Source organism: Micromonospora sp. NPDC007208, from assembly GCF_042869175.1.
Taxonomy (GTDB): domain Bacteria; phylum Actinomycetota; class Actinomycetes; order Mycobacteriales; family Micromonosporaceae; genus Micromonospora; species Micromonospora foliorum.
This window is the reverse complement of sequence record NZ_JBIAFG010000012.1, coordinates 40,990-155,297: the sequence shown is the minus strand read 5'-3', so window position 1 is coordinate 155,297 and position 114,308 is coordinate 40,990. Positions and strand designations below refer to the sequence as shown.

At 72.6% G+C, this 114,308-nt stretch carries 98 protein-coding genes, 1 pseudogene and 1 riboswitch (1 of these 100 running past the window's edge); of the genes and pseudogenes, 65 read left to right on the top strand and 34 right to left on the bottom strand.

The features are described from left to right. Positions 1-1,077: the 3' portion of a glycosyltransferase 87 family protein gene (locus ACFYL6_RS22935; RefSeq protein ID WP_387174015.1), read on the top strand. Its footprint begins 198 nt before the window's first position; the window shows 1,077 of its 1,275 coding nt (coding positions 199-1,275); its start codon lies beyond the left edge, outside the window; it ends in the stop codon at positions 1,075-1,077. Here ACFYL6_RS22935 and ACFYL6_RS22930 read toward each other — a convergent pair. Next, positions 976-1,527, bottom strand: coding sequence for a GNAT family N-acetyltransferase (locus ACFYL6_RS22930; RefSeq protein ID WP_387174013.1), 552 nt, complete (start codon positions 1,525-1,527; stop codon positions 976-978). The genes ACFYL6_RS22935 and ACFYL6_RS22930 overlap by 102 nt on opposite strands. Positions 1,528-1,606: 79 nt before the next feature. Between ACFYL6_RS22930 and ACFYL6_RS22925 the strand changes: the two genes are divergently transcribed. The 5 genes from ACFYL6_RS22925 to ACFYL6_RS22905 all read left to right on the top strand — a co-directional run bounded on the left by ACFYL6_RS22925 (position 1,607) and on the right by ACFYL6_RS22905 (position 7,295). Beyond that, a complete protein-coding gene (locus ACFYL6_RS22925) occupies positions 1,607-2,836 on the top strand; it encodes a winged helix-turn-helix domain-containing protein (protein WP_387174011.1) in 1,230 nt (409 codons plus the stop codon). A 53-nt stretch (positions 2,837-2,889) separates the two neighbouring features. Beyond that, positions 2,890-3,429, top strand: coding sequence for a DUF2752 domain-containing protein (locus ACFYL6_RS22920; RefSeq protein WP_387174120.1), 540 nt, complete (start codon positions 2,890-2,892; stop codon positions 3,427-3,429). Between the two features lie 410 nt (positions 3,430-3,839). Then, complete coding sequence (gene thyX, locus ACFYL6_RS22915; RefSeq protein WP_387174118.1) at positions 3,840-4,580, top strand: FAD-dependent thymidylate synthase; 741 nt, start codon at positions 3,840-3,842, stop codon at positions 4,578-4,580. Between the two features lie 47 nt (positions 4,581-4,627). Then, entirely contained in the window at positions 4,628-5,554 is a 927-nt protein-coding gene (gene dapA, locus ACFYL6_RS22910) for a 4-hydroxy-tetrahydrodipicolinate synthase (protein ID WP_238659486.1), read from the top strand. A gap of 52 nt (positions 5,555-5,606) precedes the next feature. Further along, complete coding sequence (locus ACFYL6_RS22905) at positions 5,607-7,295, top strand: ribonuclease J (RefSeq protein ID WP_124854118.1); 1,689 nt, start codon at positions 5,607-5,609, stop codon at positions 7,293-7,295. A 64-nt stretch (positions 7,296-7,359) separates the two neighbouring features. Here the strand turns inward: ACFYL6_RS22905 and ACFYL6_RS22900 are convergent, their stop codons facing one another. Together ACFYL6_RS22900 and ACFYL6_RS22895 are read right to left on the bottom strand one after the other, a co-directional pair. Further along, positions 7,360-8,940: a YbjN domain-containing protein gene (locus tag ACFYL6_RS22900; RefSeq protein WP_387174116.1), complete on the bottom strand. Its 1,581-nt coding sequence runs from the start codon at positions 8,938-8,940 to the stop codon at positions 7,360-7,362. An 86-nt stretch (positions 8,941-9,026) separates the two neighbouring features. Further along, positions 9,027-9,506: a YbjN domain-containing protein gene (locus tag ACFYL6_RS22895; protein ID WP_387174009.1), complete on the bottom strand. Its 480-nt coding sequence runs from the start codon at positions 9,504-9,506 to the stop codon at positions 9,027-9,029. A 113-nt stretch (positions 9,507-9,619) separates the two neighbouring features. Here ACFYL6_RS22895 and ACFYL6_RS22890 point away from each other — a divergent pair, with 113 nt between their 5' ends. Beyond that, entirely contained in the window at positions 9,620-12,079 is a 2,460-nt protein-coding gene (locus ACFYL6_RS22890; protein WP_387174007.1) for a DNA translocase FtsK, read from the top strand. Between the two features lie 66 nt (positions 12,080-12,145). Here the strand turns inward: ACFYL6_RS22890 and ACFYL6_RS22885 are convergent, their stop codons facing one another. Continuing rightward, positions 12,146-12,391 (bottom strand): hypothetical protein, encoded by a 246-nt coding sequence (locus ACFYL6_RS22885; RefSeq protein ID WP_238659633.1) that lies wholly within the window; start codon positions 12,389-12,391, stop codon positions 12,146-12,148. A gap of 82 nt (positions 12,392-12,473) precedes the next feature. Further along, positions 12,474-12,788: a multidrug efflux SMR transporter gene (locus tag ACFYL6_RS22880; protein ID WP_112586602.1), complete on the bottom strand. Its 315-nt coding sequence runs from the start codon at positions 12,786-12,788 to the stop codon at positions 12,474-12,476. A gap of 61 nt (positions 12,789-12,849) precedes the next feature. Then, positions 12,850-12,920: riboswitch (guanidine-III (ykkC-III) riboswitch) on the bottom strand. A 92-nt stretch (positions 12,921-13,012) separates the two neighbouring features. On the opposite strand from ACFYL6_RS22880, the gene ACFYL6_RS22875 reads away from it, so the two are divergent. The 7 genes from ACFYL6_RS22875 (at position 13,013) to ACFYL6_RS22845 (ending at position 19,488) form a co-directional block, all read left to right on the top strand. Then, positions 13,013-13,936 (top strand): ornithine cyclodeaminase family protein, encoded by a 924-nt coding sequence (locus ACFYL6_RS22875; RefSeq protein WP_387174005.1) that lies wholly within the window; start codon positions 13,013-13,015, stop codon positions 13,934-13,936. An 80-nt stretch (positions 13,937-14,016) separates the two neighbouring features. Then, on the top strand, positions 14,017-15,525 hold the full coding sequence (gene rimO / locus ACFYL6_RS22870; RefSeq protein WP_238659276.1) for a 30S ribosomal protein S12 methylthiotransferase RimO: 1,509 nt from the start codon (positions 14,017-14,019) through the stop codon (positions 15,523-15,525). A 77-nt stretch (positions 15,526-15,602) separates the two neighbouring features. After that, positions 15,603-16,193, top strand: a complete 591-nt coding sequence (gene pgsA / locus ACFYL6_RS22865) for a CDP-diacylglycerol--glycerol-3-phosphate 3-phosphatidyltransferase (RefSeq protein ID WP_238659275.1) — start codon at positions 15,603-15,605, stop codon at positions 16,191-16,193. Between the two features lie 198 nt (positions 16,194-16,391). Next, on the top strand, positions 16,392-16,928 hold the full coding sequence (locus tag ACFYL6_RS22860; RefSeq protein ID WP_387174003.1) for a CinA family protein: 537 nt from the start codon (positions 16,392-16,394) through the stop codon (positions 16,926-16,928). A gap of 245 nt (positions 16,929-17,173) precedes the next feature. Beyond that, on the top strand, positions 17,174-17,608 hold the full coding sequence (locus tag ACFYL6_RS22855; RefSeq protein WP_091400451.1) for a helix-turn-helix domain-containing protein: 435 nt from the start codon (positions 17,174-17,176) through the stop codon (positions 17,606-17,608). A 198-nt stretch (positions 17,609-17,806) separates the two neighbouring features. Then, a complete protein-coding gene (locus ACFYL6_RS22850) occupies positions 17,807-18,679 on the top strand; it encodes a PspA/IM30 family protein (RefSeq protein ID WP_354971712.1) in 873 nt (290 codons plus the stop codon). Positions 18,680-18,702: 23 nt separating this feature from the next. Beyond that, on the top strand, positions 18,703-19,488 hold the full coding sequence (locus tag ACFYL6_RS22845; RefSeq protein WP_387174001.1) for a hypothetical protein: 786 nt from the start codon (positions 18,703-18,705) through the stop codon (positions 19,486-19,488). Between the two features lie 48 nt (positions 19,489-19,536). On the opposite strand, the gene ACFYL6_RS22840 is transcribed toward ACFYL6_RS22845, so the two are convergent. Together ACFYL6_RS22840 and ACFYL6_RS22835 are read right to left on the bottom strand one after the other, a co-directional pair. Next, positions 19,537-23,154 carry a hypothetical protein gene (locus tag ACFYL6_RS22840; RefSeq protein WP_387173999.1) on the bottom strand — a complete coding sequence of 1,206 codons (3,618 nt, stop codon included), beginning with the start codon at positions 23,152-23,154 and terminating at the stop codon, positions 19,537-19,539. A 164-nt stretch (positions 23,155-23,318) separates the two neighbouring features. Continuing rightward, positions 23,319-24,128, bottom strand: a complete 810-nt coding sequence (locus tag ACFYL6_RS22835) for a DNA-formamidopyrimidine glycosylase family protein (RefSeq protein ID WP_387173997.1) — start codon at positions 24,126-24,128, stop codon at positions 23,319-23,321. A 109-nt stretch (positions 24,129-24,237) separates the two neighbouring features. On the opposite strand from ACFYL6_RS22835, the gene ACFYL6_RS22830 reads away from it, so the two are divergent. Beyond that, complete coding sequence (locus ACFYL6_RS22830; RefSeq protein ID WP_387173995.1) at positions 24,238-25,500, top strand: hypothetical protein; 1,263 nt, start codon at positions 24,238-24,240, stop codon at positions 25,498-25,500. A gap of 33 nt (positions 25,501-25,533) precedes the next feature. On the opposite strand, the gene ACFYL6_RS22825 is transcribed toward ACFYL6_RS22830, so the two are convergent. Both ACFYL6_RS22825 and ACFYL6_RS22820 read right to left on the bottom strand, forming a co-directional pair. Then, on the bottom strand, positions 25,534-25,755 hold the full coding sequence (locus ACFYL6_RS22825; protein ID WP_091400463.1) for a CPCC family cysteine-rich protein: 222 nt from the start codon (positions 25,753-25,755) through the stop codon (positions 25,534-25,536). Between the two features lie 46 nt (positions 25,756-25,801). Beyond that, positions 25,802-26,602, bottom strand: a complete 801-nt coding sequence (locus ACFYL6_RS22820; RefSeq protein ID WP_387173993.1) for an S-adenosyl-l-methionine hydroxide adenosyltransferase family protein — start codon at positions 26,600-26,602, stop codon at positions 25,802-25,804. Between the two features lie 101 nt (positions 26,603-26,703). Between ACFYL6_RS22820 and ACFYL6_RS22815 the strand changes: the two genes are divergently transcribed. Continuing rightward, positions 26,704-27,261 carry a hypothetical protein gene (locus tag ACFYL6_RS22815; protein WP_387173991.1) on the top strand — a complete coding sequence of 186 codons (558 nt, stop codon included), beginning with the start codon at positions 26,704-26,706 and terminating at the stop codon, positions 27,259-27,261. 113 nt (positions 27,262-27,374) lie between these two features. On the opposite strand, the gene ACFYL6_RS22810 is transcribed toward ACFYL6_RS22815, so the two are convergent. Beyond that, positions 27,375-32,045, bottom strand: coding sequence for a DEAD/DEAH box helicase (locus ACFYL6_RS22810; protein ID WP_387173989.1), 4,671 nt, complete (start codon positions 32,043-32,045; stop codon positions 27,375-27,377). Positions 32,046-32,223: 178 nt separating this feature from the next. Here ACFYL6_RS22810 and ACFYL6_RS22805 point away from each other — a divergent pair, with 178 nt between their 5' ends. The 10 genes from ACFYL6_RS22805 to ACFYL6_RS22760 all read left to right on the top strand — a co-directional run bounded on the left by ACFYL6_RS22805 (position 32,224) and on the right by ACFYL6_RS22760 (position 42,732). Then, complete coding sequence (locus ACFYL6_RS22805; RefSeq protein ID WP_387173987.1) at positions 32,224-32,610, top strand: hypothetical protein; 387 nt, start codon at positions 32,224-32,226, stop codon at positions 32,608-32,610. Positions 32,611-32,883: 273 nt separating this feature from the next. Then, positions 32,884-35,718, top strand: a complete 2,835-nt coding sequence (locus ACFYL6_RS22800) for a Na+/H+ antiporter subunit A (RefSeq protein ID WP_387173985.1) — start codon at positions 32,884-32,886, stop codon at positions 35,716-35,718. Positions 35,719-35,832: 114 nt separating this feature from the next. Then, positions 35,833-36,312 carry a Na(+)/H(+) antiporter subunit C gene (locus tag ACFYL6_RS22795; protein ID WP_387173983.1) on the top strand — a complete coding sequence of 160 codons (480 nt, stop codon included), beginning with the start codon at positions 35,833-35,835 and terminating at the stop codon, positions 36,310-36,312. Beyond that, positions 36,312-37,817, top strand: coding sequence for a Na+/H+ antiporter subunit D (locus tag ACFYL6_RS22790; RefSeq protein WP_387173981.1), 1,506 nt, complete (start codon positions 36,312-36,314; stop codon positions 37,815-37,817). Before ACFYL6_RS22795 ends, ACFYL6_RS22790 begins: the two co-directional genes overlap by 1 nt. Beyond that, complete coding sequence (locus ACFYL6_RS22785; RefSeq protein ID WP_387173979.1) at positions 37,814-38,425, top strand: Na+/H+ antiporter subunit E; 612 nt, start codon at positions 37,814-37,816, stop codon at positions 38,423-38,425. Before ACFYL6_RS22790 ends, ACFYL6_RS22785 begins: the two co-directional genes overlap by 4 nt. Continuing rightward, positions 38,422-38,685, top strand: coding sequence for a monovalent cation/H+ antiporter complex subunit F (locus ACFYL6_RS22780; protein WP_238659661.1), 264 nt, complete (start codon positions 38,422-38,424; stop codon positions 38,683-38,685). Before ACFYL6_RS22785 ends, ACFYL6_RS22780 begins: the two co-directional genes overlap by 4 nt. Beyond that, positions 38,685-39,035, top strand: a complete 351-nt coding sequence (gene mnhG / locus ACFYL6_RS22775) for a monovalent cation/H(+) antiporter subunit G (RefSeq protein WP_387174114.1) — start codon at positions 38,685-38,687, stop codon at positions 39,033-39,035. Before ACFYL6_RS22780 ends, mnhG begins: the two co-directional genes overlap by 1 nt. A 181-nt stretch (positions 39,036-39,216) precedes the next feature. Continuing rightward, complete coding sequence (locus ACFYL6_RS22770; RefSeq protein WP_387173977.1) at positions 39,217-40,572, top strand: hemolysin family protein; 1,356 nt, start codon at positions 39,217-39,219, stop codon at positions 40,570-40,572. A gap of 52 nt (positions 40,573-40,624) precedes the next feature. Beyond that, positions 40,625-41,689: a hemolysin family protein gene (locus ACFYL6_RS22765; protein WP_387173975.1), complete on the top strand. Its 1,065-nt coding sequence runs from the start codon at positions 40,625-40,627 to the stop codon at positions 41,687-41,689. A gap of 113 nt (positions 41,690-41,802) precedes the next feature. Then, on the top strand, positions 41,803-42,732 hold the full coding sequence (locus ACFYL6_RS22760) for a sporulation protein (RefSeq protein ID WP_387173973.1): 930 nt from the start codon (positions 41,803-41,805) through the stop codon (positions 42,730-42,732). Between the two features lie 222 nt (positions 42,733-42,954). On the opposite strand, the gene leuE is transcribed toward ACFYL6_RS22760, so the two are convergent. Together leuE and ACFYL6_RS22750 are read right to left on the bottom strand one after the other, a co-directional pair. Then, positions 42,955-43,626: a leucine efflux protein LeuE gene (leuE, locus tag ACFYL6_RS22755; RefSeq protein WP_238659665.1), complete on the bottom strand. Its 672-nt coding sequence runs from the start codon at positions 43,624-43,626 to the stop codon at positions 42,955-42,957. Then, entirely contained in the window at positions 43,626-44,870 is a 1,245-nt protein-coding gene (locus ACFYL6_RS22750; RefSeq protein ID WP_387173971.1) for a bifunctional pyridoxamine 5'-phosphate oxidase family protein/GNAT family N-acetyltransferase, read from the bottom strand. Before ACFYL6_RS22750 ends, leuE begins: the two co-directional genes overlap by 1 nt. A gap of 36 nt (positions 44,871-44,906) precedes the next feature. Between ACFYL6_RS22750 and ACFYL6_RS22745 the strand changes: the two genes are divergently transcribed. The 9 genes from ACFYL6_RS22745 to rny all read left to right on the top strand — a co-directional run bounded on the left by ACFYL6_RS22745 (position 44,907) and on the right by rny (position 55,976). Next, a complete protein-coding gene (locus ACFYL6_RS22745) occupies positions 44,907-46,247 on the top strand; it encodes an aminotransferase class I/II-fold pyridoxal phosphate-dependent enzyme (RefSeq protein ID WP_387173969.1) in 1,341 nt (446 codons plus the stop codon). A gap of 312 nt (positions 46,248-46,559) precedes the next feature. After that, positions 46,560-47,264, top strand: coding sequence for a UdgX family uracil-DNA binding protein (locus ACFYL6_RS22740; RefSeq protein WP_196921640.1), 705 nt, complete (start codon positions 46,560-46,562; stop codon positions 47,262-47,264). Positions 47,265-47,498: 234 nt separating this feature from the next. Beyond that, on the top strand, positions 47,499-49,103 hold the full coding sequence (locus tag ACFYL6_RS22735) for an FAD-dependent oxidoreductase (RefSeq protein WP_387173967.1): 1,605 nt from the start codon (positions 47,499-47,501) through the stop codon (positions 49,101-49,103). 272 nt (positions 49,104-49,375) lie between these two features. Next, the gene (locus tag ACFYL6_RS22730) at positions 49,376-50,767 is read left to right on the top strand and encodes an MFS transporter (protein WP_387173965.1); all 1,392 of its coding nucleotides are present in this window, start codon (positions 49,376-49,378) and stop codon (positions 50,765-50,767) included. Positions 50,768-50,772: 5 nt separating this feature from the next. Further along, positions 50,773-50,973, top strand: coding sequence for a DUF3046 domain-containing protein (locus ACFYL6_RS22725; protein ID WP_030489422.1), 201 nt, complete (start codon positions 50,773-50,775; stop codon positions 50,971-50,973). Positions 50,974-51,157: 184 nt separating this feature from the next. Next, positions 51,158-52,204 (top strand): recombinase RecA, encoded by a 1,047-nt coding sequence (gene recA, locus ACFYL6_RS22720; RefSeq protein ID WP_007456801.1) that lies wholly within the window; start codon positions 51,158-51,160, stop codon positions 52,202-52,204. A 14-nt stretch (positions 52,205-52,218) separates the two neighbouring features. Next, positions 52,219-52,917: a regulatory protein RecX gene (locus ACFYL6_RS22715; protein ID WP_387173964.1), complete on the top strand. Its 699-nt coding sequence runs from the start codon at positions 52,219-52,221 to the stop codon at positions 52,915-52,917. 31 nt (positions 52,918-52,948) lie between these two features. Continuing rightward, the gene (locus ACFYL6_RS22710) at positions 52,949-53,653 is read left to right on the top strand and encodes a 3-keto-5-aminohexanoate cleavage protein (RefSeq protein WP_387173962.1); all 705 of its coding nucleotides are present in this window, start codon (positions 52,949-52,951) and stop codon (positions 53,651-53,653) included. 556 nt (positions 53,654-54,209) lie between these two features. Further along, positions 54,210-55,976 (top strand): ribonuclease Y, encoded by a 1,767-nt coding sequence (rny, locus tag ACFYL6_RS22705; RefSeq protein ID WP_387173961.1) that lies wholly within the window; start codon positions 54,210-54,212, stop codon positions 55,974-55,976. Between the two features lie 101 nt (positions 55,977-56,077). Here rny and ACFYL6_RS22700 read toward each other — a convergent pair whose 3' ends face one another. Genes ACFYL6_RS22700 through ACFYL6_RS22685 form a run of 4 tightly spaced genes read right to left on the bottom strand, consistent with a single transcriptional unit; the run spans position 56,078 to position 59,491 of the window. Then, a complete protein-coding gene (locus tag ACFYL6_RS22700; RefSeq protein WP_387173959.1) occupies positions 56,078-57,058 on the bottom strand; it encodes an amino acid ABC transporter permease in 981 nt (326 codons plus the stop codon). Further along, on the bottom strand, positions 57,055-57,762 hold the full coding sequence (locus ACFYL6_RS22695; protein WP_387173957.1) for an amino acid ABC transporter permease: 708 nt from the start codon (positions 57,760-57,762) through the stop codon (positions 57,055-57,057). The genes ACFYL6_RS22700 and ACFYL6_RS22695 overlap by 4 nt, the downstream gene beginning before the upstream one ends. A gap of 41 nt (positions 57,763-57,803) precedes the next feature. Continuing rightward, entirely contained in the window at positions 57,804-58,679 is an 876-nt protein-coding gene (locus tag ACFYL6_RS22690; protein WP_238660653.1) for a glutamate ABC transporter substrate-binding protein, read from the bottom strand. Positions 58,680-58,735: 56 nt separating this feature from the next. Further along, entirely contained in the window at positions 58,736-59,491 is a 756-nt protein-coding gene (locus ACFYL6_RS22685; RefSeq protein ID WP_387173955.1) for an amino acid ABC transporter ATP-binding protein, read from the bottom strand. 195 nt (positions 59,492-59,686) lie between these two features. Between ACFYL6_RS22685 and selD the strand changes: the two genes are divergently transcribed. Together selD and ACFYL6_RS22675 are read left to right on the top strand one after the other, a co-directional pair. Next, positions 59,687-60,676, top strand: a complete 990-nt coding sequence (gene selD / locus ACFYL6_RS22680) for a selenide, water dikinase SelD (protein WP_387173953.1) — start codon at positions 59,687-59,689, stop codon at positions 60,674-60,676. A gap of 231 nt (positions 60,677-60,907) precedes the next feature. Then, positions 60,908-61,387 (top strand): hypothetical protein, encoded by a 480-nt coding sequence (locus tag ACFYL6_RS22675; protein ID WP_387173951.1) that lies wholly within the window; start codon positions 60,908-60,910, stop codon positions 61,385-61,387. Between the two features lie 47 nt (positions 61,388-61,434). Here ACFYL6_RS22675 and ACFYL6_RS22670 read toward each other — a convergent pair whose 3' ends face one another. After that, entirely contained in the window at positions 61,435-61,683 is a 249-nt protein-coding gene (locus ACFYL6_RS22670; RefSeq protein WP_238660657.1) for a DUF2277 family protein, read from the bottom strand. Between the two features lie 163 nt (positions 61,684-61,846). Here ACFYL6_RS22670 and ACFYL6_RS22665 point away from each other — a divergent pair, with 163 nt between their 5' ends. The 6 genes from ACFYL6_RS22665 to fxsT all read left to right on the top strand — a co-directional run bounded on the left by ACFYL6_RS22665 (position 61,847) and on the right by fxsT (position 71,032). Further along, positions 61,847-62,035 carry a hypothetical protein gene (locus tag ACFYL6_RS22665; protein ID WP_124817660.1) on the top strand — a complete coding sequence of 63 codons (189 nt, stop codon included), beginning with the start codon at positions 61,847-61,849 and terminating at the stop codon, positions 62,033-62,035. Between the two features lie 63 nt (positions 62,036-62,098). Then, positions 62,099-64,375: an FxsB family cyclophane-forming radical SAM/SPASM peptide maturase gene (locus ACFYL6_RS22660; RefSeq protein ID WP_387173948.1), complete on the top strand. Its 2,277-nt coding sequence runs from the start codon at positions 62,099-62,101 to the stop codon at positions 64,373-64,375. Beyond that, on the top strand, positions 64,359-65,186 hold the full coding sequence (locus tag ACFYL6_RS22655) for an aminoglycoside N(3)-acetyltransferase (protein WP_387173946.1): 828 nt from the start codon (positions 64,359-64,361) through the stop codon (positions 65,184-65,186). The genes ACFYL6_RS22660 and ACFYL6_RS22655 overlap by 17 nt, the downstream gene beginning before the upstream one ends. Positions 65,187-65,238: 52 nt before the next feature. Beyond that, on the top strand, positions 65,239-65,898 hold the full coding sequence (locus ACFYL6_RS22650) for a TIR-like protein FxsC (protein WP_387173944.1): 660 nt from the start codon (positions 65,239-65,241) through the stop codon (positions 65,896-65,898). Continuing rightward, positions 65,895-67,166 carry a TIR-like protein FxsC gene (locus tag ACFYL6_RS22645; protein WP_387173941.1) on the top strand — a complete coding sequence of 424 codons (1,272 nt, stop codon included), beginning with the start codon at positions 65,895-65,897 and terminating at the stop codon, positions 67,164-67,166. The genes ACFYL6_RS22650 and ACFYL6_RS22645 overlap by 4 nt, the downstream gene beginning before the upstream one ends. After that, positions 67,163-71,032, top strand: a complete 3,870-nt coding sequence (fxsT, locus tag ACFYL6_RS22640) for an FxSxx-COOH system tetratricopeptide repeat protein (RefSeq protein ID WP_387173940.1) — start codon at positions 67,163-67,165, stop codon at positions 71,030-71,032. Before ACFYL6_RS22645 ends, fxsT begins: the two co-directional genes overlap by 4 nt. A gap of 67 nt (positions 71,033-71,099) precedes the next feature. On the opposite strand, the gene ACFYL6_RS22635 is transcribed toward fxsT, so the two are convergent. After that, positions 71,100-72,008: an alpha/beta fold hydrolase gene (locus ACFYL6_RS22635; RefSeq protein ID WP_387173938.1), complete on the bottom strand. Its 909-nt coding sequence runs from the start codon at positions 72,006-72,008 to the stop codon at positions 71,100-71,102. Positions 72,009-72,228: 220 nt separating this feature from the next. On the opposite strand from ACFYL6_RS22635, the gene miaB reads away from it, so the two are divergent. Continuing rightward, a complete protein-coding gene (gene miaB / locus ACFYL6_RS22630; RefSeq protein WP_387173936.1) occupies positions 72,229-73,722 on the top strand; it encodes a tRNA (N6-isopentenyl adenosine(37)-C2)-methylthiotransferase MiaB in 1,494 nt (497 codons plus the stop codon). A 142-nt stretch (positions 73,723-73,864) separates the two neighbouring features. Here miaB and ACFYL6_RS22625 read toward each other — a convergent pair whose 3' ends face one another. Both ACFYL6_RS22625 and ACFYL6_RS22620 read right to left on the bottom strand, forming a co-directional pair. Next, positions 73,865-75,448 carry a cellulase family glycosylhydrolase gene (locus tag ACFYL6_RS22625; RefSeq protein ID WP_387173934.1) on the bottom strand — a complete coding sequence of 528 codons (1,584 nt, stop codon included), beginning with the start codon at positions 75,446-75,448 and terminating at the stop codon, positions 73,865-73,867. An 845-nt stretch (positions 75,449-76,293) separates the two neighbouring features. Further along, positions 76,294-77,502 carry a DUF349 domain-containing protein gene (locus ACFYL6_RS22620; protein WP_387173932.1) on the bottom strand — a complete coding sequence of 403 codons (1,209 nt, stop codon included), beginning with the start codon at positions 77,500-77,502 and terminating at the stop codon, positions 76,294-76,296. 150 nt (positions 77,503-77,652) lie between these two features. Between ACFYL6_RS22620 and ACFYL6_RS22615 the strand changes: the two genes are divergently transcribed. From ACFYL6_RS22615 to dapF, 3 genes are read left to right on the top strand one after another with little or no spacing between them, the layout of a single operon-like run. Next, entirely contained in the window at positions 77,653-78,420 is a 768-nt protein-coding gene (locus ACFYL6_RS22615; protein ID WP_387173930.1) for a hypothetical protein, read from the top strand. Next, positions 78,405-79,328 (top strand): tRNA (adenosine(37)-N6)-dimethylallyltransferase MiaA, encoded by a 924-nt coding sequence (gene miaA / locus ACFYL6_RS22610; protein WP_387174112.1) that lies wholly within the window; start codon positions 78,405-78,407, stop codon positions 79,326-79,328. Before ACFYL6_RS22615 ends, miaA begins: the two co-directional genes overlap by 16 nt. Before the next feature lie 7 nt (positions 79,329-79,335). Then, on the top strand, positions 79,336-80,181 hold the full coding sequence (gene dapF / locus ACFYL6_RS22605) for a diaminopimelate epimerase (protein WP_387173928.1): 846 nt from the start codon (positions 79,336-79,338) through the stop codon (positions 80,179-80,181). Positions 80,182-80,313: 132 nt separating this feature from the next. On the opposite strand, the gene ACFYL6_RS22600 is transcribed toward dapF, so the two are convergent. Next, positions 80,314-81,780 (bottom strand): NAD-dependent malic enzyme, encoded by a 1,467-nt coding sequence (locus ACFYL6_RS22600; RefSeq protein ID WP_196921665.1) that lies wholly within the window; start codon positions 81,778-81,780, stop codon positions 80,314-80,316. Positions 81,781-81,963: 183 nt separating this feature from the next. Here ACFYL6_RS22600 and hflX point away from each other — a divergent pair, with 183 nt between their 5' ends. Then, the gene (gene hflX / locus ACFYL6_RS22595; RefSeq protein ID WP_387173925.1) at positions 81,964-83,418 is read left to right on the top strand and encodes a GTPase HflX; all 1,455 of its coding nucleotides are present in this window, start codon (positions 81,964-81,966) and stop codon (positions 83,416-83,418) included. A gap of 50 nt (positions 83,419-83,468) precedes the next feature. Next, on the top strand, positions 83,469-85,190 hold the full coding sequence (locus tag ACFYL6_RS22590; RefSeq protein ID WP_387173923.1) for a hypothetical protein: 1,722 nt from the start codon (positions 83,469-83,471) through the stop codon (positions 85,188-85,190). A 75-nt stretch (positions 85,191-85,265) separates the two neighbouring features. On the opposite strand, the gene lexA is transcribed toward ACFYL6_RS22590, so the two are convergent. Beyond that, on the bottom strand, positions 85,266-86,051 hold the full coding sequence (gene lexA, locus ACFYL6_RS22585; protein ID WP_030489395.1) for a transcriptional repressor LexA: 786 nt from the start codon (positions 86,049-86,051) through the stop codon (positions 85,266-85,268). Positions 86,052-86,592: 541 nt separating this feature from the next. Here lexA and nrdR point away from each other — a divergent pair. Then, positions 86,593-87,093, top strand: a complete 501-nt coding sequence (gene nrdR, locus ACFYL6_RS22580; RefSeq protein WP_091400542.1) for a transcriptional regulator NrdR — start codon at positions 86,593-86,595, stop codon at positions 87,091-87,093. A gap of 67 nt (positions 87,094-87,160) precedes the next feature. Next, positions 87,161-90,034, top strand: coding sequence for a vitamin B12-dependent ribonucleotide reductase (locus ACFYL6_RS22575; protein WP_387173920.1), 2,874 nt, complete (start codon positions 87,161-87,163; stop codon positions 90,032-90,034). Between the two features lie 213 nt (positions 90,035-90,247). Here the strand turns inward: ACFYL6_RS22575 and ACFYL6_RS22570 are convergent, their stop codons facing one another. Beyond that, positions 90,248-91,147, bottom strand: coding sequence for a bifunctional 5,10-methylenetetrahydrofolate dehydrogenase/5,10-methenyltetrahydrofolate cyclohydrolase (locus ACFYL6_RS22570; protein ID WP_387173918.1), 900 nt, complete (start codon positions 91,145-91,147; stop codon positions 90,248-90,250). A gap of 317 nt (positions 91,148-91,464) precedes the next feature. On the opposite strand from ACFYL6_RS22570, the gene ACFYL6_RS22565 reads away from it, so the two are divergent. The 3 genes from ACFYL6_RS22565 (at position 91,465) to ACFYL6_RS22555 (ending at position 94,167) form a co-directional block, all read left to right on the top strand. After that, positions 91,465-92,034: an RNA polymerase sigma factor gene (locus ACFYL6_RS22565; RefSeq protein ID WP_387173916.1), complete on the top strand. Its 570-nt coding sequence runs from the start codon at positions 91,465-91,467 to the stop codon at positions 92,032-92,034. Between the two features lie 10 nt (positions 92,035-92,044). Then, the gene (locus tag ACFYL6_RS22560; RefSeq protein ID WP_387173914.1) at positions 92,045-93,019 is read left to right on the top strand and encodes a CU044_5270 family protein; all 975 of its coding nucleotides are present in this window, start codon (positions 92,045-92,047) and stop codon (positions 93,017-93,019) included. A 212-nt stretch (positions 93,020-93,231) separates the two neighbouring features. Continuing rightward, entirely contained in the window at positions 93,232-94,167 is a 936-nt protein-coding gene (locus ACFYL6_RS22555; RefSeq protein ID WP_387173912.1) for a DUF2332 domain-containing protein, read from the top strand. A 29-nt stretch (positions 94,168-94,196) separates the two neighbouring features. On the opposite strand, the gene ACFYL6_RS22550 is transcribed toward ACFYL6_RS22555, so the two are convergent. Next, positions 94,197-95,138 carry a MerR family transcriptional regulator gene (locus ACFYL6_RS22550; protein ID WP_387173910.1) on the bottom strand — a complete coding sequence of 314 codons (942 nt, stop codon included), beginning with the start codon at positions 95,136-95,138 and terminating at the stop codon, positions 94,197-94,199. A 54-nt stretch (positions 95,139-95,192) separates the two neighbouring features. Beyond that, complete coding sequence (locus ACFYL6_RS22545; RefSeq protein WP_387173908.1) at positions 95,193-95,756, bottom strand: dihydrofolate reductase family protein; 564 nt, start codon at positions 95,754-95,756, stop codon at positions 95,193-95,195. Between the two features lie 148 nt (positions 95,757-95,904). Between ACFYL6_RS22545 and ACFYL6_RS22540 the strand changes: the two genes are divergently transcribed. After that, a complete protein-coding gene (locus ACFYL6_RS22540) occupies positions 95,905-96,159 on the top strand; it encodes a DUF5522 domain-containing protein (protein ID WP_387173906.1) in 255 nt (84 codons plus the stop codon). Positions 96,160-96,257: 98 nt separating this feature from the next. Beyond that, positions 96,258-96,806 (top strand): hypothetical protein, encoded by a 549-nt coding sequence (locus ACFYL6_RS22535; protein WP_387173904.1) that lies wholly within the window; start codon positions 96,258-96,260, stop codon positions 96,804-96,806. 19 nt (positions 96,807-96,825) lie between these two features. Here the strand turns inward: ACFYL6_RS22535 and ACFYL6_RS22530 are convergent, their stop codons facing one another. Then, entirely contained in the window at positions 96,826-97,515 is a 690-nt protein-coding gene (locus ACFYL6_RS22530; RefSeq protein WP_387173902.1) for a metal-dependent transcriptional regulator, read from the bottom strand. Between the two features lie 100 nt (positions 97,516-97,615). On the opposite strand from ACFYL6_RS22530, the gene ACFYL6_RS22525 reads away from it, so the two are divergent. From ACFYL6_RS22525 to ACFYL6_RS22515, 3 genes and pseudogenes are all read left to right on the top strand, one after another. After that, entirely contained in the window at positions 97,616-98,476 is an 861-nt protein-coding gene (locus ACFYL6_RS22525) for a sulfurtransferase (RefSeq protein ID WP_387173900.1), read from the top strand. Between the two features lie 48 nt (positions 98,477-98,524). Continuing rightward, on the top strand, positions 98,525-99,706 hold the full coding sequence (locus tag ACFYL6_RS22520; protein WP_387173899.1) for an acetoin utilization protein AcuC: 1,182 nt from the start codon (positions 98,525-98,527) through the stop codon (positions 99,704-99,706). Further along, positions 99,703-102,287, top strand: a pseudogene (locus tag ACFYL6_RS22515) (GNAT family N-acetyltransferase). Before ACFYL6_RS22520 ends, ACFYL6_RS22515 begins: the two are co-directional and overlap by 4 nt. A gap of 10 nt (positions 102,288-102,297) precedes the next feature. Here ACFYL6_RS22515 and ACFYL6_RS22510 read toward each other — a convergent pair. Together ACFYL6_RS22510 and sigB are read right to left on the bottom strand one after the other, a co-directional pair. Continuing rightward, positions 102,298-102,705: a VOC family protein gene (locus tag ACFYL6_RS22510; protein ID WP_238659349.1), complete on the bottom strand. Its 408-nt coding sequence runs from the start codon at positions 102,703-102,705 to the stop codon at positions 102,298-102,300. A 109-nt stretch (positions 102,706-102,814) separates the two neighbouring features. Continuing rightward, on the bottom strand, positions 102,815-103,831 hold the full coding sequence (gene sigB / locus ACFYL6_RS22505; RefSeq protein ID WP_372492788.1) for an RNA polymerase sigma factor SigB: 1,017 nt from the start codon (positions 103,829-103,831) through the stop codon (positions 102,815-102,817). A 229-nt stretch (positions 103,832-104,060) separates the two neighbouring features. On the opposite strand from sigB, the gene ACFYL6_RS22500 reads away from it, so the two are divergent. After that, positions 104,061-104,849 (top strand): sporulation protein, encoded by a 789-nt coding sequence (locus ACFYL6_RS22500; protein ID WP_387174110.1) that lies wholly within the window; start codon positions 104,061-104,063, stop codon positions 104,847-104,849. Between the two features lie 126 nt (positions 104,850-104,975). Here ACFYL6_RS22500 and dtd read toward each other — a convergent pair whose 3' ends face one another. Next, positions 104,976-105,398, bottom strand: a complete 423-nt coding sequence (gene dtd, locus ACFYL6_RS22495; protein ID WP_387173897.1) for a D-aminoacyl-tRNA deacylase — start codon at positions 105,396-105,398, stop codon at positions 104,976-104,978. Beyond that, on the bottom strand, positions 105,398-106,882 hold the full coding sequence (locus tag ACFYL6_RS22490) for a methyltransferase (protein ID WP_387173895.1): 1,485 nt from the start codon (positions 106,880-106,882) through the stop codon (positions 105,398-105,400). The genes dtd and ACFYL6_RS22490 overlap by 1 nt, the downstream gene beginning before the upstream one ends. A gap of 95 nt (positions 106,883-106,977) precedes the next feature. Here ACFYL6_RS22490 and ACFYL6_RS22485 point away from each other — a divergent pair, with 95 nt between their 5' ends. Continuing rightward, positions 106,978-107,568, top strand: a complete 591-nt coding sequence (locus ACFYL6_RS22485; RefSeq protein WP_387173894.1) for an HhH-GPD-type base excision DNA repair protein — start codon at positions 106,978-106,980, stop codon at positions 107,566-107,568. 10 nt (positions 107,569-107,578) lie between these two features. On the opposite strand, the gene ACFYL6_RS22480 is transcribed toward ACFYL6_RS22485, so the two are convergent. Both ACFYL6_RS22480 and ACFYL6_RS22475 read right to left on the bottom strand, forming a co-directional pair. Then, the gene (locus tag ACFYL6_RS22480; RefSeq protein WP_355420538.1) at positions 107,579-107,890 is read right to left on the bottom strand and encodes a hypothetical protein; all 312 of its coding nucleotides are present in this window, start codon (positions 107,888-107,890) and stop codon (positions 107,579-107,581) included. A gap of 13 nt (positions 107,891-107,903) precedes the next feature. After that, complete coding sequence (locus tag ACFYL6_RS22475; protein ID WP_387173892.1) at positions 107,904-108,191, bottom strand: hypothetical protein; 288 nt, start codon at positions 108,189-108,191, stop codon at positions 107,904-107,906. Between the two features lie 104 nt (positions 108,192-108,295). Here ACFYL6_RS22475 and ACFYL6_RS22470 point away from each other — a divergent pair, with 104 nt between their 5' ends. Next, positions 108,296-108,655, top strand: coding sequence for a DUF3099 domain-containing protein (locus tag ACFYL6_RS22470; protein WP_387173890.1), 360 nt, complete (start codon positions 108,296-108,298; stop codon positions 108,653-108,655). A gap of 38 nt (positions 108,656-108,693) precedes the next feature. Here the strand turns inward: ACFYL6_RS22470 and ACFYL6_RS22465 are convergent, their stop codons facing one another. Further along, positions 108,694-109,593 (bottom strand): carbohydrate kinase family protein, encoded by a 900-nt coding sequence (locus tag ACFYL6_RS22465; protein WP_387173888.1) that lies wholly within the window; start codon positions 109,591-109,593, stop codon positions 108,694-108,696. Further along, positions 109,590-110,525, bottom strand: a complete 936-nt coding sequence (locus tag ACFYL6_RS22460) for a pseudouridine-5'-phosphate glycosidase (RefSeq protein WP_387173886.1) — start codon at positions 110,523-110,525, stop codon at positions 109,590-109,592. Before ACFYL6_RS22460 ends, ACFYL6_RS22465 begins: the two co-directional genes overlap by 4 nt. A gap of 88 nt (positions 110,526-110,613) precedes the next feature. Here ACFYL6_RS22460 and ACFYL6_RS22455 point away from each other — a divergent pair, with 88 nt between their 5' ends. The 3 genes from ACFYL6_RS22455 to ACFYL6_RS22445 all read left to right on the top strand — a co-directional run bounded on the left by ACFYL6_RS22455 (position 110,614) and on the right by ACFYL6_RS22445 (position 113,459). Next, complete coding sequence (locus tag ACFYL6_RS22455) at positions 110,614-110,832, top strand: DUF3039 domain-containing protein (RefSeq protein ID WP_007456912.1); 219 nt, start codon at positions 110,614-110,616, stop codon at positions 110,830-110,832. A gap of 40 nt (positions 110,833-110,872) precedes the next feature. After that, entirely contained in the window at positions 110,873-111,535 is a 663-nt protein-coding gene (locus ACFYL6_RS22450; protein WP_387173883.1) for a trimeric intracellular cation channel family protein, read from the top strand. Between the two features lie 190 nt (positions 111,536-111,725). After that, positions 111,726-113,459 (top strand): DEAD/DEAH box helicase, encoded by a 1,734-nt coding sequence (locus ACFYL6_RS22445; protein ID WP_238660208.1) that lies wholly within the window; start codon positions 111,726-111,728, stop codon positions 113,457-113,459. Positions 113,460-114,308: the final 849 nt, after the last annotated feature.

The following is a 114,308-nucleotide window of genomic DNA, read 5'->3' as shown; positions in this document are numbered from 1 at the left end:
TTCACCTACCCGCCGTTCGCCGCGCTGGTCATGCTGCCGATGGCGTACCTGCCGTGGTCGGCCGCGATCGTGGTGAGCGTGCTCGCCAGCGTGGCCACCACCACGGTGCTGATCTGGTGGCTTGTCGACCCGATCGCCCGCCGCGCCGGCTGGACCCGGTGGTTCGCCCTCGCCGTGGCGCTCTGCCTGGCCGCCGCGTTCGAGCCGATGCGGGAGACGGTCAACTTCGGCCAGGTCAACACGCTGCTGCTCTTCCTGGTGGCGGTGGACCTGCTGCGGCTGCTGCCGGCCGGCAACCGGTGGACCGGGGTGGGTATCGGGCTCGCCACGGCGATCAAACTGACCCCTGGCGTGTTCATCGTCTACCTGCTGGTGACCGGGCGGTGGCGGGCGGCGCTCACCGCCAGCGGCACGGCCGCCGGGGTGTCGCTGCTGGCCGCCGCGCTCTTCCCGGACGCGTCCCGGGAGTTCTGGACCGAGGCGCTGTGGAACACCGGACGGGTGGGCGAGTTGGCCTTCGTCTCCAACCAGTCGCTGCGCGGGGTGGTCGCCCGGCTCGACCCGGAGCACCCGAACACCCTGCTGTGGCTCCTGCTGGTGCTGGGCACCCTGGCGCTCTGGGCCTGGCGGTCGAGGGCTGCCGTCGCGGCCGGCGACGAGGCGAGCGGCCTGGCGCTGACCGGCGCGGTGATGTGCCTGGTCAGCCCGGTCACCTGGGTGCACCACCTGGTCTGGCTGCTGCCCGCGTTGATCCTGCTGGTCGACAACGCGATGGCCGCGCCGGCCGGCCGCCGACGGCGGGTCCTGCTGGTCGCCGCGACCATCGGGTACGCGCTGCTGATCAGCCGGACCGTCTGGTTCTGGGAGAAGGACTTCACCGGTGTCGATGGCTTCCTGGGCAGCAACGCCTACGTGTGGATCAGCCTGGCGCTGCTGGCCTTCCTGCCGATCCGCCGGTGGCTGACCCCGGGTGGCTCAGCGGTCGAGGCGCCCGGCGTACCGCAGCTCGACCAGCCCGACCGGCGGGCCCCCGCCGGCCAGCGGCACCTGGTAGGTCGACCGCTCACCGTCCGGTGACAGCCCGACACGCTCGTAGAACCGGCGGGCCCGCCGGTTGTCCGCCAGCACCCACAGCCGGTAGTCGGTCCAGCCTCGCTCGATGAGCCCGGCGCGAGCGGCGTCGAGCAGGACTCTGGCCGTCCCGTCACCCCAGAACGCCGGCTCCACGTAGAGCGCCAGCACCTCGCCGACCGTCGGGTCCAGGTCGTCGCGGTCCTGGTTGCGGCGGTACGGCCCGAACGTGGTGAAGCCGACGACCGACCCGTCCACCTCGCCCAGCAGGGTGGTGAACGGATGCTCCGGATCGGCGGTGCCGACGTCGCGACGACGCTGCGCCCAGGCCACCACGTTGAGCCGCCCCAGCACCTCGTCCGGCATGACGCCGGCATAGCCGGCCTGCCAGCCGTGCACGTGTACCCGGGCGACCGCCTCGGCGTCGTCCGGCTCCTCCCGACGGATGGTCAGCATTGCACCGTTCTATGCCCCGTTGGTCGTCGCGTCCAGCTTCCCGCACCGGCGTCGTACCGATGAATTAAGGTCGCCGACGATGACCGCACCGGAATCACTCTCGCTCGCCCAGGCCCGCCGCGTCGCGCTCGCCGCCCAGGGCTTCGCCGACCCGGCGCCGACGGGCGTGCCCACCCGCCGGCACCTGCGTCGGGTGCTGGGCCGGGTCGGGCTGATCCAGATGGACTCGGTCAACGTGCTGCAACGCGCGCACTACCTGCCGCTCTACAGCCGGCTCGGGCCCTACCCGACCACCCTGCTCGACCAGGCCGCCTACCGGCGCCCACGCGAGCTTTTCGAATACTGGGGCCACGAGGCGTCGCTCGTCCCGGTCGAGCTGCACCCGATGCTGCGCTGGCGGATGGCCCGCGCGCACAGCGAATCCTGGGGCGGCATGCGACGGATCGCCCAGGAGCAGCCGGAGCTGGTCGCCTGGGTCCGGGACGAGGTGGCCGCCCGCGGGCCGCTGACCGCCGCCGAGATCGAGCACGACGCGCCCCGGGAAACCGGCAACTGGGGGTGGAACTGGTCGGCGGTCAAGCGGGCGTTGGAGTTCCTGTTCTGGGCCGGGGAGGTGGCCGCCGCCGAGCGCAGCACCTCCTTCGCCCGCCGCTACGACCTGCCCGAGCGGGTGCTGCCCGCCGCGGTGCTGTCCGCGCCCACCCCGACCGACGCCGAGGCGTACCGCACGCTGGTGGCCCTCGCCGCGCGGTCGCTCGGGGTGGCCGCCGAGCCGGAGCTACGCGACTACTTCCGGTTGCCGCTGGCCGGCGCCCGGCAGGCCGTCGCGGAGCTGGTCGAGGCCGGTGAGCTGGTCCCGGTCACCGTGGCGGGCTGGCGACAGCCGGCGTGGCTGCACGCGTCCGCCCGGCTGCCCCGCTGGGTGCGGGGCAACACACTGGTCAGCCCCTTCGATCCGCTGATCTGGGAACGTGCCCGCACCGAGCGGCTGTTCGACTTCAGCTACCGGATCGAGATCTACGTCCCGGCGCCACAGCGGGTCTACGGCTACTACGTGTTGCCGTTCCTGCAGGGCGACCGGTTCACCGCCCGGGTCGACCTGAAGGCCGATCGGAAGGCCGGGGTGCTGCTGGTCCCGGCCGCCTGGCTCGAACCCGGCGCCGACCCGGGGGAGACCGCGGTGGCACTCGCCGCCGAGCTGTACCGGCTCGCCGGCTGGCTCGGCCTGGACGCGGTGGCACCGCCCGCGGCCGGCGACCTGGCCGGTCCGCTCACCGCCGCGTTGGCCGGCGTGTCCGGTGTACCGTGAGGCGCGTGACGAGCGCTCCCGGACCGGTCGACCAGCCGCAGCCCGCCCCCGGCGTGGTGCACACGGTGCCGCCGGGCTTCGGCCCCGGGGGCGCGGGTCCGGAGGGCTGGCCGGCGACCCCGCCGGGTGGCTACCCGGCGCCCGAGCCGGACCGGCTCACCCGGTTCGTGCTGCGGCTCTACGAGCGTTCCCCGCGCTGGGCGGTGCCGTTGGCCGCGCTGGGTTGCGTCGCCATCGGGATGAGCTACGCGCTGGTCAGCAACCCGACCCACGCCGACCCGGACGCCGCGCCCACCTGTCTGCTCAAGTTGACCACCGGGCTGGACTGCCCGGGCTGTGGTGGCACCCGAGCACTCTGGTACGTGCTGCACGGCGACCTCCCGGCTGCCGCCCGGCACCACTTCCTGTTCGTCTTCGCGTTGCCGTTCCTCGCGTACCTCTTCGTGGCCTGGGCGGGAAGCCAGGCGTTCGGTTGGCGCCTGCCCGAGCTGCGGATCAGCTCGAAGGTCATCGGCGGTTTCCTGGCCGCGTGGCTGGTCTTCTCGGTGTTGCGCAACCTGCCGTGGGCGCCGTTCACGTCGCTCTACGTCTGACCCGCCCGGCCCGGTGCTCCCATGGCCGGCAACGCGCGTCGTGAAGGCCGCCGCGGGCCCCTCCAGGGGTGACTGGACCTTGCCGTACCCCCTGTAGAGCTGCCCCAGATGTGGGGCAGGGCGCACGGGCGGTCGGACACGGTGCGCGGCAGGTGTCCGGCCACCTTCCCACGGCGGCGGCTCGGGCCGACCGCGCCAGCCCTTGCCCCACGGTTGGGGCAGCTCTACAGGCAGCCGGCGAGGTGTCGAGGATCGACGCGGGGCGCGGGCGGGCTTGTCGAGATCTTGAACACCTATGTCCCCGCTGCTTCGGGAAGCTCGGCGATTTGGCTGCGGCTGGGCGGTTTCTGCACCGCGAGCCCGAGTTGGGTGCGGGGCCGCCGCCCACTACAGTCCCAGGAATGCCGGACATGGTGCAGCCCCAGGTCAAGTTGATCGCGTGGACCCAATTCGCGGCCCCGGACGACGTGCCGTGGTCGACCGACGCGGAGGGTGGCCAGGCGCTCGCCGAGTTCGCCGGCCGGGCCTGCTACCAGTCGTGGAAGAAGCCGAACCCGGCGACCGCCACCAACGCCGGCTACCTGGCGCACATCCTCGAAGTGGGCCACCTGAGCGTGCTGGAGCACGGGTCGGTCACCTTCTACTTCACCGGGGTGTCCCGCTCCTTCACCCACGAGCTGATCCGGCACCGGCACTTCTCGTACTCCCAGCTGTCCCAGCGCTACGTCCCGGAGCGGGACGCGGCCATGGTCGAGCCGGCGGTCATCGCCGACGACCCGGAGCTGCACAAGAAGTTCGTGGAGGCCGCCGAGGCGAGCGTTCGGGCGTACACCGAGTTGCTGGAGGGCCTGGAGCAGCGCTTCTCCGACGAGCCGAACCCGACGCTGCGCCGCAAGCAGGCGCGGCAGGCGGCCCGGGCGGTGCTGCCCAACGCCACCGAGACCCGGATCGTGATCTCCGGCAACTACCGGGCCTGGCGGCACTTCGTCGCCATGCGGGCCACCGAGCACGCCGATGTGGAGATCCGTGAGCTGGCCGTGGAGTGCCTGCGCCAGCTCCAGGGTGTCGCCCCGAACGTGTTCGCCGACTTCGTGATCTCCACGCTGCCGGACGGCACCGAAGTGGCGGCCAGCCCGCACGAGGCGTCCTGAGCCCTTCCCCGGCAGGCCCCGGCTGGTCGTCCGCTAGGTTGGAGGGTATGACGCACGACCACCTCGACGCCGCGGCCCGACCGGCGTCCCGCCCCTTCGGCCGGCTGCTCACAGCCATGGTGAGCCCGTTCACCCCCGACGGTTCCCTCGATCTCGACGGCGCCGCCCGGCTGGCGAGCCACCTGGTCGACGAGCAGGGCAACGACGCGCTGGTGGTCAACGGCACCACCGGCGAGTCGCCGACCACCACCGAGGCGGAGAAGGAGCAGCTGATCCGGGCCGTGGTGGAGGCCGTCGGTGACCGCGCCAAGGTGGTCGCGGGCGTCGGCACCAACGACACCCGGCACACCATCGAGCTGGCCGCCGCCGCCGAGAAGGCGGGTGCGCACGGCCTGCTGGTGGTCACCCCGTACTACAACAAGCCGCCGCAGAGCGGGTTGCTGCGCCACTTCACCGCGGTGGCCGACGCCACCGGCCTGCCGGTGATGCTGTACGACATCCCGCACCGCTCGGGCGTGCCGATCGACACCGAGACGTTGGTCCGGCTCGCCGAACACGGCCGGATCGTCGCGGTCAAGGACGCCAAGGGCGACCTGACCGCCACCAGCTGGGTCACCAGCCGGACCAGCCTCGCCTTCTACTGCGGCGAGGACGCCCTCACCCTGCCGGCGCTGGCCGTCGGCTCCGTGGGCGTGGTCGGCACCTCGACGCACTTCACCGGGGCGCTGACCGCACAGATGATCGAGGCGTACGACGCGGGGGACATGCCGACCGCGCTGACCCTGCACCGGCGGCTGCTGCCGCTGTTCACCGGCATCTTCCGTACCCAGGGCACCATCCTGGTGAAGGCGGGCCTGGCGTCGCTGGGCCTGCCGGCCGGCCCGGTGCGACCCCCGCTCGTGGACGCCACCGACGACGAGATCGCCCAGCTGCGCGCGGACTTCGCGGCAGCGGGCCTGGAGCTGCCCGAATGAACGAACGACACGATGGACGTCGAGTAACGGCGTCGCAGAATGAGGTGGACGCGTGACCGAGGCGCACATCGAGGCGGAACTACCCCCGCCGCTGCCGGAAGGTGGCCTGCGGATCATCCCGCTCGGCGGGCTCGGCGCCATCGGTCGGAACATGACCGTCTTCGAGTACGACGGCAAGCTGCTGATCGTCGACTGCGGGGTTCTGTTCCCCGACGTCGAGCAGCCGGGTGTGGACCTGATCCTGCCCGACTTCGGTCCGATCCTGGACCGGCTGGCCGACGTCCAGGCGATCGTGCTGACGCACGGTCACGAGGATCACATCGGCGCGGTGCCGTACCTGCTCGCCCACAAGCCCGACATCCCCCTGGTCGGCTCACAGTTCACCCTCGCCCTGGTCGAGGCGAAGTTGGCCGAGCGGCGCATCCAGCCGTACACGCTGACCGTGCGGGAGGGCGGCCGCGAGCGGCTCGGCCCGTTCGAGTGTGAGTTCTTCGCGGTCAACCACTCGATCCCGGACGCCCTCGCGGTGGCCATCCGCACCCCTGCCGGTCTGGTGCTGCACACCGGTGACTTCAAGATGGACCAGCTGCCGCTGGACGGCCGGATCACCGACCTGGCCGGTTTCGCCCGGCTCGGCGCCGAGGGCGTCGACCTGCTGCTGTCCGACTCCACCAACGCGGAGATCCCCGGTTTCGTCACCCCGGAGCGGGAGATCGGGCCGGTGCTCGACTCGATCTTCGCGAAGGCCAAGGGCCGGATCATCGTGGCCTCGTTCGCCTCGCACGTGCACCGCGTGCAGCAGGTCTTCGACTCCGCCGCCGAACACGGCCGCAAGGTCGCGCTGATCGGCCGGTCCATGGTCCGCAACATGGGCATCGCCCGGGACCTCGGCCTGCTCAACATCCCGGCCGGCCTGGTCATCGGGATCGAGGAGGCGACCACGCTGCCGCCGGAGCAGATCGTGTTGATGTCCACCGGTTCCCAGGGTGAGCCGATGAGCGCGCTGGGCCGGATGGCCAGCGGCGACCACCGGCACATCACCATCGCCCCCGGTGACACCGTCGTGCTGGCCTCCTCACTGGTGCCCGGCAACGAGACCTCGGTCTACCGGGTGATCAACCGGCTCGCCCGCGCCGGCGCGGTGGTCGTGCACAAGGACGTAGCCAAGGTGCACGTCTCCGGGCACGCCCCCGCCGGGGAACTGCTCTACCTGCTCAACGTGGTCCGGCCCAGCAACCTGATGCCCGTGCACGGCGAGTGGCGTCACCTGCGCGCCCACGCCCGGCTCGGCATCGAATCCGGGGTCGCCGCCGACCGGGTGGTGATCTGCGAGGACGGCGACGTGGTCGACCTGGTCGAGGGCCGCGCCAGCCTGGTCGGTCACGTGAAGAGCCGGTACGTCTACGTGGACGGCCTCGCCGTCGGTGACGTCAGCGAGTCGCTGCTCACCGAACGGCGGATCCTCGGTGACGGCGGTTTCATCGCCACCACCGTGGTCGTCGACTCGGTCACCGGCAAGGTGGTCGCCGGCCCGACGCTCTCCGCGAAGGGTTTCTCCGAGGACCCGGAGGCGTTCAACCCGGTGGTGCCGCTGGTCACCGAGGCGCTCAACCGGGCCGCGGCGGACGGCATCACCGACCCGCACCAGCTCCAGCAGATCGTCCGGCGGACCGTGGGGCGCTGGGTCAACGACAAGTACCGTCGTCGACCGATGATCGTGCCCACCGTCGTCGAGGTCTGAGCAACGTCCGCTGACGCCGGTCCACCCGAACGGGGGTGGGCCGGCGTCCGCCGTACCCGGGAGGTCAGGGCAGCGCGGCGACGGCCTCGGCGTACGCGACGCCGGTGGCGATGGCGGCGTCCATGAGGACCCGCAGCTGCGCCGGGGCGACCCCGTGCGCCAGGTCGGTGGCCACGTCGCCGGCCAGCACCAACTCGTCGCCGAGGTCGTGTGCGTACGCCTTGGGTAGCAGCCGGTCGTGGTTCCACGCGTTGCAGAAGGCGTACGCCTCGGCGCGGCGGGCCGCCGGCAGCCGGCGGTTGGCCATGGCGCGCGCGTGCAGCACCTCACCGCGTTCACCGGCGCGCCGGAACTGGATCACCGCGCCCTCCCAGTGGCCGACCACGGTCTCGCCCTCGTCCACCAGGTACCGGTCGCCACGCCCGTCCAGGATCGCGGTGATCATGGTGAGGGAGAGCGCCGACAACTCACGTTCGCCCAGCTCGACCTCGGCGTCGGAGCGGTCGGTGTCGGGCTCGTCGAGCCCGTCGGGTTCGTCGGCTTCGTCGTCGTCGGTGGGCAGCGCAACCGACGCCGCGAGTGGCCGCTCGGCCAGCCAGGCGGCCATCCGCCCGGAGTGGTGCCCGGTGCCGTTGCGCGCGTCGAAGCTGCCGGCCAACTCGCTGGCCACCCCGAGCAGCAGCGCCCCGAGCGCGGCGACGTCCACCTCGGCGGCGGTCCGCTCGCCGTACGCCGGGCGGGGCATCGTCCGCCCACCCAGCGCGGCGTCGGCGGCCAGCCCGCAGACCAGTGCCCCGGCGGCGGCGAACTCCATGGCGGCGAGATCGTCGGTCGGCCGGTCCAGCCGGGGCAGCTGCTCGGCCAGGATGGCCAGCCCCCGTTCCAGGTGCCCGCCCAGCGCGCAGAACCGCAGGTGCGCGGCGATGTGCGGGAACGCCGCCCGTTCGCGCCGGTGCCGGCGGTACGCCCGTACGTGTGCCGCCGCCGCCCGCGCCGGCTCGCCGGTGCGCAGTGCCGGCAGCAGACCGGCGACCAGGTCCCGCTCGGGTTGGTCGGTGCAGGACTGCGGGTCGCCGTCGGATTCGGCCAGCTCGGTGAGCGCGGCGGCCCACTCGCCCCAGCCGGCCAGCAGTTCGGCGCGCCGGGCCGAGGCGCAGCCCGGGCAGCCGCCGGCCGGGCCGGGCCGTTGTCCGGACCATCGCTCGTACCAGTGCCGGGCGGTGGGCTCGTCGCCCAGGTGATCGGCGATCCGGCAGTGCAGCTCCGCGACGGTGGGAGTGTCCGGACCATCGGCGCCGACCCGGTGGGCCAGGTCGTGCAGCAGGGACCGGGTCTGGTCCAGGCCGACCCGGGGGGTGCCGAGCAGCGCCTCCACCGCGTACCGCTGGTAGCGCAGCAGCAGCCCGGTCTCGGTTTCGGTGAGCAGGTCGGGTCGGTGGTCGGCGGCGGCCCGGCAGCGCCGGACCGGCTCGACCAGACGCCACCGCTCCCCGTGCAGCAGGTACGCCTCGATCAGCGCGAACCGCGCGTCCATCCCGGACCGCACGTCGCCGGCCGCGTCGGCGCGCTCGGCGAGGCGTTCCAGGGCCACCTGCCGGGCCGGGCTGTCGGGGAGGTCCCGGGCCTCGGCGAGCGCGGCCTCCAACGCCGGTACGCGGCCGCGCGCGAGGCGGTCACCGGGACCGGTGGGTGGCGTGCCGGTACGGCTGCCGGTGAACTCGTCCCGGCCGGTCACGACGGCACCGCGCCGGGCAGTCGACGGACCGCCACGGCCAGCTGGCAGCCGGTGGAGATGCCACAGTCGAGCAGTTGGTCGAGCTGGTGTGGGGTCACGCCGCGTTCCAGGTCGGTGATCACCTCTCCGTACACCCGGGCCCGACCGTCGTCGTCGACGTGCACGAACGCCTTCGGCCAGAGCCGGTCGTGGTTCCAGGAGTTGCAGAACGCGTACAGGTCCGGCACCCGTTCGATGCCGAAGGTCGGATCGACCATGGTGCGGATCTGGAGCAGCTCCCCGTCGCCGCCGACGCGGAGGAACCAGATCAGGTTGTCGTCGAAGTGGCCCACCAACTCGTCGTCCGGGGTCAGGCCGACGGACCGGCCGCGGGCAGCGAGCACCGCGGCGACCAGTTCGCCGGTCAGCGGACGCAGTGCGCCAGGGTGCCCGGCCAGCGGATCGTCCGGATCGCCCTCGATTTCCGGCGACGCCATGGGGCATCCCTTCTGAGGCGGATATCACGACCGGCGGTGGGGTTCGTGTTACGACGCGCGGACACGACCCGGAAAAGCGGGGTTCTGCCCGGCCCCACCGTTACCGTGACTCTATGGCGGGCCGTACCTCTCAGGCGAGCCGGCGGCGCGGCGCGTCGCCGCGCGGTGGCACCAACAGTCGTGCCCGCCAACCGGCGAAGAAGACCACCCGGGCACCGGTCCGACGTCGCACCACGCCGCCCCGGCCCGGCCCGGCGGTCTACGTCGGTCGCGCGGTCGGTGCACTGTGGATGGGGCTGGCGCACGGGATGGGCTGGGCCGTGCGTGCCGCCGGCCGGCAGGCCGCCTCGGCCCGTGACCTCGACCCGGAGCACCGCCGCGACGGTGCCGGGCTGCTCATGTTCGGGCTCGCCCTGCTCTCCGCCGTGGCGCTCTGGCTGTCCGGAGCGGGGCCGGTGGGCGCGCGACTGGCCGACACGATCCGGCTGTTCCTCGGTGCGATCTCGGTGGTCGTACCGGTGCTGTTGATGATCGGGGCGTGGCGGCTGATGCGTCAGCCAGCCGACCCGGAGCACCGGGGCCGCGGGCTGATCGGCTGGGGCTCGCTGCTGGTGTCGACCGCCGCGCTGCTCCAGATCGGTCAGGACCCGGCCGACCCGCTGCAACGTGACTTCGCCGGCGGCCTGGTCGGCGCGGGCGTCGGCGGGCTGCTGGAGCGGGCGGTGACCGCCTGGGTGGCGGTGCCGCTGCTCATCCTGCTGCTGCTCTTCGGCCTGCTCGTGGTGACCGCGACGCCGATCAACAAGATCCCCGAGCGGCTGGGCCTGCTCGCCGGTGGGCTGGTCGGCGCACCGGAGGCCGACGAGGAGGCGGACGAGCCGGCGGCCAAGCCCGCGCGCAAGCGACCGGCGAAGCGGATGCCGGCGCCACTGGACCCGGACGACTTCGAGGACCTGGACGGCGCGGACCTCCAGGAGACCATGGTGCTGCCGCGCAAGTCTCCGGCGAAGGTGCCGGCGACCCGCAAGCCGCCGGCCGAGCCGCCGGAGCACTCGCCCGCCCCGACCCGGGCCGAGCAGCTCGCGTTGACCGGGCTGGCCGGGGACTACACCCTGCCGCCGGCCAACATGCTCAGCGCCGGGGCAGCCGCGAAGACCCGCAGCAAGGCCAACGACGAGGTGATCGCCGCGCTGACCGGCGTGTTCGACCAGTTCGATGTGGACGCCGCGGTCACCGGTTTCACCCGTGGCCCGACCGTCACCCGCTACGAGGTGGAGCTGGGGCACGGCGTCAAGGTCGAGCGGATCACCCAGCTGTCCCGCAACATCGCTTACGCGGTGAAGTCGCCGGACGTACGGATCCTCAGTCCGATCCCGGGCAAGAGCGCCGTCGGCGTGGAGATCCCGAACGCCGACCCGGAGAACGTCGCCCTCGGTGACGTGCTGCGCTCGCGGGCGGCGACAAGCGACCACCACCCGATGGTGGTGGCGCTCGGCAAGGACATCGAGGGTGGCTACGTGGTGGCCAACCTCGCGAAGATGCCGCACATCCTGATCGCCGGCGCCACCGGCGCGGGCAAGTCGAGCTGCCTCAACACCCTGCTGGTGTCCATCCTCACCCGGGCCACCCCGGACGAGGTGCGACTGCTGCTGATCGACCCGAAGCGGGTCGAGATGACCGGCTACGAGGGCATCCCCCACCTGGTCACCCCGATCGTGACCAACGCCAAGAAGGCGGCCGACTCGCTGGACTGGGTGGTCCGCGAGATGGACATGCGCTACGACGACCTCGCCGCCAACGGGGTCCGGCACATCGACGACTTCAACCGCAAGGTCCGCAACGGTGAGATCAAGGCTCCGCCGGGCAGCGAACGCGAGATGCGTCCGTACCCGTACCTGTTGGTGATCGTGGACGAGTTGGCCGACCTGATGATGGTCGCGCCGCGCGACGTGGAGGACTCGGTCGTCCGGATCACCCAGCTGGCCCGGGCCGCCGGCATCCACCTGGTGCTGGCCACCCAGCGCCCCTCGGTCGACGTGGTGACCGGTCTGATCAAGGCGAACGTGCCGTCCCGGCTGGCGTTCGCCACCTCCTCCCTCGCGGACTCCCGGGTCATCCTCGACCAGCCGGGCGCGGAGAAGCTGCTCGGCCGTGGTGACGGCCTCTTCCTGCCGATGGGAGCCTCCAAGCCGGTCCGGATCCAGGGCGCCTGGGTCACCGAGCGCGAGATCGCCGACGTGGTGAAGTTCTGCAAGGACCAGCGTGAGCCGGAGTTCCGCAAGGACGTGCTTGCCCCGGCACAGGAGAGCAAGAAGAAGATCGACGAGGACATCGGCGACGACCTGGACCTGTTGGTGCAGGCGGTCGAGCTGGTGGTCACCTCGCAGTTCGGCTCGACCTCGATGCTGCAGCGCAAGCTGCGGGTCGGTTTCGCCAAGGCGGGCCGCCTGATGGACCTGATGGAGACCCGGGGAGTGGTCGGGCCGTCCGAGGGGTCGAAGGCGCGCGACGTGCTGGTCAAGCCGGACGAGCTGGACGAGGTTCTGGGCGGGCTGCGCGGCGACGGGGACTGACCGCCGCCGACCCCGGACGCACGACGGGCCCGCCGTCATCCGGCGGGCCCGCGACGAGGGGAGTGGTCAGTTGTTGATCAGCGCGCCGATGATCACCAGGCTGATGATCGCGGCGACGACGCTCGCCGCGGCCGCGTACCACCCCAGCGGCTTGTCACCGAGCACCGCGCCGACGACGCCCGCGATGACGCCGAGCACGCCGAAGATGATCGGGTTGAGCAGCAGGGCCAGGACCGCGAAGACGAAGCCCACGATGGTGAGGATGCGCGCGGCGTTGCTGCGGGGACGGGCGGTGCTCGGCATGTCAGCCATGTCTTCCTCCGGGTGAGAGCCTGTCGTGACGAATCGATCACTACCCACTGTGGGCGCTGGTCACGCCTGCCGACGGGGCATCTCAGTGGAAGATCTTCAACCCGATCACGCCCGCGACCACCAGCAGGAGGCAGAGGATTCGGGGCAGGCTCGCCGACTCGCCGAGCGCCAGCATCCCGACCAGCGCGGTGCCGACCGCGCCGATGCCGACCCAGACCGCGTAGCCGGTGCCGACGGGGATGTCCCGCAGCGCGTACGACAGCCCGGCCATGCTCAGGAGCAGGGTCACCACGAACACCACGGACGGGACCAGCCGGCTGAAACCGGCGCTGCGGTCCAGGGCGATCGCCCAGGCCGTCTCCAGCAGTCCCGAGATCACCAGTACGAGCCAGGCCATCAGTCACCTCACCGGAAGCGCCCGGGGCCGCCGCGCCGGGACGAGTCGAGTCTGCACGTCACGCGGGGCGTCTTGGCCTGACCGGGTACGCCCACCACTCGTCCGGAGCGGCCACGAGCATCCGGCCACCGGTGCCGACGCTAGCACCGACCCGGGGCGGCGGGCGGTGACCACCGCCACGGTCCGTTGACCTCTACCTGACTTCAACGTGCAGTATCGCCAGCATGACCATGCTCTACGCCGACCCCGAGGTCGCCGCCGCGCTGGACGCCGCCACCACGGTCGACGCCATGCGCGCCGCCCTCCTGGCCGCGTACGAGGGACGGCTGATCGCGCCGCCCCGGGCCGCCGCACCGCTGAGCGGCGGGCGGATGGTGCTCACCGCCGGGCACCTGGTCGGCGAGTGGTACGGCTTCCGCTCGTACGACACCTTCGGCCACCCGCAGGGCGAGCAGCTGGTGGTGCTGCACGACGCCCGGACCGGGGCGGTCCGGGCGGTCGCGGTCGGCGAGGAGCTGGGTTCCCGTCGTACCGGCGGGTTGGGGGGTGTCGCGGTCGACGCGCTGGCCCGTCCGGACGCCGCCACCCTCGGGGTGATCGGCTCCGGCCGGCAGGCGTGGACCCAGGTGTGGGCCGCCGCCGCGGTCCGCCCGTTGCGCGAGGTGGTGGTGCACAGCCGCTCCGCCGCTCGCCGGGAGGCCTTCGCCGTCCGGGTCCGGGGCGAACTGGGCGTGCCGGCCCGCGCGGTGGCCGACCCGGGCTCGGCCGTCGCCGGGCGGGACCTGGTGGTGCTGGCGACCACCAGCCCGACCCCGGTGCTCCGCGCCGCCGACCTCAGCCCCGGCACGCACGTCAACGCGGTCGGCTTCAAGCAGCGCGACCGCAGCGAGTTCGGCACCGACCTGCTGGACGTCGCCGACCTGTTGGTCACCGATTCGCCGGCCCAGGCGGCGGACTACCAGCCGCCGATGCTCGCGGCCACGCCCCCGTACGCCGGGCGGTTGGGGGACCTGGGCGGCATCCTGGCCGGCGCGGTCCCCGGCCGGACCACCGCGGACCAGATCTCCGTCTTCTGCTCCACCGGCCTGGCCGGCACCGAGGTGTTCCTGCTCGACGCGCTGACCCGGGTGGCCGCCGCGGCGCGCTGACCGGAATGACGTTCGCCCCCGTGTCCACCGTCTCCGCAGCCCGCGTGCGTGGGCTTACCCGGCCGGCCCGGTACCCTCGGATGGTGTCTGCCACCTCTCCTTCTCCCGCTGACCACGCCGAGGGCCGTCGCGTCGCCCTGCTGACCCTGGGTTGTGCCCGCAACGAGGTCGACTCGGAGGAGCTGGCCGCCCGCCTGCACGCCGACGGCTGGCAGGTGACCACCGACGGCGAGGGCGCGGACGTGGTGGTCGTCAACACCTGCGGTTTCGTGGAGAAGGCCAAGCAGGATTCGATCCAGACCCTGCTCGCCGCCGCCGGAACGGGCGCCAAGGTGGTCGCCGCGGGCTGCATGGCCGAGCGGTACGGCCGGGAGTTGGCCGACAGCCTGCCCGAGGCGCAGGCGGTGCTGAGCTTCGACGACTACCCCGACATCGCCGCCCGGCTGAACGCCGTCGTCGCCGGCGAGCAGATCACCGCGCACACCCCGCGCGACCGGCGCGAGCTGCTGCCGCTGACGCCGGTGCAGCGGCGCGACAGCACGGTGTCGCTGCCCGGCCACGGCACCGTGACCCGCACCGTCGTCGACACCGACGAGCACACCCCGGCTCACCTGCGCCAGGTGCTGCGCCGGCGGCTCGACACCGGCCCGGTGGCCTCGTTGAAGCTGGCCAGCGGCTGCGACCGCCGCTGCGCGTTCTGCGCCATCCCGGCTTTCCGGGGGGCCTTCGTCTCGCGTACGCCGGACGAGCTGCTCGCCGAGGCGGAGTGGCTGGCCAAGACCGGCGTACGGGAGCTGGTGCTGGTCAGTGAGAACTCCACCTCGTACGGCAAGGACCTGGGCGACCCGCGCGCCCTGGAGAAGCTGCTGCCGCAGCTCGCCGCGGTGACCGGCATCGTCCGGGTTCGGGCCAGCTACCTTCAGCCGGCCGAGACCCGGCCGGGGCTGGTCGAGGCGATCGCCACCACCCCGGGCGTGGCACCGTACTTCGACCTGTCGTTCCAGCACTCCAGCGAGCCGGTGCTGCGCCGGATGCGGCGTTTCGGCTCCACCGACCGGTTCCTCGAGCTGCTGGCGAGTGCCCGCGCCCTGGCCCCGGACGCCGGCGCCCGGAGCAACTTCATCGTCGGTTTCCCCGGCGAGACCCGCGCCGACGTCGACGAGCTGGTCCGGTTCCTGACCGAGGCCCGGCTCGACGCGATCGGCATGTTCGACTACAGCGACGAGGACGGCACCGAGGCCGCCGGCCTGCCCGGCAAGGTCTCCGCCGCGACCATCAAGCGGCGCTACGACCGGCTCAGCGCGCTCGCCGACGAGCTCTGCTCGCAGCGGGCCGAGGACCGGCTCGGCTCGACCGTCGAGGTGCTTGTCGACTCGATCGAGGACGGCGTGGTGGAGGGCCGGGCGGCCCACCAGGCGCCGGAGGTGGACGGTTCCACCACCCTGGTCGCCCCGGCCGAGGGCGGGGTCGACCTGGCCGCGCTGCGCCCGGGCGACCTGGTGCGCGCGACGGTGACCGGCACCGAAGGGGTGGACCTGCTCGCTGTGCCGGATGAGATGATCTCGGCGGCGCCCGGCGCGGCACGGTGACGGCGGGCCCGAGCGGAGCGGGGGACCCAGGTGGTGCGGTGCCCGGAACGCCACGGCGGCCCGAGCGGAGTGCGGCGGTGACCGGGGCGACGGAGTCGACGCCGGGCCGGGTGGTGGCCGTGGTGCCGGTGGTCAACGCGGCCAACGCGCTGACCGCCCTGCGGCTGGTGCTGGTGCCGGTCTTCGCCGCCTCGGTGATCGTGTCGGGGATGACCCACGCCGGTTGGCGGATGGCGGCCTGCCTGATCTTCGCGGTGGCCTCGGCGACCGACCTGGTGGACGGTTGGATCGCCCGCCGCTTCGGGCTGGTCACCTCGGTCGGCAAGGTGGCCGACCCGATCGCCGACAAGGCGCTCACCGGCGCCGCGCTGGTGCTGCTCTCCTGGTACGACCGACTGCCCTGGTGGGTGACGGCGCTGATCCTCGTCCGCGAGCTGGGCATCACCGGGCTGCGGTTCTGGGTGATCCGGCACGGCGTGATCGCCGCCAGCCGCGGCGGCAAGGTCAAGACCGCGCTCCAGATCCTGGCCATCGCCTGGTACCTCTGGCCGATGCCTGCCGCGCTCGCCGCCGTCGGCCCCTGGATCATGGCCGCTGCCGTCCTGGTGACGGTCGCCACCGGCTTCGACTACATAGCCCAAGCCCTACGCCTCCGCCGCCCCCGCTAACCCCCACCCCCAGGCCTCCGGCCGTTGATCATGAAGTTGTTGCCATCCGGGGCGGCGTGTCGTGACGCCAACTTCATGATCAACGCGATTGGGGTCGGAGGGTTGGGGGCAGTTGGGTTGGGGACTGGTGGGTGGGGAAGGGCTGGTTCGTGCGGGCGCTGGGGTGTTGGCGGACGGTGTGGGGCGGGTGGTGCTGAGGTGGGCGGTGTCGGTGTGGGTGGCGCGGTGAACGGTGCCGACGTGGGCGGTGCCGAGGTGGGCAGTGCGGCGGCGGCGGTCGTGCACCGGCTGGCCGAGCGGCACGAGACCCTGGCCACCGTCGAATCGCTCACCGGCGGGTCGCTGGCCGCCTCGATCGTGAACATCGCCGGGGTCAGCGGGGTCTACCGGGGTGGCCTCGTGGTCTACGCCACCGAGTTGAAGGCGACCCTGGCTGGCGTACCCGCTGACCTGCTGTCCGAGCGGGGGCCGGTGGACCCGGAGGTGGCGGCGGCGCTCGCCGAGGGTGGTCGGCAGCGGTGCGGCGCGGACTGGGGGCTGGCCACCACCGGGGTCGCCGGCCCGGAGCCGCAGGACGGAAAGCCCGTCGGCCTGGTCTACGTCGCGGTCGCCGGCCCGAACGGCGGTGAGGTCCGCCAGCTCGACCTGGGCGAGGGGCGGGACCACGTCCGCGCGGCGGCGGTGGTCGAGGCGCTGCGGCTGCTCACCGAGCGGCTCGCCGCAACGACATCGTGAACGCCAGGGCCAAAGCCACCCCGTTGCGCCACGACGACCACGACCAGAAGCCACCCGAGCCGACGCCACACGGGCGGCGGCGCACCCCGGTGGGCCCGTCCCGGCGAACCGACGGGCGGGGCGGGATGTCGCCAGGGCCCGCAACGGGTACGGTTGCGGGAAGGCTCCGACGTTCGGGGTCGGCGCGGCCAGCCGCGACCGGCTGCCCAGCGGCGGGCGCGAGGTATCCCTCAGGGGGAGGTGCGATGATCCTGCTACGCCGGGTGATCGGTGACGCACTGCGAGCGCGCCGGCAAGGCCAGCAGCGCACGCTGCGTGAGGTCTCCACCGCCGCCAACGTCAGCCTCGGCTACCTCTCCGAGATCGAACGGGGGCACAAGGAGCCGTCGAGCGAGCTGCTCGCCGCGATCTGTGACGCCCTCGGGGCCCGCCTGTCCGAGCTGCTGCGTGAGGTGAGCGACACCGTGGCGCTCGCCGAGCAGATGCCCGGGGTGCTCGTCTCGATGCAGGACGAGCCGGCCGACGCCGCCGCCAAGAGCACCAACCGGGGGGTCCGTCAGGTCACCTCCGACGGCAAGGTCGCTGTCTCGGTCCGCCAGGACTCGCCGCTCAAGGCCACGCTGCGCAGCACCCGGGTTCGCCCGACCGAGCGCGACCGGGACGTGGTCTGCGCCGCCTGAGCCGCCCATCCCGTTGACCATGGGCGGTCTGGCGCCGGCCGCGTAGGGTTGCTCGCAGGAGCCGCCGGTGCTGTCGACCGCCCGGTACGGATGCCTCGTTGGCGTTCGGCTGGGACGATGGAGACCGGCCGGTCACGGTCGGTCGGTTCAACCGGCCCGGCCGTGGTGGAGCGACGCTACTGAGGGGATACCACGGAGATGGCGAACCCGTTCGTCAAGGGTTGGAACTACCTGATGGCGCTCTTCGGTGCGAAGATCGACGAGCATGCCGATCCCAAGGTGCAGATCCAGCAGGCCATCGAGGATGCCCAGCGGCAGCACCAGGCGCTGGTTCAGCAGGCTGCCGCGGTGATCGGCAACCAGCGTCAGCTGGAGATGAAGCTGTCCCGGCAGATGTCCGAGGTCGAGCGGTTGCAGGGCAACGCCCGGCAGGCCCTGGTCCTCTCCGACCAGGCCCGGGCCAAGGGCGACGAGGCCGAGGCGGTGCGGTTCGAGCAGTCCGCGCAGACGCTGGCCAGCCAGCTCGTCTCCGCCGAGCAGGCCACCGAGGACCTGAAGACCCTGCACGACCAGGCGCTGGGCGCCGCCGCCCAGGCCCGTCGAGCGGTCGAGAACAACTCGATGATCCTCCAGCAGAAGCTCGCCGAGCGCACCAAGCTGCTCAGTCAGCTGGAGCAGGCCAAGATGCAGGAGACGGTGGCCCGCTCGCTGGAGTCGATGTCGTCGCTGACCGCGCCGGGCACCACCCCGTCGCTGGACGAGGTGCGCGACCGCATCGAGCGCCGGTACGCCAACGCGATGGGTCGCGCCGAACTGGCCGGCAACTCCGTCGAGGGTCGTATGTTGGAAATTCAGAAGGCCACGATCGACTCGGCCGGCTCGGCCCGGTTGGAGCAGATCCGGTCCAGCATGGCGGGGGAGCAGCTCGGCGGCGCGGCCCAGCGACCGGCCGTGCCGCAGGCCGAGAAGACCGGCCCGGCCAACGACCCGACGGCCGCCGCCCGGCTGGACGAGCTGCGCGCCAGCATGGCCCGCGAGCGGGGCACCGGCGACCCGACCGCCGCCGGCTGAACGACCGGATCGAGGGGGTCACGGTGGCAGACGAACGGACACGGTACTTCCGGAGGCTGGGTCGGCTTCGCCGCTCGGCCCGACGGTGGAGCGTGCTGGCCGGTGGGCTCGGCGGCGCGGCGGTGGTGCTGACTCCGTACGCCGGCCTTGGTCTGCCCGACGCGGCCTGGGCCGGCGCCGCGGGCAGTGCGGTGGCGCTCGCCGCCTGGCGTTGGATCGACGTGCGCGCCCTGGCCGCCCAGCCGGCGCCAGCCGCGCTCGATCCGGCCGAGGCGGCGGCGCGTTCGCGGGCCCGGTTGATCGCCGCCGTCGAGCGGCTGCCGGTCGGCCCGGGTGTGCTGGCCGAGGTGCGCCGGGTCCGTTCCCGGATCGCGCTACGTGGCACCAGCGCCGGGGAGCAGTGGGCCCGACTGGACCGGGCGGCGCTCACCCTGGCCGGGATGGCCCCCCGGCTCACCGGGCTGGCCGAGCCAGCGGTGCTGGAGGCCGCCGCCGCCGACCGCTCGCTGCGCGACCTGGCCGCCCGGGTGGCCAGCGTCGAACGCGCGCTGCGGCTGGCCCCGACCGACGCCCGGCCGCCGCTGGCCGAGGCGCACGCCGCGCTGACCGCCCAACTGGAGGGCGGGGTGGCGGCGTACGAACGGCTGGTGGTCGCCGCCGCCGGCTATCTGGCCGAGGACGCCCGACCGGAGACCGCCGACCCGGCCGCCGACCGGCTCACCGAGGCGACCGACCTGCTGCACGGCGTCGCCGGGGCCCTGGCCGAGCTGCGCGCCGTCGGCACCCCGCTGCGCGCGCCGACGCGCTGACCGCACGCCCGCCGACGCTCAGACGGCACACCCGCCGTGGCCGGCCGGTCACGGCGGTGTCGTCACCAGGACCGGCCCGGTGTACGGCGAGGTGCCCACGACATTGAACGACCGGATCCGGTAGTAATAGGTCACGCCCCGGGCCAGCCCCGTGTTGGTGAAGCCGCGGCCGGTCACCGTGAAGGTGGCCACCTCCTGGTTGAAGGCCGGGTCGAGCGCTCGCTGCACGGAGAACCCGGCCCCCGGGCCACCGGGTGTGCTCGCCGCCCAGGCCAGGATCACCGTGGCGGTGTCCGGCCCCGGTGCGTTGGCGGTGGCGCTCACCCCGCTCGGGGTGCCGGGCGCGGGTGGCGAGGTCACCGCGGCGACAGTCGACCACGCCGAGGCGGCGCCCAGGTAGGTGGTCCGCACCCGGTAGTAGTACGTGGTGTCCGGTGCGACCGTCGGGTCCAGGTGGTTGTCGCCGACCCCGATCGCCGTGGTGCCCGGGCCGCTGGTGAACGTCGGGTTGGTGGCCCGCTGCACGTCGATGCCGGTGGCGAACGACCGGTTCGTCCAGCGCAGCGCCACGCGTAGCGGCGCGGCCGGCGGGAGCGTCGCGACCAGACCGCTCGGCGCGGCCAGGTGCACCGCGGCGGGCACGCCGTTCGACCAGGACGAGTAGCTGACCGCGTTCTCCGCCCGGATCCGGTAGTGGTAGGTCACCCCGGGGGTGACGGTCGCGTCGGTGTAGCGGGTGGCGGCGGCCGCGACGGTGATCGTGGTGACCTCGCCGCCGAAGGTCGCGTCGGTGGCCCGTTGCAACAGGTGGCTGGTGGCGGGTGGCCGCCCGCCGTTGCTGGTCCACGCCAGCGTGATGGCGGGCAGCGCGGTGGCCGAGCCGGGCACCGGTGTGGCGGTCAGTCCGGTCGGCGCCTTCGGTGCCACCCGCAGCACCAGCGGTCGGGACATCCCGCCGTCGCGGTGGCCGGCGAGCTGGCTGTGCCAGCGGTACTCCCAGCCCAGGTTGACCAGTTGGTTGACCACCGTGGCGGGTCGCCCGTCGGACGGGCTGACCGGCGTCGACCCGGTCCGTGCTCCGGCCGGGCGACCCGGGTCGAGCAGCCGGACGCTGTCACCCAGCTTGAACGGCAGCACCGGCGCGACCGGGCGCAGCGCCACCACCACGTCCTCCCGGGGGTTGACCCGGATGATCCCCTTCCAGCCCAGCTCCGTGCCGTGCGGGAGTCGCAACGTGCCGTCCCAGCCAACCCGGTTGATCACCTGCACGTCGCAGCCGCCGACGTGCAACGGCTCGGTCTGCCGGACGTTGCCGCTGATCCGCCACAGCTGCGTGCCGTCGGTGGGGGCACCCACCGGCACGGCGGGGTCGGTGGCGAAGAGCACCTCGGTGGCCGGGTCGGTCGCACCGAGCGGCAGCGTCGGCGGGTTGAGCGGCCCGGCGTGCGGGTGCCCGACGCCGAGCCGACCCGCCAGCCGACCGTGGTCCGGCTCGAACATCTGCTGGGCGGCCTTGACCGCGATCGGCAGGGTCACCGGGCCGGTACCGGCAGTCGGCGTGAACGTCACAGTGGTGGCGTGCACCGGCACCGTCGTCTGCGCCGGGGTCCGGGTGCCGAACGCCGGGTCGTACGCCGGCTGCGGGACGATCGGCGGGCGCTGGCTGGCCGCGTACGCCAGGGGCAGCCGTTCGCGCAGCCGGCTCAGGTCGTACGGCGGCGCGGGCGTCCCGGTGACCCGGAACTGGAGCAGGGTGCGGGTGTTCGGGCCGTACCCCGGTTCGGTCGGGGGCGGGCCACCCTCGGCGCTGCGGTCCGGGGCGTCGGTGTGCTGGTCGTAGCGGGGGTCGAAGCCGGGCAGCGGGGCCGGAGCGTCGTTGTACAGGATCAGCGTGCTGCCCGGCGGCATGGCGGAGAAGTCGACGAGCACGTCGGCCCGTTCGCCCGGGGCGAGCAGCAGGGTGTGCCCGTCGACGTTCAGCACGGTCGGGTCGAGCCGGTCGTAGCGGTAGCCGATCGGTCGGTTCGGCAGCACCACCGGCGCGGGCAGGAGGCCGGCCTCGTTGCCGATCTGGATGAACTCCGGGCCGGCGGCTCGCGGGTCCGGCACACCGCCGTCGCGTCCGTCGGTCGGCCACCCCGGCGGACGGTCCGCCGCGTGTGCGGCGGGCACCATCGGCACCTCACCGGCGTCGGGGTCGGGGAGCGTCCCGTCGGCCGTCCACATCGGTGCGTCGGAGCAGGCGCGGTAGAGCTGGAGGTTGAGGCTGCGGTCCAGGCAGGCGTTGAGGATCCGGAACCGGTACGCGCGCGGCTGCACCTCCAGGTACGGGTAGGCGACGCCGTTGACGAGCGGGGTGTCGCCGTACGCAGCGGGGACGGCCGAGGGGTGCGGCACGCCGGGGCTCGACGGCGGCTCGTCCGGCGCGCCGACCGGGTCGTGGTACGGGTTCGGCACCCAGCCGTCGGTGCGGGCGTCGTCCGGGGTGGAGCTGCGGGACCAGGGGCCGTAGTCCCACCGGCCGGTCGGATTGCGTCCACCGGACCGGTACGGGTTCTGCCGGGGTTGGTAGACGTGCGGGTGCCAGAGGCTGCCCCGGGCGCCCCAGCGTTCCCGGTCCCAGGTCGGGTCCTCGGCGGCGAGTTGGGTGTCGTCCGGGACGAACGTCTTGTCCTCGATCACCAGGGGCACCTGGTCGGCCGGCAGCACCGCGTCGGCGACGAGCTGGTCCTCGGCCGGGTCGGTGAGCAGGTAGAGCCCGAGCTGTCCGCCGTAGACGGTGAGCCGGGCCAGGCCGAGGGTGTTGTCGTGGAACCACAGCAGCCGGCCGCTCTGCTCGTTCGGGAAGTAGAGGGTGGTGGCCCCGGCGCCGGGCGCCGGCATGTCCGGCACGTGGGCCAGGCCGGGCCCGGTCGGGTACGGGGTGATCTCTCCGGCCGGGGTGACCCACTGCCCCGGGTTGCCCGCGCTGGTCCAGCCGGTCTGCGCCCCGGCCAGGTGCAGTACGGCCCGGTTCTGCGGGTACGGCGCCGGCCCGTCCAGTGGGCCCAGGCCGGCCCCCTCGATGGTGTCGTCGACAGGCAGGAACAGTTCGCCGGCCCGACCGGTGGGGAGCTGGTTGATGAACTTCACCCGGACCGGTCGACCCCGACGGGCAAGAATCATCGGCCCGAGGTGCCAGGGACGCTCCGGGGGCACCACCGTGTTGTGTCCGGCCGGGTCGGTGCCCAGGTTGAGCTGCCGGTAGCCGCGCAGCCGGGTGGCGGGCAGGTCCCGGTGCAGCCGCTGGGCGTACTCCTGGAGGCTGATCTCGTAGTAGTCGCAGCCCGGGTAGCTGATCGTGTCCGGCGCTGCCACCGGTAGGTGGCTGCCGAGATCGTCGCGGCCCGGTTGGCCGGGCAGGGGCAGCGGGTCGACGAACTTGCGCAGCCCGGTCCCGGCTGCCACCTGCCCGGCGGGGTCCCGCGTCGGGCGTGGGCTGTGGGCGAAGTTCGGCACCGGGCCGAAGTAGCGGGGCACGACGGCCGGGTCCAGGCTCGGCGTCGGGACGGCCTCCTCGGCGGTACGCGCGGCCGGCACGGACACCGCCCGGCCGTTGGCGCTGGCGTCGGTGTGGCGTGTGGTCCGCTCGAAGAAGGTGGAGCGGAGTCTGCGGAACATCGCCATGACTCTCCCCGGTTCGGGGCGCGAGGTCCGCCACCCCGGCGTGGGAACCTCGGCACTCTGCTGACGGTGGGTGAGCGCTCAACCGCAGCATGCGACTCCGGCGGCCGGTTAGGAATTACCCAATCGTCCGTTTCTGCGATGGGTCTCGTTCGGCGAGCGCCTGCTCAGCCCAATGACGGCGGGCCCGGGCGCTCGGGCTGGCAGACCGGGCACCAGTAGGTGACCCGCTCGCCCAGCTCCTCCTTGTGGATGGCGGTGCCGCAGCGACGGCAGGGCTGGGCGCGGCGGCCGTACACGTAGCTGGTCTGCCCCCGGTGCAGCGAGCCGGTGCTGCTCTGCGTCCACCGACCCCGGTTGGCGGCGAGCAGCCGCTGGGCGAGGGCCACCAGGCCCGGCAGGTCGGGCACCCCGCCGACCGGGGTCCACGGCGACACGCCGCGCAGGAACAGCACCTCGCACTTGTAGAGGTTGCCCACGCCGGCCAGGTTGCGCTGGTCGAGCAGCGCCTCGCCGATGGTCTGCTCCGGGTGGTCGGCGAGTCGACGGACCGCCTCGGCCGGATCCCAGTCCGCGCCGAGCAGGTCGGGGCCGAGGTGGCCGACCAGTTGGTCCTCCTCGGTGGTCGGCACCAGGGCCAGGTCGTGCAGGTGGTAGCCGACCGCGACGGCGCCGGGGCTGCGCAGCACCACCCGGATCAGGTGCGCGGGTCGGCCGCTCCAGCGTTCCCCCGGTGCGTACGCCCGCCAGGCGCCGTCCATCCGCAGGTGGGAGTGCAGGGTCCAGTGCTCCCCGGTCGGGGCGCCGAGCCGCAGCAGCAGGTGCTTGCCCCGGCTGGCCGACTCGCGGACGGTCCAGCCGCTGAGGTCCGTGGTCGCCAGCTGCGGCACCCGGAAATCACTGCCGGAGATCCGCGCGCCGGCCAGCGCGCGGTGCAGCACGCGCGCGGTGTTCCAGACGGTGTCGCCTTCGGGCACCCTGCCATCCTCCCTCTTTCGAGCAAGATTCGCATGTGTCGCTATTTGTACACAGGTTCCTCATGATCTCCTGACATGCGAAGGTCAGGGGGTTCTGAGGAGAATGCCCATGACGCGACCGCGTTGTCGTATCCCATCCGTCGCCCTCATCGCCACCCTCTCCCTCCTGCTCGCCGCAGCGCTCCTGCCCGTCACCGGCACCGTCCCGGCCGCACCCGGCGGCACCCCGATCGCCCTCGTCGCCGCCGCACCCGGCGACGAACGGTGGAGCGCCGACCTCACCATCGTCGACCGCGACGATGTCAACGTCCGGCGCACCGCCGCCGGCCTACGCCTGCGGGAGGCCCGGCCCTCCGGGCGTGGCGCCCGCAGCCCGCACAGCGCGGTCGCCGAGGGGATGCTGTTGACCGCTCCCCGCACCCTCGCCCGACCGGCCACCCGGGTCCGCGCCGAGATCAGCGCCGCGGTACCGACCGGGGCGACCGTGGAGGCGCAGGTCCGCGGCTGGCGGGCCGCCGGCTGGACGGAGTGGCGGGCGGCCACCGGCGGCGTGGTCTTCGACCGCCCCGTCACCCGGGTGCAGACCCGGGTGGTGCTCACCGCCCCCGGGCGCGGCGCCACGGCGACGGTACGGGGCGTGCAACTCACCGCCGACGCGAACGCCGCCGTGTCCGCCGCCACACCGGGCCGCACCTACCGGGTGTACGCCACCCGCATCGGGCTCGTCGGTGAGGTGACCGCCAACGGCCGCACCGTGCAACCCCGCGACCATTTCGCGGCGTTGCCGTCGCGGCGGAGTCTGTCCCCGCTCAACACCGGCGACTACACCGTGCGGGTCTGCACGACCAGCGGCTCCCGCTGCGAGTACGCCCCGGTCTGGGACGTCGGGCCGTGGAACACCCGCGACGACTACTGGAACCTCTCGTCGGTCCGGGAGAACTGGAAGAACCTGCCGCAGGGCCGGCCCGAGGCGCAGGCCGCGTACCAGTCCGGCTACAACGGCGGCCGGGACCAGTTCGGGCGGACCGTGCTCAACCCGGCCGGCATCGACCTGGCCGACGGCACGTTCTGGGACGGGCTGCGGCTGACCACCAACGCCTGGGTGGACGTCGCCTACCTGTGGACCGGAGGCGGGCCGCGCGGCGTGGTCGGTGACGGGCCGCTCAACATCCGCACCGGGCCCAGCACGTCGTACGCGACCCGTGGCCTCGCCGCCCGGCTCGCCCACGTGCCGATCCAGTGCTACGTCACCGGTCAGTCGGTCGCCGGCCCCTACCGCACCACCACCCGCTGGAACCGCCTGGCCAGCGGCCAGTACGTCAGCCACGCGTACATCTCCAGCGTGTACGGCGGCAGCGTGCCGGCCTGCTGAGCCACGCTCGCCCCGTCGGGCGTCGCCTCAGCGTCAGGGGCGCTCGTCGGGGCGAGCCGTGCGCACCATGTCCTGGTAGCGCGGGTGACTGGCACCGTAGACGGCGTAGTTGAGGCGGGCGTGCGTGAGGCTCAGGTCGCCGTTGGGGCCACCCCGCACGGCGTCGGCGTCGGCGTCGGTCTGGCCGTCGTCGGTCCAGAAACAGACGGGGCAGGTCCCCCCGCCGGTCCGGGATGCACAGCAGGGACAGCCCACAGGAACCACATGCTCACCCACCGGAGAAGCATTCCACAGTCGAACATCAGCCCGATACCCGCAGGAGGTCCCCCGGGGACACCGCGAGGAGGTCCGCGGCCCGTCCGCCGTTGACCGCGACCGCGACCAGACCGGCCGAGTCGACGTACGCCACCAGGCCACCGGCCGGGGCGTCGCCGAAGGTCCGCCCGTGCACCGCCGCACGGGCCGGTGCCGGTCCCGGCGCACCCACCCGGAGCGTGCCCGGCAGCGGATCGAGCAGTTCGGCCGGTGCGGCCAGTTGGACGTTGCCGAAGTGGTCCACGGTCAGCACCTCGGCGGTGAAGCCATCGGCGTCCCGGGTCACCGTCGGCGTCGGTAGCCGCACCAGCCCGGCCGGGTCGACCGGTGGGCCCGCATCGGCCAGCGGCGCGCCGAGCGCCAGCCGGGCCGCCACCGGCGCGAAGACGTCCCGGCCGTGGAACGTGGTGGACACCCGGGCGGCCAGCCAACCCGGCTCGCTCAGCTCTACCGCGTCGGTCACCCCACCGAGCGCGGTGGCCGCGTCCAGCAGCAACCCGTTGTCCGGACCGACAAGCAACCCGCCCGGGGTGGCCAGCGCGACCGCCCGTCGGGCGGTGCCCACGCCCGGGTCGACCACCGCCATGTGCACCCCCACCGGCAGGTACGGCACGGTCTGCGCCAGCACGGCGGCACCCCGCCGGACGTCCGCCGGCGGCACCAGATGGGTCACGTCGATGACCCGGGCGGCCGGCGCGATCCGAGCGATGACCCCGTGACAGGCGGCCACGAAGCCGTCGGTGAGGCCGTAGTCGGTGGTCAGCGAGATCCAGGGCACTGCGGACATGCCCGCAGGCTAGTGGAACCGCGGGGTGCTGGCGGATACGGGACAGCGCAGTGGCCGACCGGCCCCTCCCGCCGCTGGGTGACGTTGGGCAGACTGCCCTGGTGACAACTCGGAACCTCCCCGCGCTCGGAATCCTGCTGGTCGCGGTCGCCCTGACCGCCGGCTGTGGCAGTGACGACGACGGCCGCCCGAACGCGACCCCATCCGTCTCGTCCGAGGCGGCCCCGACCGACCTGCCGACGCCCCCGGCCTCGCCCGGCGTCGACGGTGCGACCCCGCCCTCCGCCGCGGCGCAGGGCACGACGCAGCGGCGACCGGCCAGCCCGCCACCGGTGGTGCTGCCCAAGCGTCCGGCCAGTGCTCCCGGGGCGAAGCAGGTCGTCGACGCCTTCCGGGCCGCCGGCCTGAAGGTGCCGCACCCGAAGGACCGCTCGGTCGACTGTGGGCCGGACGGCCTCGGCCTGGGCTGCTCCGAGCTGATGGCCACCGACGCCGTCACCGTCTACGTCTTCCCGGACGAGACCAGCGCCAGCGACATCGCCGAGACGTGGGGTGGCCAGTCGTACCGGCGTGGCGCGGTGGTGCTGAACTACCTGGAGGCGAAGACCCCGGCCGCCGACCGGCCCCGCTACGAGAGGGTCCTCAACGGCCTGGGCTGACGTGCCGGCGTGGCCCAAGCATGTCGTTCTCTTGACTGTGATGTCTGTGAGTCATCGTGATGACTCACAGACATCAGGCTCTCTGCTGGATTGCCCTCGGCGGGGCCCTGGCGTTAGCCGCGCAGGCGCAGGCCGCGGGGGGTGGCCCGGAAGCCGGCGGCGGTCAGCGCCTCCCGCAGCGGCGACGAGTGCACCGCCTCGCCGTCGGCCCGTTCCACCGACATCGCGCCCAACGCTCCGGAGTGGACGGCGTCGGCGAGCGCCTTGCCGGCCGCGGCGAGCGTGTCGGTGTCGTCGCTGAAGGAGAGCAGCGTCCGACCGCCGCGTTCGACGTAGAGAACGAGGTCACCGCCGACCTGCACCACCAGGGCGCCCGCCTTGCGGCCGGCCCGGTGACCGGTCGCCGGGGTGGCCCCGTCGCCGGAGTCGACCACCCGTTCCGGCCAGGGCAACGCCGCGCCGTACGGGTTGGCCGGGTCGGTCGCGGCGAGCACGGTGGCCACCCCGCCCCGCCCCCGGGCACCGTCGGTCGGCTCGGCCAGCGCGCGCAGCCGGTCCACCGCACCGGGTACGGCGAACTGCGCCGCGCCGAGCCCTTCGACGAAGTAGCCCCGGCGGGCCGCGCCGCGCTCCTCCAGCGCCGACAGCACCGGGTAGACCGCCGAGAACCCGCCGACCACCTGCTCAGCCATCACCGCGCCCCGAGTGACCACCCCGTGTCGTTCGAGCAGCAGGTCGGCGAGCGCGGCGGCCCGCCGGGTCGGGTCGAGGTCCCGCTCCGGGAGACGTGACCAGCGGCCGGCGACCGTCGGTGGGCCACCGCGGGTCGGCAGCGCCACCCGACCGGGCCGCCGGTAACGGGTGCGGGGCGCGGACGGCCGGGAGCGGTGCGCGCCGCCAGCGCCGAGCACCGCGCGCAGCGGCGCGAGGGTGTCGTTGCTGAGATGCCCCGCCCAGACCAGATCCCAGATCACCCCGGTCAGCGCGGCGTCGTCGGTCGAGCCGACCCGGTCGGCCAGCGGGCGGAAGAACAGCGCCTGCCCGTCGCCGAGCGCGTCGAGCACCGCGTCGTGCAGCGGGGTGCGGGTCAACGCCTCGTCGGGCGGCGGAAGCAGCAGCGGCGCGGCGTCCGCGTACGCCAACGTGACCCAGCCGTCGCCCCCGGAGATCGCGCCCGACCCCGCCCAGAGCACCTCCCCGCTCGCGCACAGCTCGTCGAGTTGGGCGGGGGAGTAGTCCGCGACCCGTGCGGGCAGCACCAACCGCTCCAGGGCCGAGGCGGGCACCGCCGCCCCCTGCAACTGCTCCACGGTGGCGGCGAGCGCCTCCACACCCCGGGCGGACGAGCCGACCTGCTGCCAGCGGGGCAGGAACGTCGCCAGCGCCCGGGGCGGCACCGGCTCGATCTCCCGGCGCAGCGCCGCGAGCGAACGGCGGCGCAGCATCCGCAGCACCTCGGCGTCGCACCACTGGGCGCCGGCCGAATCCGGGGTGAACTCCCCGGAGACCACCCGCCCGGTGGCGCCGAGCCGGCGCAGCGCCTGCTCGACGACGAACACGCCGAGGCCGAACCGGGCCGCGCAACTGGCCGCCGCGAACGGCCCGTGGGTGCGGGCGTAGCGGGCCACCAGGTCACCGAGCGGATCGGCCACCGGGGCGAGGTACGCCTCGGCCACCCCCATCGGCAGCGCCACGCCGAGGGCGTCGCGCAGGCGGGCGGCGTCCTCGACGCCCACCCAGCGCTGCTCGCCCGCGATCCGGACCCGCAGCACCCGGCGGGTCGCCTCCAGCTCGTTGAGCCACGCCTCCGGCACACCCCGCTCGGTCAGCTCGGCGTCGCTCAGGTCACCGAGCACCCGCAGCAGCTCGACGACGTCCTCGGCGTCGCGGGGGCGGCGCTGCTCGGTCAGCCACCGCAGCTGTCGGTCGGTCTCGCTGAGCACCGCCGGGTCGAGCAACTCCCGCAGGTCGACGCGGCCGAGCAGCTCGCCGAGGAGGGTGGAGTCGAGGGCGAGCGCGGCGGCGCGGCGCTCGGCGAGCGGGGCGTCACCCTCGTAGAGGAACGCGCCGACGTAGCCGAAGAGCAGCGACCGCGCGAACGGGGACGGCGCGTTGGTCTCCACCTCGACCAGCCGCACCTTGCGGGTGGCCAGGTCGCGCATCAGCCCGGCCAGGGCCGGCTGGTCGAAGACGTCCTGGAGGCACTCCCGGGCGGCCTCCAGGGTGACCGGGAAGTCCGCGTACTCGCGGGCGACGTCGAGCAGTTGCGCGGCGCGTTGCCGTTGCTGCCAGAGCGGTTGGCGGCGGCGCGGGTCGCGGCGCGGCAGCAGCAGGGACCGCGCGGCACACTCCCGGAAACGGGCGGCGAAGAGGGCGGAGGTGCCGACCGACTCCTCCACCAGCTGGGTGATCTCCTCGGGCTCGAAGACCACCACGTCGGCGCCGGGAGGCTCGTCGGCGGTGTCCGGAAGTCGTATGACGATGCCGTCGTCGGAGGGCATCACCTGGGCGTCCACCCCGTACCGCTCGGCCAGCCGGCGGCCCACCGCGAGGGCCCACGGCCCGTTGACCCGGGCGCCGAGCACGCTGTGCACGGCCAGTCGCCAGTCACCCAGCTCGTCGCGGAACCGCTCGACCACGACCGTGCGGTCGTCGGGCAGCGAGCGGGTGGCCTCCCGCTGCTCGCGCAGGTAGGCCATCAGGTTGCTCGCGGCCCACTCGTCCAGCCCGCCGTCGCGCAACGCGGCCAGTGCCGCCTCGTCGGTCTGTCGCAGCAGGGTGCGCACCCGGGCGCCGATGGCCCGACCCAACTCGACCGGCCGACCGAGCTGGTCGCCCTTCCAGAACGGCATGCGCGCGGCCTGCCCTGGTGCGGGCGAGACCAGCACCCGGTCAGGAGTGATCTCCTCGATCCGCCACGAGGACGAGCCGAGCAGGAAGACGTCGCCGACCCGGGACTCGTAGACCATCTCCTCGTCCAGCTCGCCGACCCGGGCGGCCCGCTCGGCGCCGGCCAGGAAGACCCCGAACAGACCCCGGTCGGGGATGGTGCCGCCGCTGGTCACCGCGAGTCGCTGCGCGCCGGGGCGGCCGGTCAGCAGGTCGGTGGCCCGGTCCCAGACCAGGCGGGGGCGCAGCTCGGCGAAGGCGGTGGACGGGTAGCGGCCGGAGAGCATGTCGAGCACGGCGTGCAGCGCCGAGTCGGGCAGCTCGGCGAAGGGCGCGGCCCGACGGACCAGCACGGCCAGGTCACCGAGCGACCATGGCTCCAGTGCCACCATCGCGACGATCTGCTGGGCCAGCACGTCCAGTGGATTGCGCGGGTAGTGCAACTCCTCGATCGCGCCGTCGGTCATCCGCTCGGCGACCACCGCGCAGGAGAGCAGATCGCCGCGGTGCTTGGGGAAGACCACCCCGCGGGAGACGGCGCCCACCTGGTGCCCGGCCCGGCCGACCCGTTGCAGCCCGGCGGCCACGCTCGGCGGCGCCTCGATCTGCACCACCAGGTCGACCGCGCCCATGTCGATGCCCAGCTCCAGGCTGGAGGTGGCCACCACCGCCGGCAGCTGGCCGGACTTGAGCGCCTCCTCGATGTGCTTGCGCTCTTCCCGGGAAACACTGCCGTGGTGGGCGCGGGCGATCACGGGCGCCGCGCCGGTGGCCGCGCCGGACTGGGCCATCACCTCGGCCGGCGGCCGATTGCGCACCGGACTGGCGGGGCCACCCCAGCGCTGCGCGTCGCCCGCCGGGTCGTCGCCACCCGCCGGGTCGTCGCCCGCCGGCAACCCCTCCGGTACGCCGATCGGGCCCTCGTCCGACACGGATGCGGCCACCGCCTCGGCGGCCAGCTCGTTGAGCCGGGCGCAGAGGCGCTCGGCGCTGCGGCGGGAGTTGGTGAAGACGATTGTCGAGCGGTGTTGCCCAATGAGGGTGAAGACCCGCTCCTCCACGGCCGGCCAGATCGACGCCCGACGTGGCCCGGGGCCGCCGAGGTCGTCCTCCGGTGGCTGTTCCTGCTCGTCCAGGCGGGTCATGTCCTCCACCGGGACCTGCACGCTGACCTCGATGGTCTTCGGGGTGGCCGGCTGCACCACGTCGACCGGGCGGGCGCCACCGAGGAACTGCGCGCAGGCGTCGATCGGCCGGACGGTGGCCGAGAGCCCGATGCGCTGCGCCGGGGCGGGCAGCAGCTCGTCGAGGCGTTCGAGGGAGAGGGCGAGGTGGGCGCCGCGTTTGCTGCCGGCCACCGCGTGCACCTCGTCGATGATCACTGTCTGGATGCCGCGCAGCGAGTCGCGGGCCGCGGACGTGAGCAGCAGGAACAGCGACTCGGGCGTGGTGATGAGGATGTCGGGCGGGGTGCGGGCGAAGGCTCGTCGCTCGTCGGCGGGCGTGTCGCCGGTGCGCATGCCGACGGTGATGTCGGGCGGTGCGACGCCCAGCCGGGTGGCCGCCTGCCGGATGCCGGCCAACGGAGCGCGCAGGTTGCGTTCCACGTCGACGGCGAGGGCCTTGAGCGGGCTGACGTAGAGCACGCGGCACCGCTGGCGGGCCTCGGTCGGGGCCGGCTCGCGGGCGAGGCGGTCCAGTGACCAGAGGAAGGCCGCGAGCGTCTTGCCCGAGCCGGTGGGTGCCACCACGAGCGCGTTGCGACCGGCGGCGACCGACCGCCAGGCGCCGGTCTGCGCGGCGGTCGGGGCGGCGAAGGCGTTATCGAACCAGGCACGGGTGGCCGGGCCGAACCCGGCGAGCACCGCGCCGGCGTCTGCGTCTGCCCCGGTCACCGGTCTATCGTGCCCCGCCGGTCCGACATCCACGAACGACCGCACGACGGAATGGACCGGCAAAAGGCCAAAAGCGTGGAACGTGCGCTTAATACGTTAAGTCTCACTTAACTGCTTGCTTCCAAGGAGCAACATAAAGTAACTTCACTCGCAACGCGAACCGGGGTGAGGGGATTTGATGGCCGGCGAGCAGCGCACCATCGAACCGGGCACCGACGTGCTGATTCGCAAGGTCGACAGCCACCTCGCCGCGCTCCGTGCCGGCCTGCACGGCCCGGAGCTGGAGCTCGCCGAACGTCTCGCCCACTGCCTGCGCGAGTTGGTCCTCTGCACCGCCCAGGCTAGCGCCGCCGACCGGGGTCAGGTCCGCGTTGCCGTCCACTACTTCGTGCTGCGTCGCGAGAGCCGCGGCCGCCTGCTGTCGGTGCGGTCGCTGACCGCCGCCGAGCGGGTGGTCGACCGGGTCGCCCGCCAACTCGGTCGCCCCGACCTGCTCGCCGAGCTGCGCCGCGACCGCCCCGCACCCGACGACGCGCAACCCCTCAACAACGCCCTCCTGCGCTGACCCGCCCAACCCCGCCCCCTGGCCCCGCCCCCGGCCCACCCTGCCCCGCCCCCTCCCGCGTTGATCAAGAGGTTTGCGTCATCTACGCCCGCATTCCTGACGCAAACCTCTTGATCAACGGTCGAGGCTGGGGAGGCCGGGGTGGGGGTTGGGGTTGGGGTTGAGGGCTGGGCGAATTCCGGTAAAACCGCCCGGATGGCCACGAACTGGCGTCTGATCGCTGCTAGGCGCCACCGCTGCCACGGGCGTCGGCCATGTCGATCGGGAGCGCAGGTGCTGGTACTGCTCATCCTCCATCTCGTGGCGGCGCTCGCCGCGCCCCTGTTCGTCCGCTGGTGGGGTCCGCGCGCGTGCTACCCGTTGGCGCTCGCGCCGGCCGCCGCGTTCTGCTGGGCGGCGGCCCGCACCCCGGCCGTTGCCCACGGCGGGGCGGTGGTCGAGACGTACCCGTGGATCCGGCAGTTGGGTCTCGACATCGCGTTCCGGCTCACCACGCTGTCCTGGCTGATGACGCTGCTGATCGGCGGCGTCGGCGCGCTGGTGCTGGTCTACAGCGCCCGCTACTTCAGCGCCGGCTCCACCGGGCTGGCGCGGTTCGCCGCGGTCCTGGTCGCCTTCGCCGGCGCGATGCTCGTCCTGGTCTTCGCCGACGACCTGCTGCTGCTCTACGTCGGCTGGGAGCTGACCACGATCTTCTCGTACCTGCTGATCGGGCACAGCACCGAACGGCGGTCCAGCCGTTGGGCGGCGGCGCAGGCGTTGACCGTCACCACGCTGGGCGGGCTCGCCATGCTGGTCGGCTTCATCATGCTGGGCCAGCACGCCGGCACCTACCGCTGGTCGGAGATCAGCGCACAGCCGCTGCCCGGCGGCGGGTACCTGGTGGGCGCCGTGCTGCTGATCCTGGCCGGTGCGCTGTCCAAGTCGGCGGTGCTGCCGTTCAGCTCGTGGCTGCCGGTCGCGATGGCGGCACCCACACCGGTCAGCGCCTACCTGCACGCCGCCGCCATGGTCAAGGCCGGCGTCTACCTGGTCGGGCTGCTCGCGCCGGTGCTCGCCGCGGTCGGCCCGTGGCGGCCGGTGGTGCAGGTCGCCGGCGTGGCGACCATGCTGCTCGGCGGTTGGGCCGCGCTGCGCCAGACCGACCTCAAGCTGCTGCTGGCGTACGGGACGGTCAGTCAGCTCGGCCTGCTGGTCGCGGTGACCGGCTCGGGCACCCCGGACGCCGCGCTGGCCGGTACCGCGATGCTGCTGGCGCACGCCCTGTTCAAGGCGGCGCTGTTCCTGGTCGTCGGCATCATCGACCACGGCGCCGGCACCCGGGACCTGCGCGAGCTGTCCGGGCTGCGGCACTGGTCCCGGCCGCTGTTCGTGGTCGCCGTGCTGGCCGCGGCGTCGATGGCCGGGGTGCCACCACTGGTCGGCTTCGTGGCCAAGGAGGCGGTGTTCGGGGCGTTCACCGACCAACCTGTGCTCCTCACCGGTCTGGTCGCGGGGACGGTGCTCACCGTCGCGTACAGCGCCCGGTTCCTCTGGGGCGCGTTCGCCGACCGGCCGGGTGTGGAACCGGTCCCGCCGGGGTCGATCGCCGCGTCGCTGCTGGTGCCGCCCACGGTCCTCGCCGGTGTCGGTCTGCTCGCCGGTCCGGCCGCGAGCGTGCTGGACGACCTGCTGCGCCCGTACGCCGATCTGCTCGGCGGGGTCGACGCGCACCTGGCGCTCTGGGCCGGACCGACCCCGGCGCTCGGCCTGTCCGTGCTGGCCCTCGCCGGCGGCGGCCTACTGTTCGCCGTGCGCGGGCCGCTCGCGCCGATGCTGGCCCGGCTCCGGTCACCAGTGGGGGGCAACGCGGGGTACGAGTGGGTCGTGGGCCGGTTCGACCGGCTGGCCATCGAGGTCACCAGCGCGACCCAGCGCGGCTCCCTGCCGCAGTACCTGGGCATCATCCTGGTCACCCTGGTGCTGGTGCCCGGCGCGGCGATGCTCTCCGCCAGCCCCTGGCGGGCGCGGATCCCGCTCTGGGACAGCCCGCTGCAACCGGTGGTCGTGGTGGTGATCACGGTGGCGGCGGTGTTGGCGGTCGGTGCCCGTCGCCGGCTGACCGCGATGCTGCTGGTGGGCATGACCGGCTACGGCACGGCGATGCTGTTCGTGCTGCACGGGGCGCCGGACCTGGCGCTCACCCAGTTCCTGGTGGAGACCTCGACGATCGCGGTCTTCGTGCTGGTGCTGCGTCGCCTGCCGGAGCGGTTCTCGGCCCGCCCGCTGCGCCGTACCCGTTGGGTCCGTCGGGCGATCGGGGTGGCGGCGGGAGGGGTGGCCGCCGGGCTGGCCCTCACCGCCGTCGGCGCCCGCCGGGCCCCGGACATCTCCGCCGCCTTCCCGGATCTGGCGGTGGCGCACGGGTACGGCCGCAACGCGGTCAACGTGACCCTTGTCGACATCCGGGCCTGGGACACGATGGGCGAGCTGGCGGTGCTGGTGGTGGCCGCGACCGGGGTGGCCAGCCTGATCTTCGAGCGCTCCCGCACGGGGCCGCGACCGCGCCGGCCCGGGTCGGACCAGCGGGCGGGTGGACCCGACCGGCCGGTGTGGCTGCGCGGCGGCGCCACCCTCTACGAGGAGCGCCGCTCGATCGTGTTGGAGGTGGTCATCCGGCTGATCTTCCACACCGTGGTGCTGTTCTCACTGTTCCTGCTCTTCTCCGGGCACAACGCGCCGGGCGGCGGGTTCGCCGGTGGGCTGGTGGCGGGTCTCGCCCTGGTGGTCAGGTATCTGGCCGGCGGCCGGTACGAGTTGACCGAGGCGGCCCCGATCGGGGCCGGCGCGATTCTCGGCGCCGGGCTGGCCGTGGCGGTGGGCAGCGGCGTGGTGGCGCTGCTGGTCGGTGGGTCGGTGCTGGAGAGCGCGAAGGTCGACCGGACGCTGCCACTGATCGGCGACGCCCATCTGGTCACGTCGCTCTTCTTCGACATCGGCGTGTACCTGGTCGTGATCGGGTTGGTGCTGGACATCCTGCGCAGCCTCGGCGCCGAGGTGGACCGGCACATCGAGGCCACCGGAACGGCGGCGGGCGGTCTGACCGTCGACAAAGGGGAGCGGGCGTGAGCGCGAGGAGTGAGCCGGGTTTGCGAGCCCCGCAGTCGCGAACAGGGGTGGCACGGTGAGCGCGAGGAGTGAGCCGGGTTTGCGAGCCCCGCAGTCGCGAACAGAGGTGGCACGGTGACGGCGAGCGGTGCGGGGCCGACGTTGGTGCTGGTGTTGGCCGTCGCGGTGCTGGTCGGGTGCGGGGTGATCCTGCTGTTGGAGCGCAGCCTGACCCGGATCCTGCTCGGGGTGATCATGCTCGGCAACGGGGTGAACCTGTTGATCCTGTTGGGCGGGCGGTCGGGTGGGGCTCCGATCGTCGGTACGGGGCCGGTGGAGCGGATGAGTGACCCGCTGCCGCAGGCGATGGTGCTGACCTCCATCGTGATCACGTTCGGGTTCACCGCGTTCCTGCTCGCGGTCGCGTACCGCAGCTGGTATCTCTCCGGTGACGACGAGGTCCCCGACGACCTGGAGGACCGGCAGATCATCCGCCGGGCCGTGCGGAACGAGGCGGGCGCGGTCGACTTCGGCGGGGAGGGTCCGAACGGCGACCCGGAGCAGGTCGATCCGGAGCCGGCCCGCCGACGGCTACGACGCGGGGATGACGCGTGATGAGCACGCTGGTGCCGCTGCCGGTGGTGGTGCCACTGCTCGGTGCGGCGCTGACCCTGCTGCTGGCCGGGAAGCCCCGACTCCAGCGCGCGATCAGCGTGCTGTGTCTGGGCGGCACGCTCACGGTGGCGGTGCTGCTGCTGGTGCAGGCGTACCGGCACGGGCCGGTGGTGGTGGCGGTCGGGGCGTGGCCGGCGCCGGTCGGCATCGTCCTGGTGGCCGACCAACTCGCCGCGCTGATGCTTGTGGTGTCCTCGGCGGTGACCCTCTGCGTGCTGCTGTACTCGATCGGCCAGGGTCGCAACGAGACGAGCGAGAGCTCACCGGTGTCGATCTTCCACCCGACGTACCTGGTGCTCACCGCGGGTGTCACCAACGCGTTCCTGGCCGGTGACCTGTTCAACCTCTTCGTCGGGTTCGAGATCCTCCTGGCCGCCAGCTTCGTGCTGATCACCCTGGGCGGCACCGAGACCAGGATCCGGACCGGGTCGACGTACGTGGTGGTCAGCATCCTCTCCTCGATGATCTTCCTGACGTCGGTGGGTCTGGTGTACGCGGCCACCGGCACGCTCAACCTCGCCCAGCTCGCCCAGCGCCTCGACGACCTGCCCGACGGCGTCCGACTGGCCCTGGAGCTGATGCTGCTGCTGGCGTTCGCGATCAAGGCGGCGGTCTTCCCCCTGTCGGCCTGGTTGCCGGACAGCTACCCCACCGCGCCGGCCCCGGTCACGGCCGTCTTCGCGGGTCTGCTCACCAAGGTGGGCGTCTACGCGATCATCCGTACCGAGACGTTGCTGTTTCCCGGTGGGCGTGCCCACGTGCTGCTCATGGTCGTCGCCGGGTTGACCATGGTGATCGGCATCCTCGGTGCGGTGGCCCAGTCCGACCTGAAGCGAATGTTCTCGTTCACCCTGGTCAGTCACATCGGCTACATGATCTTCGGGGTGGCGTTGAGCACCGCCGCCGGACTCTCCGGCGCGATCTTCTACGTGGTGCACCACATCACCATCCAGACCACGCTGTTCCTCGTCGCCGGGCTGGTCGAGGAGCGCGCCGGCAGCACCGACCTGCGTCGTATCGGCGGGCTGGCCCGGGTGGCGCCGCTGCTGGGTGTGCTGTTCTTCGTCCCGGCCATGAACCTCGCCGGAGTGCCACCGTTCTCCGGCTTCCTCGGCAAGCTCGGCCTGCTCCAGGCCGGGGTGGCGGTAGGTGGACCCCTGCCCGGGGTGCTGGTCGCGGCCGGCACGCTGACCAGCCTGCTCACCCTGTACGTGGCGTCCCGGGTGTGGAACATCGCGTTCTGGCGCGCGCCCCGGCTGGCCACCAACGAACCGGTCGTCCGGTTGCCGAGGCTGATGGTGGGCGCCACCGTGGCCCTGGTCGCCCTCGGGTTGGCGTTGACCGTGCTGGCCGGGCCGCTCTTCGACGTCACCGCCGACGCGGCCGCGGACCTGCGCCTGCGCACCCCGTACGTGCGTGCCGTGCTGCCGGGCGGCGTGCCGTGACCGGCTCCCCCGAGCCGGCTCCGGACGCCCCCGGGCCCCCAGCGGTGGGGCGGGGTCGGCTCGGGCGCTGGCGGGACCAGGCGGTGGCGCTCGGGTGGCTGGTGCTGGTCTGGAGTCTGCTCTGGGGCGACATCAACTGGGCCAACCTCATCGGCGGCCTGCTGGTGGGTGCGGCCGTGCTGGTGTTCTTCCCGCTGCCGGCGGTCAGCTTCGGTGGCCGGTTGCGACCGTGGGCGCTGCTGGTGTTCGCGGGCCGGTTCGCCGTCGAGCTGGTCAGCGCGAGCCTGCACGTCGCCCGGATCGCCGTGCAGCCCGGCTACCGGCCGCGCGGGGCGATCATCGCGGTCCGGTTGCGGGTGTCCACAGACCTGAACCTGGCGCTCACCGCCGAGGCGGTCTCATTGGTGCCGGGCACGCTGATCCTCGAGGTGGACCGGGACTCCGGAACGCTCTACCTGCACGTCCTGGACACCCACGGCCCGGGGGACCTGGACGCGGCCCGGGAACGCACGCTCACCGTCGAGCGGCGAATCATCCGCGCGGTCGGCGCCACCACCGAACTGCGCCACCTCGACGTCGCCACACCCGAGAAGGGAACCCGCCCGTGACCACGTTCCTGGCTGTCGTCCTCACCGCCCTGCTGTCGGTCACCGCGCTCCTCGCGCTGGCCCGCCTCTACCGTGGCCCCTCGCTGGTGGACCGGGTGATCGCGGCGGACATGCTGCTCGCCACGATGGTCGGCGCGGTGGGCGCCGAGGCGGCCGTCAACCGGCACGCCAGCACCCTGCCCGTGCTGGTGGTGCTCTCCCTGCTCGGCTTCGTGGGCTCGGTGTCGCTGGTCCGCTTCGCCGTCCGGGAGCAGCAGTGATCGCGACGATCGCGGACTGGCTCGGCGCCGGTTGTCTGGTCGCCGGCGCGCTGCTCGGCCTGGCCGCCGGGATCGGCGTACTGCGCTTCCCGGACGCGCTGTCCCGGATGCACGCGGCCACCAAGCCGCAGGTGCTGGGGGTGCTCCTGCTGCTGCTGGGCATCGCGTTGCGGCTGCGGTCCTCGGCGGATCTGGGCATGATCCTGCTGGTGGCGGTCTTCCAGTTGGCGACCGCGCCGGTCGCGGCGCAGATGATCGGGCGGGCCGCGTACCGGTCGGGGCGGCTCGACCGGAGCCTGCTCGACGCCGATGAGCTGGCCGAGCGCGGTTCGGGTGATAAGCCGGTGTGACGCGCGGTGGCACCTGCCGAACCGGACGTTCCGCTCCTTCGGCCCACCCCCAGCGGAGTCCCAGCCAGCGCCGATAAAATGACGGCATGATCGACTCTTCTGCCCAGGAGGGCAGCAGTAGCCAGCCGGGTCGTGCCCGGCATATCCCCGTACCGACGACCCCGGGAGCCCTGAGCGACCCGTGCTGATCGTCGTCGGTCTCCTTCTGATCATTCTTCTCACTGCCGCCACCGGCTATTTCGTGGCGCAGGAGTTCGGCTACGTCGCCGTGGACCGGGGCAAGCTGCGCCAGCTCGCCGATGACGGCGACCAGGCCGCCGCCCGGGCCCTGACCGTCACCAGCCGGCTCTCCTTCATGCTCTCCGGCGCCCAACTCGGCATCACCGTCACCGCGCTGCTGGTCGGCTACGTCGCCGAGCCGTACCTGGGCGGTGGCCTCGCCGACCTGCTCGACGTGGCCGGCGTCAGCGAGGCGGTCAGCCTGCCGCTGTCGGTGGCGTTGGCCCTGGTCATCGCCACCATCGTGCAGATGGTCCTCGGTGAGCTGGCCCCGAAGAACCTGGCCATCGCCCGGGCCGAACGACTGGCCCGGGCGCTGAGCCGCTCCACCCTGATCTACCTGGCCGTCGCCGGGCCGCTGATCCGGCTCTTCGACCGGGCGTCGGTCCGTCTGCTGCGCCGCATCGGTATCGAACCGATCGAGGAGCTGCCCAGCGGCGCCACCCCGGCGGACCTGGAACAGATCATTGCCGAGTCCCGCGAGGAGGGCAGCCTGGACGCCGAGATGTCCACGCTGCTCGACCGAGGTCTCGACTTCCGCGAACTGACCGCCGGCGAGGCCATGGTGCCGCGCGTCGACGTGCACACCGTACGGGCGCACGAGCCGGTGAGCCGGGTGGTCGAGCTGCTGGACACCGGCCACTCCCGCTTCCCGGTTCGGGGTGCGGAGGGCGTCGACGACCTGCTCGGCATCGTCGGCATCGCCGACGTGCTCGGCGTACCCCCGGGGGAGCGGGCCACCACCCCGGTGAGTGCGGTGGCCGGGCCGCCGCTGCTCGTACCGGAGACGTTGCCCCTGCCCACGGTGCTCGACCGCCTGCGGTCCGGGCACCGGCAGATGGCGTGCGTGGTCGACGAGTACGGCGGCTTCGCCGGCGTCATCACGCTGGAGGACATCGCCGAGGAGCTGGTCGGCCCGATCCGCGACGAGGACGACCCACCGGAGCGGGCCCCGGCCCGGCAGGACGACGGGTCCTGGGTGGTGCCGGCCCGCTGGCGGATCGACGAGGTCGCCGACAGCACCGGGATCGCCCTGCCCGAGGCCCCCGAGTACGACACCCTGTCCGGGTTGGTGATGCGGGAGCTGGGTCGGGTGCCGGAGGTCGGTGACCGACTGGAGATCAGCCTGTTGCCCGAGGGGGCGGACGGCGAGGACAACGAGGCGGAGCCCCGGGCGCTGGTCGAGGTGCTGGCCGTGGACCGGCACGTGGCCGACTCGGTGCGGTTGCAGCTGACCAAACCGGGGGTGACCGCATGAGCGCGAGGAGTGAGCTTGCGAGCCCCGCAGTCGCGAGTGAAGGAAAGCGCCGATGAGCCCCGGGATCGCACTGTTCAGTTCGGTGATCCTGCTGGCGCTGAACGGGTTCTTCGTGGCCGCCGAGTTCGCCCTGGTGGCCAGCAAGCGCTACCGCCTGGAGCAGGCGGCGGCGAACGGTGGTCGGGCGGCCCGGGCCGCGCTCGACGGCGTCCGCGAGTTGTCGCTGATGCTGGCCGGCGCGCAGTTGGGCATCACGCTGTGCACCCTGGGTCTCGGCGCGCTGGCCGAACCGGCCATCGAGCACCTGCTCAGCCCCCTGCTGCACGCGGTGGGCCTACCGGACGCGGCCAGTCACCTGATCGCCCTGGTCTTCGCGCTCGGGGTGGTGACCTTCCTACACCTGGTGGTGGGGGAGATGGCGCCGAAGTCGTGGGCGATCACCGACGCGGAGCGCTCGGCGACGCTGCTCGCGTTGCCGTTCCGCGCCTTCGCCCGGGTCTCCCGGCCGGTCCTCTCCGCGCTGAACGCCCTGGCCAACGCGATCCTGCGACTGGTCGGCGTCAACCAGCAGGACCAGCTCGCCCAGGTACACGGCCCGGACGAGCTGCGGATCCTGCTGGAGCAGTCCCGTGAGCACGGGCTGCTCGGCCCCGAGCAGCACCAGTTGCTGACCAGCATGCTGGAGTTGCAGGGCACGTCGGTGGCGCAGGTGATGGAACCGTTCGCCACCATGGTCACCGTCCGCCGGGACGATTCGGCCGGGCGGATCGAGGAGGTCAGCCGGGACAGCGGTCGATCCCGACTGGCGGTGCTGGACGAGGCGGGCGACGTGTGCGGCCTCGTGCACGTCCGGGAGGCGGTACGGGTGGTCACCACCGGCCGGGTCGCCACCGCGGCGGAGCTGATGACGCCCGCGTTCACCCTGCCCGCGACGTCCTCGGTCACCGAGGCGGTGGCGGCGATGCGGGCCCGGCAGTCGCAGCTCGCGCTGGTACGCAACGGCGGTGGCCCGGCCCGGCCGATCGGTTTCGTGGCCCTGGAGGACCTCCTGGAGGAGGTCATCGGGGAGTTCGACGACGAGACCGACACGGTGCCCCGCGGGCGTCGGTTGCGGTAAATCGGAGGGGTGGTCGCTCTTCGCCGAAGTCGGGGTGACCTCGCGCCGGGTCCGCGAGAGTGGTGGGTGGCCTCGCGGCGGCGGGGCCACCCCAGCCTGGAGTGGAGGGCGCGGTGCGGTTGACCGGAGTGTCCCCGGAGTCCGGTGGGACCGGGCTCTCCGTGCAGACCACGCTGCCCAACCCGAGTACCCGTCCGGGCCTGCGCCTGCCGGGGCGGGTCACCCTCGCGGCCGGCCCGGAGGACGTGCTGGTGCGGCACATCCGGCTGGGCCTCGTCACCACTGTCGAGCCGGATGACCCGGCCGCGGCCCGCCGTCTCGTGCAGTTCCACCACCTGCCGATCGCCGGCCGGTTCGTGGTGCCGGCCGGTCGGCGGCGGGCGGTCGACTTCGCGTTCCCGCTGCCGTGGGAGACCCCGGTGACCACCTTCGGTGGGGTGCCGCTGCTGAGCCTGCGGATGGGCCTGCGGACCGAGGTCTCGCTCGACCCCGACCTCGACCAGGGGGCCATGGTGCCGGTCTTCGTGCACCCGATCCCCACCCAGCAGCACGTGCTGGCGGCGCTGGACACCCTGGGCTTCATGATCCGTCAGTCCGGGTTGCAGGAGGGCGGCCTGCCGGGGGTGGAGCACACCCTGCCGCTGCACCAGCGTTGGGGCTACTGGGTGGGGCCGCTCTACGCCGGCCCGATCACCGAGCTGGAGGTGATCTTCGTGACCAACTCGGCGGGCCTGGAGGCGATCCTCTGGGTGGATCGCCGGCTGGCGCTGGCCGGAATCACGCACCAGAGCATCAGCCGGTTCCGGATCTGGCACGAGGACGCCGACCGGCGGGACTGGGTCGCCACCGTGGACGGCTGGATCCGCCAGGCGATCAACCGGCACGCCGCCGCGGCCGCGCACGCCGACTGGTCCGCGCAGATCGCCGGGTCGGCCCACGTCAGCCGCCATCCCGACGAGCCGATCCGACCCGGTTACGGCCTCGGTGGCACCGCCGGCGGCGCCGGCGTAGGAGGCGGCGGCTCCGGCGGCGACGGCACCTGACCTCGCCCCGCCCCGCCCCGCGCGCCCCCGCCCTCTCACCCCGCGATCTTGCACTTTCTGCGTGAACAAATATGGTTAAAGCACGCATCCCGACCACCGAAAGTGCAAGATCGCGGGCGGCGTCAGGTGCGGAGGGCGAGCAACTCCATGATCGACCCGCGACAGCGTTGACGCGCGGAAGCGTCGGGCACGCGCGGAAGCGGCGGCGGACGGGGAGCGGGGTCAGCCGGCGCTGGCGGTGGCCAGCTTGAGGCTGAAGGCCAGGAACAGGGCTGCCACGGCGGTGGTGCCACCGGCCGCCAGGCGACGGCGCTGGCGGAACTGGGCGGCCAGGAAGGTGCCCGCGAAGATCAACGCGGTCAGGTAGAGCGCACTGGTCACCTGCGCGATCAGCCCGAGCAGCAGGAACGACAGTGCCGGCCAGGCGTAACCCGGGTCGACGAACTGGATGAAGAACGAGATGAAGAACAGGATCGCCTTCGGGTTCAGCAGGCTGATCACCAGCGCCTTGCGGAACGGGCTGCGCATCGCCGCCGGCTCTGCGGCGTCGATGAGCCGCGGCGTACTCGGGTCGTTGCGGTCGCGCCAGCGCCGCGCGGCGCCGAGCAGCATGGTCACCCCGACATAACCGAGGTACGCGGCTCCGGCGTACTTGATCACCATGAACAGCGGCGGGTACGCCTTGAGCAGCGACGCCACCCCGGCGGCGGAGAGGAACATCAGCACCCCGTCGCCGACGAACACGCCACCGGCGGCCCGGTAGCCGACCGCGACGCCCCGCTTGGCCGCGGTGGAGAGCACGAAGAGTGAGTTTGGCCCGGGCAGCAGGATGATGGCCACGGTGCCCAGCACGTACGTCCAGATGTCGGTGATCCCCAGCACGCCCGCCATCATCACGCCACCGGTGCCGTCCGCAGAAGTCTTTCTCGCAGCCTGGCCTGTGCGTTCGGCCACTCGTCGACGGTCATCGCGTACTGCACGGTGTCCCGCCAGGAGCCGTCCGGGCGTTGCCGGTGCATCCGCAGCACCCCTTCCCGGGTCGCGCCGAGCCGTTCGATGGCCGCCTGGGAGCGAACGTTGCGGATGTCGGTGTGCCAGGCGACCCGTACCGCGCCCAGGTCGTCGAAGGCCCGGCCGAGCAGCAGCAACTTCGCCTCGGTGTTGATCCCGGTACGCCACCAGGGCCGGCCGAGGAAGGTGTGCCCGATCGCCACCGCCCGCCGCTCCGGGTCGATCTCGTAGTAGGAGGTGCTGCCCACCACCGCCCCGGTCGCCGCGCACCGCTGCACCCAGGCCACCCGCTCGCCCCGGTGCTGGGCGGCCAGGGCGGCGCCGATCACCTCGGCGGTACCGGCGGGAGTGGTGGGCGGCGCGACGCTGAGGTGCCGCCACACCTCCGGGTCCGCGGTGGCGGCGTGCAACTCGTCGGCGTGCGCCACCTCCAGCGGCTCCAGCCGAACGTGCTCGCCGTGCAGCGGCACCGGGTCGTGCCAGGGCGTGCGGGGCGTCCGCAGGTACGCCGGCAGCGCCGCGGTGACCCCGGCGTCCGGCTCGGGCGGCCCGGCAGTCAGTCGCAGCGGCAGCACGCCGGCCCAGTGCGGCAGGTGCAGGTCGGCCTCGTCCTCGCGGACCCCGCCGGTGCGGGCCCGGACGGACACCTCGCGCAGTGGTAGCGCCAGTACGGCGGTCTCGGCCAGCTCGCGACGGCTGGGCGGACGGGTGGCGGTGCTGCGTCCCGCGCCGACCTTCTCGACCAGCGCGGTGAGCATGGCGAGCTTCTCCCGCTCGTCGGTGACCAGTCGGGCGGTGCCGTGCGCGACGACCGAGCGGTAGTTGGCGCTGTGGTGGAACTGGGAGCGGGCGTAGACCAGCCCGTCGAGCACTGTCACCGCGACGCAGACCGGCAGGCCGTCGTCGCCCCGGGCGGCGAGCAGCGGCCGACTGCCGGTGGAGCCGTGCAGGTAGAGCGTGTCGCCGATGCGGACGTGCAGGGTGGGCAGCACCCGTGGCTGGCCGTCGACGACGAAGCTGAGCGCGCAGTCGTACGCCTCGTCGAGCACGGCGTGGGCGGCGGCCCGGTCGTAGCTCATCTTCTCGCGGGAGCGGTGGGGTGTGGTCCGGGCGGTGGGTGGATACATGCGCTCGCCCCTTTGTTCTAGTACAATCTCTTATTTGTGTCAGCACACTATCAGCTCACCGGTACGACAGCCGTCGAGATTTCGGCCAGCATCGAGTCGGGCATCCGTACCGGCGGCCTGTCGCCGGGGGCCGCCCTGCCGCCCGTGCGGGCGCTCGCCGCCGAGCTGGGGGTCAGCCCGGCCACCGTCGCCCGCGCCTACCAGGAGCTACGCCAGCGCGGCCTGCTCGCCACCGCCGGTCGGCACGGCACCCGGGTACGCCCCCGCCCGCCGGTGGCCGCCCGCCGCTCCGCGCTGCGCCCCCCACCGTTGCCCGGTGCCCGGGACCTGTCCCGGGGTGAACCCGACCCCCGGCTGCTTCCACCGCTGGGCCCGCACCTGGCGGCGCTCGCCACCGACGGCGGCCCGTCGGTCGGCTACTCCGATGCCGGAGTGCTGCCCGAACTGGCCGAGGCGGCCCGCGCCCGGCTGCGCGCCGACGGCGTACCGGCCGGGGAGTTGACCCTCACCGGCGGTGCGCTGGACGGCATCGAGCGACTGCTCGGCGCCCACCTGCGCCCCGGCGACGCGGTGGCGCTCGAGGACCCGGGCTGGGCCAACCTGCTCGACCTGGTCGCCGCGCTGGGCCTGCGCCCGATCGGCGTACCGCTGGACGACGAGGGGCCGCTGGTCGCCGGGGTGGCCGCGGCGCTGGCCGCCGGAGCGCGGGCGCTGATCGTCACCAGTCGGGCGCAGAATCCGACCGGCGCGGCTGTCTCGGCGGCCCGCGCCGAGGCGCTGCGGACGCTGCTCGCCGGCCGACGGGACCTGCTGCTGATCGAGGACGACCACGCGGCCGAACTGGCCCGCGTACCCCTGCACCCGCTGGCTGGTGCGACCGCGAGTTGGGCCTTCCTCCGGTCGGTGAGCAAGCCCTTCGGCCCGGACCTGCGGCTGGCGGTGCTGGTCGGCGACGAGACGACTGTGGCCCGGGTGAGTGGCCGTACCCGGGTCGGCGCCGGCTGGGTCTCCACCGTGCTGCAACGCCTGGTGCTCTCCCTGTGGCGGGACCCGGGGGTCGCCGAGTTGGTGCAGCGGGCGGCGCGGAGCTACGAGCAGCGGCGCGAAGGGCTGCTCGCCGCGCTGGCCGAGCACGGCCTGACCGCACACGGTCGCAGCGGCATCAACGTCTGGCTGCCGGTCGCGGACGAGACCAGCACGGTGACCGCGCTCCGCGACGCCGGCTGGGCGGTGGCCCCCGGCGCTCTCTACCGGATCGCCGCCCCGCCCGCCCTGCGCATCACCGTCAGTTCCCTGGACACGGCCGACCTGGCCCCCCTGGCCGCCGCCCTGGCCCACGCCGAGAACCCTCCCCCCTCCCGGGGCTTCCCCACCTGACCCCTGCGGCCATCTCGTCGCTTGGTCGGCAAAATGCCGGGCCTGCGGGTGTTGGGGCAGAAATTGGGACATCGCGGGGATTCGGGACGGCCGGGACGGGTATGCGGGCGCCCGGAGGTGGGGGACATGGCTTCTCGTGGGGCTCGTAAGGGGATCTGGATCGCGGTCGCGGTGGCGATCATCATCATCGTCATCGTGCTGATCGCGATCGCGTCCGGTGGCGATGGGGGCGGGAACGGATACTGACGCGGAGCCGCCGATGCGCCGGGGCGTATCCGGCGGCGAGCAACGAACAGGTATATAACAGTCGGCATGGCCGAGCAGACCGGGAGCGCTCCGGGCGCCCAGCGGTTCATCCCGCCCGACGCCGACACCATCGACGACCTGCGCACCGCCGCCGGCGGCTGTCGGGGTTGCGAGCTGTACCGCGACGCCTCGCAGACGGTCTTCGGCCGGGGTGACGAGAGCGCCCGCGTGGTGCTGGTCGGCGAGCAGCCCGGTGACATGGAGGACCAGAAGGGGCTGCCCTTCGTCGGCCCGGCCGGACGCCTGCTGCGCCGCGCGGTCGACGACGCCGGGCTGGACCCGGGTCACCTGTACCTGACAAATGCCGTGAAGCACTTTCGTTTCGAGCTGCGCGGCAAGCGGCGGATCCACCAGACCCCGGACCAGGCGCACATCACCGCCTGCCGCCCCTGGTTGGTCGCCGAGTTCGCCCGGCTGCGTCCGGAGATCGTGGTGGTGCTCGGCGCGACCGCCGCCAAGGCGCTGCTCGGCCCGTCCTTCCGGGTCACCCGGCAGCGGGGCGAGCTGCTGCCCTGGCCGGAGTCGGCCCAACACCCCGCCGATTTCGAGCAGGTGCCCGTGGACAACGCCGGAAAGCGGGCCGACGCGCCGCAGGCCCGGCTGCTGGCCACCATCCACCCGTCCGCCGTCCTGCGGGCCGACGACCAGGACAAGGCGTACGAGGGCCTGGTCGCCGACCTCACCGTCGTCACCCGCGCCCTGCCCGGCTAGTCGCCGACCGCAGCCGCCCCGCCCGGAGCCGGCGAAACGCAGCCGTCCCGGCCCGAGCCGCGAAACGCAGCCGCCCCGGCCCGAGCGGCGAAACGCAGCCGTCCCGGCCCCAGCCGACGGAAAGTGCCGCCCGGGTCGGGCGGCGAGGCGATACCTGCCGGAAACGGCGAAGCGGGTACCGCGTAACAGATCCTCTGCAGACTCATGCGAGTCGATCTTGTAGGGGAGGCCGTTATGAGCGATCAGACGCAGTCGATGGTCAGCCGGCGTGGGTTCCTGCGTACGGTCGGAGTCAGCGGCGGTGCCGGAGCGATGCTCGCCACGATGGGCGCCATGGGGCTGGCCCCCAGCGCGGCGGCGTCGGTTACCCCGGCGTTCCGGCCGCCGGAGCGGTCCGACTTCACACTCACCGGGCGGTCGGGCGCCAGCGTGGTCGTTCTCGGCGGCGGCATCGCCGGACTCACCACGGCGTACGAGTTGGGCAAGGCGGGCTACCACTGCACCATCCTTGAGGCGCGGCACCGCGTCGGTGGACGGAACCTGACCATTCGCGGCGGCGACGTCGAAACCGACCTCGACGGACGCACCCAGCGGGCTAGCTTCTCCGACGGGGTCTACTTCAACGCCGGGCCGGGCCGCATCGCACAGTGGATGGTCACGATGGACTACTGCCGGGAACTCGGCGTACCCATCGAGGTCTTCACCAACCAGAACGCCGACGCCTGGATCTACAACGAGTCCGCCGGGATGACCGAGCCGGTCCGGTACCGCACCGCCAAGGCCGACGTGTACGGCTACGTCTCGGAACTGCTCGCGAAGGCCACCGACCAGGGTGCGCTGGACGCCCGGCTCACCACCGAGGACCGTGACCGGCTGCTGTCGTTCCTGCAGAGCTTCGGTGCGATCGGCGGACGGACCAGCGACTGGGCGTACACCGGCACCAACCGTCGCGGCTATCTCACCTATCCGGGCGCGGGCAACGACGTGGGGGGCCCGCTCGGTACGCCGCCGGCGCTCTCCGACGTGTTCGCCAGCAACATCGGCCGGTACTTCTCCTTCGAGTTCGGCTACGACCAGGCCATGCTGATGTTCCAGCCGGTCGGCGGGATGGACCAGATCCCCCGAGCCCTGGCCCGGGCGGTGGGCCCGCACCGGATCCGACTCAACGCCGAGGTGACCGCGGTGACCGACCGGGGCAGTCGGGTCGAGGTGACCTACCGGCAGGGTGGCCGGCAGTCGCAGATCACGGCCGACTACTGCGTGGCGGCGCTACCGCCGCACCTGATGGCCCGCGTACCGCACAACCTCGGCACGGCGGTGACCGCGGCCCTGGCCGACTTCCCGGCCACCGCCTCCGGAAAGATCGGCCTGGAATACCGCAGCCGCTGGTGGGAGACCGACCAGCGGATCTACGGCGGCATCACCGAGACCGACCTGGACCTGTCGCACATCTGGTACCCGTCCTACGGCTTCCACGGCAAGCGCGGCCTGGTCGTCGGCTACTACAACACCGGGGCGAACGCCAGGGCGTACAGCGGGCTCACGCCGGAGCAGCGCAGCGAGCGCGCCATCAGCCAGGGTGTGAAGATCCACGGTGACAAGTACCGCAGCGAGCTGGTCAGCTCGTACTCCCACGCCTGGGACCGGACCCGCTACATCGAGGGCGCCTGGACGTCACCCCGGTACGGCACGCCCGGCTACAACCTGCTGCTCCAGCCGGCCGGGCGGGTCTACTTCGCCGGGGACTGGCTCAGCCACGAGGTGGCCTGGCAGCACGGCGCGTTCGTGGCGGCGCGTTCGGCGGTCTCCGCGCTGCACCAGCGGGTGATGGCCGGCTGACCGACCCAGCCGTACGCCGTCCAGATCTTGGACAGTTTCCGTTCGCGCGGAACGGAAACTGTCCAAGATTGACAGTGCGTCGCGGATTTCGGGGTGGTCGCCGCCGTCAGTGTGGCCGTCGCCGCGATCACCCTGACCCGACTCGCCGGCTGGCAGCGCGGGCACCATAGGCGGGGGCCGCGCCGGTGGCGGCCCCGTTCCGGCGAAACCCACTGCCGCTGGTCGGGGCGGGTGCGCGAGGATGAGTCACACCCCTTCCGACAGGAGCGCCGATGGCGACCGACCTGACCGCGCCGCGTACCGCCGCCCGACCCGACGTCGCGTCGATCCAGCGGCGTACCCTGCGGCTGCTCTTCACCACCCAGATCATCGGCGGGATCGGCGTGACCATCGGCATCTCCGTGGGCGCGCTGCTCGCGGCGCGGGTCGCCGGGACCGCGGTGGCCGGTGTCGCGCAGAGCGCCGGGGTGGTCGGTGCCGCGCTGCTCGCCGTCCCGGTCACCCGGATCATGGCGCGGCACGGTCGCCGCCCGGGCCTGGTGCTGGCGTACACGGTCGGCGCTGTCGGCGGCGTGCTGGTGGTGCTGGCCGCGGCCACCCGCTGGGTGCCGCTGCTCTTCCTCGGCATGCTGCTCTTCGGCGGGGGTACCGCCGCGAACCTGCAGGCCCGCTACACGGCCGTGGATCTCGCCGAGCCGGCCCGCCGGGGGCGGCAGCTCTCCCTGATCGTCTGGGCCACCACCATCGGTGCGGTGGCCGCGCCGAACTTCGCCGCGCTGGCCGACCGGGTCACCACCGGCTGGGGGCTGCCCCCGCTGGCCGGCCCGTTCGCGTTCAGCGCGGCCGCGTTCGTGCTGGCTGCCGTCGTACTCCTCGGGTTGCTCCGGCCCGACCCGCTGCTCACCGCGCGGCGGCTCGCGGCGGCCGACGCGCAGGCCGCCGATCTGCCGCCGGCCGCCGACGCGACCGCGACCGCGGTGGCGGCCGAGGCGCCGGCGGCAGGTGGCGGTGCGACGCCGGCCGCCGCGCCGGTCACGGTGCGCGCGCCGCGCGGCGCCGGGATGCGTGCGGCCTGGTCGGTGGTACGCGGACAGCCCGCCGCCCGACTCGGAATCGCCGCCGTGGCGGTGGGTCACCTGGTGATGGTGGCGGTGATGGCGATGACACCGGTCCGGCTCGGTGAGTCGCACGCCGACGCCGACGTGTTGCGGCTGGTCGGCATCGTGCTGAGCCTGCACATCGCCGGCATGTACGCGTTCTCCCCGGTGGTCGGCTGGCTCACCGACCGGCTCGGTCGACGGGCGGTGATCCTCGGTGGGGTCGGGCTGCTGCTGGCCGCCTGCGCGGTCGCCGGCACCGCCGGGCACCACACGCCCCGGCTCTCGGTCGGTCTGGTCCTGCTCGGGTTGGGCTGGTCGGGGACGATGGTGGCCGGCTCGACCCTGCTGTCCGAGTCGGTGGCGGCCGCCGTGCGGCCGAGCGTCCAGGGGCTGTGCGACCTGATCATGGGGTTGGCCGGGGCCGGGGCCGCCGTGGTCAGCGGGTTTGTCATGCAGTTCGCCGGTTATCCCGTGCTCACCCTGCTCGCGGCGGTCGCGGCGGCGCCCCTGGTGGCGCTAGCGTTGCGCCCGGTGCCGACCGGGGCACCGGACGAGGAGGGCTGATCACTGTGCGGCTGACCGACTTCTGGACGCGGCTGGACGAGGCGTTCGGGCCCGGCTACGCGGCCAGCATCGCCCGCGATCAGGTGCTGTCCCAACTCGGCGGGCGGACCATCGAGCAGGCCCTGGCATCGGGGGAGCAGACGCACGTGGTGTGGCGGGCGGTCTGTGCCGCGTACCCCGACCGCGTGCCCGCCCGACTACGCTGAGCAGCCTTTTCGCCGGTTCCGCGTGTCGCTTGTCGAGTCGTACACCTGTTCGGCTATTGTCCACAGCTGGGTGCTCGTCCACAGCTCGCGGCCCGTCGGCTGGTTTTCTGTCGGACCTAGCGCCTAGCGTGTCCGCGTGACGCGAAGCTCAGCAAAGACGCCGGCGAAGGCAGGGGTGGCAACCATGGCAGCAGGGCCTGACCGGGAGAAGGCACTCGACCTTGCTCTCGCTCAGATTGACAAGCAATTCGGCAAGGGCTCGGTGATGCGGCTGGGTGACCGGCCGGTCGTCCAGACCGCGATTATTCCGACCGGCTCCATCGCGCTCGACGTGGCCCTCGGCATTGGCGGCCTGCCCCGTGGCCGGGTGGTCGAGATCTACGGTCCCGAGTCCAGCGGTAAGACCACGGTGGCACTGCACGCGGTGGCCAACGCCCAGCGCAACGGCGGCATCGCCGCCTTCATCGACGCCGAGCACGCGCTCGACCCGGAGTACGCGAAGGCCCTCGGCGTCGACACCGACGCGATGCTGGTCTCCCAGCCGGACACCGGCGAGCAGGCGTTGGAGATCGCGGACATGCTGATCCGCTCCGGCGCTCTGGACATCATCGTGATCGACTCGGTGGCGGCCCTGGTGCCGCGCGCCGAGATCGAGGGCGAGATGGGCGACAGCCACGTGGGTCTCCAGGCCCGGCTGATGAGCCAGGCGCTCCGGAAGATCACCGGTGTGCTCAGCAACACCGGCACCACGGCGATCTTCATCAACCAGCTGCGGGAGAAGATCGGCGTCATGTTCGGCAGCCCGGAGACCACCACCGGTGGTCGGGCGCTGAAGTTCTACGCCTCGGTCCGGCTCGACGTGCGACGCATCGAGAGCCTCAAGGACGGCACCGACGTGGTCGGTAACCGCACCCGGGTCAAGGTCGTGAAGAACAAGGTCGCCGCACCGTTCAAGCAGGCCGAGTTCGACATCATGTACGGCAAGGGCATCTCGCGCGAGGGCTCGCTGATCGACGTCGGCGTGGAGCAGGCGATCATCCGCAAGTCCGGAGCGTGGTACACGTACGACGGCGACCAGCTCGGCCAGGGCAAGGAGAAGGCCCGGGAGTTCCTCAAGGAAAACCCGGACGTGGCCGCCGAGATCGAGAAGAAGATCCTGGAGAAGCTCGGCGTCGGGGTCGGCGCGGGTGACGCCGCCGGTGGCCCGGAGCTGCCGCCGGTCGACTTCTGACCGGTCGCTGACCCATGGTAGGACGACGCGCTCGTACGGGGCGGGGCTGGGATGCCAGTCCGCCTCGTACGGGCGACGCCACCGATCCGCCCCGCCCTCGGCGAGGCCGCCGGGGTCGGTCCGAGGAGGCCGACACCGTCGAGTCTCCGGCGCCCCCGCGCGACGAGTCCGAGGTGGCCCGGGAGATCTGCCTGCGCCAGCTCGCCGTCCGGCCCCGCACCAGGGCCGAGCTGGCCGGGGCGTTGGCCAAGCGGGGCATCTCCGACGAGGTCTCGGCCGAGGTCCTCGACCGCTATGACGAGGTCGGCATCATCGATGACGCCGCGTTCGCCCGGGCCTGGGTGTCCAGCCGGCACGCCGGGCGCGGCCTGGCTCGCCGGGCGCTCGCCAACGAGCTGCGCCGCAAGGGCGTGGACGGTGAGGTGGCCACCGAGGCGCTGGGTGAGCTGGACGAGGAGACCGAGGCGGACACCGCCCGTGGCCTCGTGGAGCGCAAGCTGCGCACCGCCCGAGGCGAACCGGACGCGGTCTTCCGCCGGCTGGTGGGCATGCTGGCCCGCAAGGGTTACCCGCCTGGCGTGGCCATCCGGGCGGTGAAGGACGCGCTCGCCGCGCAGAGCGCCGAGGCGGCCGAGTTCGCCGAGCAGATCGACGCCGACGCGCTCGCCGACGCCGAGGGCGAGTTGGAGCGCGACAACCGTCTGGTCGAGTGAGCAGTCCGCTGCGACTCCCGATGGGGGCCTGATGTTGAAGGCATGTCTGAACGGTGGGCGCGGCCGGCAGGCCCATCCGGCCGTGCCGCTCACGGCCGCGGAGTTGGCCGCGGACGCGGCCCGCTGCGCGGCGCTCGGTGTGGCGGCCGTGCACGTCCATCCCCGGGACGAGACCGGCGCCGAGTCGCTGCGGCCGGCGGTGGTCGCCGCCGCGCTGAGCGCGATCCGTACCGCCCGGCCGGGGCTGCCGGTCGGGGTGAGCACCGGCGCCTGGATCTCGCCGGATCCGGCTGCTCGGGTGGCCGCCGTCCGGGCCTGGTCGGTGCTGCCCGACTTCGCCTCGGTCAACGCGCACGAGGCCGGTGCCGAGGCGGTCGCGGCCGCCCTGCACGAGCGCGGTGTGCTCGTCGAGGCAGGGCTGTGGACGCTCGACGCGGTCGCGGCGTACCGGAGGTGGCGGGTGTCGGCCGGACGGGTGCTTGTCGAGTGCATGGCCGAGGACGTGGCGGTCGCGTTGGCCGACGCCTCCCGGATTATCGCCGCGCTGCCGGGGGACGCGCCGTCGGTGCTGCTGCACGCCGAGGGTCCGGCGACCTGGCCGGTCCTCGCCGAGGCGGTGCGCAGGGGTCTGGACACCCGAATCGGGCTCGAAGACACCCTGGCCCTGCCGGACGGTTCACCCGCTGCGGACAACGCGGCGTTGGTCGCCGCTGCGGTGGCGGTCGGAGCCGGCTGACGTCGGAGAAGACGGATGGGTCACACCTTTGCTCGGTCGTCGGCCCCGTCCGACAACCGGCTGGGTGGGGCTGAGCAGGCCCGACACGTCCAGTGGGCAGCACGCCTCGCGGAGTTTGTCCCCTCCTGTCCGACGTGATATCAGCGCGCGGTGACGGTTCAACTTCTCTCCGTTCGGGGGGTTTGATCATGAGTCCTTGACCAGAGCACCCCCGGCGACCTAGCCTCGCCATACAGGCTCACATTGCCCGACCAGCGCAGGCTAAGCGCACAACATAGATCGCGTAACAGAACAGCATCACTTTGGCCGACTCCGCGGCCTTTGGCGGCAGTTCCGGACAGGCCGGTCCGGAACGCTGCGACAACTGCACCCGGTCGCCGACGCTGCCCATGGGCACCGCCGGCGGAGAAAGCTACCCACGGCCAGCCGCTCCGGTCGGGCGTCCACAGCCGCAGGAGTGTGCCCCCGGCACGGTCGCTGCGGTCTCGACGTTAGGGGAGGCGGCCATGGCGGGGCGGCGGCACAGGTTCATCGGTAGACCCGACGGGGTCCCGGCATGAACGCGTTCGACGTCGTGCTCCTCGCGGCCGTCCTCGTCCTCGCGGTGGTGGTGATCGGGGCCGTGCTGGTCGGCATCCGGACGATGCGCCGGATGGGCGCCGCGCCGGCCCCGGAGGATCCCGCCTTCATCGCCGAGAAGGACCGCCAGGAACAGTCCCTGGCTGCCCTGCGGACCGCGGCCGACGAGGCGAACAGCACGATCGACGTGGCGAAGTCCGCGGCTGCCGCGGCCCGTACCGAGGCGGCGGCGGCGAAGGCCGAGGCGAAGGCGGCCCGCGCCGAGGCGCGTCGGGTCCTCGACGACGCCCGGGCCGAGGCGGACACCGTGCTGGAGCGGGCCCACAAGCAGGCCGAGGCGGACGCCGAGCAGTTGCGCACGGCGGCCCGGCGCAGCGGCGAGCGGGAGGTCGCGGTGCTCGCCGCCACCACCCGGGAGCAGGCCGCCGAGGTGGAACGTCGGGCAGCTCGGATGGACGAGCGGGAGCGGATGCACACCGAGGAGGTGGAGCGGTTCGCCGAGCGGGAGCGGCAGCTCACCGCCGCGAAGGCCGCCCTCGCCGCCCGGGAGGCCGCGCTCGCCCAGCGGGAAACCGAGCTGACCGAGTCGGAGGAGCTGCGCCGTCGGGAGCTGGAGCGGATCGCAGGGCTCACCGCCGACTCCGCGCGACTGGAACTGGTCGAGGCCATCGAGACGCAGGCCAAGCGGGAAGCGGCGCTACTCGTACGGGACATCGAGTCCGACGCGCGCAACACTGCCGAGCAGCGCGCCCGACACATCGTGGTGGACGCGATCCAGCGGGTCGCCAGCGAGCAGACCGCGGAGAGCGTGGTCAGCGTCCTGCACCTGCCCGGTGACGAGATGAAGGGGCGGATCATCGGCCGGGAGGGGCGCAACATCCGCGCCTTCGAGTCGGTGACCGGCGTCAACCTGATCATCGACGACACCCCCGAGGCGGTGCTGCTCTCCTGCTTCGACCCGGTCCGTCGAGAGGTCGGCCGGGTGACCCTGGAGAAGCTGGTCCTGGACGGGCGCATCCACCCGCACCGGATCGAGGAGGTCTACGACCTGGCCCGGCAGGAGGTGGAGCAGCTCTGTCTCCGCGCCGCCGAGGACGCCCTGGTCGAGGTCGGCATCACCGAGATCCACCCGGAGTTGGTGGCCCTGCTCGGCCGGCTGCGCTACCGCACCTCGTACGGGCAGAACGTGCTCAAGCACCTGGTCGAGACCGCCCACATCGCCGGCATCATGGCCGCCGAGCTGCGGTTGGACGTGCCGATCATCAAACGGTCGGCGTTCCTGCACGACATCGGCAAGGCGCTCACCCACGAGGTGGAGGGCAGCCACGCCATCATCGGCGCGGACCTGGCCCGCAAGTACGGGGAGCACGAGGACGTGGTGCACGCCATCGAGGCGCACCACAACGAGGTGCCCCCGCAGACCATCGAGGCCGTGCTCACCCAGGCCTCCGACGCCTGCTCCGGCGGTCGGCCGGGCGCGCGTCGGGAGAGCCTGGAGGCGTACGTCAAGCGGCTGGAGCGGATCGAGGAGATCGCGGCCGGCAAGCTCGGGGTGGACAAGGTCTTCGCCATGCAGGCCGGCCGGGAGATCCGGGTGATGGTCAAGCCGGACGACGTGGACGACATCGGGGCGGCCGTGCTGGCCCGCGACGTGGCCAAGCAGATCGAGGAGGAGCTGACCTACCCGGGTCAGATCCGGGTCACAGTGGTCCGCGAGTCCCGGGTCACCGAGATCGCCCGCTGAGTCAGACCGGCGGCCCTTGCCGCGCGGACGCTGGAGATGACCGAAGGCCGCCCCGAGTTGCTCGGGGCGGCCTTCGGGCCTTCTGGTCGGTGTGACGTCGCTCAGGCGCCGCCGCCGCCTCCGCCGCCGCCCTCGGCCTGGGAGATCAGGGCCGCCGCCGGCGGGGCCTGCGCCGGGGTGTTGGCGGTCTTGCGGCCCCGGGCCAGCCGCCGTTGGACGTACTGGGCGAGCTTCGACAGCGAGTAGTTCACCACGATGAAGAGCACGGCGATCACGACGTAGACCTGGATCGGGTTGCCCAGCACGCCGATGATCTGCTTGCCGATGTTCAGGGTCTCCTCGTAGCTGATGATGAACCCCAGCGAGGTGTCCTTGAGCACCACGACAAGCTGGCTGATCAGTGCCGGCAGCATGATCCGGAAGGACTGCGGCAGCAGGATCATCCACGTGGTCTGGGCCGGGGAGAGCCCGATGGCGGCGGCGGCCTCCGCCTGACCGCCTGGCAGCCCCTCCATGCCGGAGCGGAGGATCTCGCCGATCACCACCGAGTTGTAGATGGTGAGGCCGATGACCAGGTACCAGAGGTTGTCGAAGTAGAGCCCGAACTCGGGGAAGCCGCGGGCCACGAAGAAGATGGTGATCACAACGGGCAGGCCGCGGAACACCTCGACGCAGACCCGGGTGATCGCCGACAGCAGCGTGCTCAACCCACGCAGCAGGTAGGCCACCGGCGTTGCCATGCCGGTGAACCGGAGCCGGGTCAGGCTCTTGAGCTGGATCCGCAGGATGGCGAGCAGTGTGCCGATCACCAGTGAGGAGACGATGGCCAGCGCCGCCGCGATCAGCGTGTTCTTGAAGCCGAGGGCGATCCGATCCCACACCTGGGAGAAGTTCTCGTTGGAGGGGTCGACCAGCGGCCCCCACAACTCCATCGAGAGCTGGCCCTTCTCGTCCAGGGGCTGGTAGATCAGGAAGTAGGCCCCGACGAGCAGGACGACGGCGGCGACGATGCTGCTGATCAGGGTGATCCGCCGCTGCCGCGGCCCGGGAACGTCGTAGAGGACGCTGGTCTGCTGACTCATCGGGCCACCGCCTGTCGCTTCTCGATCCGGTCCAGCAGGGCGCCGAGCGGCACGGTCATGATCAGGTAGCCGATCGAGATGCCGATGGCGACCGGGATGAAGGCGTAGCCCTCGGCGCCGGTGAGCTGGTCGGCCGTGGCCGACAGGTCACCGACCACACCGAAGAAGCCGGCCAGCGCCGAATTCTTGATCATCGCGATGATCACCGAGCCGAGCGGAACGATCGAGGCCTGCCAGGACTGCGGCAGCACCACGTGGCGCAGGTTCTGCCCGAAGGTCAGACCCAGTGACCGCGCCGCCTCCGCCTGGCCGGCGGGCACCGCGTTGACCCCGGACCGCAGCGCTTCGCAGACGAACGCCGCGGTGTAGAGCACCAGGGCGATCAGTGCGAACCGGAAGTACGGCAGATCGGTGCCGAGCCGGGTGAACAGCGAGTCGAGCACCGGGATGCGGAGGAAGTCCGCGTTGGAGCCAAGGGCCGGCAGGCCGAACGCGGCGAAGAACATCACCACGGTCAGCGGCATGTTGCGGAAGACGTTCACGTAGGCGGTGCCGAGCGCGCGCAGCGGCGGCACCGGTGAGATGCGCAGCACCGCCACGACGGACCCCAGGACCAGGGCACCGATCGCGGCGAGGATGCAGATCTGGAGGGTGAGCCAGAAACCACCCGCAAAGACGTCGAACTTGTCGATGAGCACGTTCACGGGTCGGTGTTCCTCCCCACCCTCCAGATCGAAGGATCAGATCAGTAGCGGTTGATGGTGGGCGCCGAGCCCAGTTCCGCGCCGAACTTGCCGGCGGTGCTGTCCCAGGCCTTCTTCCAGCTGCCGTCGGCGACCGCCTTGTCCAGCGTGTCGTTGATGAAGCTGCGGAAGTCCGCGTCCTCCTTCTTCACCCCGATGCCGTACGGCTCCTTGGTGAAGTTGCTACCGGCCAGCTTGAACGACGCCTCGTCCTTGGCGATGTAGCCGAGCAGGATCACGTTGTCCGTGGTGACGGCGTTGACCTGGCCACCCTTGAGGGCGTCCCGGCACTTGTCGTAGGTGTCGAAGAGCACCAGCTGGGTGCCGACGTCCTTGACGTACTGCTTGATCGTCTCGGCCGGGGTGGAGCCGGTGACGGAGCAGACCTTCTTGGTGCCGTCCTTGAACGAGTCCGGACCGGTGATGGTCGTGTCGTCCTTCTTGACCAGGATGTTCTGGCCGGCCTCGTAGTACGGGCCCGCGAAGGCGATCCGCTCCTTGCGCTTGTCGTTGATCGTGTAGGTCGCGGCGACCAGGTCGACCGTGCCGTTGACGATCACGTCCTCGCGGACCTTCGAGGGGGCCTCGACCCACTCGATCTTGTCCTCGGGGATGCCCAGCTCCTTGACGATGATCTTCGCGATCTCGACGTCGAAGCCCTCCGGCTTGCCCGACAGGCCCTTCAGGCCGAAGCCGGGCTGGTCGAACTTGGTGCCGACCTTGATCTTCTGGGCCTTGTTCAGCTTCTCCATGGTGGTGCCGGCGGTGAAGGACTTGCTGCCAGCACCGGTGTCCCCGCCGTCGTCGCCACCACAGGCGGTGAGGCCGAGCGCCAGAGCGGCGACCGCGGCGACTGCCGCAACGCGCTTGATACGCATACTCTTCTCCTTCTTCAACGGAGCCCACCGAGTACGGCGCGCTCCACTACGGACGCTCAGTGCGTGAGGATCTTGGAGAGGAAGTCTCGGGCCCGCTCGCTGCGCGGGTTCGCGAAGAACTCCGCCGGTGGGGCGTCCTCGACCAGTTGCCCGTCGGCCATGAAGATGACCCGGTTCGCCGCGTGCCGGGCGAAGCCCATCTCGTGGGTCACCACGACCATCGTCATGCCGTCGCCGGCCAGCGAGGTCATCACGTCGAGCACCTCGCCGACCATCTCCGGGTCCAGGGCGCTGGTCGGCTCGTCGAAGAGCATCGCCTTGGGCTGCATGGCCAGCGCCCGGGCGATGGCCGCCCGCTGCTGCTGGCCGCCGGAGAGCTGGGCCGGGAACTTGTCCGCCTGGTTGGCGATGCCGACCCGGTCCAGCAGGGCCAGGCCGCGCTCGCGGGCGGCGGCCGGCTTCTCCTTGCGGACCTTGATCGGGCCGAGGGTGACGTTCTCCAGGATGGTCTTGTGCGCGAAGAGGTTGAAGGACTGGAAGACCATGCCCACCTCACTGCGGAGCTTCGCGAGGGGCTTGCCCTCGGCCGGCAGCGGCTGGCCGTCGAAGGTGATGGTGCCGGAGTTGATCGGTTCCAGTCGGTTGATCGTGCGGCACAGCGTCGACTTGCCGGAGCCGGACGGGCCGATCACCACGACCACCTCGCCCCGACCCACCGACAGCGAGACGTCGTCCAGCACGTGCAGCGGCCCGAACCACTTGTTGACCGCGTCCAGCACGATGAGCGGTTCGCCCGTCGTCACGTCGTCCACCGTCCCCTGTCGTCTCCCGGATCGGGGTCGGTTGACCCCCGGTGCGGCCACTGTAGGCGGCCCGATGTGGCAGAACGCAACTCAGCGGGTCACGGAGCGGTAACACCGGTCACGATCGTTCTCGGGCGTCCGATTTTGGTCACCGGCTGGGTGGTCACGGTGGCGATCGTGGCGCCTTGTCGAGATCATGGGGGGATGACCGAACCCGTACGGTTGACCAAGTACGCCCGCGGCGGTGGCTGCGCCTGCAAGATCCCGCCGGGCGAGCTGGAGATCATGGTGGCCGGTCTCGGCCCGGCGACCGGCACCGCGGAGTTGCTGGTCGGGTTGGATCACGGCGACGACGCGGCGGTGGTGCGCCTCGACGAGCGGACCGGCCTGGTCAGCACCGCCGACTTCTTCACGCCGGTGGTCGACGACGCGTACGACTGGGGTCGGATCGCCGCGGCAAACGCGCTCTCCGACGTGTACGCGATGGGCGGCACCCCGCTGGTGGCGCTCAACCTGCTCTGCTGGCCGCGCGACGTGCTGCCGATGGAGTTGGCAGGCGAGGTGCTGCGCGGCGGTCAGGACGTGGCGCGGGAGGCCGGCTGTCACCTGGCCGGCGGGCACAGCGTGGACGACGACGGCCCGAAGTACGGCCTCGCGGTCACCGGCACGGTCCGGCCGGAGGAGCTGATCACCCTCGACGCCGGGCGGGCCGGGGTGCCGTTGTCGTTGACCAAGCCGCTCGGGGTGGGTGTGCTGAACACCCGGCACAAGGCGACCGGTGAGAGCTTTCCGGAGGCGGTGGCCTCGATGAGCGCGCTCAACCGGGACGCGGCCCGCGCGGCGGTCGCCGCCGGCATCCGGTGCGGCACCGACGTGACCGGGTTCGGGCTGCTCGGGCACGCCTCGAAGCTGGCCCGGGCCAGCCAGGTCACGGTGGCCATCGACACCGCCCGGGTGCCCTATCTGGCCGGTGCCCGCGAGGCGCTGCGCGACGGGTTCGTCAGCGGCGGCAGCCGACGCAACCTGGACTGGGCGACCCCGTGGACCGACTTCGGCGCGGCGGACGAGGCCGAGCGGCTGCTGCTGGCCGACGCGCAGACCTCAGGTGGGCTGCTGGTCGCCGGCGAGGTGCCCGGCGCTCCGGTGGTGGGCGAGCTGCTGCCCCGGGGGGAGCATCTGGTCGTCCTGCGCTGACCGAGGGCGGTCGGACCTGCGGCAGGACACGCGGTGGCGGTGGTGCGGATGGCGCACCATACCCGATAAACTGTCACCTTCCCGCTACTCCGAGCAATGCCGCTCAGGGAAATTTTGCCCGGAATGGTCACAGACCGGTAACTTGCCCCCGGCTGGGGTCAAATGCCCCCCACCATCGTGTGTAAGGCCCGATCCGGAGGCCGGTGGGGACGAACGCAGCGAGGAGGCGGAATGACCGAGCTGTGGAACTGGAGAATCGACGGGGCTCAACCCGTGGAGGTCTACCCGGCGCTGGCCGAGGCGCTTGGTCGGGTGGTGATGCCGTTGGCGGTGGCCGACCCGGCGCGGCTGCCGGCGTACGCGGTGGTGTGTGACGTCTGGCAGGCGCCGGGCGAGTTCTCGACGGTGGTGGACTGCTACGGGGTGCCCGAGCAGCTCTCCGAGCACGCCAGCATCGCCGCACTGGCCCGATTGCTGGGCCGCAACTGCCTGTTGCGCGACGACACGCTCGACGCGGGCCGGCACCTGCTCGTCGCCCCGGACGGCACGGTCCGTCCGGTGCACTTCGACGTGCGGGACACCGACGACGGTGAGGTGCTCAGCAGGCTGCGGCTCTGCTCGCTGGGCGACCCGGGTTGTCGGGGCTGGTCGCAGTGCCACCGCTCGCGCTGGGCGCCGGACACGGTCGCCCCAGCGCTCGCCGCGGCCTGACCCTCTGCAGGGTCAGGCCCGGCCGGGTGCCCTGCCGGTGGGCGCGATCAGCCGGCGGCGGTGGCCGACCGGTCCGGGGTGCCCGCTCCGGCGCCCCGCACCACCAGTTGGTCGAGCAGGGTGCGCGTCGCCTCGGCCACGGCGGCCACCGCGGCGTCGAACGCGGCGGCGTTGTGCGCGGCGGGCGCCCGGAAGCCAGAGATCTTCCGGACGTACTGCAACGCCGCCGCCTCGACGTCCGCGTCGGTCACCTGCGGGGTGAACGGTTCGCGCAGCGTCTTGATGCTCCGGCACATGTCAGCTCCTCCTCCGGCCACCGCGGCCTGCCACTCGGCGTGCGGGCAATGGTACCGACGGTGACACTGGGTCGATATTTGTCTATCCTGGTCACGGACCAGAGCCGTTCGAGCCACAGCCGCCGCTCGCGCTCCCAGCGCCCCGGGCCCCCGGAGACTCATTGTGGACCATGCCCCCGCCCGCTCATCCCGTCCCGACCTAGACGATCTCACCCGTAGCCTGCACACCCCGCTGGAACGGATCGCCGTCGAGCACGCCGATCTGATCGAGGCGGTGCGCAGGCGCGTCGTCACCAACGACTCCGTGCCGTCCGGCATCGTGGCCGTCGCCGCCTTCAACTCGTCCATCTGAGTGATGGTCTGCCGGTGCGGTCCACCCGGAGTGGGCGCATCGTGCCGGCGGATCAGCCAGTTCGTGCTGAAGGTGCACAGCCGCTGTGACCTCAGTTGCGACCACTGCTACGTCTACCAGCACGCCGACCAGACCTGGCGTGGCCGTCCGGCGCGGATGCCGCCGGCCACGGTCCAGGCCGCCGCCCGGCGGATCGCCGAGCACGCCCGCGAGCACGGGTTGCCGACCGTGCACGTGGTGCTGCACGGGGGTGAGCCGCTGCTGCTGGGTGCCGCCGGGCTGCGGGAGGTGCTGGCGGAGCTGCGGACGACCATCACCCCCTGGACGCGGCTCGACCTGCGCATGCAGACCAACGGCGTGCTGCTCGACGAGGAGCTGTGCCGGCTGTTCGTCGAGTACGACGTGCGGGTCGGGGTGTCCTTCGACGGCGACCGCGCCGCCAACGACCGCCACCGGGTCTTCGCCCACGGCGGCAGCAGTCACGACCTCGTCCGGCGGGCGTTGGCCCTGCTCCGGCGGCCGGAACACCGCGCCAGCTACGCCGGCATCCTCTGCACCATCGACGTCCGCAACGACCCCGACCGGGTGTACGAGGCGCTGCTGGCCGAGAGCCCGCCCCGGGTCGACCTGCTGCTGCCGCACGCCACCTGGGACGACCCCCCGGAGCGCCCCGGCCCCGGCCGCACCCCGTACGCGGACTGGCTGGGGCGGCTGCACCGGCGGTGGGTGGACGACGGGCGCCCGGTGTCGATCCGGATGTTCGAGGCGCTGCGACCGGGTGGCGGCGGCACCGAGGCGTTCGGTCTCGCGCCGGCCGACGTGCTGGTCATCGAGGCGGACGGCAGTTGGGAGCAGGTCGACTCGCTGAAGACCGCGTACCACGGCGCGGCCGACACCGGGTTCGACGTGTTCGACCATTCGGTGGACGAGGTGGCGCGGCACCCCGGGGTGGCCGTCCGGCAGGACGGCGCGGACGGGCTCTGTGCGACCTGCCGGGCCTGCCCGGTGGTCGACCGGTGCGGCGGCGGCCTGTACGCCCACCGCTGGCGCACCGGCTCCGGCTTCGACAACCCCTCGGTGTACTGCGCCGACCTGCTCCGCCTGATCGACACCGTGGACGCCTACCCGCCGCCCACCCCACAGGCGTCGGACGAGTGGTCCCCCACCTCGCCCGCCGACGAGTTGCTGGACGACCTGGCGACCGGGCACGGGTCGACCTCGACGCTCGCGCTGCTCGCCGCCACCCAGCTCTCCATCACCCGGGCGCTGCTGGCGGCCGGCCGGGACCGGTCCGGCGCCACGGCTGCCTGGGACCTCCTCGTCCACCTCGACCAGGCGGCGCCGGAGGCGGTCCGGGCGGTCCTGGCGCACCCCTTCGTCCGGCCCGGGCTGGTGCATCGCCTCGACTCGTCGGCCTCGCCCAGTCTCGGCGCGGCAGTCGACCCACTGCCGGCCCTTGCCATCGCCGCGGCCCTGCTGGCCGGCGTCCCGGCCACGTTGCAGGTGCCGGTGCGGGCCGACACGCTCACGTTGCCCACGCTCGGCAGCCTGGTGCTGCCCGGCCTGGGGGAGAGCGCCGAGGTGACCGTCCGACCCGGCGAGTTCCGGGTCCGGGGTGGGTCGGTCGAGCAGACGGTGCTCCTCGACCCGCTGGCGCCGCCGTCGACCGGCTGGCTTCCGACGCGCGACGTGTCGGTGCCCGGTGGCCGGTTGCTGCTGGAGGACGGTGACCCGTACCGCGACTGCTACGGCCAGCCGGTCGAGTCCCGGCTGGAGGTTCCGGCGGCGCGGGCGTTGGGCCGTACCCTGGCGGAGGCCTGGCGGGTCGTGCACCGGGACGTGCCGGCGCACGCGGCGGCGCTCGACGGCGGCCTGCGTGCCGTCGTTCCGTTGGCGCCCGACCCGGCGCGACCCCTGCGGAGCGCGACCGCCCGGCACGCGTTCGGCGCGGTCGCCGTCACCCCGCACAGCGACCCGGAGACGATGGCGGTGCTGCTCGTGCACGAGTGGCAGCACGCGAAGCTGGGCGCGGTGCTCGACCTGTACGACCTGGTCGAACCCGCCCACGGCACCCGGATCCGGGTGCCGTGGCGCCCCGATCCGCGACCTCCGGAGGGCGTCCTCCAAGGCGTGTACGCCCACCTCGCCGTCACCCAGGTCTGGCAGTCCCGGGCGGCCACCGACCAGCCGGACGCGTCGGCGCACGCGGCCCACTTCCTGGCGTGGACCCGGGACGGCGTCGACGCGCTGCTGGCCAGCCGGTCGCTCACCGCTGCGGGTGAGCGGTTCGTCGGCCAGCTGCGCCACGCCCTGGAGGAGACCCGTGTCGGGTCCCGATGAGCAGCCACTGCCCGGGCTGGGCCGTCCCCGCCTCGCCGACGACCTGCGGGCGCTGGGCGTACGCCCGGGGGTGTGCCTGCTGGTGCACTGCGGCCTCCGTCGGGTGGGCCCCTTGGAGCACGGCCCGGCGACCCTCGCCGGCGCGCTGCGCGACGTCCTCGGCCCGGCCGGCACGCTGCTGGTGCCCACCCATACCGACGGCAACTCGACCACCTCCCGGGCCCACCTGGCGGCCACCGCGGGCATGGACAGGGCCCAGCGCGAGCGGTACGAGGCGGCGCTGCCGGGCTGGGACCGCCGGACCACCCCCTCGCAGCGGATGGGTGCGCTCGCCGAGTACGTCCGGTGCACCCCCGGCGCCGTGCGCAGTGACCATCCACAGACCTCGTTCGCCGCGCTCGGCCCTCGGGCCCGGCAGCTCACCGACGGCCATGACCTCACCTGCCACCTGGGGGAACGCTCACCGGTCGGCGGCCTCTACGCGGCGGACGGGCAGATCCTGCTGCTCGGCCTCGGCTACGAGGCGTGCAGCGCCCTGCACCTGGCCGAGTACCGGCTGCCGGTGCCGCCGCCCGAGCGCGACTACCACTGCTTCCGGCTCGTCGACGGGGGGCGGCGGGTCCGCCTCGACTTCCGGACCCTCGACCTGGACGACCGGGACTTCCCGACGGTGGGTGCCGCGCTCGACGCGACGCCGTTGGTGCGGCACGGCCGGGTGGGGCGGGCCACCGCCCGCCTGCTGCCGGCGCGGGCCGCTGTCGACTTCGCGACTGGCTGGTTCGCCACGAACCGGTTGGCGGCGCAACGTTGACGCGGGGACTACGCTGATGTTCCGGCCGCGTGGGGAGGGCGGAGGGGCAGCGGTGAGCACAGTGGACGCACCCTCCCAAGCACGCGCCCCGCTCTTCTTCATCAGCTACTCGCGGGCGCCGGTCGGCCGGGCCACCGGCAAACCCGCCGAGTACGTCTCCCGTTTCTTCGAGGACCTCTCCGTCCACGTCAGTGAGTTGGTCGGTCCGGTGACCGGAGTGGACGCCGGCTTCCTGGACAGCTCCATCGCCGGCGGTGAACGCTGGAGCCCGGAGCTGCTCCAGGCCGCCGGCACCTGCCAGGTCTTCGTTCCGCTGGTGTCCAGCGCGCTGCTCGGCAGCGACTGGTGCGGCCGGGAGTGGGACGCGTTCTCCCGTCGACGGATCACCCCGCGACACAGCTCCGCCTCGGTCCACGAGACGGCGATCGTGCCGGTCACCTGGTCGCCGACGAACGGCACGGCACTGCCCCGGGTGCTCCGCGACATCCAGCGCTTCACCCCGACCGCGATGCCGGATCCCGACATCGCGGTGCACTACCAGCGGGACGGGGTCTACGGCTTGCTGACCATGCAGTGGGAGAACGCGTACCGGGCGGTGGTCTGGCGGCTCGCCCAGCGGATCGTGGCCATCCACCGGTCGTACCTGGTCGAGCCCTGGGTGCCGGCGAGCGTGGACGAGCTGTGCAACCGGTTCGCCGAGGAGTCGGAGTGAGCCCGCCGACGGACCGGCGCCGGCCGGGGGCGCGCGGGACGTACTTCTTCCTGAGCTACGCCCACTCGGCGCCGCCGCCGGGCGCCCGTGCCGACGCCGACGTCTGGGTCGGCCAGTTCTTCGCCGACCTGACCGACGAGGTGCGGCGCCAGGCCCGACCGGTGGCCGGGATGCGGATCGGCTTCTTCGACCAGCACATCCCGTTGGGCGCCGACTGGAAGGCCGCGCTCGCCGAGGCGCTCGGTGACGCCGAGGTCTTCGTCCCGCTCTACTCACCCGGCTACTTCAGTCGCCCCTGGGCGCTGGGGGAGCAGGAGTCCTTCCGGGCCCGGCTGGCCGCCGCCGGGCCGGCCCGGCTCACCGCCGGCCACCTCACCCCGGTGCTGTGGATCCCGTTCCCCCCGTGGGAGGCCCACCCGGAGCTGGACGGCGCCCTGGACCTGGGCCGCGACGTCCCCGCGTACGCCGCGGACGGCCTGCGCGCGTTCTGCATGCTGGCCTCCTACCGGGCCCAGTACGAGCTGCTGCTGAGCCGCCTGGCGAGCCGGATCGTGCACACCGCCGAGCGGCGACCGATGGGCCCGTCCCGGGCGCCCGGCCTGGACGAGGTCGTCCGTCCGGCGCCGACCGACCCGGACTTCGTCGTCGCCGTCCTGGCCCCGACCCGGGACCGGCTGCCGACCGATCGCGACCCCGCCGGCTACGCCGCCAGTGGCCGGCTCTGGCGGCCGTACGGGCGCAGCCAGCAGCTACCCGCCGCCGAGTACGCGGTCAGCACCGCCGAGCGGCTCGGGCTGTCGGCCCGTACCGAGGACTTCGCGCAGGCCTCCGCGCTGCTCGATCGACGGCCGGCCGTGCTGCTTGTCGACCCGTGGATCGCGGCGGCACCGGACGCGGCCGGGCTCCTCGCCCGCATGCTGCACGGCCTACGCGAGTGGGTCGTTCCGCTGGTGGTCACCGACGACGACGACACCCAGGACGCCACCCGCTGGGCCGCCGAGGTCACCCAGCTGCTGCACGACGCCGGTCTGCCCCAGGTGAAGCGCGCGTGCAGCATGCCGGAGTTCGTCGACCTGATGCCGGCGCTGGTCACCGAGGCGCGCCGGCAGTTCCTCAAGTACGGCCCGGTCGTCCCCTTCGAACCACCCCCCGAGCCGGTGCCGAGCCTGCGTGACGGCCTGCCCGCCGCCGGCTCGACCGTTTCCACAGACCCCGCGTCCCCGCCTGATGATCCGGCCCCACCGCGTCCCCACGGAGAAAACCGATGAACAACGATCGCGAAGGCCAGGTCGTCACCTTCTACTCGTTCAAGGGTGGGACGGGCCGGACGATGGCGCTGGCCAACGTGGCCTGGATCCTGGCGGCCAGCGGCCGGCGGGTGCTCGTCGCCGACTGGGACCTCGAGTCACCCGGTCTGCACCGCTTCTTCCACCCGTTCCTCGACGCCGACGCGATCCAGGGCACCAGCGGCGTGATCGACATGATCCGCGACTACGAGTGGGAGACCACCCGGGTCGACGACCGACCGGACCGCTGGATGGAGCAGTACGCCCGGGTGGGGCGGCACGCGTTCTCGCTGCGCTGGAACTTCCCCGACGGCGGCGGGCTCGACTTCCTCTCCGCCGGCCGGCAGAACAGCGACTACGCCGTCTCGGTGAGCGGCCTGGACTGGGACAACTTCTACAACCGGCTGGGCGGGGCGCAGTTCTTCGAGGCGCTGCGCGCGGACATGAAGCGCCAGTACGACTTCACCCTGATCGACAGCCGGACGGGGTTGAGCGACGTCGCCGACATCTGCACGCTGCACCTACCGGACACCCTGGTCGACTGCTTCACGCTCAGCGACCAGGGCATCGACGGCGCGGCCCGGGTGGCGCACTCGGTCCGGGACCGGTACCGGCGGCGCGACATCCGGGTCCTGCCGGTGCCGATGCGGGTCGACCAGGCCGAGAAGGAGCGGGCCGAGGCGGGTCGCCTGCTGGCCATGCGCCGGTTCGCCGGGTTGCCGGCCGGCATGACCGAGGCGGAACGTCGGCGTTACTGGGCCGCGGTGGAGGTCCCGTACCGACCGTTCTACGCGTACGAGGAGACCCTGGCCACGTTCGGCGATCCGCCGGGCTCACCGACGTCACTGCTGGCCGCGTTCGAGACGTTGACGGGGATCCTCACCGACGGCGCGGTGACCGCGCTGCCGCTGATGGACGAGTCGGTACGGGAGCGGGGCAAGGCCCGGTTCCGCCGACGCACCGAGGCGATCGACGATCAGATCGTGCTCCGGTACGCACCGGAGGACGCCATCTGGGCCGAGTGGCTGGAGCGGGTGCTCAGCTCGGCCGGGCTGCGGGTGGTGGAGCCCGTGGCCGCCGTCGGGTCGGCCGGCACGCCGGCCCCGCGCACCCTGACCGTTGTCTCGCCAGCCTACGTGGCGACGCCGTCCGGTGGTCTGCCCGACCGGGACACGAGCACCGGCTCCACGGCCCTGGCCGTGTACGTCGCGGACCTGCGCCCACTGGCGGAGTTCCCGGCCCAGAGTTCCACCAACCTGGTCAACGTGAGCGCCGCGACCGCCGTGGAGCGGGTGTTGCGGCTGGTCGGCCGGCCGGTGCCGTCGTCGGCGGACGGGCCGGCTGCCGGCGCCACCCGCTACCCCGGCACCGAGCCGTTGATCTTCAACGCCCCCAACCGGAACGCCCGGTTCACCGGCCGGGAGGACGACCTGGCCCGGCTGCGCGCGCAGTTGCAGAGCGGGGGCAGCGCGGTGGTGCTGCCGGTCGCCCTGCAGGGCATGGGCGGCGTCGGCAAGACGCAGGTGGCGTTGGAATACGTGCACCGGTTCAAGGCCGCGTACGACGTGGTCTGGTGGATCGTGGCGGACCCGCCGCAGTTCGTCGACACCGCCCTCGCCGACCTCGCCGGTCGCCTCGGCATCCTCGTCGGCCCGACCCTGCCCGACACGGTCCGGTCGGTGCTCCAGGTGCTCGGCCGTGGTGAGCCGTACGAGCGGTGGCTCGTCGTGCTGGACAACGCCGAGGAGCTCGACCAGATCGAGCCGTTCCTGCCGCAGGGCCCCGGGCACGTCCTGCTGACCTCCCGCAACCGCGCCTGGGGTGACCGGGCGAACCCGATCCAGGTGGACGTCTTCGACCGCACCGAGAGCGTGGCGCACCTCGCCCAGCGGGTGCCCACGATCAGCGCCGAGGAGGCCGACCGGGTGGCCGAGGCGCTCGGCGACCTGCCGATCGCGGTGGCCGCGGCGGGCGCCTGGCTCGCCGACACCGGCACGTCGGTCGCCGACTACCTGCGGCAGATCGAGCGGCACGGCCCCAGCGCCCTCTCCGTGGAGGCGACCTGGGACCTGTCGCTGAACCGGCTGCTCGAGCAGGCGCCCGCCGCGTACCGGCTGTTGCAGCTCTGCTCGGTGCTGGCCCCGGAGATCGCCCTCGAACTCATCTACAGCGACGAGATGGCGGCGGCCCTCGTGCCGTTCGACCCGTCGGTGTCGGAGCGGCTCGTGCGCGGCGCCCTGGTCCAGCAGATCAACCGCCTGGCACTGCTCAAACTGGACGTCCAGGGCGGTCGGGTCCAGGTGCACCGGCTGTTGCAGGCGGTGGTCCGCGACCGGATGACCGACGACGAGATCACCGCCGCCCGACACCAGGTGCACCTGGTGCTGGCCGCGTCCCGGCCCCGCGGCGACGTGGACGACCCGACCACCTGGGCCCGGCTGCGCATGCTCTGGCCGCACCTGGAGGTCTCCGAGGCGTTGACCTGCCCGGACGAGGCGGTGTGTCAACTGCTGATCGACCGGGTCCGTTATCTGTGGCAGCGCGGTGGTCTGGACCAGGCCGACGCGTTCAGCCAGGAGGTGGACGACACCTGGAGCGCCCGGCTCGGCGACACACGTGACGAGGTCGAGGCGTCGGCGCTGGGCCGACAGCTGCTGCACCTGCGGTTCAACCGGGCGAACATCCTGCGCAGCCTGGGCCGGTTCGACGAGGCCCGGGACCTGGACGAGGCGGTGCTGGCCGAGCAACGCCGACTGCTGGGCCCGCTGCACCCGCACAGTCTGATGACCGCCGGCAGCCTCGGCGGTGACCTGCGGGCGCTCGGCCGCTACGCCGAGGCCCTGGAACGGGACCGATCCACCTACGCCTCCTGGCTCCAGGTGTTCGGCGAGGACCACCCTCGGACGTTGAGCGCCGCCAACAACCTCGCCGTCTCGTACCGGCTGGTCGGCGACTACCGGTCGGCCCGTCGGTGGGACGACGAGGTGCACCAGCGGCGGCGGCTGGTGCTCGGCCCCACGCATCCCTACACCCTGGTCTCCGCCGTGCGGCTCGGCAGCGACCTGCGGGAGGCTGGCGAGTACGAGAGGTCGGCCACCCTGCTGCGCACGGTGTACGAGACGTACTGCGAGGTGCTCGGGCCGGATGACGGCCAGAGCCTGGCCGCTCAGGTCAACCTGGCGGTGTCCCTGCGCAGTTGCGGTCGGGGCAGCGAGGCCGCGCCGATGTTCGAGACGGCCTACCGCGAACTCGACGACCGCTTCGGTCCGGACAACCCGGACACGGTGGCGTGCCGGTCGAGTCGGGCGGCGAACCTGTTGGCCGTCGGCGACGCGGCTCGGGCGTTCACCGAGATGACCGCCGTGCGTCTGGCGTTCGAGGAGCAGCTCCGGCTCGGCCCGGAGCACCCGCACACCCTGGCGACGGTGAGCAACATCTCGGCCGCGGAGCGGGCGCTCGGCCGCCGGTCGGACGCGCTCGCGTCGGCGGCCCGCGCGGTCGGCGAGTTGCGCAAGGTGCTCGGGCCGGACCATCCGCACACCCTCGCGGCGGAGGTCAACCAGGCGGTGTGCCTCGCCGAGGAGAGTGACTGGGAGTCGGCGCGGGACCGGCTGCGGGAGACCGCCGGCCGGCTGGCCGCGGTGATCGGCGCGGACCACCCCGACACGCTGCGCTGCCTCGGCGATCTCGCCCTGGTGTCGCGGCGCGGGGGCGACGGCGCTCCCGCCGAGGACGTCGGCGTCGTGGCGGACCGGCTGGCCGAGGTGATCGGCGTGGAGCATCCCACCGTGCAGACCCTGCGGGAACGGCGGTTCGTGGTCCGGGTGATCGACCCCCACACGATCTGACCGGGTCGTCCGGCGGGCGGGGACGGGTGTCCGGGCCGCCCGCCGGTCTGGCCGTGCCGGCCGGCGCTCAGAGGCGCGGGCTGGTCGCGAGGTCCGGCGTGGCCAGCCAGGCCAGGGTCTGCGGCAGGATCTCCACCGCCCCGAAGTGCGCGGCGCCGGGCTGCACCTGCACCTCGGCGCGCGGGATCCGCGAGGCGAGCCAGTGGGAGTGCTCCACCGGGGAGAAGCGGTCCTGCTCGCCGTGCCAGAGCCGGACCTCCGCGCGGATGGCGCCCAGGTCGAACCCCCAGCCGCGCCGGATCGCCAGCACGTCGTCGATCCAACCCTCGGGGCCGTGCCGCAGCGCCTCGGAGTACATGTCGGTCAGCAGTCGGCGGATCGCGACGTCGTCGACGACCCGGATGTCCTCGTCGGGTAGTTGGGGGCGGAGGAAGTCCAGCAGTGTCATCGGGTCCCGGCGGGCCTCGTCCGCGCGAACCTTCAGGTTGAGCGTGAGCTCGGCGAGGTCATCGTCGGCCTGCCCGTAGTCCTCCACGTTCGATTCCGCCATGCCCGCGTACCAGTCCAGGTCGGGTGCGCCGGCCGGGGCGAGCCCCACCAGCACGGCGGCCCGGGTGACCCGGTCCGGCAGCAGCGCGGCGCAGGCCAGGGCGTGTGGCCCGCCTCCGGAACGGCCCACCACCGAGAACCGGTCGATGCCGAGGTCGTCGGCGATGGCCGCCACGTCGGCCGCGGCGTCGGCCACCCGCCGGCCCTCGTGCCGGTCGGAGTCGCCGTACCCGGGTCGGTCGTAGCAGACGAGGTGCACGCCGAGGCGGTAGACGACGATGCCCCGGGGGCGGGGGCCGCTGCGGCTGCCCGGGGTGCCGTGCAGCAGGAAGACCGCCGGCCCGTCCGGCGCGCCGGAGGTCTCCACCGCGAGGTGCCGCCCGTCCGGGGTCGTGACGGTGCGCTGTGTCGCCTCTTGTCGCGTCACGGTTGGCCTCCCGCGGGTCGTCATGTGCTCCCCCGTGAACGGAGCCGCGCATCGTCGGCGCCGAGTGCAAAGCCCCCGAAATCGCCCAGAACACATTCTTGTTGTGCAGCGTACTGCCCGTCGTGGATGCCCGCCATGGGCCGGCGGGTCAATGCCGGCGCGTTGGGCCCCCCGAACGGGCCGCTACCCTGGTAGCCCGAGGGGAAGGGGCACCAAGAGGGTGGCTAGGACCTACAACGTCGTGACGTACGGCTGCCAGATGAACGTGCACGATTCTGAGCGGATCTCCGGCCTGCTCGAACAGGCCGGCTACGTGCGCGCGGTGCCGACCGACGACACCCCGGACATCGTCGTCTTCAACACCTGCGCGGTGCGGGAGAACGCGGACAACCGGCTCTACGGCAACCTCGGTCGCCTGCGCCCGGTGAAGGACAAGCACCCCGGGATGCAGATCGCCGTCGGCGGCTGCCTCGCGCAGAAGGACCGGGGCGACATCGTCCGCAAGGCGCCCTGGGTGGACGTGGTGTTCGGCACCCACAACATCGGCGCGCTGCCGGTGCTGCTGGAGCGGGCCCGGCACAACGCCGCCGCCGAGGTGGAGATCCTGGAGTCCCTCGACGTCTTCCCGTCCACGCTGCCCACCCGCCGCGAGTCCACGTACGCCGGCTGGGTGTCGATCTCGGTGGGGTGCAACAACACCTGCACGTTCTGCATCGTGCCGGCGCTGCGCGGCAAGGAGAAGGACCGGCGCCCCGGCGACATCCTCTCCGAGGTGCGCGCACTCGTCGACGAGGGCGTGCTGGAGGTGACCCTGCTCGGGCAGAACGTCAACTCGTACGGCGTGGAGTTCGGCGACCGGTACGCGTTCGGCAAGCTGCTGCGGGCCTGCGGGGACATCGACGGGTTGGAGCGCGTCCGGTTCACCAGCCCGCACCCGAAGGACTTCACCGACGACGTGATCGCCGCGATGGCCGAGACGCCGAACGTCTGCCACTCGCTGCACATGCCGTTGCAGTCCGGCTCCGACGACGTGCTCCGGGCGATGCGCCGGTCCTACCGTTCCGAGCGCTACCTGGGGATCATCGAGAAGGTCCGGGCGGCGATGCCGGACGCGGCGATCACCACCGACATCATCGTCGGCTTCCCCGGTGAGACCGAGGCCGACTTCCAGCGCACCCTGGACGTGGTCCGGGAGGCCCGGTTCTCCTCGGCCTTCACCTTCCAGTACTCGAAGCGGCCCGGCACCCCCGCCGCGACCATGGACGACCAGCTGCCCAAGCAGGTCGTGCAGGAGCGCTACGAGCGGCTGATCGAAACCGTCGAAGAGATCACCTGGGCGGAGAACAAGCGCCTGGTGGGCGAGACCGTCGAGGTGCTGGTCGCGGTCGGCGAGGGCCGCAAGGACGAGCGGACCGGTCGGATGTCCGGTCGGGCGCGCGACGGTCGACTGGTGCACTTCGCGACCGAGACCCCCGGCGGGGAGTCGCTGGCCGGTCAGATCCGGCCGGGCGACATCGTGCACACCACGATCACGTACGCCGCGCCGCACCACCTCAACGCCGACGGTGCGCCGGTGGCGCACCGGCGTACCCGGGCCGGCGACGCGGCCGAGGCGGGACGCTCCCCGCGTACCCCGGGGGTTCTGCTCGGTCTGCCGACGATCGGCGCACCGCCGGTCGCGCCTGCACCCACCGCTGGTTGCGCCACCCACTGACCGCACGGAAGGGCCCCTGGACGAGGGGCCCTTCCGCGAAGGACCGAGTCAGACGGTGATCCGGCCGACGCCGGCGCCCGCCGTCACGATGGACTTGACGTTGCTCGCGGCCGATGCGGTGCGCACCGGCCGTCCCGGTGGTTCAGCAGCTGGCGCCGCTGAGTTTCACAGTGCCCGGCGCGCTGGCCGTGCCGTTGGCGGTGAAGCCCACGGTGACCGACCCGCCCGCCGGCAGGGACGGGGCGTGGCTCGGAGCGGCCGCGGTGACGGTCGTTCCGGACTGCGTGACGGTGGCGTTCCACCCACTGCCCAGCGTCACCCCGGACGGCCAGCTCCAGGTGACCGACCACGGGTTCACCGCGCCCGAGCCGGTGTTCTTCACGGTCAACTCGCCCTGGAAGCCGCCCTGCCAGGCGTTGACCTGCCGGTACGTGGCCGTGCACGCGCCGGCCGGCGGGTCCGTCGGCCCACCGGTCGGCGGCCCGCCGGTGCCGCCACCGGACGGCGCGATCAGGTACGGCTGGAGGATCGCCTGCTTGGCAGTGTTGATGGTGGTCCAGTCGTCCAACGCGATACCGCCGGTGTCACCCGAGTTGGGGTTCCACGACCAGTAGGTGAAGGACATCCCGGTCACCCCGGTGCCGGTGTACGCCATCAGCTTCTCCAGCCACACCTTGTCCTTCGGGTCGACCAGGGTGCTGCCGAACTCGCCCATCATGATCGGGGCGATGTTCTGCTTGTAGAGGTAACCGAAGTACTTGTCCCAGATGGCCGGCATGTTCGCCGGGTAGTCCGGGGCGTCGAACCAGGTCTGCCGGTACACCGAGGTGGCGTACTCGTGCGGCGAGTAGACCAGCCGGTTCGCCACGTTCAGCCGGACCGGGAACTGGCCCGCCTTGGACAGGTTGCCACCCCACCAGCCGCAGTCCTCGTCGTTGCTGGTGTCGCCGTCCCAGACGTTGGAGAGACCCCCGCTCGGGCAGCTCACCCCCTCCACGAAGATCAACCAGTTGGGCTGCACACCGAGGATGGCGTTCCCGGCCCGCTCGGCGGCGAGCCGCCAGTCCCGGGTGGTGTCGCCACAGCCCCAGCACGCCCCGGTGGCCGCCGGATTGGTGCCCTCCGCGTGCGGCTCGTTGTGCAGGTCAGCGCCGATCACCGTGGGGTTGCCCGCGTACCGCTGGGCGAGCATCTTCCAGTCGTTGATCCAGGTCGCCTCGGAGACCGTCGACGTGTACCAGAGCGGCGACTGCCCGGCGGCCGTCGGCCGGTGCCGGTCCAGGATGATCCGCATGCCCTTGCTGCCGGCGTAGTCGATCACCTTGTCCAGGATCTGCAACGGCGACAGCCCGATCAGGTCCGGGTTGACGAAGTCGTTGATCCCGCTGGCGGTCGCGCCCGGCTTCAGCGCGTCGTTCGAGTACGGCACCCGCAACGTGTTGTAACCCAGCCGGGCCATCGTGTCGAGCTGCCCCCGCCACGGGTTGCTCGACCACAGACCGTGGAAGGTCTTGTTGTCGGTCTCCATGCCGAACCAGTTGATACCGGTCAGCCGGACCGTGGCCCCGGTGCTGTCCACGATCTGGTTGCCGCTGGTGTGCAGATAACCGGTACCGGTGCCAGCGGCAACGGCCGGGCTGGTGCTGACGGCGGCGGCGAGGAACACGCCGGACGCGATGGTGGCGAGCGCAGTGAGCGCGCCGCCGAGAGCTTTGGGACGGAACATTCGAGCTCCACTTCGGAGGTCCGGCGCCGTCCAGAAACGACGCCGGCAGGCGGCCGTCCGCACGTCACGCTCCCCCAGGGGTACGCGGACAGTGCGCGACGGCCCATGTCACGCGGACGTGGTCACTCGCGGAAGCTCACCGGCGACCCTCGACGGCGGATGTTCCGCCTTCGTCGCCCTCGTGCCGGTGGCCCTACCTGGCTCCGTCGCTCATTCTGATCAGCCCGCGTCAATGCGTCAACCTGCCCCGCCTCGCCTCGCCCCGCCCGTCCCCGCGTCCGCGCCCCGGGTCCGCACCCGGTACCCGCCCCGCCCGTCCGCGCCCGCGTCCGCGCCCCGCGCCCGCACCGGCGCACCGCTGCCCGTTCTGCGCCGCGCCCGCTGCATGATCGCGCTAGAACATGGATGTAGTGGCATCCCGGGGCTTCGTGGCCACTACATCCTGGATCGAGCGTGACCTTGGCGGCGGATGCCCCCGAACGCCGCTCCCGGTCCGGTCGGGGGCGGTGTTCGTCGTCAAGATCCGCGCAATATCGGGGATGTTGCTGTCTCGCGCGCGCCGGAGGCAGCAACATCGGGGAAGTTGCGAGGATCTTGGCGCGGGGCGCGGGGCGCGGGGCGCGGGGCGCGGGGCGCGGGGCGCGGGGCGCGAGGCGCGAGGCGCGAGGCGCGAGGCGCGAGGCGCGAGGCGCGAGGCGCGAGGCGCGAGGCGCGAGGCGCGGGGCGGCCCGATCGGGACGGGTTATCCCGTCGCGGTGCGGGGCGCCGGATGCAGGGCGTGGGGGGATGGACACGCGGGAGCCCCCGGTCCCGTGAGGGGACCGGGGGCTCCGGACGTCGTCAGCTCAGCCGGCCTGCTCGGCGAGTTGGAGGAACTGCCGCTTGGAGGCGAGGGCCTGCTCCGCCTCCTTGATCCGGCGTGCGTCCCCGGCGCTCTGCGCCCGGGCCAGCCGGTCCTCGGCCTCCGCCACCTGCGCCCGCATCTGGGCGAGCAGCGGGTTGTCCTCCTTGGTGGTGCGGCGCCACGCCGAGTCCATCACGTCACGGACCTTGTCGTCGATGACGCGCAGTCGGCGCTCCAGCCCGGCCGCCGCCTCGCGGGGCACCCGGCCGGCCTCGTGCCACTGGGCCTGGATCTCCCGCAGCTTGGCCTGGGCACCCTTCGGGTCGGCGTCGATGTCCAACGCCTCGGCCTCGGCGAGCAGGGCCTGCTTGCGCTCCAGGTTGCCGCGCTGCTCGTTGTCCCGTGCGGAGAAGACCTCGCTGCGCCGGCTGAAGAAGGCGTCCTGCGCACCCCGGAACCGTTCCCAGAGCTTCTGCTCGGCCTCCTTGGAGGCGCGCGGAGCGGCCTTCCACTGGGTCATCAGGTCCTTGAGCTGGTTGGCGGTGGCGGCCCAGTCGGTGGATTCCTGGAGCTTCTCCGCTTCGGCGACCAGCTCCTCCTTGACCGTTTGCGCCTGCTTGCGCTGCGAGTCCAGGGAGGCGAAGTGGGCGCCGCGGCGGCGGGTGAAGCCGTCCCGGGCGGCGGCGAACCGCTTCCACAGCTCACCGTCGGCCTTCTTGTCGACCCCGCGGATGGTCTTCCACTCGTCGAGGATCTCCTTGAGCCGGTCCCCGGCGGTCTTCCACCCGGTGGATTCGGCGGCCAGCTTCTCGGCCTCCTCGACCAGCGCGGTCTTGCGGGCCAGGGCCTCGCCGCGAGCGGCGTCCCGGGCGGCGCGCGCCTCGCCGGCCTTCTCCTCGGCGAGGATCGCCAGCTTGTCCAGGCGTGCGGCCAGCGCGTCGATGTCGCCGACCACGTTGGCCTCGGGCAGCGTGGTGCGGATCCTCCGGATCGTGCTCAACGAGTGCCCGGCGTCCGCCGCACCCGACTTGAGTCGCGCCTCGGTCAGGTCCACCTCGGTCACCAGGTCGGCGAAGCGGCGTGCGAAGTGAGCCAGGCCCTCCTCCGGTGCTCCCGCCTGCCAGGATCCGACCACCCGCTCGCCCTCGGTGGTCTTGACGTACACGGTGCCGTCCGCGTCCACCCGTCCGAAGGCAGTCCAGTCGCTCATGTGCCCATCCTCGTTCTCCCGGCGTCGAGGGATTGATCCCCCGTCGCCGCCACGGCGCAGCCAAGTTGCTTCCGGCATTGTCACAGGTCCGACCCGGTCCGCGTCGAGCGCCTATCGCCGACCGTGACCATACGGTGTCCTAGGGGCCGAATGACCGGATCGGCTCGGAGACGCACCGGGGATTCCCGCTACGGTGAACGGGTGCCACTGGTCGCCGCCGCCGTCTGCCCGCATCCGCCCCTGCTCGTGCCCGAGGTGGCCGGCTCGGCGGCCCCGGAGTTGGACGATCTGCGTGCGGCCTGCGACACCGCCGTACGCCGGCTGTTGGCCGCCGATCCGGACATTCTGCTGCTGCTGGGCACCGGTCCGGTGACCGGCCCGATCCGTACCCCGGCGACCGGTTCCCTCCAGCCCTGGGGTGTCGACCTCGACGTGCCGCTGGTGCCCGGCCAGCCGGACCGGGGCGCGGTGCTGCCGTTGAGCCTGACCATCGGCGCGTGGCTGCTGGCCCGCCACGACGCCCGACCGCCGGTGACAGCCGTGCAGGTGGCCGCCGACGCCGGCCCGGCCGAGTTGGCCGCGCTCGCCGACGAGGTCGACGCCGCCGGTGACCGGGTGGCGGCGCTGGTGCTCGGTGACGGGTCGGCCTGCCGGGGAGAGAAGGCACCCGGGTACGACGACGCGCGCGCACTCCCGTACGACCAGGGGGTTGCCGCGGCGCTTGCCGACGCGGACCTGGACGCCCTGCTGGACCTGGACCCGGTGGTGTCGACGGAGCTGAAGGCCGCCGGTCGCGCCTCCTGGCAGGTGCTCGCCGGCGCGGCCCGCGCGGCCGGCGGCGGGTGGCGCGGCGAGCTGCTGCACGACTCCGCCCCCTACGGGGTGGCCTATTTCGTGGCGTCCTGGGAGCGGGTGTGACAGGCACGGTCGTCGCGGTGGTCGGCCCGACGGCGGCCGGCAAGTCGGCGCTGAGCATCGCGTTGGCGCACGCCCTGGACGGGGAGGTGGTCAACGCCGACTCGATGCAGCTCTACCGGGGCATGGACATCGGCACCGCGAAACTGACCCTCGCCGAGCGGGACGGGGTGCCGCACCACCTGTTGGACATCTGGGAGGTCAGCGAGCCGGCGAGCGTCGCGGAGTACCAGCGACTGGCCCGCGCGGCGGTTGACGACATCCTGTCCCGGGGGCGGGTGCCGCTGCTGGTCGGTGGCTCCGGGCTGTACGTGCGGGCGGTGCTGGAGCGCTTCGAGTTCCCCGGCACCGACGCGGCGCTGCGGGAGCGGCTGGAACGGGAGTTGGCCGAGGTCGGCCCGGCCCCGCTGTACGCGCGGCTGCGCGCCGCCGACCCGGTCGCGGCGGGCGGCATCCTGCCCGGCAACGGTCGACGGATCGTCCGGGCCCTGGAGGTGATCGAGCTCACCGGCGCGCCGTTCGCCGCGTCGTTGCCGCAGCCCACGCCGTACTACCCGTCGGTGCAGCTCGGCGTCGACCTGGACACCGGCCTGCTGGACGAGCGGATCGCGCTGCGGGTCGACCGGATGTGGGCCGACGGCCTGGTGGACGAGACCCGCGAGCTGGTCGGGCGCGGGCTGCCCGAGGGGCGGACGGCGAGTCGGGCGCTCGGCTACCAGCAGGTGCTGCGCCTGCTCGCCGGTGAGCTGACCGAGGCGCAGGCACACGACGAGACGGTCCGGGCCACCCGGCGTTTCGTCCGCCGGCAGCGGTCCTGGTTCCGGCGCGACCCGCGGATCCACTGGCTGGACTCGGCGACCCCGGACCTGATCGGGGCCGCCCTGCGCCTGGTGCCGGCCGCTGCGCGATGATGGGGGAGTGGAGTTCACCAAGGGCCACGGCACCGGCAACGACTTCGTCCTCCTTCCCGACCCGGACGGTCAGCTCGACCTGACCCCCGAGCTGGTCGCGGCGCTCTGCGACAGGCGTCGGGGCATCGGCGCGGACGGCGTACTGCGGGTGGTCCGCGCGGCCAAGCATCCGGACGGCGCGGGTCAGGCCGGCGAGGCCGAGTGGTTCATGGACTACTGGAACGCCGACGGCTCGTTCGCCGAGATGTGCGGCAACGGCGCCCGGGTCTTCGTGCGCTACCTGCTCGACACCGGGTTGGCCACGCCCGCCGGCGCGGCGCTGCCGGTGGCCACCCGGGCCGGCGTCGTGCGCGCGCTGGTCGAGGGCGACGCCGTGTCCGTGGAGATGCGCCGACCCCAGGTGTACGACAGCTCCGCCGCCACCCTCGGCGGGCTGACCCTGACCGGTGCGGTGGTGGACGTCGGCAACCCGCACCTGGTCTGCGTGCTGCCGGCCGGCGTGGAGCTGTCCGCGCTGAATCTGACCGTCGCGCCCGGGTTCGACCCGGCGGTCTTCCCGAGCGGGGTGAACGTGGAGTTCATCGTGGCGGGCGACCCGGTCGAGGGCACCGACGGGCACACCCTGATGCGGGTGTACGAGCGCGGCAGCGCCGAGACCCTGTCCTGCGGCACCGGCGCCTGCGCGGTGGGCGCCGTGGCGCTGCGCGACGCCGGCCGGGACACCGGCGTGGTCGCCGTCGACGTGCCCGGCGGTCGCCTAACGGTGACGGTCACTGCCGACTCCTGCTGGCTCTCCGGCCCCGCCGTCCTGGTAGCCACAGGCGAGCTGAACCCGACAACCCTCCGCCCCTAACGCCCACCCACGCCCCCACCCGCGCCCACCCGCGCCCACCCGCGTTGATCAAGAGGTTTGCGTCAGAATTCGCGCTCTTCCTGACGCAAACCTCTTGATCAACGGGGTCATCGGCCGGGTGACCGGCGCGCGTTACGGGGTGGCGCTGGCGTTTGCCGCGATCTCGGGGAGGTCGGCCGGGCCGGGGTCGGCGGCCGGGAGCGGGCTCGGGTTGTGCGCGGCGGCGCGTACGGCGGCGGCGACCGCCGGGGCGACCCGGGAGTCGAAGACGCTCGGCACGATCACCGTCGGGTTGATCTTCTCTTCGCCGACCACGTCGGCGATGGCCCGGGCGGCCGCGATGGCCATCTCCTCGGTGAACTCCTCGGCGTGCGCGTCCAGCATGCCGCGGAACACCCCAGGGAACGCGAGCACGTTGTTGATCTGGTTCGGCTGGTCCGAGCGGCCGGTGGCGACCACGGCGGCGTGCTTGCGTGCCTCCCGCGGGTCGACCTCCGGGTCCGGGTTCGCGAGGGCGAAGACGATCGAGTCCTTCGCCATCTGGGCGATGTCGTCGCCGGTGAGCAGGTTCGGCGCGCTGACCCCGATGAACACGTCGGCGCCCCGGATCGCGCCGGGCAGGTCGCCGGAGTAGTTCTCCTTGTTGGTGTTCTCCGCCAGCCACTGCCACGCCGAGTTGAGCCCGGTCAGCCCGCGGTGCAGGGCGCCCTCCCGGTCGTACGCGATGATGTCGCCGACGCCCTGGCGCAGCAGCAGCTTCATGATCGCGGTGCCGGCCGCGCCGGCTCCGGAGACGACCACCCGGACGTCCTCGAGCCGCTTGCCCACCACCCGCAGCGCGTTGGTCAGCGCGGCCAGCACGCAGATCGCGGTGCCGTGCTGGTCGTCGTGGAAGACCGGAATGTCCAGCGCCTCGCGCAGCCGGGCCTCGATCTCGAAGCAACGCGGCGCGGCGATGTCCTCCAGGTTGATGCCGCCGTAGGCCGGCGCGATCGCCTTGACGATCTGCACGATCTCGTCGGTGTCCTGGGTGTCCAGCACCACCGGCCAGGCGTCCACCCCGCCGAAGCGCTTGAACAGCGCGGCCTTGCCCTCCATCACCGGCAGCGACGCGGCCGGGCCGAGGTTGCCCAGGCCGAGCACCGCCGAGCCGTCACTGACCACCGCGACGGTGTTGCGCTTGATGGTCAGTCGCCGGGCGTCGGCCGGGTTCTCGGCGATCGCCATGCAGACCCGGGCCACCCCCGGGGTGTACGCGCGGGACAGCTCGTCGCGGTTGCGCAGCGCGACCTTCGAAGTCACCTCGATCTTGCCGCCCAGGTGCAGCAGGAACGTCCGGTCCGACACCTTGCGCACGTCCACGCCGTCCAGCGCGGTCAACGCGTCGACCACCTGGTCGGCGTGACCGGCGTCGGCGGTGTCGCAGGTCAGGTCGACGATGACATGGGTCGGGTCCGAGTCCACCACGTCCAGCGCCGTGACGATCGCCCCGGCCTCGCCGACGGAGGTGGTGAGCCGGCCGATCGAGGAGGCGTCCGCGGTCACGGCGATCCGGATGGTGATCGAAAATCCGGCGCTCGGCAGTCGGGTGATGGCCACGGGATCCCTCCGTAACGGCTGTGCGGCCGATCGGCCGCCGCCCGCATTTCTACCGGGTTGTCGCGGCCGACCAGCATTCGCCCCCACTTTTGGCGACCTTCAGCATGGGCATATAGCAGGTGCGTTCGGCGTTGTGTCATGTCAGGATTACGTTCTACTTATCAAAACGGACAGGAGAACCGCTTGCGAGACCAGGAGAGCTTTGTCCCCGTCGAGGACGAGCTCGACGACGTCACCACCGGCGAGATGGAGCTGTCGGAGCGGCAGTCCCTCCGACGCGTTCCGGGCCTGTCAACCGAGCTCACCGACGTCACCGAGGTGGAATACCGCCAGCTGCGGCTGGAGCGGGTCGTCCTGGTGGGCGTCTGGACCGAAGGCACTGTCACCGACGCGGAAAACTCGCTGACCGAGCTCGCCGCGCTGGCCGAGACCGCCGGTTCGCAGGTGCTCGAAGGGCTCATCCAACGTCGTACCCGACCCGACCCGGCCACGTATATCGGCCGCGGCAAGGTCGACGACCTCGGCGCGGTGGTGCTCTCCACCGGCGCCGACACGGTCATCTGTGACGGTGAGCTGTCCCCGTCGCAGCTGCGCAACCTGGAGCAGCGCACCAAGGTCAAGGTCGTCGACCGCACCGCGCTGATCCTCGACATCTTCGCCCAGCACGCCAAGAGCAAGGAAGGTAAGGCGCAGGTCGAGCTGGCCCAGCTCCAATACCTGCTGCCCCGACTGCGGGGTTGGGGTGAGACGCTCTCCCGGCAGACCGGTGGTTCCGGCCGGGGCGGCGGCGCCGGCGGCGGCGTGGGTGTTCGTGGTCCCGGTGAGACCAAGCTGGAGACCGACCGGCGGCGCATCCGTCACCGCATCTCCCGGCTGCGTCGCGAGATCAAGAGCATGAAGACGGTACGCGTGACCAAGCGCTCTCGGCGCTCCCGCAACGCCGTTCCCGCGGTCGCCATCGCCGGCTACACCAACGCCGGCAAGTCCAGCCTGCTCAACCGCCTGACCGGCGCGGGCGTGCTGGTGGAGAACGCGCTGTTCGCCACGCTGGACCCGACGACCCGCAAGGCCACCGCCTCGGACGGGCGGCTCTACACCCTCTCCGACACCGTCGGTTTCGTCCGGCACCTGCCGCACCAGATCGTCGAGGCGTTCCGCTCGACGCTGGAGGAGGTCGCGGAGGCGGATCTGGTGGTGCACGTCGTCGACGGCACCCACCCGGATCCGGAGGAGCAGGTCCGGGCGGTCCACGCCGTGCTTGCCGAGGTCAGCGCCGACCGGCTCCCCGAGCTGTTGGTGGTCAACAAGACCGACGCGGCCGACGAGGACACCCTGCTGCGGCTCAAGCGGCTCTGGCCGGACGCGATCTTCGTGTCCGCGTACTCCGGGCGGGGCATGGACGAGCTGCGCGCGGCGATCGAGGAGCGGCTGCCGAGCCCGGCCGTGGAGGTCCGGGCCGTGCTGCCGTACGACCGGGGCGACCTGGTGGCTCGGGCGCACCGCACGGGTGAGGTGCTCAGCACGTCGCACCTGCCGGAGGGCACCCTGCTGCACGTCCGCGTCGGCGCGGAGTTGGCGGCGGAGCTCATGGCGTTCGACGTGGAGCGGCAGGGACAGGCGGCCGGCAGCCGGTCCTGAGCGGCCACGGCGTCATCCACCGGAAACGCGCGGCATGCGACACTGGCCGAATGCGCCGCGTTGTTTCCTCGGTCACGGTTGCCCTCGGCCTGCTCGGGGCAACCGTGGCGCTCGCCGGAGTCGCCGCAGCGGCTCCCGCCCCTGGGGCGTCCGGGCCGCCCGCCGCGAACCCTGGCCAGAAGCGATGCACGATCACCGACGAGCGCCTACGGGAGCTGTCCGGGCTGGTCGCCACCAAGAGTGGCTTCATCGTCATCAACGACGGCACCGAGGTCCCGGAGCGCAAGCGGGTCTTCTTCCTCGACAGCAAGTGCAAGATCTCGAAGGAGCCGATCCGCTACTCGGGGCAGGGTCCGTTCGACACCGAGGATCTCGCCCTGTCCAAGGACGGCAGGACCCTCTGGATCGCCGACACCGGTGACAACCCCGACGCGAAGGAGCGCCGCAGCCGCGTCGCGCTCTGGTCGATGCCGGTCACCGGCGCCAAGCAGCCGACGTTGCACCGGCTCTCCTACCCCGAGGCCAAACCGCACGACGCCGAGGCGCTCATCATCGGCGACGACGGAAAACCGCTGATCATCACCAAGGTGACCAGCGGCAAGGCCGAGATCTACACGCCGTCGGCGGCTCTGAAGAGCGGCGACACCGACCCGGTGCCGATGCGGAAGGCCGGCGAGCTCACGCTGCCGAAGACCCAGACGGAGAACACCCTCAACACCTTCGGCCGGATCGCCATCACCGGCGCGTCCCGGGCACCGGACGGCTCCCGGGTGGTCCTGCGCACCTACGCCGACGCCTTCGAGTTCGACGTGAGTGGCGGCGACATCGTTGGCGCGCTCACCAGCGGCAAGCCGCGGGTGACGCCGCTGGCCGACCCGTTCGGCGAGGCCATCAGCTACACCCCGGACGGAAAGTCGTTCCTCACCGTCTCCGAAGCGGGCCGGTTCGCCGAGGACGAGCCGCTCGACATCCTCAGCTACGCCCCGTCCAGTTCGACAGCCGTGCCACTGGCTCCGGAGGAGGGCGGCAAGCCGGCCGCCTCGAAATCCTGGACCGCCGGGCTGAGCCTTGACGACATCACGTACCTGGTCGGGGCGGTCGGGCTGATCGGTCTGCTGTTGGTCGCCGCCGGCATCTTCGGCATCGTTCGCGCCCGCCGCCGCCCGCCGACCGCCGACGCGTCCGACCCGTCGGACCCGGATGGCGAGCCGTTCGGCCCGCGCGCGGGCCGAGCCGTCGACGGTTTGCCGGCCGATGACGACCGCAGGGGTGGTGTCTACGGGGGCGGCGCGCCGGCCGGCGGCGCGGTCTACGGCGGTGGTCCGGGTCGTGGCGGTCCGGCCCCGGCGGGTGGTGCGGGTCGTGGCGGCCCGGCCCCGGCGGGTGGTGCCGTGTACGGCGGTGGCGGCCGGCCGGCCCCGGCTGACGGTGGCTACGGTGCGCCGCGACCGGACGGCGGTGGTGCCGGCGTGTACGGCGGCGGCGGACGCCCTCCGGCCGGTGGCGGCGGCCGTCCCCCGGCTGGTGGCGGTGGTCGTCCGCAGGGCGGTGGCACTGGTCGTCCGCAGGGCGGTGGCAGTGGTCGTCCTGGCGGTGGCGTGTACGGCGGCGAGGGCGGTCAGCCCGGTCGCGCGGAGCCGCCCCGGCGTGGTGGGCCGGAGCCCGACTACCGCGGTCAGCGACCTGGCCGCCGACGCGACGACGACGCGCCAGTGGACCCGTACGGGCAGTATCCCGGGGGTGGGCGTGGTCACCGGGGCGACCGTTACTGATCGGCGCTGAAGCGATCATCCGCCTCGAGAACGAGCGGTGCGGGTGAGTGCTGTCGGCACCCACCCGCCGATCGGTCAGATCCGGCGTAGCACCGCCACGACCCGGCCCATGATGGTGGCGTCATCGCCGGGGATCGGGTCGAAGGCCGGGTTCTGCGGCATCAGCCAGACGTGCCCGTCGCGCCGCCGGTAGGTCTTCACGGTCGCCTCGCCGTCGAGCATGGCGGCCACGATCTCGCCGGAGTCGGCGGTCGGCTGCTGCCGGACCACCACCCAGTCGCCGTCGCAGATCGCCGCGTCGAGCATCGAGTCGCCCTTGACCTGGAGCATGAAGACCTCGCCCTCACCCACCAGCTCGCGGGGGAGCGGGAAGATGTCCTCCACGGCCTGCTCGGCGAGGATCGGGCCACCGGCGGCGATCCGGCCGAGCATCGGCACGTACGCCGGGGTCGGCCGCTGGGCCCTCGACAGCTCGTCGTCGATCGCCTCGCTGGGGGCGCGGACGTCCACCGCGCGCGGCCGGTTCGGGTCGCGACGCAGGAAGCCCTTCTTCTCCAGCTCCTTGAGCTGGTAGGCGACGCTGGACGGCGACACCAGGCCGACCGCCTCGCCGATCTCCCGGACGCTCGGCGGGTAGCCGTGCCGTTCCACCCAGTTGCGGATGAACTCCAGGATGCGGCGCTGGCGGGCGGTCAGGTCGACCGTCGCCGGGTCGGGGAAGGCGCTGACCACCGGGGTGACCGGGCGCACGGCGGGCTGACCCGTCCGGCTGCGCGCGGCGCTGCGGCGTCGGGTGGCCGGGGGGCCCGCCTCGGTGATCTGCTGCGGGCTCTTCGGCCGGCTGGCCCGGTCCTCGGTCACGTCCGTCCTCCCTGGTCGGCGCTGGGTGCCTCGTCGGCTCGTGGTGCGTGCGGTGGTGCCACGTTGTTCATGACCGTATAGGTGAGATCAGTCATTTTCAAACATCTGTACGACCTCTCACCGGCGTGTCGGGGTGAAAAAGCACTCCGGTCGTACGGATGTTCTGATAAATGGTACGTCAGGTCGTACTGGTGTTCGATCCTCGACCATTTCCCGGCCGGGTCCGACCTGCTGGGCCGGTAACCCGGGCGGGGTCGTGGCGTTGGGTCTTCGGGCGTGCGGCGGGGCGGGGATGACCGGATGGTCCGTGACGCGCCGGACACGCCGGCCAACTTGACCCGGCTTCCCCGGCGACATACGGTCGACCCCTAGATGTAGTAGTGACACGGGCGTAAGTTGCCTACAGGTTGGGTCTGACTACCGACCGCACTCCCGTAACGTCGATCACGGCGGGCGTCATCCGAGGATGGCACCGTCGCGGTGCGGCGTGCCCGGGGGTGTCCGGTGCGCTCGCAGTTGATCATTTTTAGGAGGTGGGCGAATGCGGTGTCCGTACTGCCGGCACGCTGACTCCCGGGTGGTCGACTCGCGGGAGGCCGACGACGGCCAGCTCATCCGACGGCGGCGGTCCTGCCCGGAGTGCGGCAAGCGGTTCACCACCGTCGAGGAGGCGGTGCTCGCGGTCGTCAAGCGCAGCGGGGTGACCGAGCCGTTCAGCCGCACAAAGATCATCGGCGGGGTGCGCAAGGCGTGCCAGGGCCGGCCGGTGGACGACGACTCACTCGCGCTGCTCGCGCAGCGGGTGGAGGAGACGGTCCGGGCCAAGGGGGCCGCCGAGATCCCCAGCCACGACGTGGGCCTGGCGATCCTGGGTCCGCTACGCGACCTGGACGAGATCGCCTACCTGCGGTTCGCCAGCGTCTACCGCTCGTTCGACTCGCTCGCCGACTTCGAGCGCGAGATCGAGACGTTGCGGGCCGCGGCGCGAGCCCGGGAGCAGGGCCGGGCCGATGCGGTTGAGGCCGCCGGCCGTACCAGCTGAGTCTTCACGGTTTTTCGAGAGATTGGGACGCGCGGTGGGTGACCGCGCAGACGAGGGGGGCGACGGCGTGACAACTAGCCGTTCACGGAACAAGGCAGGCGCGGGGCTGAAGATCGAGCGGGTGTGGACGACCGAGGGGGTCCACCCGTACGACGAGGTCTCCTGGGAGCGCCGGGACGTCGTGATGACGAACTGGCGGGACGGCTCGATCAACTTCGAGCAGCGTGGGGTGGAGTTCCCGGAGTCGTGGAGCGTCAACGCGGCCAACATCGTGACCACCAAGTACTTCCGGGGAGCGGTGGGGACCCCGGAGCGGGAGTGGTCGCTCAAGCAGCTGATCGACCGGGTGGTCACCACCTACCGCACCGCGGGTGAGGAGTACGGCTACTTCGCCGGCCCGGCCGACGCCGAGGTGTTCGCGCACGAGCTGACCTGGATGCTGCTGAACCAGGTGTTCAGCTTCAACTCGCCGGTCTGGTTCAACGTCGGCACGCCGTCGCCGCAGCAGGTCAGCGCCTGCTTCATCCTGGCCGTCGACGACTCGATGGACTCGATCCTCGACTGGTACAAGGAGGAGGGGCTGATCTTCAAGGGCGGCTCCGGCTCCGGAGTCAACCTGTCGCGCATCCGCTCGTCCCGTGAGCTGCTCTCCTCCGGCGGCACCGCCTCCGGCCCGGTCAGCTTCATGCGCGGCGCGGACGCCTCCGCCGGCACCATCAAGTCCGGCGGCGCGACGCGCCGGGCGGCCAAGATGGTCATCCTCGACGTGGACCACCCGGACATCGAGGAGTTCGTGGTCACGAAGGCGCGCGAGGAGGACAAGATCCGCGCGCTGCGCGACGCCGGCTTCGACATGGACCTCGGCGGCTCCGACATCGTCAGCGTGCAGTACCAGAACGCCAACAACTCGGTCCGGGTCTCCGACGAGTTCATGTCGGCGGTGGAGAACGGTAAGGGCTTCGACCTGCGCGGCCGGCTGGACGGCTCGGTGATCGACACCGTTGACGCCAAGAAGCTGTTCCGCACCATCTCCCAGGCCGCCTGGGAGTGCGCCGACCCGGGCCTGCAGTACGACGACACGATCAACGACTGGCACACCTGCCCGGAGACCGGGCGGATCACCGCGTCGAACCCGTGCTCGGAGTACCTGCACCTGGACAACTCCTCGTGCAACCTGGCCTCGCTCAACCTGATGAAGTTCCTCCGCGCCGACGGTGGCTTCGAGGTGGAGAAGTTCGTCAAGTCCGTCGAGTTCGTCATCACCGCGATGGACATCTCGATCTGCTTCGCGGACTTCCCGACCGAGAAGATCGGTGAGACCTCCCGCGCCTACCGGCAGCTCGGCATCGGCTACGCCAACCTGGGCGCCCTGCTGATGGCCACCGGCCTGCCGTACGACTCGGACCAGGGCCGCTCGGTCGCCGCGTCGATCACCTCGCTGATGACCGGCACCGCCTACCGCCGCTCGGCCGAGCTGGCCGGCGTCGTCGGCCCGTACGACGGCTACGCCCGCAACGCCGAGCCGCACAAGCGGGTCATGCGCAAGCACGCCGCGGCCAACGACGAGATCAAGCCGACCAGCCCGGTGGCCACCGCGATCGTCCGCGAGGCGACCAAGCAGTGGACCCAGGGCAACAAGATCGGCGATAAGAACGGTTGGCGCAACGCGCAGGCGAGCGTCCTCGCCCCGACCGGCACGATCGGCTTCATGATGGACTGCGACACGACCGGCGTGGAGCCGGACCTGGCGCTGGTCAAGTTCAAGAAGCTGGTCGGCGGCGGCTCGATGCAGATCGTCAACCAGACCGTGCCGCGCGCCCTGCGCAGCCTCGGCTACCCCGAGGAGCAGGTCGAGGCGATCGTCGAGCACATCGCCGATCACGGGCACGTGGTGGACGCCCCCGGCCTCAAGCCGGAGCACTACCCGGTCTTCGACTGCGCGATGGGGGAGCGGACGATCGCTCCGATGGGTCACGTGCGGATGATGGCGGCCATCCAGCCGTTCGTCTCCGGCGCCATCTCCAAGACGGTCAACATGCCGGAGGCGGCCACCGTCGAGGACGTCGAGAAGATCTACTTCGAGGGCTGGAAGCTCGGCCTCAAGGCGCTGGCGATCTACCGGGACAACTGCAAGGTCGGCCAGCCGCTCTCGGTGGCCAAGTCCAACAAGGCCACCGAGCCGGCCGCCGTCGAGACGGCACCGGCCGCGCCGGCCGCGGTCGAGAAGGTCATCGAGTACCGGCCGGTGCGTAAGCGCCTGCCGAAGAAGCGGCCGTCCGAGACGGTCAGCTTCTCCGTCGGTGGTGCCGAGGGCTACCTGACCGCGTCGTCCTACCCGGACGACGGCCTCGGTGAGGTCTTCCTGAAGATGTCCAAGCAGGGCTCGACCCTGGCCGGCGTGATGGACGCCTTCTCGGTGGCCATCAGCATCGGCCTGCAGTACGGCGTGCCGCTGGAGACGTTCGTCAGCAAGTTCACCAACATGCGCTTCGAGCCGGCCGGCATGACCGACGACCCGGACGTGCGGATGGCGGCCTCGGTGATGGACTACATCTTCCGTCGTCTGGCGCTGGACTTCCTGCCCTACGAGCGCCGTGCCGAGCTGGGCATCTTCACAGCCTCGGAGCGGGCCGCGCAGCTGCGGGCCGAGGCCGACGCGGAGGCCGCCGCCGTCACCGGTGTCGAGCTCACCGCGATGGCGTCGTCCGCGCCGGTGGAGACCCCCGCCAAGCCGGAGGCGGTCGCCCAGCCGGCCCAGGAGATGGCCGATGTGGCCGCCGCCAAGCCGGCTCCGAGCGTGGGTTCCAGCACCGAACTGCTGGAGGCCGTGATCGGTAAGGCCGCCGACGCACCGCTCTGCTTCACCTGCGGTACGAAGATGCGCCCCGCCGGTAGCTGCTACGTCTGCGAGGGCTGCGGCTCCACCAGCGGCTGCAGCTGACGTACGCGAAACGCGGCGCTGCCCCGGTCTCCCTCGTCGGAGGCCGGGGCAGCGCCGTTTTCGGGTCCCCTGGAGGCTCGCGCGGGAGGGCATGTTGTCGTTGGCCGTGATGCCTGTGAGTCATCTTGATGACTCACAGGCATCACGCTCGTCAGGGTGTTACGCGGTGGGCTACCAGCCCACTCGCTACATCAAGTGATCTTGGCGACCGGGCTACTGGCTTGCTCGCTCGGCGGCGCGAACGGCGTTGCGGAACAGCATCGCGACGGTGGTCGGACCGACTCCGCCGACCCGGGGGGTGATGGCGCCGGCTACCTCGGCGCATGCTTCGTCCACGTCCGGTAGGAGCCGCCGGCCTTCGTAGCGGACGCCGGCGCCGATGACGACGGCGCCAGGCTTGACGTGCTCAGGCTGCACGATCCCGGGTACGCCCGCGGCGGCGACGAGGATGTCGGCGCGGCGGGTGTAGCGGGCCCAGTCGGGAACACCGGTGTGTACGACGGTGACGGCGGCGTTGGCGGTGGGGCGTTTCTGGGCGAGCAGCATGGCGAGGGGGCGGCCCAGGGTGGCGCCTCGGCCGAGGATGACGACCTCACGACCGGCGACGGGGATCTCGTAGTACGCCAGGAGGGCTTCGATGCCGGCGGGGGTGCAGGGCAGTGGGCCGGGCAGGCCGACGGCGAGACGCCCCATGTTCAGTGGGTGCATGCCGTCGACGTCCTTGTCCGGGTCGATGGTCTGCAACGCCGCGTCGTAGTCCAGGTGCCCCGGAACCGGGTACTGCACGAGCAGCCCGTGTACGGCCGGATCGCCGTTGAACCGGGCGATGGCCTGGTGCAGCTCGGCCTGGGTGGCGGTGGCAGGCAGGTGCACGTGCGGGGAGGCGAACCCGAGCGCGGCGGCCTGACGCTGCTTGATCGCGATGTAGCCGGCGCTGGCGTCGTCGTCGCCGACGAGGATGGTGGCGAGGCTCGGGGTGATCCCGCGGCTGCGGAGGCGGGCGGCCGCGTCGGCGGTCTCGGCCAGGACGGCTTCGGCTACGGGGGCACCGGGCAGGAGCCGGGCTGTGCCCGACGTGGTGCGCTGCTCTGCGGATGTGCTGGTCGTGGTCATGACGGTTCCTCGACGCGGGCGCCCAGGCGGTCGACGCCCGCGACAGGCTCCCCGATGGTTCACACCATCCCCGTGCCGCCAGTCGCCGGTGCTTCGATGATGCCGCATCACCAGGGCGGTTGCCCAACTGGACCAGCAGCGCCGTGGTCAGCCCCGGGTGGGCTCAGTCAGTCGGCAGGAGCGGGCGCATGAACGTCCGCTCGTACCGCACGACACAACCCGAGCTTTCGCGGATGCTGTCCGCCGCGACGAACTCGGTAACACCCGCGCTCCGGCTGACGAAGAAGAGGTGTGAAGGCTACGAGGGAGGACGGCCTGTGAATGAGCGGAGCCGAGCCGACGACGACATCTCCGGCATCGGAGCCGATCCGGTGGCCTTCGAGGTCTTCTACCGGCGGCACCTGGAGGCGGTGGGCCGGTTCGTGGCGCGGCGGGTCGACGACCCGCACCTCGCCGCCGACCTCACCGCCGACGTGTTCCTGGCGGTGATCGAGTCGGCGGCCGGGTACCGGCCGGACCGGGGTAGCCAGATCGGCTGGCTGTACGGGGTGGCCCGCAACGTCATCGGCGACGAGCGGCGTCGGGCGGCCCAACGACTGCGGGTGACCGGCCGACTGGCCGGACGGCGGGACCTCGGCCCCGACGACATCGCTCGCATCGAGGAGCGGATCGACGCCCAGTCGGCGGCCCGTCACACCCATCGGGCGCTGAGCGAGCTACCCGAGGGCACCCGAACGCTTGTCGAACTCGTCGCCGTGGACGGCCTCACCGTCGCGGACGCGGCGACAGTGCTCGGGATGTCACCGGTCGCCGCTCGGGTCCGCCTGCACCGTGCCCGCCGCCTCGTCCGCGCCGTGCTCGCCCGCCCGGTCACCACCCTCGCTTGATGAGACGGAGATGACGATGAACGAGACCGAACGGTCGCCGCAGGGTTTCGAGGAGCAGCTCCTCAGGGATCTGAGCGCACACGTCGCCCAACGGGCTGAGATGGCGTCGGCGGCCCACCCTGCCGGGCGCCGTACCCAGTTCCTCCGGGGTTGGCGCCTCGCCGGAGCGTTCGGGCTGGCGGTCGCGCTGACCGCCGGTGGTCTGGCGGTCCAGACGATGAGGCTGGGCGACCAGCCACCGCCGACGGCCAACGCGTCGGAGATCTTCCACTTGGCGGCCGACGCGGCCCGGCAGCAGCCGGAGCTCACCGCCCGACCCGACCAGTACGTCTTCACGGAATCCCTGGCCACGATCCGGGACATGCCGGACAGCGGCCCGTACCAGACTATCCGGAACCAACTGTGGCAGTCGGCCGGCGGAGTCGCGTACACGCAGAGACGCTACCGACCGGAGAGCGACCCGAACGGGTGGGGCGAGCTGAGGGAGCTCCGCATGGGCGATGCGGCCGATCCCACGAAGGACCTCGACGCGTTCCAGCCGCCCGCGTACCACGGCGACCTGCCATCCGATCCGGACGAACTGCTTCGATACCTCCGGGAGCACCCGGTCGACCTGCATCTCCCCGAAGGAGCCGACGAGGAGGCCGTCTACGGGGACGAGAGCATGGCGTACACCACGGCGCGGTCGATGGTCCGTGGCGGCTACGTGCCGCCCCGCGCGCTCGCGGCGCTGTTCGAAGTGCTGGCACGGGAGCCCGGAGCGGTGGTCATATCGGGCGACGTGGTGGACGCCGCAGGCCGGCACGGGGTGGCGATCCGGATGCCCGGCGTGATCGGTGGCAACGAGGACCTTCTCTTCGACCGAGACACCCACGTCTTCCTCGGCACCAGAAGTTCGGTGGTGCGAAACGGTAAAGAGTCCCTGTATTTGGCTATCGCGCAACTGCGCATCGCCATCGTGGACCGGCCGGGCCAACTGCCCTGAGCGGTGGTGGGCACACCCCAGCCCTGATTGGTCCGGTCACGTCGGACCGGTCAGGGCTGGGCGAACAGGGGCCGTAGTTCGAGCGGAACATCTGCTCGCCGAGGCGGCGCAGCACCAGGTCACGCAGCGCGGGTGGCACTCTACGAGGCGGGTGAGTCAGCCCACGGGAATGAGGGCTGAATTTCCGAGGAATGGGCTGCGACGATGAGGGCATGACGACCGCTGACGCGTACGTCGAGTTCGGCAGCCGCGAGGCGCGCGGGGTGTCGCCCACGTACGAGCGCCTGTCGCAGACCGTCGCCCACGACACCGCCCTGCTCGCCCTGCTCGACGGGCTCCCGTCGGCCAAGCGGCAGCCGAATCTGCTGTTCGGCGTCGTCCGTTGGCTCGGTGGCCCGGTCGACGACCCGGTCGCCTTCCACGACTTCGTGGTGACGCACTGGCCTGCCGTCGAGGCGGAGATGCGCACCCGGGCGACCCAGACGAACGAGGCGGGCCGGTGCGCGGTCCTGCTGCCGGTGCTCGCCGCGTTGCCGCAGCCCCTCGCCCTGCTGGAGGTCGGCGCGTCGGCCGGGCTCTGCCTCTACCCCGACCGGTACGCGTACCGCTACGGCGACCATCAGGTCGGCTCCGGTGAGCCGGTCCTCGACTGCATGGCCAACGGGTTGGTGCCGCCGCCACGCGTACCCCAGGTGGTGTGGCGGGCCGGCCTGGACCTCAACCCGCTCGACGTGACCGACCCCGACGACGTGTCCTGGTTGGACGCCCTGATCTGGCCGGAGCACGCCCACCGGCGGGTCCGGCTGCGGGCCGCGGCGACGGTCGCCGCGGCCGACCCGCCGCTGCTGGTCCGCGGGGATCTGGTGGACGACCTGCCGGCGCTGGCCGCGCGGGCGCCGACCGACGCGACGCTTGTGGTCTTCCACACATCAGTGCTCTACCAGGTGCCGCCTCCGCGCCGGGGCGCGTTCGTCCGGTTGGTCCGCGAGCTGCCGGGGCACTGGGTGGCGAACGAGGGGGCGGAGGTGCTCCGGTACGACGGGCTGCCCGAGCCGCCGAGCGATGCGCTGCACAACGTCCTCGCGCTCGACGGAAAGCCGCTGGCCTGCGCCAGGGGCCACGGCCAGGCGATGACCTGGTTCGGCTGAGCCCGCCCAGCCGCCCGGGCTCGGTCAGCTCACCGAGCCGGCTCGGGCATCCGGGCGCGCAGGGCCCGGATGAACCAGTCCACCGCCGGCACTGTCGCATCGCCTGTCGACCAGCCGTTGAGCACCGCCAACAGGTCGAGGTAACGGTCCCGGCGGGGATCGTTGGCCGGAACCAGCCGGTCGAGCAACCGCCGACGCAGGTCGGCGTCGTCCGGGTGACCGTGCAGGCTCGCGTACCGGGCGGTGACGGCCGCGACCACCGGATCGGCGTGCGGGCTGGTCGGGTCGAGACCTACCGCGAGGGCGGGGGCCACCGCGTCCCGGACCACCGCGACGGCGTCCGGGCGGGGCAGCCCCGGTACGTCGTGGTCGGCGGCGTGCTGCCGCGCCAGCCGCCGCATCCGGGCCCGGAACTCCGGGTCCCGGCACAACTCGGCCAGCTCCAGCCACGCCTCGACCTGCTCGGTGCTGGGGTCGTCGGGAAGCTCCGGTGTCATCGAGACGATCACACCCGGGTACGCGGGATGGTCGCCGAGGCAGGCGAAGACGCTGCCCAGGAAGTCGGCCACCAACTGCCCCCGCTCCCGGCTGGTGAGCCGGGCCAACCGGTGCAGCTCGTCCACCTCGGCCGGGCCCGACCCGCGCCTCGCCGCGACGGTGAGCACCGCCTGACGCAGCCGCAGCACCCGGATCTGCACCGCCAACGCCTCGGCGTGCGCGGCGGCCACCTCGTGCAGGGGCACCTCCTGGTTCACCACCCGTCGGATGGTGGCCAGGTCCAGGCCCAGGTCACGCAGCGTCCGGACCAGCTCCAACCGGGCCACGGCCGCCCGGCCGTACCGCCGGTAGCCGGCCGGGCTCCGGTCCGTCGGCGGCACGATCCCGCTGTCGGCGTAGTACCGGATCGTCTTGACGCTCAGGCCGGTCCGTCTCGCCAGCTCACCGATCGTGTGACGCGTCTCCCCGCTCATGCCCCCACCCTCGTATCTCCCCCCGGTGGAGACTCAAGCAGCTGCGTTGATCGGTCAGCGGACCCGCTCGTGACGAAGCAGGACCACCCCGTTGCCGAAGACGCGGCTCTCCACGAGTCGCAGGCCGGTCGGGGCGTCCGCGTCGGGGAAGAGTCGGCGGCCCCGACCGACAAGCACCGGGTGGACGTAGATCCGGTACTCGTCGATCAGGTCGTGCCGGGCGAACGTCGCGGCCAGGTCGGCCCCACCGAGCGCCAGGTCGCCGCCCGGCTCGGCGGTGAGCCTGCGGACCTGCTCGACGTCGAACTCGCGCACCACTGTCGCGTTCCAGTCGGCGTGGTCGAGCGTGCGCGAGTAGACGATCTTCGGCATGTCCCGCCAGATGCGGGCGAACTCGCGTTCCGGGCCGCTGGCGGTCGGATCCTGATCGGCGGTCGGCCAGTAGGCGGCCATCAGCTCGTGGCTGACCCGGCCGCTGAGGAACCCGCCCATCGAGGCGATCACGTCGTTGAAGTGCTGGTGCAACTCCTCGTCGACCTGGTGCCAGCCGATGTCGCCACCCGGGCCCTCGAAGAACCCGTCCAACGACAGGCTCATCTGCACAACGATCTTCCGCATCGCGTCCCCTCCGTATGCGTTGATGGGCGTCGACCCCGATCGTCGTCGGACCGTACGACGAAACGACCGCCCGCCGCGACGACGCCGGGGGCGTGTCGCGTCTCCGGGCAGCGGGAAGCCGACCACGACGCGTCCCTAGACTGCTGCGGTGACCGGAGAGCGACGACCCCTGGCCGACCGGCCGCTCACCGAGCCGCACCCGTCCCGGCTGCCGCCCGACCACCCCGACCGGGCCCGGGTCCTCGCCGCGCACAACGCCGCGCTGGCCGCCGGTGAGGCCGGCTACCTCGACCCGGCGAGCGGGCTGTTCGTGCTCAGCGCCGCTTTCCTGGCCCGCCGTGGCACGTGCTGCGGACGCGGCTGCCGGCACTGCCCGTACGTGGACGATCCACCGTCGGAATAGGCGACAGCGGGGGCTTTCGCCCGACACCGACACCCCGTACGGTGTCCGACGGACGTCTGGCGGGAGCCTTCCGCCGTCGGTCGGCGAGAGGGTGGGACGTGCGCGGTCGGATCGTGGTCGCCGGGCTGGCCGGGCTGCTGGTGAGCGGCTGCGCGGACGAGGCGGCGCCGGTGGCGGTGCCGCCGCCGGTGCCGATCGCGGTGGACGTGGCGGCGGCCTCCGCGGGCGGCGCCTGCCGCCTACTGGACTTCGCGGTGATCGAGCAGGTGGTGAAGGTCCGCTTCGACGTGGCGGCGGCCAGCGAACAGGGCGACACCCACGCCTGTGTGGTCCGGGCCGCGGGTGCGACCCTGCCGGAGCTGACGCTCAGCGTGACCGAGAGCACGATCGACAAGACCAGCTTCGGCGCGGACGTGGTGCCGGACAGGGCGGCGAAGGTCACCGGGCTGGGTCAGCAGGCCTACAAGCGGACCACCGCCGCGACGAGCGGACATGGGCCGGTCGCCGAGGTGGGTTGGCTGGCTGGCGACGGGCGGCTGGCCACGGTGAGCTGGACCGCTGCCCGTGGCAGTGAGCGCTCGGCGGTGGAGAAGCTGACCGGCGACCTGGCCGCGCTGGCGAAAAAGGTGGACACCCGGGCGTTGTGACGCCCGGGTGCCCGGTTGGTCAGCTGGCGGCGACGAAGACCCGGGAGGCGACCTCGCGGGGCAGCCGGACCCGGTCACCGGAGCGGTCGATCGACACCCCGTCGCGCTCCTGGGCCACGGTCACCGTGGCGCCCGGGTCGACACCGGCGGCGTGCAGCTGGCGCAGCACGTCGGCGTCCTTCTGCACGCTCTCGCAGATCCGGCGCACCACGACCGGCCCGGAGAGGCCGGGGAAGGCCAGGTTGCGCTCGCCCTCGGCAGCCTCGATGGTCTCCGTCGCCGGCGAACCCAGCTCCTGAAGACCGGGGATCGGGTTGCCGTACGGGGAACGGGTCGGCCGGTTGAGCAGGTCGTACACCCGCTTCTCCACCGCGTCGCTCATCACGTGCTCCCAGCGGCAGGCCTCCTCGTGGGCCTCCTCGTAGGGCATCCCGATGACGTTGACCAGCAGCAGCTCGGCGAGGCGGTGCTTGCGCATCACCGACACGGCGCTGCCGCGGCCCTGGGCGGTGAGCGTCAGGTGCCGGTCCCCCTCGACGGTGAGCAGGCCGTCGCGCTCCATCCGGGCGACGGTCTGGCTCACGGTGGGGCCACTCTGCTGCAGCCTCTCGGCGATCCGGGCACGCAGCGGCGGCACTCCCTCCTCTTCCAACTCGAGGATGGTGCGCAGGTACATTTCGGTCGTGTCGACCAGGTCGTGAGACTTCATAACGTCAGCGGCCCTCCGGTGCACGATGCTACCTCGGGGAAGGGCTGGCGACCGCCGCCGAGCCGCGTGCCGTCGGCGCGAATGGTGTTGGATGGTCGCCATGTCCGGTACCCAGGAGCCGTTGGTCGAGGTCGATCGGCTCGTCGCCGAGCTTGACCAGGCCGATCCGCCCACCCTGCTCGACGTCCGTTGGCGGCTCATCGGCCCGCCCGGGCGCGACGACTACCTCGCCGGCCACCTGCCCGGGGCGGTCTTCGTCGACCTGGACACCGCGCTCTGTGGGGCGCCGGGCGCCGGCGGTCGGCACCCCCTGCCCGACCCGGCCGCGTTGCAGGCCGCGCTGCGGGCCGCCGGCGTCCGCACCGGTCACCCCGTGGTGGTGTACGACGACGGCGACGGCATGGCCGCCGCGCGGGCCTGGTGGACGCTGCGCTGGGCGGGGCACCGTCCGGTGCGCGTGCTGCACGGCGGCTACCCGGCCTGGGTCGCCGCCGGCCGGCCCGTCTCGACCGACGCCCCCGCCCCGCCCCCCGGTGACGTCGTGGTGCGCCCCGGTGATCTCCCGGTGCTCGACGCGGGGCAGGCCGCCGCACTGGCCGCCGCGGACGACGCCGTGCTGCTCGACGTACGGGCGGCGCCGCGCTACCGGGGTGAGGTCGAGCCGATCGACCCGGTCGCCGGGCACGTGCCGGGCGCGGCGAACCTGCCCGCCGGCGAGTACGTCGGACCGGACGGCCGGTTCCTGGCGGCCGACGTGTTGAGCGAGCGGTTCGCCGCCGCCGGGGTGACCGAGGGGCGGGCCGTCGGGGCGTACTGCGGCTCGGGGGTGACCGCCGCGCAGGCGGTGCTCGCGCTGCACCTGGCCGGCCGCACGGACGCCGCGCTCTACGTTGGATCGTGGAGCAACTGGGTGGCCGACCCGGCCCGGCCGGTCGCCTCCGGGTCGACACCTGGCCGCTGACCAGCGCGTGCGGTGGGCCAGTGCGGGTCCTCGTGCGACGATGGGCTCATGTCCGACGACACGGTGGTGGTGTGGGACGAGTCGCTGCTCGCCTACGACATGGGTGACCATCCACTCGACCCGGTCCGGGTGGAGCTGACCATCGCGCTCGCCCGCGAGCTGGGCATCCTCAATCGGCCAGGCGTGCGTGTGGTCAAGCCCGAGCCGGCCGACGACGCCCTGCTCACCCGGGTGCACGAGCCGGCCTACCTCGCCGCGGTGCGCAACGCGCCGCGCGACCCGCTCTTCGCCGGGTACGGGCTGGGCACCTCCGACAACCCGGTCTTCGAGGGGATGCACGAGTCCAGCGCGCTCATCGCCGGCGCGACGGTGGCCGCCGCCGAGGCGGTCTGGCGCGGCGACGCCCGGCGGGCGGTGAACGTGGCCGGTGGGCTGCACCACGCGATGCCCGCCCGAGCCTCCGGCTTCTGTGTCTACAACGACCCCGCGGTGGCCATCGCCCGCCTGCTCGACCTGGGCGCCGAGCGGGTCGCGTACGTGGACGTCGACGTGCACCACGGCGACGGGGTGCAGCAGATCTTCTGGAACGACCCCCGGGTGCTCACGGTCAGCGTGCACGAGACCCCGCTGGCGCTCTTTCCGGGCACGGGTTTCCCGGACGAGACGGGCGGCCCGGGCGCGCAGGGCACCGCGGTCAACATGCCGTTGCCGCCGGGTGTCGACGACAGCGGCTGGCAGCGGGCGTTCCACGCGATCGTGCCGTCGGTGCTGCGCGCGTTCCGGCCGCAGGTGCTGGTCAGCCAGTGCGGCGCCGACGGGCACCGACTGGACCCGCTCGCCGACCTCAACCTGACGGTGGACGGGCAGCGGGCCACCTACCTGGCGATGCGGGCGCTCGCCGACGAGTTGTGCGACGGCCGGTGGGTGGCCACCGGCGGCGGCGGGTACGCGCTCGTCGAGGTGGTGCCCCGGGCCTGGAGTCACCTGCTGGCCGTGGCCACCGGTGACCCGATCGACCCGGCCACGCTCACCCCACCCGGGTGGCGGGACCTGGTCGCCTCCCGCCGTCTGGGCCGGGAGGTGCCGCTGCGGATGACCGACGACGCCGACCCGTCGTACGAGCCGTGGCAGCCGACCGGCGAGCCGAACGCGGTGGACCGGGCCATCGCGGCCACCCGCAAGACGGTCTTCCCGCTGCTCGGGCTCGACCCGCACGATCCGCGGGACTGAGCCGGGCCGGGGGAGGGCAGTTCCGGTGACGACCGTGGGCCAGCCGGTCGACGTGCTGCTCAGCGATGGCAGCACGGTCCAGTTGCGACCGATCGACCCGGCCGACGCGCCGGGCATCGTGGCGATGCACAGCCGGTTCTCCGAGCGCACCCGTTACCTGCGGTACTTCTCGCCGTACCCGCGCATCCCGGAACGGGATCTGATCCGTTTCGTCACCGTGGACCACCACGACCGGGAGGCGTTCGTGGTGCTGGCCGCCGACCAGATCGTCGCGGTCGGCCGCTACGAGCGGCTCGGCCCGCAGGCCCCCGAGGCGGAGGTGGCCTTCGTGGTGGAGGACGCCTACCAGGGTCGGGGCATTGGCTCGGTGCTGATGGAGCACCTGGCCGACGCGGCCCGGCGCAACGACATCATGAGCTTCGTCGCGGAGGTGCTGCCGGCCAACGGGACGATGCTGCGGGTCTTCGCCGACTTCGGCTACCAGGTCCAGCGCGAGTACGCCGACGGCGTGGTCCACCTGAGCTTCCCCATCGCGCCCACCGAGGCCAGCCTGGAGGTGCAGCGCGGCCGGGAGCACCGCACCGAGGCCCGCTCGATCGCCCGGCTGCTCGCCCCGCGCGGCATCGTCGTCTACGGTGCCAGCGCCACAGGCCAGGGCGTCGGCGCGGCGGTGCTCGGGCACCTGCGCGACGGCGGGTTCACCGGTGCGGTGGTGCCGGTGCATCCGAGCGCGTCGACAGTGGCCGGCCTGCCCGCGTACCCGTCGGCGGTGGACGCCGGAGCGCCGGTGGACCTGGCGGTGGTGGCGGTCCCGCCGGAGGCGGCGACCGGGGTGGTCGCCGACGCCGCTGCCGCGGGTGTGCACGGCCTGGTGGTCATCTCGGCCGGCTTCGCCGAGGCCGGCGGTGAGGGCGCGGCCACGCAGCGGGCGCTGGTCCGCGCGGCGCACGCGGCCGGAATGCGGGTCGTCGGCCCGAACTGCCTCGGCGTGGCCAACACCGACCCGACGGTACGCCTCAACGCCACCCTCGCCCCGGCGCTGCCGCCGGCCGGTCGGGTCGGCATCTTCAGTCAGTCCGGCGCGTTCGGGGTGGCGTTGCTCGCCGAGGCGGACCGGCGGGGCCTCGGGCTGTCCAGCTTCGTGTCGGCGGGCAACCGGGCCGACGTCTCCGGCAACGACCTCCTGCAGTACTGGCAGGACGACCCCGGCACCGACGTGATCATGCTGTACCTGGAGACCTTCGGGAACCCGCGCAAGTTCGCCCGGCTGGCCCGGCGGATCGGCCGCGCCAAACCGGTCGTCGCGCTCGCATCGCCGGCCCGCCCGCCCGGGGTCGGTGACGCCGCCGGGCCGGACGAGGTCGCGGTGGCCGCGCTCTTCGCCCAGTCCGGGGTGATCCGGGTGGACACCGTGCCGGAGCTGCTCGACGTGGGGGTGCTGCTGGCCAACCAGCCGTTGCCGGTGGGCGGCCGGGTCGGTGTGGTCGGCAACTCCTCGGCCCTCACCGGGCTGGCCGCGACCGCCTGCGTCGGGCACGGCCTGAGCGTGGCCGACGGTTATCCCCGCGACGTCGGGCCGAGCGCCGGTGCCGCCGAGTTCGCCGCCGCGCTCGCCGAGACCGCCGCCGACGAACGGGTGGACGCCCTGGTGGTGGTCTTCGCCCCGCCGCTACCCGGCCAGCTGACCGAGGTGGACGCCGACGTGACCGCCGCGCTGCCGGCCGCCCTCGCGTTGGGCAAGCCGACCGTGGCGACGTTCCTGGTCGGGCGGCTGCCGCCGGGGGTGCCGGCGTACGGCGGCGTGGAGGAGGCGGTCCGCGCGCTCGCCCGCGCGCACCGGTACGCCGAGTGGCTTCGCCGCCCGCCCGGGGTGGCACCGGAGTTGCCCGGCCTCGATCGAGTCGCCGCGCAGGCCGCGCTCCGGGCCGACGCCACCGACCCGGGCGCGCTGCTGGCGGCGTACGGCATCGACGTGGTGGCCTCGGTGCCCGTCGACTCGGGCGACGCGGCGGCCGACGCGGCGGCGCGGCTGGGCTTCCCGGTGGCGCTCAAGGCGGCCGCCCCCGGGCTGCGGCACCGGCTCGACCTCGGCGCGGTCCGGCTGGACCTGCCCGACGAGCCGACCCTCCGTCGCGCGTACACCGACCTGGCGGCGACCTTCGGCGCGGACGCCCTGGTCCAGCCGATGGTTCCGCCCGGGGTGGCGTGCGTGGTGGAGGTGGTGGAGGATCCGGCGTTCGGGCCGGTGGTCGGCTTCGGCCTCGGTGGGGTCGCCACCGAGCTGCTCGGCGATCGGGCCTGGCGGGCAGTGCCACTGACCGACCGGGACGCGGCCGAGCTGGTCGACGAGCCCCGGGCGGCGCCGCTGCTGCGCGGGCACCGGGGGGCCGCCCCGGTCGACCGGGCGGCGCTGGCCGACCTGCTGCTGCGGGTGGGTCAGCTCGCCGACGAACAACCCCGGGTGCGGTCGCTGACCCTCAACCCGGTGCTCGCCCGCCCGGACGGCATCTCGGTCCTGCACGCCCAGGTAGGGGTCGGTGGGGTGGTCGCCCGCCCGGACACCGGCCCGCGCCGCCTGTGAGCGTGCCGGGTCAGGCGCGGCTGGAGATCTGCTGGACGCCCCAGGTGTTGCCGTCCGGGTCGGCGAAGAAGACGAAGCCGACATTGTCCAGCGGATCCGGCACCGGCCGGGGGTTCTGACCCACCACCTGGATCTCGCTGACCTCCACACCCCGCCCGACCAGCTCCTCGTGGGCCCGCTTCAGGTCGGGCACCACCAGTTGCAGGCCCTTGAGTGAGCCGGGCGGCATCTCCGGAATGACCCCCTTGCCGATCACGATCGAGCAGCCCGAGCCGGGCGGGGTCAGCTGGACGATGCGCGCCTCGTCGCTGATCACCGTGTCGTGGTCCACCGTGAAGCCGAGCTGGTCGGCGTAGAACTTCTTCGCACGGTCCACATCGGAGACCGGCACGATCACCACTTCCAACGTCCAGTTCATCGTCGCTCTCCTCGCCTCGTCGATCAGCGGGCCGGTGCCCCAGTCAAACACCCCGACGGCACGGAAGGCCCCGGCGAACCGCCGGGGCCTTCCGTGGGAACCGGGTGCGTCAGCAGGCGTACGCCTCCAGGCGCTGGGCCCGCTCGGGTGCGCGCAGCTTCAGCAGCGTCACCTTCTCGATCTGCCGGATCCGCTCCCGGGACAGGCCGAACTCCCGGCCGACCTCGTCCAGGGTGCGCTGGCGGCCGTCGTCCAGACCGAACCGGAGCCGGATGACGGCCTGCTCCCGCTGGGACAGGGTGGAGAGCACGATGCTGACCTCGTTGCGCAGCTCGCCCTGTGCGGCGGCGTCGCCCGGCTCGGTACGCGGGTCCACCGAGGCCACGAAGTCGCCCAGCGCGCTCTCACCGTCGTCGCCGACGGCCTGGTCCAGGCTGACCGGCTCCCGGTCGTACGAGATCAGCTCGATGACCTGGATCTCGGGGATCTCCAGTGCGCGGGCGACCTCGGCGACCGTCGGTTCGCGGCCCAGCGTCACCGCCAGCTCGCGGCGGGCCCGGACCATCCGGTTGACCTGCTCGACCATGTGCACCGGGATGCGGATGGTGCGGGCCTGGTCGGCCATGGCGCGGGTGATGGCCTGCCGGATCCACCAGGTGGCGTACGTGGAGAACTTGTAGCCCTTGGCGTAGTCGAACTTCTCCACCGCCCGGATCAGACCGAGGTTGCCCTCCTGGATCAGGTCGAGAAACGCCATGCCCCGGCCGGTGTAGCGCTTGGCGATGCTGACCACCAGCCGCAGGTTCGCCTCCAACAGGTGGTCCTTGGCCGCCCGACCCTCCGCGACGATCAGCTCCAGGTCGGCCCGCAGCTCCGCAGAGACCGGGGTGCAGGTGGCCAGCTTCTCGTCGGCGAACAGGCCGGCCTCGATGCGCCGGGCCAGGTCGACCTCCTGGGCGGCGGTCAGCAGCTTCGTCCGGCCGATCCCGTTGAGGTAGGCCCGGACCAGGTCGGTGGAGATGCCGCGCTCGTCGGTGGCGTCCAGGTCGACGAGGGCCTCGGAAGCCCCGTCGGTGTCGGTCGTGGTGGCCGGGCGCGTCCGGTGTTCCGTCATCTGCAGGACCATCTCTGTCTCTCCCCGTTTCCACGTCGGTGCCGTGTTCCCGGCCCAGTGGTGCCGGTGTGACAACAGCTTGGCGGGCAGGGCGTAAAACGGGAGTGAGGCGATCGGGCACCCGACAGGAATGGGTCGGATCGCTGGTGCGGTGTGTCGTCGGAGTGTGTGGTTGCCCGCCCCGGCTACGTTGCGGACGGCCGGCCACCTCTGGTCGGCGTTACGACAGATGGAGGACGGTGTGGTCTTCAAGCGGCTCATGAAGGCGATGGGCGTCGGCGGCCCGTCGGTGGAGACGGTGCTGGCCAACCCCAACTGCCGCCCGGGCGGCCAGTTGGAGGGCCGCATCCAGGTGGTGGGAGGCGACCACCAGGTCGACATCGACCACGTCACCCTCGGCCTGGTCACCCGGGTCGAGGTCGAGAGCGGCGACAACGACTACGACACCACCCAGGAGTTCCACCGCCAGCGGGTCACCGGCGCGTTCCGGCTGGAGCCGGGGCAGCGCTACGACCTCCCGTTCCGCTTCGACGTGCCGTGGGAGACGCCGGTCACCGAGCTGTACGGGCAGCACCTGCACGGGATGACGATGGGCCTGCGTACCGAGCTGGAGGTCGCCCGCGCGGTCGACAAGGGTGACCTGGACGCCGTGTCGGTGCACCCGCTGCCGGCGCAGGAGCGACTGCTGGACGCGTTGCTACGGCTGGGCTTCCGGTTCGCACGCGCCGACGTGGAGCGTGGTCACATCTACGGCGTACGCCAGACGTTGCCGTTCTACCAGGAGATCGAGTTCAGCCCGGCGCCGCAGTACGCCCGCTCGATCAACCAGTTGGAGGTCACCTTCATCGCCGACGCACAGCAGATGCAGGTGGTGCTGGAGGTCGACAAGCGCGGCGGTGTCTTCACCGAGGGCCGGGACGCCTTCGGCCGGTTCACTGTCGACCACGCCACCGCCGACCGCACCGACTGGACCGCCGAGCTCGACAACTGGCTCCGCCAGTCCCTGTCCCGCCGAGGCCTCTTCTCCTAACCCGCCCCCACCGCCCACGTTCGTTGATCATGAAGTTATTGCCACGACACGCCGAGGCGGCGGGCAATAACTTCATGATCAACCGAGGGGGCCGGGGGAGGGTGGGGTGGGGAATGGGAGGTGGGGTCAGAGGTCCAGGAGGAGGGTTTGGGGGCCGACGTTGATGCTTTCGACGAGCATGTGGGCGCGGAAGCGGCCGGTCTCCACCTTGGCGCCCCGCTCGCGTAACGCGTCGACCACCGCTGTCACCAGTGGTTCGGCGACCTCGGCGGGGGCGGCGGCGGTCCAGGTCGGTCGGCGGCCCTTGCGGGCGTCGCCGTAGAGGGTGAACTGGCTGACCACCAGGATCGGTGCGCCGGTGTCCGCGGCGGACCGTTCACCGTCCAGGAGGCGCACCTCGTGCACCTTGCGGGCCATCGTCTGAGCGGTCTGCGCGGTGTCGGTGTGGGTCACCCCGAGCAACACCAGCAGGCCGTTCTCGATGGCACCGACCACCTCGCCGTCCACCGTCACGCTGGCCCGCCCGACGGTCTGCACCACCGCCCGCATCAGGCGCTCACCGGCTCGATGAAGCCGCGCTCCACCAGGTGCGCCACGATCGGGCCGGCGGCCTCGGCCATCTCGTCGGGCTCGACGTCGTGCGCGGCGGCGAGCAGGGCGAGCTGGTCACGCAGCGGCAGCCGGCCGTCGGCGCCGCCGACCAGTGCCAGCACCAGCGGGTCGATCTCCTCGGTCCAGCGCAGGCCGTGCGGCATCGCCAGGACCTGCCGGTCCACCCCCCAGCCTTCATCGCCCATGGTGGCCTCCTGCCGAAGCTGGAGGCCCTCGGCGGCCCGGTAGCGCTCGGCGAGCAACGCCTCGGTGTCGCGTACCCGGAGGAAGTCCCGGCGGTCGAACCAGGCGGCGACCTGGTCGCCCAGCGGTGGCTGCACCCGCTGGCGCAGGTCCTCCACCCGGACCACCGGGTCGGTGTGTCCGCCGCGGCGCAGTGACACGATGCCGAAGCCGATGCCCTCCACCTTGTGCGCGTCGAACCAGTCCAGCCAGGCGGCCATCCGCTGCGGGTCGGCGGTCTCGCCGACGTCGGTGAGCCACAGGTCGACGTACGCCATCGGGTCGGCCACCTCGCGCTGGATCACCCAGGCGTCCAGGCCGGTCCCGGCGAACCAGCCGGCCACCCGCTCGTCCCACTCCTCGCCAGCGACGTGCACCCAGTTCGCGAGGTACTGCATGGTGCCGCCCTCGGTGAGCAGACCCGGGGCGGCGGCGGCCAGTTCGGCGCCGATCGCGTCACCGATTCGGCCGGAGTCGCGGTACACGTGCGTGGTGGTGCCCGGGCCGACCACGAACGGCGGGTTGCTCACCACCAGGTCGAAGCGCCGACCGGCCACCGGGGCGACCATGTCGCCGCGGAGCAGCTCCCAGTCCTGATTGTTGAGGGCGGCGGTGGTCGCGGCGAAGCGCAACGCCCGCTCGGAGAGGTCGGTGGCGGTCACCGACCGGGCGTGGGTGGCCAGGTGCAGGGCCTGCACGCCGGACCCGGTGCCCAGGTCCAGTGCGGTGTCGACCGGCCGGCGCATGGTCGCGCCGATCAGGGTGTGGGTCGCCCCGCCGATGCCGAGGACGTGCTCGGCGTGCAACGGGCGACCCGGGCGGGCGCTGGCCGGCACGTCGGCGAGCACCCACCAGTCCTCCCCGTACGGCTCCAGGTCGACGCCGGCGCGCAGGCCGTCGCCGTACCGCTCGACCAGCCCGCCGGCCAGGGCCTCCTCCAGGCTCAGCGGCGCCAGCGCAGCGGCCACCGTGGCCTCCGGCTCGGTCTGGTCGCAGATGAACACCCGGATCAGGGTGCCGAGCGGGTCGCCGTCCTCGGTGGCGCGCAACGCGGCCCGGTAGTCGTTGCGGGCGACCGCGGCGGTCGCCTGGGCGCCCAGCCGCTCGGCGATGCCGTGGCTGGTGAAACCGGTCCGGGTCAGCGCGCTCCGCAGCGCGTCGATGCCGGCGGGGGAGAGCAGCATGTCGTGTTCGTCCACCCCGACATCCTGCCCCCCGTCGTGTCCCGGGTCAGCGTCACCCGCCGGTAGACGTCGGAGCGTCGGTGTCCGCCCGGATCGGCGCGGGAGGCAGGATGGTCCGCATGACGCTCGTTCCGCCCATCGACCCGGAGGCCAACCGGCTGCTGGAGCGCAGCCCGCTGGCCCTGCTCCTCGGCATGGTTCTTGATCAACAAGTGCCGATGGAGAAGGCGTTCTCGTCGCCGTACGTGCTCCAGCAGCGGCTCGGCCACGAACTAAACGCGGCGGAGCTGGCCGGGTACGACCCGGAGGCCCTGGTCGCGCTCTTCGCCCAACCGCCCGCGCTGCACCGGTTTCCGAAGGCCATGGCGGCCCGGGTGCAGGAGGTCTGCCAGGTGCTGGTGGAGCGCTACGACGGTGACGCGGCGCTGCTCTGGGCCGAGGTCGCCGACGGGCCGGAGCTGCTGCGTCGGGTTTCCGCGCTGCCCGGCTTCGGCAAGCAGAAGGCACAGATCTTCGTGGCCCTGCTCGGCAAGCGGTTCGGGGTGACCCCGCAGGACTGGCGGAAGGTGGCCGGCGACTACGGCGACCCGGGCGCGTACCGGTCGGTGGCCGACGTCACCGACGCCGATTCGCTGCGTCGGGTGCGGGAGTTCAAGCAGCAGATGAAGGCGGCAGCCAAGGCGAAGACCGCTGGCGGCTGAGCCGTTTGCTTCAGGCGGCGGTGGGGTGCGCCAGCGAGGCCAGCGCACGCCGGACGTCGGCCAGCGAGACGGTCGCCGAGTCGTCCAGGTCGGCCAGGCCGGCCTCGATCCACTGGCGCATCAGCGTGGTGACCCCGATGCCCCGGGCGTCGGCGGCGGCGCGGACCCGCTCGTAGGTGTCCAGTGGGAGCCGCACCGAGCGGCTCACCATCGGCACGTCGGTGTCGGGGGTGGGTAGCTCCGCCGCCGGGCTCTCGTCGATCAGGTCGGCGATCCGGTCGCCGCCGCCGTGGAACTGCTTGGTCGCGTCGTTACGGTGCATCGTCACGGCCTCCTCATCGGCGCGGTCTCCGCACGGCCTCGTCGTATCGCTTGGACTCGACGTCGCTCAGCTCGCGGGCGGAGAGGATGTCCCAGTCGTTGTCGGTGCCATCGGCCTCGGCGAGCAGCACCGCCAGCCGGCGGCCCCGACGGGCGGCGGCGTAGACCACCATCACGTCGTCACCCAGATGCCGGATGACCCGTCGGGCGCTGTGCAGCGCCTCCCAGACTTCCCCGGGTGTGACGTCGTAGACCCTCAGGTTGGCCAACGCCTCGTCGGTGAAGCTGAACCTGCTGCCCACGTCGCGGAGCGTACCACGGACGTAACACGCGACGGGATGAGTCGAATTTCGCTGATCACGGAGCTGCGGTGACAGGATGAGGTGTAACCCCCTCGAGGAGGTCCATGGTGAAGCGTCAGGCGTACCAGCCGATTCTGATCACCGACGCCTCGCGCAGCCAGGACGATCAGCTCAACAGTCGCCAGCGCCGCTATGTCCTGATGATGGGCATCCGGGTGCTGTGCATCATCGTCGGCGCGATCCTGGTCGGTGCGAACGCCCCACTGCTCTGGCTCTGGCTGCCGCTGTGCGGCCTCGGCATGGTGCTCATCCCCTGGCTGGCCGTGCTGCTGGCCAACGACCGGCCGCCGAAGGAAGAGCACCGGCTGGCCAACCGGTTCCACCCGCGCCAACAGGACGACACCCCGCCGATGAGCCTCACCGCCGAGGATCGCCCGCACAAGGTCATCGACGTCGAACCCTGACCCGCCAGCGGGCCAGGGTTCGATTCGTCACGCCCGCGCTACGGCTGTGGCCGTGCGCCGGCCGTGGAGACGGCCAACGCGCCCAGGTCGGTGGCGCGGCTCAGTGCCGCGGCCGGGGTGGCACCGGCGAGCCACGCGGTGAGCAGACCGGCCGCGAAGGCGTCGCCCGCGCCGGTGACGTCCACCACCGCCACCCGCCGGGCCGGCGCCACGCAGACCGGCGTGGTGCGGTCGACCCAGACCGCGCCGGCCGCGCCGCCCTTCACCACGACCCGCCGAGCCGTCGCCGACAGCACCCGCCCCTGCGCCGCCGGGTCCAGCCCGCCGGCCAGCACCGTGGCCTCGTCCGCGTTGACCAGGAGCAGGTCGATGTCGCGTACCCAACTCAGGAACGCCGCCGCGCCGACCCGCCGCAGCGGCGCCGCGGAGGCCGCGTCGACGCTGGTGCTGAGCCCGCGCTCGCGGGCGGCGGCCAACGCCCGCAACCCCGCGCCGCGCGACTCGGCGTCCAGCAGGGTGTACGCGGACAGGTGCAGATGCCCAGCGTCGGGCACCGCCGCGAGGGCCTGCTCGACGTGCGCGGCGCTCAGCCGCAGGTTCGCGCCCCGCTGGCTGACCATCGTGCGTTCGTCGTCGGCGGCCAACACGATGACCGTGCCGGTCGGGGCGCCCTCGACCCGCTCGATCGCGCAGTCGACGCCCGCCCGGTCGAGTTCGGCCACCCGGTCCCGCCCGGCGTCGTCGTTCCCGACGGCGCCGACGAGCGTGACGTCCACCCTCTGCGCGGCGACCCAGGCGGCGGTGTTGGCCGCCTGACCGCCGCCGCCGAGACTGATCTCGGCCCCGGTGTCCGAGCCGGCCGCGAGCGGCCCGGACAGCACGGCGACCACATCGGTGATCACGTCCCCGACGACGACCATTCGGGCCGGTCGGGTCATGCCGGGACGGCGGTGCCGCGGGCCGCCGAGGCGACCGCGATCCGCGCGGCCAGGTCGGCGTTGCGCAGGATGATCCGCACGTTCACCGCCAGGCTCGCGCCCTCGGTGGCCGAGTGGAAGTGCGCGAGCAGGTACGGGGTGACGGCCTTTCCGGTGATCCCGTCCCGCTCCAGCAGGGCCAGGCCCTCGGTGAGCGTCCGGTCGTGCAGCTCGGGGTCGAGCTGTTCGTCGACCGGCAGCGGGTTGGCGATGAGCAGCCCACCGGTGTGCAGGGCGTGTTCGTCCCGGGCGGCGAGCACGGCGGCGACCTGCTCTGGCGAGTCCACCGACCAGTCCAGGTCGAAGCCGGCGTCGGTGAGGTAGAAGCCGGGGAACCGGCGGGTGCGGTAACCCACCACCGCGACCCCGAGGGTCTCCAGGCGCTCCAGCGTCGCGCCCACGTCGAGGATCGACTTGACCCCGGCGCAGACCACCGCGATCGGGGTCTGCGCCAGGGTGACCAGGTCCGCCGACTCGTCGAAGGTGTGCGCGGCCTCCCGGTGCACCCCACCCAGCCCACCGGTGGCGAACACGCCGATACCGGCGGAGGCGGCCACCGCGCTGGTCGCGGCCACCGTGGTCGCGCCGTCCGCGCCGGTCGCGGCGGCCACCGCGAGGTCGCGGACGGAGAGCTTGGTCACGCCGTCGACCGTGGCCAGCCTGGTCAGCTGCGCGTCGTCCAGGCCGACCACCAGCTCGCCGGCGATCATGCCGATCGTCGCCGGAACGGCCCCGGCCTCTCGAACCGTCCGCTCGATCTCCCTGGCCACCCGCAGGTTCTCCGGCCGGGGCAGACCGTGCGAGACGATGGTGCTCTCCAGCGCGACGACGGGCCGGCCGTCGCGCAGGGCTTCGGCGACCTCGGTGCCGTAGCTGGTGCGAAAGTCAGTCACACGGGCACCGTACGGGGTGGGGCCTCGGCCGGCCTCAAGTGGACCCGGCCGTGATGACCTGCCAAACTTGTCGGTTGGAGGTGCAGACGTGAGCACAGAGGTTCTCGAGCGTCCGGAACTGAAGGACGCCGACACCGGTCCCGAGATGTTCCACTACGTCCGCAAGGAGAAGATCGCCGAGAGTGCCGTCATGGGCACTTTCGTCGTCGCTCTCTGCGGCGAGACCTTCCCGGTCACCAAGGCGGCCAAGCCGGGTTCGCCCGTCTGCCCCAAGTGCAAGGAGATCTACGACTCGTACCGTGAGTGATCGTCGGCCGGGGCTCCGGCCGGCGACGTAGCCTGCGGCGGTGACCACCTCCACCGCCCTGCTCCTCGCCGACCTGACCGGGGTGGCGGTGTTCGCCGCGTCCGGGGCCTCGGCGGCGGTGGCCAAGCGACTGGACCTGTTCGGCGTCGCGTTCGTCGGGTTCGTGGCCGCCCTCGGCGGTGGGATCTTCCGGGACCTGGTCATCGACGAGGTGCCGCCGCTGGCCTTCGCCGACTGGCGGTACGCGGCCACCGCCGCGATCACCGCGCTCGCCGTCTTCTGGCTGCACCCGCAACTGGCCCGACTGCGCACCACCGTGCTGGTGCTGGACGCGGCCGGCCTGGCGCTGTTCACCGTCACCGGCACGCTCAAGGCGCTCGACGCCCGGGTGCCGGCGGTCGGCGCCTGCCTGATCGGCATGCTCACCGCGATCGGCGGCGGGCTCGGCCGAGACCTGCTCACCGCCGAAATCCCGGTCGTGCTGCGCCGGGAGATCTACGCGCTGGCCGCGCTGGCCGGTTCGGTCCTGGTGGCGCTGCTGTACGTCACCGGGCAGACCGGGCCCGCACCGCTCACCGCCGCCGCCGTCCTGGTCTTCGGGCTGCGCCTGATCGCGCTGCGTCGACGCTGGTCCGCGCCGGTGGCCCCGTTACGTCCGCCGCGTGCCGACGGGGCGGATCCACGCACCGACCGGGAGTGGTGAGAGGGCCGGACCGCTGTTCGGTCGGGTGCGGGATTGTGACCAGCGTGGCGTCGCCTGGGCCCGGCGGCCCGTGCTGGTTATGCTGAGTCGGCCTTCGCGGCAGCTTCTGCGCGGAGGCGTTTTCATGGGCGGCGGATCCTCGTGGCCCTCGCCCGGGGTCCGCCATCGTGCGGTCGGAGAGGAGCTTCGCGTGGCAGCCCGGACGCCGGTGCTCGAGACGTTCCCGGCGCTGCGCGCCTGGCAGCGCAAGGCCCTGGTGGAATACCTGCGTCGCCGCAGCGAGGACTTCACCGCGGTCGCCACCCCCGGCGCCGGCAAGACCACCTTCGCCCTGCGGATCGCCGCCGAGCTGCTCGGCGACGGCACCGTGGAGGCGGTCACCGTGGTCGCCCCGACCGAGCACCTGAAGAACCAGTGGTCCGAGGCCGCGGCCCGGGTGGGCATCCAACTCGACGCCGCGTTCCGCAACGCCGACCTGCACTCCGCGGCCGACTTCCACGGCGCGGTGGTCACCTACGCGCAGGTGGGGATGGCCCCGCAGGTGCACCGGCGGCGCACCATGACCCGACGCACCCTGGTCATCCTCGACGAGATCCACCACGCCGGCGACTCCCGGTCCTGGGGCGACGGCGTGAAGAACGCCTTCGAACCCGCCGTACGCCGGCTGATGCTCACCGGGACGCCGTTCCGCTCCGACGACAACCCGATCCCGTTCGTCAGCTACGAGCGGGGCGGAGACGGGCTGCTGCGCTCCCGCGCCGACTCGGTGTACGGCTACTCCGACGCGCTCCGCGACGGCGTGGTCCGGCCGGTGCTCTTCCTGGCGTACTCCGGGGAGACCCGCTGGCGTACCAACGCGGGGGAGGAACTGGCCGCCCGGCTGGGCGAGCCGATGACCCAGGACCTGGTGGCGCAGGCGTGGCGTACCGCCCTGGACCCGGCCGGCGACTGGATGCCACAGGTGCTGCGGGCCGCCGACGCCCGACTCACCGTGCTGCGCAACGCGGGCATGGCCGACGCCGGTGGTCTGATCATCGCCACCGACCAGCAGACCGCCCGCTCGTACGCCAAGCTGATCGAGCAGGTGACCGGCGAAAAGGCCGCCGTGGTGCTCTCCGACGACCAGGGCGCGTCCGCCCGGATCGCGACGTTCGCGGCGTCCGACCAGCGGTGGCTGGTCGCGGTGCGGATGGTGTCCGAGGGGGTCGACATCCCGCGACTGGCGGTCGGCGTCTACGCCACCAGCGCCAGCACACCCCTCTACTTCGCCCAGGCGATCGGCCGGTTCGTGCGGGCCCGCCGGCCCGGGGAGACCGCGTCGGTCTTCCTGCCCAGCGTGCCGCACCTGCTCGGGTTGGCCAGCGAGATGGAGACCGAGCGCGACCACGTCCTCGGCAAACCCAAGGAAGCCGACGGTTTCGACGACGACCTGCTGGAACGCGCGCAGCGGGACGACCAGGCCAGCGGGGAGTTGGAGAAGCGGTTCGCGGCGCTCTCGGCCACCGCCGAGCTGGACCAGGTCATCTTCGACGGCGCGTCCTTCGGCACCGCGGCCCAGGCCGGCACCCCCGAGGAAGAGGAATACCTCGGCCTGCCCGGCCTGCTCACCGCCGACCAGGTCTCGCTGCTGCTGACCAAGCGACAGGCCGCACAGCTCGCCGCCCAACGCCGCCGTACGGCCGACGGGGCCGCTCAGCCGGCCGCTGCGCCCACAGCAGCGCCGCCCGCACCCATGAGCGCCGCCCAGCGTCGCGTGGCCCTCCGGCGCCAACTGAACGCGTTGGTGGCCGCCCGACACCACCGCACCGGCCAGCCACACGGCAAGATCCATGCGGAACTGCGCCGGCTCTGCGGCGGCCCGCCGAGCGCCCAGGCCACCATCGAGCAGCTTGAGGAACGCATCGCCACCGTGCAGACCCTCTAGACGGGCCCATCGGTGGACGGGCCCATCGGTGGACGGGCCCATCGGTGGACGGACCCAGTGGGCGGCCTGCCGATCGGCGGGCCGGCTGGGATCACATCGTTACCGAATGGCCCTTCAGGCCCCGTCCACGCCACTGGGATGGACGGGCCCAGTGGGCGGCCTGCCCATCCGCGGGCCGGCTGGGATCACATCGCCGCCGGGTGGCCCCTCAGGCCCGTCCACCCCAGTGGCACCGCCAAGGCCAGGCGGCGCCCGGGTTGGGCGGCGCCGACTGGCCTGGGCCCTGACCTTGGGAAGTGGTGCGCAAACGTGCTTGCGGGGTGGTCTGTGACCGTGCACGCGGCGTGATCCACTCGGTCTTCTTGAAATCGCGGTGTTCGAGCGAGGCGGAAAGCGCGACTTCCGTGAAACCGAGTGGATCACGGTTGCCCTGGGGTTGGGCCGAGGGTTGCCTGGCCGGAACGGCCGCGCGGTGCCTCCATGGGGCATCCCGACTCCAAGATCGTGCAAAAACCAGGATGTAGTGGCCTCGGTGCGTCGGTGAGGCCACTACATCCTGGTTCGAGGGTGACCTTGGCGGCGGTGGGCGCACCAGACCCCCCTCCGGCCCTCTCGGGGGCGGTGTCCGTCGTCAAGATCCGCGCAGTATCAGGGATGTTGCTGTCTCTGGCGCGTCGGAGGCAGCAACTTCGGGGAAGTTGCGGAGATCTTGGTGCGGGGTGCGGGGTGCGGGGTGCGGGGTGCGGGGTGCGGGGTGCGGGGTGCGGGGACAGAGAAAGCCGGGGGGGGGGCCCCCCGGGGGGGGGGGGGGCCGGGGATTTGGGTTTGGGGGTTTTTTTTCCCCAAAAA

What these genes read in the sequence shown, in the direction of transcription:
- ACFYL6_RS22930 (WP_387174013.1), bottom strand. Translation starts at nt 1,527, where the DNA reads ATGCTGACCATCCGTCGGGAGGAGCCGGACGACGCCGAGGCGGTCGCC.
- ACFYL6_RS22925 (WP_387174011.1), top strand. Translation starts at nt 1,607, where the DNA reads ATGACCGCACCGGAATCACTCTCGCTCGCCCAGGCCCGCCGCGTCGCG.
- thyX (WP_387174118.1), top strand. Translation starts at nt 3,840, where the DNA reads ATGGTGCAGCCCCAGGTCAAGTTGATCGCGTGGACCCAATTCGCGGCC.
- dapA (WP_238659486.1), top strand. Translation starts at nt 4,628, where the DNA reads ATGACGCACGACCACCTCGACGCCGCGGCCCGACCGGCGTCCCGCCCC.
- ACFYL6_RS22895 (WP_387174009.1), bottom strand. Translation starts at nt 9,506, where the DNA reads ATGGCGTCGCCGGAAATCGAGGGCGATCCGGACGATCCGCTGGCCGGG.
- ACFYL6_RS22890 (WP_387174007.1), top strand. Translation starts at nt 9,620, where the DNA reads ATGGCGGGCCGTACCTCTCAGGCGAGCCGGCGGCGCGGCGCGTCGCCG.
- ACFYL6_RS22885 (WP_238659633.1), bottom strand. Translation starts at nt 12,391, where the DNA reads ATGGCTGACATGCCGAGCACCGCCCGTCCCCGCAGCAACGCCGCGCGC.
- ACFYL6_RS22880 (WP_112586602.1), bottom strand. Translation starts at nt 12,788, where the DNA reads ATGGCCTGGCTCGTACTGGTGATCTCGGGACTGCTGGAGACGGCCTGG.
- ACFYL6_RS22875 (WP_387174005.1), top strand. Translation starts at nt 13,013, where the DNA reads ATGACCATGCTCTACGCCGACCCCGAGGTCGCCGCCGCGCTGGACGCC.
- rimO (WP_238659276.1), top strand. Translation starts at nt 14,017, where the DNA reads ATGGTGTCTGCCACCTCTCCTTCTCCCGCTGACCACGCCGAGGGCCGT.
- ACFYL6_RS22855 (WP_091400451.1), top strand. Translation starts at nt 17,174, where the DNA reads ATGATCCTGCTACGCCGGGTGATCGGTGACGCACTGCGAGCGCGCCGG.
- ACFYL6_RS22850 (WP_354971712.1), top strand. Translation starts at nt 17,807, where the DNA reads ATGGCGAACCCGTTCGTCAAGGGTTGGAACTACCTGATGGCGCTCTTC.
- ACFYL6_RS22840 (WP_387173999.1), bottom strand. Translation starts at nt 23,154, where the DNA reads ATGGCGATGTTCCGCAGACTCCGCTCCACCTTCTTCGAGCGGACCACA.
- ACFYL6_RS22830 (WP_387173995.1), top strand. Translation starts at nt 24,238, where the DNA reads ATGACGCGACCGCGTTGTCGTATCCCATCCGTCGCCCTCATCGCCACC.
- ACFYL6_RS22820 (WP_387173993.1), bottom strand. Translation starts at nt 26,602, where the DNA reads ATGTCCGCAGTGCCCTGGATCTCGCTGACCACCGACTACGGCCTCACC.
- ACFYL6_RS22805 (WP_387173987.1), top strand. Translation starts at nt 32,224, where the DNA reads ATGGCCGGCGAGCAGCGCACCATCGAACCGGGCACCGACGTGCTGATT.
- ACFYL6_RS22790 (WP_387173981.1), top strand. Translation starts at nt 36,312, where the DNA reads ATGAGCACGCTGGTGCCGCTGCCGGTGGTGGTGCCACTGCTCGGTGCG.
- ACFYL6_RS22765 (WP_387173975.1), top strand. Translation starts at nt 40,625, where the DNA reads ATGAGCCCCGGGATCGCACTGTTCAGTTCGGTGATCCTGCTGGCGCTG.
- leuE (WP_238659665.1), bottom strand. Translation starts at nt 43,626, where the DNA reads ATGATGGCGGGCGTGCTGGGGATCACCGACATCTGGACGTACGTGCTG.
- ACFYL6_RS22750 (WP_387173971.1), bottom strand. Translation starts at nt 44,870, where the DNA reads ATGTATCCACCCACCGCCCGGACCACACCCCACCGCTCCCGCGAGAAG.
- ACFYL6_RS22740 (WP_196921640.1), top strand. Translation starts at nt 46,560, where the DNA reads ATGGCCGAGCAGACCGGGAGCGCTCCGGGCGCCCAGCGGTTCATCCCG.
- ACFYL6_RS22735 (WP_387173967.1), top strand. Translation starts at nt 47,499, where the DNA reads ATGAGCGATCAGACGCAGTCGATGGTCAGCCGGCGTGGGTTCCTGCGT.
- ACFYL6_RS22730 (WP_387173965.1), top strand. Translation starts at nt 49,376, where the DNA reads ATGGCGACCGACCTGACCGCGCCGCGTACCGCCGCCCGACCCGACGTC.
- recA (WP_007456801.1), top strand. Translation starts at nt 51,158, where the DNA reads ATGGCAGCAGGGCCTGACCGGGAGAAGGCACTCGACCTTGCTCTCGCT.
- ACFYL6_RS22715 (WP_387173964.1), top strand. Translation starts at nt 52,219, where the DNA reads ATGGTAGGACGACGCGCTCGTACGGGGCGGGGCTGGGATGCCAGTCCG.
- ACFYL6_RS22710 (WP_387173962.1), top strand. Translation starts at nt 52,949, where the DNA reads ATGTTGAAGGCATGTCTGAACGGTGGGCGCGGCCGGCAGGCCCATCCG.
- rny (WP_387173961.1), top strand. Translation starts at nt 54,210, where the DNA reads ATGAACGCGTTCGACGTCGTGCTCCTCGCGGCCGTCCTCGTCCTCGCG.
- ACFYL6_RS22700 (WP_387173959.1), bottom strand. Translation starts at nt 57,058, where the DNA reads ATGAGTCAGCAGACCAGCGTCCTCTACGACGTTCCCGGGCCGCGGCAG.
- ACFYL6_RS22690 (WP_238660653.1), bottom strand. Translation starts at nt 58,679, where the DNA reads ATGCGTATCAAGCGCGTTGCGGCAGTCGCCGCGGTCGCCGCTCTGGCG.
- selD (WP_387173953.1), top strand. Translation starts at nt 59,687, where the DNA reads ATGACCGAACCCGTACGGTTGACCAAGTACGCCCGCGGCGGTGGCTGC.
- ACFYL6_RS22675 (WP_387173951.1), top strand. Translation starts at nt 60,908, where the DNA reads ATGACCGAGCTGTGGAACTGGAGAATCGACGGGGCTCAACCCGTGGAG.
- ACFYL6_RS22670 (WP_238660657.1), bottom strand. Translation starts at nt 61,683, where the DNA reads ATGTGCCGGAGCATCAAGACGCTGCGCGAACCGTTCACCCCGCAGGTG.
- fxsT (WP_387173940.1), top strand. Translation starts at nt 67,163, where the DNA reads ATGAACAACGATCGCGAAGGCCAGGTCGTCACCTTCTACTCGTTCAAG.
- ACFYL6_RS22625 (WP_387173934.1), bottom strand. Translation starts at nt 75,448, where the DNA reads ATGTTCCGTCCCAAAGCTCTCGGCGGCGCGCTCACTGCGCTCGCCACC.
- ACFYL6_RS22620 (WP_387173932.1), bottom strand. Translation starts at nt 77,502, where the DNA reads ATGAGCGACTGGACTGCCTTCGGACGGGTGGACGCGGACGGCACCGTG.
- ACFYL6_RS22615 (WP_387173930.1), top strand. Translation starts at nt 77,653, where the DNA reads ATGACCGGATCGGCTCGGAGACGCACCGGGGATTCCCGCTACGGTGAA.
- ACFYL6_RS22590 (WP_387173923.1), top strand. Translation starts at nt 83,469, where the DNA reads ATGCGCCGCGTTGTTTCCTCGGTCACGGTTGCCCTCGGCCTGCTCGGG.
- nrdR (WP_091400542.1), top strand. Translation starts at nt 86,593, where the DNA reads ATGCGGTGTCCGTACTGCCGGCACGCTGACTCCCGGGTGGTCGACTCG.
- ACFYL6_RS22570 (WP_387173918.1), bottom strand. Translation starts at nt 91,147, where the DNA reads ATGACCACGACCAGCACATCCGCAGAGCAGCGCACCACGTCGGGCACA.
- ACFYL6_RS22560 (WP_387173914.1), top strand. Translation starts at nt 92,045, where the DNA reads ATGACGATGAACGAGACCGAACGGTCGCCGCAGGGTTTCGAGGAGCAG.
- ACFYL6_RS22555 (WP_387173912.1), top strand. Translation starts at nt 93,232, where the DNA reads ATGACGACCGCTGACGCGTACGTCGAGTTCGGCAGCCGCGAGGCGCGC.
- ACFYL6_RS22550 (WP_387173910.1), bottom strand. Translation starts at nt 95,138, where the DNA reads ATGAGCGGGGAGACGCGTCACACGATCGGTGAGCTGGCGAGACGGACC.
- ACFYL6_RS22545 (WP_387173908.1), bottom strand. Translation starts at nt 95,756, where the DNA reads ATGCGGAAGATCGTTGTGCAGATGAGCCTGTCGTTGGACGGGTTCTTC.
- ACFYL6_RS22530 (WP_387173902.1), bottom strand. Translation starts at nt 97,515, where the DNA reads ATGAAGTCTCACGACCTGGTCGACACGACCGAAATGTACCTGCGCACC.
- ACFYL6_RS22525 (WP_387173900.1), top strand. Translation starts at nt 97,616, where the DNA reads ATGTCCGGTACCCAGGAGCCGTTGGTCGAGGTCGATCGGCTCGTCGCC.
- ACFYL6_RS22520 (WP_387173899.1), top strand. Translation starts at nt 98,525, where the DNA reads ATGTCCGACGACACGGTGGTGGTGTGGGACGAGTCGCTGCTCGCCTAC.
- ACFYL6_RS22510 (WP_238659349.1), bottom strand. Translation starts at nt 102,705, where the DNA reads ATGAACTGGACGTTGGAAGTGGTGATCGTGCCGGTCTCCGATGTGGAC.
- sigB (WP_372492788.1), bottom strand. Translation starts at nt 103,831, where the DNA reads ATGGTCCTGCAGATGACGGAACACCGGACGCGCCCGGCCACCACGACC.
- dtd (WP_387173897.1), bottom strand. Translation starts at nt 105,398, where the DNA reads ATGCGGGCGGTGGTGCAGACCGTCGGGCGGGCCAGCGTGACGGTGGAC.
- ACFYL6_RS22485 (WP_387173894.1), top strand. Translation starts at nt 106,978, where the DNA reads ATGGTCCGCATGACGCTCGTTCCGCCCATCGACCCGGAGGCCAACCGG.
- ACFYL6_RS22480 (WP_355420538.1), bottom strand. Translation starts at nt 107,890, where the DNA reads ATGCACCGTAACGACGCGACCAAGCAGTTCCACGGCGGCGGCGACCGG.
- ACFYL6_RS22470 (WP_387173890.1), top strand. Translation starts at nt 108,296, where the DNA reads ATGGTGAAGCGTCAGGCGTACCAGCCGATTCTGATCACCGACGCCTCG.
- ACFYL6_RS22465 (WP_387173888.1), bottom strand. Translation starts at nt 109,593, where the DNA reads ATGACCCGACCGGCCCGAATGGTCGTCGTCGGGGACGTGATCACCGAT.